This is a genomic window from Thalassotalea sediminis (assembly GCF_030295915.1).
GTDB lineage: Bacteria > Pseudomonadota > Gammaproteobacteria > Enterobacterales > Alteromonadaceae > Thalassotalea_C > Thalassotalea_C sediminis.
In genome coordinates this window covers 2768236-2883578 of sequence record NZ_AP027361.1, presented here as the reverse complement: position 1 = coordinate 2883578, position 115343 = coordinate 2768236, and the positions used below count along the sequence as shown (strand labels likewise).

Genomic DNA, 115343 nt, shown 5'->3' with positions numbered 1-115343 from the left:
CTACATTAGAGTTGACGGCAAATACTTTAAAGCAAGAGGAACTGAGAAGAGATGCTAAACAAGCATTAAAGCAATTGAAAACAGGGAAGCAATTAAGTCAGATTTTGTCAAAAACGAGAATTTTTCCCGAATTTTTTCTATCGATAATCCAAGTGGGTGAGGAAACTGGTAGGCTTTCTACAGTATTTAATGAAGTTGCAAAAAGAAGCCGACAAGACCTGGAAGCTGTAATCAATCGGTTAACAACTATGCTTGAACCTATTATGCTTATTTTTATGGGAGGGTTCGTTGGTGGGATCGTAATTTCAATGCTCATGAGTATGGTTTCAATTAATGATGTCCCATTTTAGAAAATTTAAAGGTTTTTCTTTAATTGAACTAGTTGTCGTAATGGCTATTATGTCAGTAATTATGGGGCTAACAGGTGCGTTATTAACGAAATCAGTATCTCAACATAAAAAACAGGTAGAAATTGAAAAGGTACGCCAGCTTTTTAAACAACTCGGCTACAAAGCTTTTTATAATGGCAACACTATTAGAGTTGAATTGAGAGAAAATATTTTTGAAATTATTCAACTGGATAATTCTGAAATTATTTCATTTGAAGAGTTAACTTTTGTGCCAAATAGTTTTCATATAAATACTTCAGCAGTTGTAACGCCTCAAACTTTTTCTATCATTAGTGACGATAAAATATCATTTTTCACTATTAAAGGTATTTATAAAAAGTATGATAAAGAGAAGAGTTAGCATAGAGGGGTTTACATTAATTGAAGTATTAATCGCCGCAATAATACTTTTTTCTTCAATTTCACTTGTTGCAGAGATTTACAGTTCATCCTCTATAGCCTCAAAAAAATCAATTCAACGTGTAAATTTTTTTCAATCTATGTCATTAGCTAATAAGCGAATAAATTTTGACTTAAGGGCGATGGCTGAAGACAAACGTTCAACTAGTTTTTCAGGTAGCTTTGAAATACTAAAAGTTTCCTATAAGTGGAATGCTACTAGAGAGCTTTTTTTAGCTCCGCCCTATGATGATTACAGTGAAATTAATTGGCCTGCTAAATTTGGTTTTTTTAATGTGCAAGTAACAGCGGCACAGCAAAGTTTTAATAGAAATTATGAATTAAAAGTTGTCACATGGTAAATAAAACTAAAAGGCAATCAGGCTTTACTCTTATCGAGTTAATGATTGCATCGAGTCTGTTAATGCTAGTTCTATATTCTGGTTATTATGCATATAGTATCTATTCAGATAATTGGAAAAAGCAAGTGAATCATTATTGGAAAAAATCACAAGCTGGTATGCATTTAATTTCTATCAGCAGGGTATTTGAAGGAATTAGCCCTTATGTGATAAGAAATGCTGACGACCAGTTAAGTCTATATTTTATAGGAAATTCTAGCTCTACTAGTTTTATTACTCAGGCAGGTATATATAGCCAAGAAAAATCAATTGTTGAATTTGCATTAGTTGAAAAGGGTGACGATAAATTACTTGTTTACAGAGAAAAGTCCTTAAAAAATACTGTTTTCAAAAGTATAAATGAACCTATTGTTTGGGAGCATGAAGTTGTCTTATTAGACAATATATCGACCCTACAATTTTCTTATTTTGGTTGGCTCTCTTTTAGAGATTATCAACAATTTGTCAATAGCACTCGAGAATTGGAAACACGTGATAATTCAAAAAAAATATCTTGGTATAATCAACATATTTTAGATGAAAATCGTATATTTCCAATCAATGTAAAAGTAAATGTTGACTTTAAAGATAGTACTTCAGAGCAGCTTGTTTTTTTTATCTTTGATGCATCTAGTTATTTAGTTAAAGCGATAAATGAGGATATTTGATTGAATAACACTAAAGGCATTGCATTAGTCCAAGTTCTGATTATCACTATGATTATCACAACGTTGGCTCTTTTCATTACGCAAAGCATCAGACAACAAGTTAAATTGACGGTTGATGTTCAAGTTGCCAGTGAGCTGGAATTACAAATTGAAAATGCACAATCTGAGTTATTTATCGCCTTACTATCTGAGAAAGCAATTAGGAAAGAAACTAAAAACCCATTAACATCAAAATGGAACTTTCATAATAAAAGTTTTCACATTAATGATAACGTTGAAGCTCGTATACAGGGAATGAATGGGTTGCTGAGCATTAATATGTTAGATAAAACGCTAACTAACAGATTACTCATTTCGTTGGGGTATAAAGAAGGTGCAATTAGAGAGTTCATAGATTCACTCAAAGATTGGATTGATGAGGATGATTTAAACAGGTTAAATGGTGCAGAAAGACACTTCTATCAGCAAGTTGGAAAGATAGGGCCAAGAAATGGGCCAATTCAATCGATGCATGAGCTAGAACTTATTCGTAATGGAGAGTACTTTGACCAGAGCGTTTGGTCAAAGTACTTCTCTCTTTCTTATGTACGAGGTTTTAATCCCATGCTGGCTCCAGAAAAGCTTCTACGGGCATTTTTGAATAATGACGACAAAGCTGACGCAATAATAAGACTGCGCGACATAAATGAACTTACTTTTCTCGAATTTTTCAAACTTACGGGTATAGAAGGTGATGAAAATATTGTCTTTGCTACTGGTAATAAGTTTAGAGTAGAATTACGAGCTTATGAAGATGGAAGACAAGTAACTAAAGCTTTCGTTGTAGAAATAAATCCGCTTGATGTATACAAGCCAATAACGGTTAAAAATATCGTATGGAACAAAGTTTGAATTTAAAGTTTTTGACCAAAAATAAAAAAATTCGTCAATTGTTGAGTAGGTATGTCGGGTATATTGCTGACAAATGCTATGAACTGAAAACTGACGGTTTTTCGACCTTAACTAATCCGCGTTTTATAATGATTGTTGCTAGACAACATTACGTAGAGAGTGTGAAAACTTATTCTGCTATAAGTAGGAAAGAATTAAATAGTCTATTAAAAATACAGCGGCAGGCTGTTGCTAGCATTAAACCAATTCAGTTGATCAGGGAGAATAAAGAGCAAGATGGGTTTGATGTTAAAACGATCAACTTCAATAAGTCATTAGAAAACCAATTAAATAAGAAAACATTATTAATTCCTGAAGGTGAATTATTAAAAACAAATGTTAATAAGCAAGAAAGGAAAATATTAAATCTGAATACCCCCGCAGGAAACCTGTTTTGGGCGTACTCTGATAGCAAAGTTCAAAGTGCATATCAAAAAGGTATGTTAAGTGATATTGCTGCATTTAAGGCTAGTATTGGTGTTCCATTAAATACCCCGCACCAAACTGTAGAGCAAGAGAAGTACGCAAATTACTTATTAGAAAGGTTGGAATTACTTCCGATGCATCAATATAAAAATATTGTATCCATCAATCTTTTAGAATTCCTTAATACAAAGTTATTACACTCTCTTTATGTTATTCCTGTCTTAACAGCAACTTGTTTTTTGTTATTCGCTAATGGTTATTATTATTTGAAGCAGGGCAATATTCAAAAACAAAATCAAAGCTTGTCGCAGGAAGCTAGAACACTTATATCTAACAAACAACAGCTTGATGCTTTGCAAAATAGGCTTGTTATTTTAAACGAGGAGTTTTCTCGTTTTAGTTTAGTTACGCCTATGTGGGATATATTTTCAGTCGCTATCGAGAATGGCATGGAAATTTCTGGCTATTTTAGAACTTCTAGTGGTATTGAGTTGAGAGGCAGAGCAGAAAAAGCATCAAGAGTTTTGAATGCGTTAAATAATTTGGGTTCTGTATCACAGGCTTCATTTGTAGGAGCAGTGAGAAAAAGTCGTGGTGATGACTTATTTACAATATCATTGAACTATAGAGGTACAGAATGAAGCAAATTTTAATAAAGTACCAACATTACTGCATAATTTTGCTTGTTCTAATCGTTGCTAATTATGTTACATTACCGCTTTGGGAGCGCATGGAAGTGTTTCAGCAAGATATTTCGATGCAGCAAAGACAACTCTTAAAGTCAGAAAACCTTGTTGACAAAGGTGAAGATTTAGATAAGCAATTAAATGTAGTTAGAGAAGAAAATGCAAAAGTAACTCAATATATGTTTAATTACAAAGATGAGTCTGAGTTTAAAATATACGTGCAGCAAAAAGTTGAAAAAATCATTACTAACTCACAATGCGAAATTGAACTTCTTGCATGGAAAAATGAAAAAAAGTTAACAAAAGAAACAAGTATGTGGGAGTTAGAAACTAGAATTGAAGGTGCTCCTGTATGTGTCGTCAAAGTGACCCGTGCAATTGAATCCTCCAAGCCGCTAATTAGAATTGGCGACTTTAACTTCAGAGCAAGGCGGATTACTGGAGCAGTGCGTGATAAGGTATCTATAGTATTACAGTTATTTGTGTTTAATACGTCAACTGAGGCATCTAAATGAAACACATATTTGTTCTATTGATGTTACTTACCCTCGTTTTTATGATATCAAGCTTGGACAGTAACCAGCTTGAAAGCGGGAGAACAGACGGTTTTGCTATAGAAAGTGTTATTTTCCTCCAACCTGAGTATCCTAATAAAGAGCTAATAGGTTTAGAAAAACAGTGGATAAAAATACAAGAAGATGCTGATGAAGCGAAAGCATTAGCAAATAGTGTCAAAAATGAGAATGATAATGAGTTGGATAATAACCAATTACTTACAATCAATGGGATAAAATTCTTATTGTTAGGGATCTTTTTTAATGAAGAAACTCCGTTTATTTTATTGCAGTCTAAAAACAAAGAAATATTAAAAATTAGTGAAGGTGAACAAATTGTTGAAAATATTAAATTAAAGCGAATCGAATCTGACAAAGTATTTTTAACGCATAATGACCGAACTACAATGCACAAAATTTTTGAGCGAAGTAAAAATGAAGATAAATAGTCTTGGAAAAAGTACGCATTTGCTTGCTTTAGTTTTAATAGTAGGTTCTACAAGTAGTTGTACGTCAATGGTAAAGCCAGAGGCAGCTATTTCCACGAATAAAGTAACATTAGAAGGTTCCTTTTTAGAAAATAAAAAAGGAACTAGTGAAGCACATATAAGCTCATTGGAGGCCGCAAAAGAAAGAGATGAACTAGGTTCTTTTATTAGGTTATCTTCACCTTCAGTAGGAAACGTTAATAATGTTTTAGAAGTAGACTTAACAAAATATTTTAATGTAGAAAAAACTTATAAAGTTACGCTGAATTCGTTACCGTTGAATGAATTTTTACATTATGTTCTAAGTGATTTATTAAGTGTGTCATATTTAATTGAACCCTCAATTAAAAGTAACTCTACACCAGTTACAATGGAGCTTAAAGAAGAAGTAACAGCTCGACGACTTTTTCAGTTAGTTCAAAATATCTTACAGCAAAATAACGCCACTATTACATTAAATGATGATGTGTTTTACGTCGTTCCAATTCCTAAAAGTGGAGCGAAATCAGATAAAGCATTTGGATTTGGTAGAACTGCAAGTGATGTGCCTACCGTTTCTGGAGTAATTACGCAGTTGGTTCCTTTGCATTATAAAGTGTCTAGAGGGCTAAGGAATACATTAGCGAATTTAGTCGACGCAAGAATTACCTTAGATGCGGATGATGGCGCTGTAATAATAGAAGGTAAACGCGAGCAGGTTTTAAGAACTTTGTCTTTACTTGAAATGTTAGACAGCCCAATGCTCTATAATAAACCAGCAGCTTTATTAAGCTTTTCCTATATAGATTCATCGACTTTTATTACAAAAGTTTCAGAATTATTGGCTCAAGATGGTATTTCTACTAATTTTTCTAGTGCTAAAAATGCAGCTAGCGTAAGTTTTATTCCGTTAGAGCATCTCGGAAAAGTCGTAGTCTTTGCTACAAGCGAAAGAATTCTTTCTCGTGTACAGCACTGGAGTTCAATTATTGATAAGCCTGCAACAGGTAGTGAGCAAAGTTACTATATATACCATCCCAAATTTGCACGAGCCTCTGATCTTGGCATGTCTTTAATGCCGTTGCTAAAAGCTCAAAGTAGTATGTCAGCAGATAACCCAGGAAGTTTTGACACTAGCAATGGGCAAAATGTATTACCTAATACCACACAATCAGGTAAAAATCAGAATAAAAGCCTTTCTATTAAGGGCGACAATATAAACTTAGTCGTTGATGAAAGAGCCAATGCGTTAATTTTTTATTCTTCTGGCAAACATTATCAAGAGTTACAACCAATAATTAGACAATTGGATGTATTACCAAAGCAGGTGATGATGGAAGTCGTAATTGCTGAAGTAAAGTTAACAGGAGTGTTTGCTAAAGGTGTAGAGTTTGCATTGAAAAACGGAGCATCTGGCGACAAGACTGAAGATTTTTCATTCAGCAGTAAGTCGGGTTTTAAATATTCGATAGTAGGGTTACCTGGGGAGTTCTCTTTTAACTTAAGTCAAACAGATGGCTTAATAAATGTCCTATCACGTCCTACATTAGTCGTAAGAGATGGCGTTGCAGCCACGATAAGTGTTGGTGATGACATACCAACAGTTGGCAGTACAACAACTGACCCAATTGGTGGAGATCGTCAAACAACATCAATTCAATACAGAAAAACTGGTTTAGTATTGAGTGTTACTCCTACAGTAAATGCTCAAGGCACAGTTATAATGACAATATCACAGAGTAACTCTTCAATATCATCGGGTTCCAATTCCTTGGAAACGCCTGCTGTTTTCGAACGTGCAATTAGTACAGAAGTTGTCGCCGGAGATGGTCAAACGGTTATGCTTGGCGGTTTGATTAGTCACTCAATAAATAGAGGAGCAACGTCAGTACCGGTTTTGGGGTCAATACCAGTATTAGGCCACTTATTTAGAAGTGATAACGAGGACACTGATAAAACTGAACTCGTTGTATTGGTAACGCCAAAAATAATAAGTCAACAGTCGGATTGGGCTACAATTAAAGAAAGCTTTGCTAAAGGATTAGAAAATTTAAAATTTTAACGTTAAATTAGGTTTTAAATACTTGAAAATTTAAAAAAATAAGGTTAGCTTTAACCGTAGTATTTATAGTAGAATCTTTCATAATTTTAAATAGTAATATGTTTGATTTGCTCTAAACAAGATAACATTTTCTAAAATGTTAAAATAAACGTTTGTTATTACTTGTAAGAGTTATATATGTACTTAAAATGTTCAAGATAACGCTTGCTACACGAGTAAATGGCTTTGTTGATGTATTAATTGGTTGTAAAATCAACAAATATATAAAAATAAAAACCTATTTACTTGACATCAGGTGAGCTTTATCATTAAATTTGCTTTGGTTTGGCTAGGCGCCTAGCCAAAACGAGAAAAATATTGGCACATTGAATCATTATCGTTGTGCTGGTTTCATGAAACTAGGAGAAAGAAAATAATGAATTTATTTAAGAAAGCGTTAGTCGCGTCAGCTGTTGTAAGTGCATTTAGTGCACATGCGGTAACTGTTTCTAGCGATAAGCTTAAAATATCTCAGGAAGGTGTTGCTGCAGGTAATGTTGCTGTAACTTCAGATGGTGTGGAAGCTCCATTAGTGTTGGATTTTGTAGTAGACAAACTAACACCAGCTGCTTCAACAATTACACTAACATTTGATTCATCTGTTGATTTATCAAACCTTGAATTAGCTGTTACAACAAGTGCTGTTAACAACGTAGTTGGTTCTGGTGTTGGTACAGTAACAAATGGTGCTGAGTTTAACTACGGTACTGGTTCGTTTACGTTTGACAAGTTTCAAGTAGACACAACAACTGATACAGATGCTCATACTATCTCTTTTGACGTTAACTTGGGTAACCCGTTAACGGCAAGTTCTGCGTTCCGTTTAACTTTTGATAATATAGCAAATGGTATTGTTTTAGATGGTAACTCAACTGTATGTTATTCATCTGTTGATGCTAGCGAAAACCCAATTGAATCAGGTTGTGCTCAAATTGCTGAATTAGTAACTCAATTTGATTTCACTGTTTCTCAAGAATGGGACGGTAAAATTGAACGTGTTGACCAAGTAGACTTCGCTCGTCTATATGATGGTACAAACACTGAAAGTGATACATTGAAATTCAAAATTGGTAACGATGAGTCTTTAGCTGCTGCTTTAGCTAACGTTGATGCTGACGTTACTATTATGGGTAATTTCACTGATTTAGCAGCAAATGACTTTGCTGATGCTAACTTTGGTACAACTCCAGTAGCTTTAGCACCAGCGGTAAATGGTGACGAAGACGAAGTTACGTTCCAAATCGCTAATGCTGATTTTGCTAGTGAAGGTGCTAATGCGGGTACTTCTGTAGCTGGTTATGTTCGTTTTGATTCGAATGCAATTAGTTCAGTAATTCCTGAGACTGGTGCTATCATGGTTGAAGCTGACTTCACTGATGGTACAGAGTCTACAAAAGTTACTGTTGCTGGTGGTTCATGGGAATTAGATGCAACTGTTATCAATGTTCCTTACATGCCTGTATTGTTTGATAACACTTCATCAAGCGTTTACATCGCTAACGAAAGTGCAAATGCTGCAAATGTTCTAGCTACAGCAATTGATGAAGATGGTAACGAATATCCATCAGTTGACTTAGGTGACGTACCAGGCACTACAGTAATGAAGTTCAAGCAAGGCACTTTAGCGTCTGCGTTTGGTCTTACTGAAGCAACTAAGTTAAGCATTACTTTCAACATTGATGGTTACGCACAAGACGTTTCAGCTTATGCAACTATCGAAAATGAAGGTGGCCGTACTGAGGTTTCTAACTCTCAAGCTAAAGTTGACGGTAAGTAAACTTTAATAAGTTAATCTTATTGAATTAAAACCCGGTTTACCCGGGTTTTTTTTTACCTTTTTTTTGCCATTGAAGATATAATTCTTTTCACTATTTTTTATTTGGAGCGGTAAATGTCTTACAAACTTATTGCATCAGTTATTTTTATATCGTTATTTTCTTTTAATACTCAAGCAGTAGAGTGTGGTGTTCAAGTTGATTTCAAATCTATTCCAACGATCAAAAAAAATGTGTACCCAATTACAGATAACATTAGTATGGTAACTAAATCTTATTTAGCATATTCCAAAAGTAATAATGCTAGGATAGCGACAAATATAAGTTGTCAAATGTTAGTTGGTAGTACTTACGCACCGATAGAAAAACAATGGGAAAATATAATTGCTACAAACTTTTCAGAACTATCTAAGAAAGGCTATAAAGAAGTAACCTTATCTACTGATCCTAACAATAAGTTCTATAAAGGCAACTTAGCACACAATGAATATACGATTACAGCCCATGCAAAAATGGGGCAGCAGACTTTTTATGTCCTAAACGTGTTTAATGATAAAAAAGATATTCTTTATAATGTTCTCGTCTCTGGAGACATATCTATTACGGAACATGTATCAAAAGAATATCAGCGTGTATTACAATCTATTGTATTTCCTGAATAAGGCGCTGTTTAGCGCGAATAATACCTGACTTATATTAATCCTAAATTGAACGACCGTAGTAATATTACTTGTGAAATCTGTTAATAAAATTAAAAAGGCGCGAGAATTAGCCGTAGCAGGGCAATATCAGAAGGCGCTAAAAGAATTAAAGAAAGAGCGAAAATTGTCTCTCGAAGCAACCTTTCTAAAAATTGAGCTATTAAATACCTTAAAGGAATATCCATTAGCGATATTTGAAGCAGAAATGTTGCTTAAGAAAAATTTAGATGATAAACAACGCTGTCAGCTACATTTGTTTATCGGAATTTGCTATAAGAAACAGGGCAAATACTCTGCCGCAATTTCATCTATTGAACAAAGCGTTTTGATTGATGGTGGAATTAGTAATGGCAGTGCTGTATATAATTTGGCGTTTCTATATTTAACAACATTAAATGTTATCGCTTTTGAAAGAGTTTCGCTTAAATTGCTACATTGGGAGAAATTTTATATTGGTACTCATGTAATGCGTATTCGGAGTGCCGTATTACAGCAAAATATGGAGTTAGTTAAACAGCGCTTAAATGAAATACAGCCTTATGCTCATTTGCTTGATGCTGCACAGTTTGGCAAAGTTGCCACATATTATTTTGATTTTAAAATGTATGCAGAGCTTTCAGTACTTATTGAGAAATATGAAAGAATTAATCCTGGTAGCACCCTTGGTTTTAAGGCGAAAGTAGCCTTTGAATCTCAAGAGTATGACAAAGTTATTGGCATGCTTGATAATCATGTCTTGGAGCAAGCAAATAATCCCACGCTCGATTATATGGTCGCAGATAGTTACCACCAACTGAAACAGTTCTCAAATGCACAAATTTATTATCAGCAAGCAGCTACTAAAAAAGCTAAAGAAGTTAGACATAAAAAAGTTAAACCTTCAAATTATCAAGTTTATAAATCGCTCGCTAAAGGCTTTGCTAATGAAGTTGAAGTTGATGAATATAATGTATTTACCAATATTACTTTTATTGCTGGCTTTCCAAGATCAGGTACTACGCTCATCGACAATATTATCGACACACAAGAAAATGTATTGGTTTTTAGTGAAACAGGCGTGTTTCAAACTGTTATTAGTGCATTTAAGGACGAACTAAATAAACGTTATCCGCAGGATATGTTTCGCCTAACTAAAGATGAAATAAACTATTTACGCGGTGTTTATTTTGAAACGGTGGCAAAATTAGGTTTCGATTATGCAAAATACCAAATGATAGTCGAAAAAAGCCCGCATTATTCGTGTGATCTACCTTTTATCAATCTTATTTTTCCTGAAGCTAATTTGATCTTTATGCAACGCCATCCACTGGATGTGTGTTTAAGTTGTTTTCAAAAGGACTTTGTTGCCTCGAGTGAAAATATCAAGTTAATCGAAATAAGGTCAATTATTGATACCTATATTGAGGTACATAAGTTAATAGCTATGTATGAAAAAGAGTTAAAGTTGCCTATATATCGTTTGAGTTACGAAGCGTTGGTTAATAACTTTGAACAAGAGTGTCGCAAGCTATTCAGTGCGATTAAATTAAATGTAGATGATACTTTCTCTAATTTTTCTGAGCACGCCAAGAATAAATATGTAACAAGTGCATCAAGAGGGCAAACAAATCAACCGATTTATCAATCATCTATGAACAAATGGGTAAACTATAAAGCGTTATTTGAACCCTATTGGGGAAAAATTACATCGTGCGTCGAAAGTCTTGGATATGATTGTCAGACGGAAAACGTCAAGGAGTCAAGGCGATGAAAGGTATAGTATTAGCGGGTGGAACTGGCATGAGGCTTTATCCGTTAACGCAGGTGGTTAGTAAGCAATTAATGCCTGTATACGACAAACCAATGATATATTATCCGATAGCTACGCTTATGCAGGCAGGCATTAAAGATATTTTGATTATCACAACTGAAGAGGACTCTCAAAAATTTAGAGACCTGTTGGGTGATGGTAAGTTATGGGGTATTGAATTGCAGTATTGTATTCAAGATAAGCCTAGAGGGCTAGCACATGCACTTATAGTTGCCGAAAAGTTTGTTGCTAATGATTCATTTGCGATGATTTTAGGTGATAATTTATTCTATGGTCAAACACTTCCAAGTTCACTGCAAAATGCGGTAAAGAAAGAAAGTGGCTGTACAGTTTTCGGTTATCACGTTGCTAATCCTAGTCAATACGGGGTTGTAGACTTTGATCAATCAGGTAGAGTTACCTCAATTGAAGAAAAGCCAGTTCAGCCAAAGTCTCATTATGCTATTCCAGGGATTTACTTTTTTGACAGCCAAGCTATTCAATTTGCCAAAAATGTTAAACCTAGTAAACGCGGTGAGATGGAAATTACAGATGTATTGCTACAGTATCTTTCGGAACAGCAATTAACTGTTGAAATTATGGGAAGAGGAATAGCTTGGTTGGACACTGGGACACATCAAGATTTATTAGTTGCTGCGCAATTTATAGCGACAGTAGATAACCGACAGGGCTTAAAAATAAACTGCCCTGAAGAAGTAGCTTTTCGTAATGGCTGGATAACGGCTGAGGAGCTTAGAAATATTGCTCAACCACTAAAGAAAAGTGGCTATGGGGAATATTTATTAAACCTATTAGAAGAGCTTAAATGATATAGTTGTATGAGTAACGAACGTAATAAAAGCATTCTTATCACTGGCGGTGCTGGCTTTATTGGAGCCAATTTTGTGCATTATTGGCACAATAAATATCCTCAAGATACGTTAATTATATACGATGTATTAACTTATGCAGGCAATCTTACCAGTATTAATGATCTTATTGATGAAGGTAAAGTGTATTTTGTTAAAGGGGATATTGCTGATAGAGCAAATGTCGAGTCTGTAATGCAAACTTACGATGTTTGTACTATTGTTAATTTTGCCGCCGAATCTCATGTTGATCGTTCAATCAATGGAGCTACTGATTTTATCCAGACAAACATTGTTGGTACCTTTCAACTCTTAGAGGCAGCGAAAAATGTTTGGTTAGCAGGCGATAATAAAGAGAATGAATATCGGTTTCACCATGTATCTACAGATGAGGTATACGGTTCTCTCACAAGCTTAGAACCAGCGTTTACTGAAAAACACCAGTATCAACCTAACTCTCCTTACTCGGCTTCTAAAGCCGCGTCAGATCATTTAGTTCGTGCATACCATCATACGTATGGCTTAAATGTTACAACATCGAATTGCTCAAATAACTATGGGCCGTATCATTACCCTGAAAAGTTGATCCCTTTAGTGATCACAAATATTTTGCATGATCGTCCCTTACCTGTGTACGGTGATGGACAACAAGTTAGAGATTGGCTGCATGTTGTTGACCACTGTCGTGGGATAGAAGCTATTTTACAACACGGTAAAATAGCTGAAACTTATAATATCGGTGGCGAAAATGAATGGCAGAATATAGATATTGTTAAACTTATTTGCCAAATCATGAATGATAAAATATCTGGTTCTGAACAATACCAGCAACTTTTTCCATGTGCCCTAAAGGCAAAGCTAAGCTGTAGCGAAGCATTAATCTCTTATGTAGAAGATAGACCTGGCCATGATGTTCGCTATGCAATTGATAATAGTAAAATTAAAAAAGAGCTAGGGTTTCAAGTAAATACAAGCTTTAAGCAAGGATTAGAACAAACGATAGACTGGTACCTTAATAATACATCTTGGTGGATGCCATTAATCTAATATTATTAAAAAGCTATCACTATAACTAAAATTTTTTAAATGCTGGGGGCATTATGACCGAGAAATCTACGCAAGGGAAACAAATTACCTCTGTTTCAATTTCAGATATTGAAACACCAATACTTAACGGGAATTATAAAAAGGCAGAGCAAGCACTGGTAGCAATGATGAGAAATCAAGCAGCAGAAAAGATGGAATTTGATTTACGCCCTAAAGGTCGTAATCTATCTGTTGCTCAAAAAGACCTTGAAAGCTATCAAATTATCGAAAAACTCGCGACTCTTTTGACTAAAATGTTAAGCGACCCTAATTATAAAGCAGGCGAGGCGTTATTTCATGAGTTTTTGGTTAATAAAAAGTTTATGTCGTTTTTATTTTCGGCAAGTAGCTATCAAAACACAGATCATATTGTCAGAAATTTGGGCTTAGATAAGAAAAACCAATTTTCGCTAGCTGAAGTGAAAAAACTATTAGTGTTGTATATGCCAGATAGTACTTTTGAGTTGCCTTGGGTACAACTCATTCCTCATTTACCTGCCGATATTGCTAGAGCATATATTGGGCTAATTTCATCAGCTGTACTAAATTTATCACCAACTTCATTTGAAAACCTTAATCGATTAACTCGAATAGCAAAGGACCTACCGACATTAAGTTATAAAAATCCACAGAATCTTGAACTGATGAGTTCTGGTTATTTTCATGTCAGTAATTTAACAGGTGAAGGTAAGAACGAATTTAAAAAGTGGGCGGTAAGAAATTATACTGCATTCATGGATAAATATTTATCGAGTAAAATAAAGCAAACTATTGCAAACGATGTTAAAAATAAGCCATCTAAAGAAAAACCAACTATTGTCGTAATTCACGAACATTACCGTGATGGACACGCTATGTATCGTTGTTATGAAACCCTAATTAAAGGCTTACAGAAGAGTTTTACAGTAATAGGTGTAGGTGAAAAAGGTAAGGTTGATAAATTAGGTCAAAAGGATGCTGATGAATTTTTACTTTATGATAACATTTATGAATTTGAAAAAATAATATCAGACATACTCTCTTATAAGCCTGATGTCTTGCTATACCCATCTATTGGTATGAGTAATTTTGTACCTTTATTGGCTACACAGCGACTAGCACCAATCCAAAGTATGTGTTTAGGCCACCCATCTTCCAGCTACTTTGAAAATATAGATTTTGTGCATTATATGGATTTGGCTGGTATTGATCGCGCAGCTATTCAGTTTTTTCTAAATGAAAAAATAGCGCCATTTGAAGGTGTCTTAACTGGGATGTCTTCCAGAGCATATACAATTGAGTCGGAATGCAAGGTTGACGCCGAAGGTAAGACTCATGTTGCGGTAAATGGGGTTATACAGAAAGTTACCTCTGCCTTATTGGATATTTGTCAAAGAATCTCTGATGGTAGTGCAAAGGAAGTAGAATTCCACTTTTTCATGAATAATCCTAAACAAGATTTAGATTATTTTGCTGCACAATCAATATTAAGACGTTATTTGCCTAATTCATCTTTACATATGGCACAGAGTTATAATGATTATATGAATACCTTAGCAAAATGTCAGTTTGCAATTCCAACGATTCCATTTGGTGGTAGTAACAGTAATATAGATTGCCTTAAGCTGAGAATTCCAAAGCTATTTATCATTGATAAAAGCGATATGGCAGGGTATACCGACTATCAAATTTGGAATACATTAGGTATTTTAGAGGGCTTTTGTAAAAATGAAACTGAATTGGTCGAGCGTGCGGTTAACTATGTCAATGCGCCGTCAACGATGAGTTCATATGTTCAAGCTATTGAAGGTAAGTTATCACAAGGTGTAAAATTCGAAATTAATAATTTAGATGCAGATGAACGTCTAAATGATGTAATTGTGAAACTTCTTGCTGATTAATGTTGGTATTTTAAATATGAAATTAGCGATAATGCAGCCTTATTTTTTACCATATATTGGGTATTTTCAGTTACTGAATTTAGTTGATAAATTTGTTTTTTACGATGATGTTAACTTTATTAATAGAGGGTGGATTAATAGGAATAACATGCTTGTTAATGGGCAAGAACACCTATTTACTATTCCACTAGTTAAGGCTAGTCAGAACAAGTTAATCAAAAATATTGAGATTAATAATTGCAGTGATTGGCGAAGTAAAACTTTAAAAACTATAAGATTATCATATAGTAAGGCACCTAATTTTGACTCTGTTTATCCAATTTTTGAAAGTATTTTCAATTTTCAAACAAATTCGCTACCTGATTTTATACTAAATGCAAATTTAAGGTTAATAGCGTTTTTATCAATTGACACTGAAATTATTCAAAGTTCAAGCCATTATTTAAATAATGGCTTGAAGGGACAAGAACGCATTTTAGATATTTGCATAAAAGAACAGGCAACTATGTATGTTAACCCCCCAGGAGGGAAAGCTTTGTACGAACAAAACGAGTTTGTTCGTAGAGGTATTGAGCTGAAATTTTTAAATGTTTTACCGATAGAGTACAAGCAATATGGTAAAAAGTTTACGCCGTATTTATCTATTTTAGATGTCTTAATGTTTAATGGGTTGCCTGAAATAAAAAAACTACTGAACTGTTATAGCCTTGTATAGACAGTTCATCAACATCATCTGTTTATGTTAATTGGGAGTCACAATGGCTGAAAAACAAGGACATTCTTTTGGGGCATTAGAAAGTGTTAAGTTTGATCACAGAAGGAAAGATTACTACGATTATGTCGATTTTTTAAAGAAGAAAAATGTTCCTTTAGATGAATGTTTACAGGACTTTACAGCTTACGTTGGCCATATGTCATTACATCGTATGATTACGATATATGAGTTGTATAAACAAACACTTGGTTTGGCTGGACACATCGCTGATGTGGGAGTTTATAAAGGAGCATCATCCTTACTTTTTGCAAAATTAATAAAAATTTTTGAATCTGAATCGTTAACATTATGCCATGGTTTCGATTGGTTTGAGGGCATGCAATTAAATGAAAAAGATTCAGCCTTAATAGAAAACGGCGGTTATAAAACAGAATATGAAGATATTTTAGAGCTTGTGAATAAGCAAGGATTTAGCAATATATTAAAAATTCATAAACTTGATTTAAAAAAAGATTTGAATGAATTTTTTGATGAAAACCAGCATTTACGATTTAAGTTAGTGATGATGGACGCTGGTACATACGATGTTATGAAAGCTAGTATTCCATTCTTTTACGAAAGACTTATACCTGGCGGAATAATGATCTTTGATCAATATTCGCATGAGTTTGCTCCTGGTGAAAGTAATGCATTGCATGAATTACTACCTAATGTTTCTGTAAAAACACTTGTAAATTCATGGATGCCAAATGCTTATATTGTAAAGTCGTAAAATGAAGAAAATGGATATTGTTTTCATTGGTTCGTCAGAATTAGGGCTTTGTGCTTTGAAGGCATCAAACAGGTTTAATATTTTAAACGTTCTCTGTTTACGTAACCGTTTAACTGAAGGTCTTAATAATGCGGCTCAGGAAATTGGCTTGAGCATTAAATTATTTGATTGGCACGAAGATTTCAGGGTTTTAATAAATCAATTTGATATTGATACCCCTTTTTTCATTTATCAGTTAGATATGCTGGTTCCTGAAGATATTGTGAGAAAGTATCGCTTTTTCAATGTACATCGAGGTTGTTTGAGGTTAAATAGAGGACCTAATCCCGACGTATGGCCTATTTTGTTAGGCTTTGAAGAAACTAAAATATCACTCCATCAGTTAAATGAAAAAATAGATTCTGGTTTATATATTGATTCGTTCTCTGTGGATATTGAGCAAGGAGAAGACAGTGTTGTAGTTAAGGGCAAGATGGAAGCATTTATGCCTGATATCGTTGAATCTCTTTATCTTCATTTATTGGGGGCACTAGCGGGAACTACACTTTCTGGAGGAGATTATTATCCATGGATAAAAGAATATGACTTTACTATTGACTTAACTTCAGATTCTATCGAAGTTATGCAGCGTAAAATATTATCTCAGAGGCAGTATTTTGGTGCATTGTTATGCTTTAATGAGCAAAAAATATACATAAATGATATGTCTGTTTCTGAGATGAGTATTGAAGGTTCATTACCTTTCCAGCGAATTAATGAAAAAATTTACATTCAAAAAGAGGGTAAAGAGGTTATTCTTTATGTTAACTCTAAGGCGGAATATCGGCCGATGAAAAATAGACCTCTACCAATAAACAAGATATAGCTTATATGAAATTTAAAGATCTTATTACATCTCTGGATGTTAATTTTACACGCCCAATTGAGAATTTATTATTGGCTGATAACCCTGTTGTTATTTATGGAACAGGTGTTTATGCATATGTGCTGTTTAATTATCTAAGATTAAAAGGAATTGAAGTATCAAAGTTTGTTGTAGATGCAAAGTATTTAGTTGTTAAGCACTACTTGGGTTTAGAAGTTCAAACTATTGAAGAAAACGTTGAAAAACTAGCAAGCTGTTCAGTTGTTATTGGCATTACAAATTACTTAGCGGCACAGGAGAAATTAAAAGCATTTGGTGTTAACCATTCTTATGTTATTGATGTTCCTGATTTCTTAAATATGCCAAATGAGTTTATGAATAAGGAATTTGTTGAAAATAACATTACACAATTTCAAGAAGCATATAATCTTTTTGAAGATGATTTTTCTAAACAAACCTTTATTGCAGCCATTAATACTAAGATCTCTGGGGATCTTTCATTCTTATTACCCGTGGTAAAAAATGAACATCTTTATTTTGCTCAAGACTTATTTGATATTTCTGATCATGAAGTATTGTTGGATGTTGGTGGATTTGATGGAGACAGTATAAGAGACTTTACCAGTATCTGTAATAGTCAGTTTGATAAAATTATTTCATTAGAGCCTTTTGATGAAAACTTTAAAAAACTCACGCAAACCGTAAAAGAATTGGGGCTAATAAATGTAGTTCTTATAAATAAGGGGGCATGGAGCGAGTCAACAACATTGTCTTTTAGTATTACGGAAGAAAATATTGATAATAAAATCACTGTTGAAGGTCAAGGGACGGAAAATATTAGTGTAGATACGCTCGACAATATTATTGATGAATGTGATATTGATAAAATAAGCTTAATAAAGATGGATATTAATGGCGCTGAATATGAAGCTCTAAGAGGAGCTGAGCATACATTAAATACATTTCGACCGAATATAGCTGTAAAAATGCATGTCAAAGAAGATTTTTATCGTCTAGCAATTTTACTAAAAGCAATGTGCCCCAATATAAAACTTTATCTCCGTCAGCGTAATTATATGTCAATGATGTTAGTTTTATATGCTACTTTTGAATAAATTATTAGGTAAACCACATGTTAAAATGGAATAAACAAGGACAAATATTTGATCCTTCGCTTACGCAGCCCTTTGAATGGATGACTGAGTATGCTCAGTTGCCTTCTCCTTTAGTCGTTGATGAGAATACTGTGCGAGTTTATTTTGCTTGTCGTCCTGCTAGAGATGGAAATTTACAATATGTGTCACGTTCTGGTTATGTGGAACTTGATCTACAAGATTTATCACAAGTTAAATATATATCAGAAAAACCTTTATTTGAACTTGGTAACGCGGGAGCGTTTGATGAATTTGGGAGTATGACAAGCTCTTTTGTACGCCATGAAGATAAGGTTTACGGGTATTATACGGGCTGGACAAGATTACAATCAGTTCCTTATACAATGGCTGTAGGAATGGGAATTAGTGAAGACGGCGGGCGTACGTTTACTAAACTAGGACAGGGGCCTATATTAGCTCCGACACCCAATGAACCTTATTTAGTCTCTGGACCGGTGGTTAAAAAAGTAAAAAATAATTGGCATATGTGGTATTTATTTGGCACTAAATGGATTGAACATAATGGTAAAAAGGAGCCTATTTATAAGCTTGCGCATGCAACTTCTCTAGATGGAATAAATTGGCAAAGAGATGGCAAGCAAGTGATTCCTTCTAAATACGAAGATGAATGTCAGGTTTCTTTTGGTATTTTTGAATTTAATGGAAGCTGGCATACTATTTTTGCTTATCGTCAGCCTACTGATTTTAGAGAGAATACATCAAGAAGTTATCGATTGGGGTATGCGAAATCTGATGATTTAATAACATGGCACCGTGATGATGAACTTATTGGTATAAATGTTTCTGGCTCCGGTTGGGATTCTGAGATGATTTGTTATCCTCAAGTGTGTCAGATCGGCGAAGATATTGTTATGTTTTATTGTGGAAATAACTTTGGTCAAAATGGCTTTGGTTATGCAAAATTAGATATCTCAGCTTCCAGTTAAAATGAAAGAGCCTGCCGAAAATATCTCAAAGCAGGCCCTTTGCTTTTTTGTTTGAATTAAAGTTACTGTAATGCCTTTCTATCCACTTTGCCATTTGGATTTTTAGGGAGCTGTTCTAGAAAGGCAATTTCATTCGGCAACATATATTCAGGCAAGTATGGCATTAAATCGTTAATAATACTTAACGGTTCTTTAATTCCTTTTGCGATGACGTATGCAAAAATTTTACCGTAATTATCATTTACTCGCTTATAGATAACAGCAGCTTCAGATACATTGGGTAATAGTAATAACGCATGCTCAATTTCATCTAATTCAATTCTATATCCCATATGTTTTATTTGATTATCTTTTCTAGCAACGAAATGTAGTAACTTAGTCTTTGTATCTTGATAGACTAAATCCCCAGTACAATATGCTTTTTCCTGATAGTTTTTTTGCGATGGATTACTAATAAATGCTTTTTGCGTTTTATCCTGATCATTGTAGTAGCCCGCAGAAACGTTATTACCTAAAAGTAATAACTCTCCTTGCTGACCTGGCTTTACTGGTTCCAAGTGCTCATTAACGATTTGAAAATCGAAATTAGGATTTATGGTACCTAAAGGAAGGATTCCTTTTGTGTCCACTAAGTCATCAGCCTGAACATCATAGCTTGAGCATATACAAGTACCTTCAGTAGGCCCATATACGTTGATAAACTTTATTCTATCTTGATAGAGCGAAAATAGCTTTTTAAGCGTTATTTTTGGAAAACCTTCTCCGCCAAAAGTAATGATTCTGATATTAGTGAATGTGTCTTTGGTTAATGCTCTAAATGAATTAAGGTAGATAAGCAATGAAGGTACTGAAAACCAGATAGTACATTGTAGTTTGTCGACATATTCAACGAGAGTTTTAGGTGATTTGGTGATCTCTTTACCTATAGGGGCAATAGTTGCTCCACTAAAAAGTGCGGTGTAGATATCAAATACTGAGTTGTCAAAATAAAGAGGACTTACATTGGCGAATATGTCTGACTTGGTTATTTCGTATCGAGGAATACTCCAATTAAAAAAGTTGATCAAGTTGCTGTGAGATATAACTACGCCTTTAGGGGTGCCTGTAGAGCCAGAAGTAAACATGATGTAGGCCGATGTACTTCCAACTACGGGATCTGGTAGCATTGGATAACTTACGGCTAATTTATCAAGTGCTATAGAATCTAAAGTTGCAGTAAAAGCACTTTCCTTCAAAGAAAGATTTGCAAATTTATGATCAATGTAGTCTTCAAAAAATACTGCACATGGGTTGCAGGTATCCGCTATTTTTTGAATTCTATAAAGGGGAGAATCTTGATCTAAATTGGTGTAAATTGCACCAATTTTTAAACAGGCGATAATTAAAGCGAAGCTTTTGGGCGATTTATTATTAAATATCGCAACAACGTCTCCCTTTTTTATTTCTTTGTCTAAGAGGTAATGAGCTAGTTGATTGGAAAGAATATCAAGTTGAACATATGATGTGTTTAGCGTCTTATCTTCGTATTTTAATGCAAGTTCATGGTTGTTTTTTGCGACTTGCTCGAAGCACTCTCCTAAACTATAGCATTGGTTTTGCATTTGAAGTTTATAGCCTTTTATTTGAATTGATTTATTGAATTATTATTTGCAAGCTATTTTAACAAACCGCCATCTACTTCAATCACCGTACCTGTCATGAATTCATTGTAAATCGCTAGCTCAACAGCTTGCATGATACTTTCTTTACTGCCTAGTTTTCGTAATGCGGTTTTACTTAATATATCTTTTTGTATTTCTTTCGGTACCGCTTGGTGCATAGCCTCAGAATCTATGTAACCAGGAGAAATTGATACCGTTCTAATTCCTAAGCTGCCTAATTCTTTTGCCCAAGTTTTTGTTAAAGCATTTAATCCTGCTTTAGATGCCGCGTAGGCACTTTGACCTGCGGTGCCTGTTGAGCTCACTGAGCTTATATTAACGATCACCCCCTTTTTTCTTTTCAATGCAAGTTGCTCTACAAAGTAACTTGCTGTTTCAAAGCTTGCCGTAAGGTTGATGTCAATAACGCGCTTCCATGCACTAATGTTATGAGTTCTTTCGCCTTTATTAAAAAAATTGAACAAAGGTTCATTATGTATAATGCCTGCATTATTTATGAGCACATCCGCATAATGAAATTTTTCTTTAATCTGTTCGAAAGCAGATAATAAGCTGTTTGTGTTTGTGATATCACATTGTATAGACGCTAGATTTTCATGACTTTTTTCTAAATCAGAAAGTTGAGAGGCATTTATATCTAGTGAAATTACATTGCTACCTTTTTCAAGAAGGTATTCGACCATATGTCGACCAAGCCCGTTTGCACCACCAGTAATAATAATATTTTTTGTCATGATGAAATACTATTGACTCAACTCTACTGCTTTTGTTCTTAATGCTTTGATACTTGTTAATTCCATAATATCATCAATGCTTAGTTCTACTGAAAATGCTTCTTCAATGGTGGCTATTAATTCCATATGCTTTAAAGAGTCCCACACCACAATATCCTCCATGGTCAGATCGTTGTCTAGATCTTCCACTTTCATTTTAAATAACTCAGCTAAAATTAAATTAATTTTCTCCATTATATAACCTTTATATTTTTGAAAACTTCATAAATTGATGGCTGTTTAATCTGATACATTCACCATCTTTGGAAATAATGACATCACCTACTTTTGAGTTTTTAGCTACTAAAGTATTTGCACCAACAAATGTATAATCCTCTAAAATTACATTATGACCCACAGTGGAATTAACTCCTAAAAAGCATTTGTTTCCGACAACAGCATCACCAGCTACAACTGTTCCCGCCGTGATCCAATTATGTTTTCCAATTTTACTGCCATGTGCAATGACTGCATTACTCCACACAAAGGTATTATCGCTTATTTTAGCACCAGGTTGGATAGATACATTATCTAAAATGACACATCCTTGGCCTATCTCTGTATCATCAAAGAGTGTTACTGAAGGGTGGATATAACGTGCGAAATTATATCCTTGGGCCTTTAACTGCTCAAATAATTCAGTCCTAAAATCGTTCATTTTATGGTAACCAGCGGCGATTATTACTTCATAGTCGCTTGCTGGAAATTGCCGTTGAAATTCATCCAAAGCGACAACAGGTTTACCTAAAAAAGAACTTTCAACCAGAAACTCTCGCTCAACTGTATAAGCCGCAATTTGCAAACTGCTTGTTGCATTTATGTATGAACTTAAGACAGAAGCGGTCTTTCCAGTGCCATAAATTACTATATCTTTGAAATTTTTTACTGCAGTATTTGTCATTTTCATTTAATCGTAAGATAGTATGAACATCATTATATAGCTTAATGTGCTACAGGCGTTGAAATATATCACTTAAAAGCGTGTAAGTTAACAATTTATTATTGAGGATTAACTTTAGTTTTATTCGCCAAATTAAGATGACTTTATAATTTGAGTAATTGATTTAATCGTTTTTTGATCTAAACCATTCATTAGTGGCAAACATAAAATGTTCTCTACAGCTTGTTTACATTGTTGTATCACACTATCCTCTCTACCTGGCAAAAAATCTAAGTGTTGTGGTAAAAAGTAACGGCGTGGGAAATACCCATGCTTATTTAGTGATTTTTCACACCTATCTAACTTTCCTTTTTCATCAAATTTCACCGGCATGTATATTGGTTGTGCGTAGTGATCGTATTTAGTTTCTTGATAGGTTACTAAATCATTGAGCTGTTCCTTATAACACTGTATTAATGAACTTCGCTCTTGAACAAGTTCGTCAATATCGTCTAATACACATAATCCCATAGCGGCGTGAAACTCACTTAACTTGCCATTTATACCTGCGTGAGATATTTGTCCGGAAGAGGTTATACCAAAATTAATTAAATTATTTGCGAGTTCGTATTCGGCTTTATCTTTAAAAATAATTGCACCACCTTCGATGCAGTGAAAAAGCTTAGTGGCATGGAAGCTAATACAATGTATATCACCATATTCAAAGATACTTTTCCCCTTGTATTCACTTAGTAAGGCATGCGCAGAGTCGTAGATTACAGGAATATTGTATTTTACTGCCAGCCTATCTATTGCTTCTAAGTCACATGGTACACCGAATAAGTTTACTGGAATAATTGCTTCCGCCTTAACTTCCTGAATTTTTTCGTTTAATGCGTTTGGGCAAATGTTCCAACTCTTATTGTCAATATTAGCAAGATGAATGTGAGCTTGCTGCCAATCTAAAGCTGTTGAAGTTGCGGCAAAACTATATGGTGTTGTGATAACATGTTTGTTTTCTAAACATTTAATTTTGTATGCTATTTGCAAGGCCGTTGTTCCATTGCTAACTAACAGTAAATACTTAACGCCTAGTTTTTCTTGCAACCTTTTTGTGAGTTGTTGTACCAAAGGTCCATTATTCGTTAATTGATTATTTTGATAAATTGAATCGATGTACTTCGTATATTTTTCTTTTGCAGGAAGGTAGGGTTTTGTTACATATATAGGAGTAGACACTTTGTTTTTGAAAATAGCAGTTAATGTTAAAACATCATAGCTTCTAAGGTGTGTTTAAGCAATCTAATTTAAAATTAGGGTTAAGCATTGATTGCGTCTCTGTTACTATAGGTATTAAATAAAAATATAATTTAATTGTTAATCCGGAAGGTTATGAATAATACAGATAATATATTGTTAGATTTAATGAAAAACTTGGAAACGAGACCAAGTGTTGATTTAAATTCAATTAAAAAGAAAGTCCTTGTTTTATCGACACCACGTTCAGGTTCTTCACTGTTTTGTGATGTTTTGACCAATACCGGTATGCTAGGCGAATGTCGAGAATGGTTTAATAATAGATATCTTGCTGCCTACGGGAAATTAACTGGAAATCCACAAGTGCAGTTTAACGAGTATTTGCAATTTATAATGGAGAAAACTGTAGGGAATACTGGAGTTTTTGCTGTTAATGCGCATATTGAGCATATGATGTTCTTTGCTCAACGAAAAGTTAGCTTATTAGATTTAGGGTTTGATGTCGTTGTTTTTGTTAAGAGAAAAAATAAACTGGCGCAGGCAGTTTCTTTAGCTAAATCAAACATAACAGACTCTTGGTCAAGTGAAACTGATAATACAGAGTTTGATTTAGAAAAAGTAACACCAAGTATCATTGTAAACTCGTTGAAACACATCGTTGACAGTGAAGCGCATTACGAAGAATTTTTATCTCGTTTTGTGAAAGTGGCGTTTGATTATGAAGATTTTTGTCAATTAAACAATACAACTGCTTATAGTCAAGTATTGTCGTTGTTAGAGCTTAATTATGAAGGTCGATTTGAAACCACATTGAAGAAACAAAGTAATAATTCATCTAAGCAAATTATTGAGCAGTTCAACAACTATTTAGCTGGCAATATTTAACGTAAATTATATCCAGAAGCTTTCGTCATAGTACTGAGAATTAATTTTTATTCTCAGTACTATCCTGCTCAAGAAACCCCTTCTTTTTAATAAACTGCTTGATAAAAAGTTTTACCTTGTAAGAGGTTAAGGCCAATATTATCAATATTGAATGAACTAATAATGTATAAAAGGCTGGTGAAGAAAAAAGTTTATATTCTTCGGCCAAAATATTGGCTGTGCTGATCCATTTTACTAAAAGCAACACAGCAGAAATGCTCAGTAATACTCTTTTAAGTACTAAATTTGAACCTATGGTGCCAATAGTAAAACTAACAATTGTTAATAATGGAATTATTGAAAGTGCAATAGCTATGTATAGTGAATATTTATCGGGATAAAAAAAGGAAAGAATATCTCCTCCATTTTGCCTTGAAGCTAAAGAAAAAATAAATAGTAACAACCCTTTAGATAAATAAATAAGGTTAATAAGTAATAAAAAAGGTGGTTTTAGCCAACCATTGTTATCAAATGAACTGATAGGGATGTTTTTTAAGTTTTGCTTCTTCATTACTACTTAATTCTTTTGCTCAGTGAATACCATTGTATCAATTTAAATACGATATTATAACCTTAATTTTATCCTATTCTTACCGTATATAAGGGTTTGAAGCGCTTTTTAAAGTTACTTCCTTAATCAAACTTTGGAAGTTTTGATATTATAATTGTTTCGTTATTACACAATATTTTTATATTGTCTTTTACGCTCTCTTGAGCAAAATACTCGTTCAAACTTTCCCTTACAAACAATGCATTGTTATCTTCAATGGCTTTAGTGGTATTATGGCGGCCTATGTGGATAGGCTTACCTATTAATTGGCTTAGATCTTGTTCGAAAGATTGCATCTTAGTTAATTGCCCAACCACACTAAATTTGCTGAGGTTGTCTAAAACCTCGTTTTGCATGTTTTTGGCATCTTGTTCATCTTTAGGGTAACGGCCAGTTAAAAACATGGTCATGGTATTGGCCATATGCCAGCCTCTGCGGCTATTCAATAATTGATCTGCCTCACGCCATAGCTCTTCTTTGGTCATAGGCTTAGTAGCGATGCTAGGCGGCATTATGGCGAACTTATTGGTGAGTTTGTTGAAAATATAGTTTGAAATTAAACGATCAACGGGATCGCGTAACAGCGTGACAAAATTATATTGTTCGCTGTAGGCGTCTAATATGCGTTTGGTCACATTAATATGCCCGCTAACATAATGCCAATTTAAGTTAAGATGGTACGTTAAAATGGATTGAATTTGCTGACAATGAAACTCACTAAAGTCACATTTATCATCAAGCGTTGAAATGTCCCGATTAAAATTATGTAAACTTGTCGCGATAATAGGTTTTCTTCGTAGTCTTTTTTCGCCGGGTCTCGCGAGTTGTTCTCTCAGCGCTCTATCAACGGATATTCCACCACATTTGGGAATATGTACGAAGACAATAGGTTTGGTATCGGCTTTTTCCTTGGCTACTCGATTAACAGTTAATTCGTAACCTAATGATTGTGAAAAATGTTTGATCAGAGATTTAGCGTGTTTTTTCATGTGTTAATCGTCAATCCATTTGATAAAAGCGCTTTCTTGCTGATAGGAAAGCGATACTGCTGTTTGATGTAGTTGGTTAAAGTGTTCACCCGCCAACAAATATGCATTGATAAGTTTATCATGCTTAGATTTGTCGCTATAAGCTATTTTAATGTTGGCCACATCACTGATATTGCGTTGTAGGCTAAAGTTACCTTTTTCCACCGCCTTTTTACCCGATATAGAGCGAATTAACCGCGCTTTTAACATTGTAGAGAATGCGAGAGAAGAGAAATTACAAAGTGCATCAAATTGCTCTTCGGGTGCAGCACAAATATCTTCATATCTCGTTACTAAATGCCTGTTTGTTAATGCGTGTTTTGTGTGTGCTTCTATCCAACCAAGTAAATATCCCATTTGTTGCCAAAAACAGCATTGTTGCAGGTTAGGGTGGCAGGCGAGAATTTGGCTCATGTGAGCTTTTTCGAAGCGCTGTTCAAAGAGCGATTGCGATTGCCAATTGAGCGCCTGATAACTCAGTGCTACAGCATAAGGATGCCTAACGAGGTAAATAGTATTGTCGACAAAAGGATTATATAGATTTACTGTAAGTGGATTTACTTCTTTGATCACTAAGTTTACCGAACGTTTGTTTTGTAACGTTTGCTTTGGGTATTTGAAAATTGCGTTTGCACGCCGTGCTTTTCCCTTTAAAGCGTGGGTAATGTATTTTTGGTAGGCTGGTGCATCTTGGCATTTACCAAGTTCAAATACAGAAACTCGGTTTGCTTTGTCAAGCATGTAACTGGTGGTAACCGGCTCTCGTAAATAAAGTGACTCATTATCACTCCCTAATATCGCGCCAACCCAGCTAGAGCCGCTACGAGGAAAAGAAATAACTAGCGTTTTAGTGGCAATTATTTGTGGGCGCTTGATGAGGAAGAAGCTCTTTGGTGCACGGTAGAGCAATTTTAATGCTTCAACGTATTTTCGGCTACAAAAGGGAAGTTTTGCGAGTAGCTTCATAAACTAACGACTCTTTGGTTTGGTGTTAGAAAGCCAGGTTAACAACTTTTTTAGCGGAGACACATTGAATAAAGACAATGGGTTTAAATAGATACCAAGTTTTTTCGCAAGCCGAATAACAACATGCTCATAAATAGCGCTATTACAACGGGGTAAATGCGACTCTTGCTTTATTATTTTATTTAGTAACGTTGCTGCTGCCATTATAAATTGCTGCCTGCTAATGGTGAGCGTTTTATCTGAAGCAGTAAAATACTGTATCGCTCGCTGTTCGACATGAGTATTTTCAATTTTTTCACCATTAACACTTATATGACTATATTGGTTATTATCATCGGTTTTTAACGCAATATGATGGTGGTTTTTAATATTAAGCGAGTAAGAGGAAATAATACCTGTTGTACCGGCGATCATAAATTCACCAACATGATAATCTTTGGGCTCTAAGATAGTGGCTGATACACCGCGATTGAACTTGAATCGATATTCATAATAGGCACCAAAACGTTCGCTAACAATACGTGAAATGGTTCGGTAATTACTCAAATACCTGAGTGCAGCAACGCCGTGATACAAATAACCGCAATGATTAAACTGGATTTTTTTAAGTTTACCGATGTTATTTTGTGCTATTAGTTTGTGTGCTAATTGATAGCTTTTTACGTAAGGGACAAACTCAAACGCATATAAGTGCTCAAATTGTCTAAAAAGAGTGATACGCGAAATGTGTGCTAAAGGTACTATAGGCGTAGAAATAACGATTTTCTTGTGTTGAAAGCCATGTTGTAATAATTTTTTTAAGCAGGCAATAACTTGATGCTGTGGAATACAGATAAAAACGGTATCGATTGTTTCTGGTGAAATAGACGAAAGCGCTGTTTGGGCTGTAATATTAGGTACTTTATCAGCTATTTCAGGATGTAAGGCGCCGCTTTTATTAACAATTGCTTGCACGACACATTTGTCGCTATTGATCAATATTGCAGGTAAAACGGTATCCTGAATAAAACTACCTGTACCTATAAGTAATATGCGGTCAATGTTGTTAGTCACGAGTTAACCCTTTTGTTCTTTAAAAGGGATTTTAGGCGTAGGCACTTTTTTATCATTTAATTTTAAGTATTTTACCGCTAATCTCCGCATTATAAAACGCGCATCTCTATACCAGCGAGTAATGTTTTCGTTAAGCGTAAAACTCGCTTGATAACGGTGATGTGGTAGTTGAGTATGTTCATTGATATGTTGAATACTTTCTGCTGCTAACTCGGGAGCCACAGCAGTTACCGTGCAATCACCAAAGAGTTGTTTCAACATTAATTGCTCTTCAGATAAGTTTTCTCTTACTAATTTGAATATCGTTTCACGTTTTTTATGATTAAATAAATGCCGAGACTGAATTGAAATTTTCAACACGCGTCTAGGTGTTTCACTGCGGTTAGGACTTGCTCTATGTAGCGATTTACGATCAAAGAAAAAATTAAATCCAGAGTTTCCTACTAATTGGTAACAGGTATCACTGTTGTTAATAGCTGGCGTAAAAGTAAGTTTTTTATCTGAAATTTCAAAACAGCCACCGTTATTTTCAACATTAGTTAAGTAAACAAAAAAGCTAACATGTTGTAAGTTTTGTTTACTAAAGTCATGCTTGCAATCCGTATCTCTATGCCACCCATGTAATTGATTGTTTGACTTTATGTGAGGTAAAGACTGGTTGGCACTTATTTCATAGATATGGCAATGATAGAGCTCTGGCTCGGGAATTAAGTCCGTTAATATGTTTTGTAGTGTAGGTGAAAATATCGTCTCTAATAAACCCAGTTGTTGTAATTCTAATGCACTTACATAACGTCTATTTCCCTGTTGAGCAGCGATAATTGGATCAACCAAGCTGTTTATCTGGGCGATAGTTTCGTGACTGTAAATATCAGGTGCAACGGCAATAGCATTATCGTTAAGTAACCTGTGTAGGCGCTCAAAAGATTTCATGTAACAGTGTTATGCCTTTAGGTACGAGTTAAACGTTGTTGATGAAGTAATTGTATCGTTTTTACCGGCCAGGTACATAAGGCTATTGTCATTAATTTAGCAAAAGGTCTCAACTCTTTACTCAAAAATAAACTTAAATAGCTAGCTGCCATGTAGGCAATTAAGCTTGCCCAAGCAGCGCCTATTCCTCCCCATTTGGGAATAAACGCCATATTTAAACATATATTGATAATGGCACCGATGCCCTGTGTCCACAGGCTATATTTATAAAGCCCTTTAATAATTAGCCATTTACTCAATATCGCGCGCTGAAAAATGAAAATAGTCGCAAAAATATGTATGTTAACTATCGCGATACTGGCTTCAAATTCTGCGCCATATACCCAGTGAATAACGATATCTGAAAATAAATAGGTTAATAGGGTAATAGTAAACGCACAAGCGACTAAAACACTTAAAAATTGCAGAATAAACTGCTCAAAAAGCACTTTATCTGATTTATATTTCTTGATCAGTTGCGGGTTAAAAGCGTTAGCTATGAGCACAGGGAATACATACCAAAACTCCGATAGTTTAGCCGCAGCAGCATACACTCCAACGTTTGCTGCGCTGTAGTAATTGGCCAACATTACTTGATCAATTTTTAAATATATAACTGATGCGATTCCTGAAAGTAATAGCCACTTCCCACGGTGGAACATTGCTAGCATAGTATGAGATTGTACGGCTCTTTTACTTTTTTTATCTGCTTTACATCGTTTGTAAAGAAAAATATAACCGGCGGCAATACCTATGTAGCTGAGGCCGTGTAAAAGTATAAGCAGCGAAATGCTTGCTGAACTATAAATGACTAACAATTTTAGCACGGCAGATAATATCAATATCGAGAGTCTAATTTTTAGCGCGGGTAATAATAGGTTATTCGCAAGGAAGTAATACTCAAAAACAAAGAATACTTGGGCGCTTTGCATGAGTAATAATTGAATAATTTGCGGTTGTAATGCTGTTTGTTTGTTTGCAAGCAGAATTATTGCAATGCCCAACACCACAGATACTAAAGCGCCAAATGCTCTAACAATAAGAGAGGATTTGACATAGTAGTGGCTATTATCGGGGTATTTTACAATATACTTGGTAACGATATTGTTTAACCCCATAACGCACAAAGGAGTGAACAACCCAACAAAAGATAAGATGTAAGAAAACTGGCCGAAAGCTTCAGCACCCGCTACGCGCGCAAGAAAAACGCCAGTGAGAAATGAAACACCAATGGTAATTACTTTTTCAAGTATAAGTAGGGCACTGTTGTTAATGCTTGCTGAAAAAGCCATTCATTATTTTGCTTGGTTTGTTGATGCTGCGATTATAGCTTAATAGCTGTTAACTAAAACCTTTTATTACTAAATATATGGCTGTTAATACCCGATTTAGATACAATACGCCGAATACTCAAAGAGCAGGTGTTTTCGTGTTGCGCCTCATAGATAGATAGTTATTGCATGAAATCATTATTTAAAAAACTACTACCCAACACAATTGTTAACGTTATTAGTCAACGTTTACAAACCACAAAACAGTTTTTATCAAAATTGATGGGACGATTTCGAGTCACCAGCGCACTTTATTATTTTATCTTTGATCATCAGTATTACCGAGAGCAACAAGCGACACTAGCCGGTAAAAATAGTTATGCTAAGCAAGCGGGTATTGCGGGCTCTTCGAGTGCGTTACTTCGACGAAATACGCATCGATTAGAAAAAGGCTTGATCATGCAACCTCGTAAGCCAATCTTTGCAGAGGGTTATATTGGTGAGACGGTAGCCTGTTATCAGCGTTGTGTAAGTGGCGGCAATATTGAATCTAGAGAGTTAATATGGGCGCAAGATGTGTTGGTAGCCTATTTTGCTGCAGTTGATATCGAACAGAGCAAAGTGATACAAAATGCGCATCAGGTGTTTTCTCGCTTGCCAATTATTTCTGAACAAAATAGCCATGCCATTCCGTATGCATTTGAAAAGCGTGTTAACAGCGAGATAACTAGCAAATCTTTGTATGATCTTTTTAAGCAGCGACGCTCGGTACGCTGGTTTGAACCTAGAAAAGTTGCACCTGAGTTGATTGAACAAGCGGTAGAAATGGCGTTGCAAGCACCCAGCGCATGTAATAGGCAGCCATTTGAATTTTATACTTTTTATACTCCAGAAAAGGCGTCAAAAATTGCTGCTATACCAATGGGTACAAAAGGATTTGCCGAAAATATTCAGGCGCTAATCGTAATCGTTGGCGATTTAAGTGCTTACCCTAAAGAACGAGATCGCCATGTTATCTATATTGATGGTGGTTTAGTTGCTATGCAATTGATGTTGGCTTGTGAATCGCTTGGATTGTCTACTTGCCCAATAAATTGGCCAGATATGGAAATGTACGAAAAGAAAATGGAAAAAGAATTGGCATTAGAAAAACATCAGCGTCCTATAATGTTGATGGCGATAGGTTATGGGAAGCCAACGGGAAAAATTCCTTTTTCTCAAAAGAAAAGTGCGCAACAAGTTATTAAGGAAATGGATTAGTGTTAATTGAGATTAAAGGCGTACAGTTTGAGAACAAAGGCGCTGAACTTATGCTTTATAGTATTGTTGAGCAAATTCATTCGCGATGGCCAAACGCTGAAATATGTTTAAGACCGCGACTTAAATCTCCTTATTTAAAAAGAGCATCTATTGGTGCCTATCAAAAGCTTCACTTAGCTAAGGGGAATATTGATTTAAATACGTTAGCATACTGGATACCCAAGAAAGTTAAACATTACTTAAAAAGGGTATGGGGTATTGTTACCGAGGCGGATATAGATGCAGTATTGGATGCGTCAGGATTTAGCTATGGTGATCAATGGGGCCCTCACTGTTTAGATGCTATTGAAAAAGAAGTGCTTAGATTGAAGCAACATAAAAAGCATTACGTTTTTTTGCCACAAGCACTTGGTCCTTTTGATCGAAACGAATTACAAACAAAGGCTAGTAAGGTTTTTACTAATGCGTGTTTGGTTTTTGCACGTGAACAACAGTCATTTGAACATGTGGAAAAACTTTCAAGTGGTAATGTATTTATCGCGCCAGATTTTACTAATTTGTATTCACCAGAAGCTGATGCGTCATATAGACATTTGCGAGGCCAGGTTGCCATTATCATCAATAGTAAAATGGTCAGTGATAAGAACACGAACAGTTATTGGCGTGAACATTATGTTAATAATATTGCCCAAATAATGGCTGCGCTGATCGAACAAGGACATAAGGTATTTTTGTTAAATCATGAAGGCGAAAAAGATCAAGCTTTATGTGAGTCACTGCAAGCAAAAATAGGCGAAGTAGATATTATCTCACCTGATAATGCCAATGATGTTAAAGGTATAATTAAACAGTGTAGTTTTGTGGTCAGTTCGCGGTTTCATGGCTGTGTAAGTGCGCTTTCATCGGGCGTACCCTGTTTGGCAACGAGCTGGAGCCATAAATATGAGCAGCTTTATATGGAGTACCAAGTAAGTGATTACTTGCTTAGTGAACAACACTTTGAAGAACCTATAGCAGAACTTTTAGCACAATTTGTGTTAAAGCTGCCTCAAATACGCGTGCAATTACAAGAACAAAGTCAAATCTATAAAACACAAAGTAATGAGATGTGGCAGAAGGTTGAAGCACAACTTACATCTTTGAATTTGTAATCTGTAATCAATCGTTAATATGCTGTAACCCTTATCGTATATAAGGTACAATTCGTCGCATTTTTAATTGTTAGAAGAATTTTTGTGCGCGTTATTACATTTGGTACCTTTGATATATTTCATGTAGGTCATTTAAATATTTTGAAACGAGCAAAGGAACATGGAGATCATTTAATCGTAGGAATTTCTACAGATGATCTGAATTTTTCCAAAAAGGCTCGTTATCCCGTTTGTCCTCAAAAAAGCCGTGCAGAAATAGTCGACGCCCTTGCTTGTGTTGATGAGGTTTTCTTTGAAGAGTCGCTTGAGTTAAAAAGAGAATATATTCAGCAATATAACGCAGACATTCTTGTAATGGGGGATGATTGGCAAGGAAAGTTTGATGACTTGAAAGATATTTGCCAAGTTGTTTATTTACCAAGAACGCCATCAATCAGTACCACTGAGTTAATTGAAATAGTAAAGGAAAGGTAAGAGTAGCAAATGTTTGCGAAAAGAAAGGAAGTGATTTTACTTGTTTTTGGTAAAGGCGGTCACAACGCACAAATTACGCGCTTTATTGACAATGATAATATTAATCAATTGCCATTAATTGCGCTAACAAGTGCGGATAATATTCACAAAAAAATCGACGAAAAATACTTTTGTTTAGAGGCTAGAGACAAGTTTAGTCAATTAAAAAACCTCTTTATCTTTTGTGCCTATGTTGTCGTTGCAATTGCACAAATGTTTAGAATTATTACCAAATATAAAGTGATAGGAATGATCTCTACTGGCCCTGGATTAGCGGTAATTCCCGGTATTATGTGTCGTATAATGCGCGCGAAAGTTATTTATTTTGAATCTTGGTCGCGCATTGAAAAGCCTTCTTTAGCGGGGCGTTTTATGTATTGGATTTCCAATCAATTTTATGTGCAACACCAATCAATGAAAGCGAAATATCCACAAGCAAAATACGTGGGGCGACTATGAAGGTTTTTGTTACGGTTGGTAATACGCCCTATAACTCGTTAATTAAGGCCCTTGATGAGTTGGTCGACCCTAAAAAATATGAGTTAACTATTCAAATTGCTAATGGTGATTATAGCCCTAAGAACCATCATTTTATTCGTTTTACCGATAACATTAACGAATATTACAATGACGCTGATATTGTAGTTTCACATGCTGGTGCAGGTAGTACTTTTCAGCTGTTGGAAATGAGAAAGAAGCTTGTAGTTGTACCAAACTTTGATCGGGTTGATGATCATCAACTCGATTTAGCCGATTTTGTTTCACAGAATAGTTATGCTTGCGTATGTTATGAATTATCGCATATCGATGAGTGTTTGACGGAAGTAATGAGTAAAACGTATGACGACTATACCCATCATAAATTTTCGGGTTTTGCCGAAATTCATCAACAAATAAATATGAATCGTAGTTTTAGTGGTAATAATATCGTTGCTAACATTCCGGTTGACGTATTTAGTGATTTACAGTCAACAGTAGACCATATTATCAAAGAAGACGGTACTGTATTTAATGGCTCTGCAATTGCCATAAACCCTGAAAAAATAATTCGAGCGATTAACGATAAAGAAGTAGCAGATGTGTTGTTAAGTGCAGATATACGTTATGCAGACGGTATTGGTATTGTTAAAACACTGATGCGAAAAACGGGGGCTGACATAAACCGAATTCCTGGTTGTGAGCTGTGGGAAATGCTAATGAAGAAGGCGGGTGAAAAACACGTTCCTGTATATCTTATTGGTGGTTCTCAAGAGGTCGTTGATAGCACACAGCAAAAGCTTAGCGACTCTTTCAATACGCCAATTTGCGGCTATAGAAATGGTTACTTTTCGCAAGATGAAGAAGCGGAGATCATAGAGGCTATATGTACCGCAAAGCCAAAAATTATTGCCGTTGCTCTTGGTTCACCAAAACAAGAGATGTTTATCGACAAGTGTAAGGCTGCATACCCAGAAGCTTATTACATGGGGGTTGGTGGTAGTTTTGACGTTTTTGTTAATCGTGTAAAACGAGCGCCAGAATTTTTTCGTAATTGGAATTTAGAGTGGTTTTATCGCGCCCTCAAACAACCGAAACGTTTGTTAAGACAGGCTAATCTACTCCGGTATTTATATTTAGAATTAGCGAGAAAACTGTAAGCGGCCTTTATGAAAAAACTCATCATTGTTTCGACCAGACCAGGTGTTGGAAAAGGCGGTATTTCGACGGCATTAGAAGGTTATATAGCAGGTTTAGACGCTCAGAATGTAGCGTATGAATATGTTGAATCACATTGGGCTAATAGTAATACTTTTAAAGTGTGGGGGCTGGCGCTTTTCCACATTATAAAGCTTGCGTTAAAACATCGAAAAAATGCGGTGTTTTGGTTTCATTTAGGCCCTTGGTTTTCTTCTTTTCGGAAATTTACTTTGGCGATAGTACCGAGGCTTTTAGGGGCAAGCGTTATTGGTCATGTGCACTCTCCTGCAACAAAAGGCTATCTAGAAAATAGCTTTTTTACCAGAAAAGGATATCAACTTTTATTATCGCCTTACCATACGATTGTTGCTTTAACGCCTTGGTGGAAAAACTATTTATCAGCATATTTTCCAAATAAATCGATCGTAGTATGCCCAAATCCTAATAACGAGGCTGATATTGAAACGGCCAAAGGGCATTTACTTAGTAAAGATCCTTATTCAGCTAAAACGTCAGTTAATGTGCTAACAATGGCAAGATTAGTGGAAGGTAAAAATGTTGATAAAGTGATCAGAAGCTTTAACGCATTACCTGAACATTTTAGTTTAACAATTGCTGGTGATGGAGAATTATCTGCTGAGTTAAAGCAGTTAGTGAAGCAGTTAGGTTTAGCACATCGTGTAACGTTTACCGGTTGGATTTCAGGTGAACAAAAAAGCGCATTATTTCATACGGCTGATATTTTTTGCTTACCGTCACTATACGATTCTTTTGGTATGGTTTTTATAGAAGCCATGGCAAACAATGTTCCGGTTATTGCCCTAGGATGGGGACCAATAATAGATGTTGTTATTCCTGAAACAGGTGAGTTGGTTAGTGAAGCTAATGAACATGAGATTTCAGCTGCATTGTTACAGATGAGTAAACACCTTGAGCAATACCATTTAGCTGGCCCTAAATATGTATGTGAAAAATATCAACCAAATATTGTTGTCCAAGAAATAATAAAGCTACTTTAATAGTTGTTTTTTTAAGGACTTAATCGACATTATCCTATTAACAACGCTATAATCTGGCGTTCTTTCAATGACTAAATTTGTAATTTCATGAGCAACGACAATTCAAAACAGATTAACGAAGACATTTCTTTGTACGGGCTTATTTCTCTCTTCTTTCAACACTGGCTTGTATTAGTTATTTGTGGTTTTTCTTTTGCTTTTACTGCAATGGTTTGGGCTATTTTTCAGCCAAATGTTTATACTGCAGAAATTACTATTATGCCTGTTAAGAAAGATGAAAAGTCTATGGCAGGTGTTGCGAGCCAACTAGGTGGTTTAGCATCTCTAGCTGGGCTAAATTTAAATAAAGATCTTGATGAAAACGCAAAATTAGCGTTAAAAATGCTCACTTCTAAAAAGTTTATTATGGAGTTCATTGAAGAGGAACAATTGGCTGTTCCAATTATGGCGGCAAAATCTTGGGATATCGCAACCGATAAGCTTGAAATTGACCCAGATGTTTATGATGTTGAAACAAAGACGTGGGTTAGAGAAGCAGTAGCGCCGCGTACATCAGAACCAAGTTTACAGGAAATATTTGCCGTATTTGTAGAGCTGTTGGAAGTGGAAGAAGAACCTAAATCAAAATTCATAAAGGTTTCACTTGATTTTTACTCGCCAAAATTAGCGACTGCTTGGTTGAATAAGTTAATAGATAAGCTTAATCATGATATTCGAGCGCTTGATAAACAACTCGCAGATGAAAGTATTAATTATTTAAATGAAGCCTATGACAGCGCCAAATTGGCGAATATGAAAAAGGCAATTTCTATACTTGTTGAAGAGCAAGTGCAAGCGAAGATGTTGACGGAAATTCGAAAAGATTATGTGTTTATGGTTGTTGACCCTGCAATTGTTCCTGAAATTAAATCGAAACCAAAGCGCGCTATAATTGTTGTGGTGGGTGGCTTTATCGGTGGAATAATTGGCTTAATTATTATTCTGTTTATCTCAGGTAGAAAAAATCATTTAAACGCCCAAAGAGGCTAATACCTTGGCCGACCAAGCATTACACCTCATAGGCAGTACGACAATAAAGTGCGCAAAGTTGGCGCTGTTCCAATTTACTATGCTCATGATTGGAAGTGCGCTTTTAGTAGACGCAGTTAATGGTTTTATCATGGTTGGCATCGGCATTGATATAAAATTATCTGCCTTGTTTAAGCTCTTGCTGATAGCAATTGTGATGTTCCAAATAGGTAGTTACTCCAAGCGTGCCCTAGGCTATTTACTATTACTCTTTGGCATTATGCTGATTGGCCCGTTAATCACCTTTTTAAATACTACAGATATCGTTGGTTTTTTTGACGATCTGACGTCTGGTTTGAAAATTATTTCCGTGTTGGTGATCATTGTTTATTTGCAGTTTATTGCTCAAAAGTGGCCAGATTTGCTATTAAAGTATGGGAAAGCCTGCCTTAAGTTTTCTTTTTTCGTTTTAATGATTAATATCTTTTTAGGCGTTTTGGGATTTGGCTACAGCAGTTATGGTGGCAATGATGGTGGCGATGACTCTGTTGGTATTAAAGGCTTTTTCTATGCTGGTAACGAACTCAGTGGCATCTATATCGTGTTGTTTGGCACGATGTTGCATTACGCATGGCAAAAAAGTAAAGCGACTTACTTTATCATAAGTGGCGTGGCAATAATCTCGGGCGTACTCATTGCGACGAAAGCGGCAATGCTCGCCGGTATGTTACTCGTGTTCATTATTCCTATATTAAATGAACGAAATCGCATGTTTAATTTAACTTGGTTAAAGGTTAAGTTATTAGTGCCTTTTTTAATCGTTGTCGCTGTTTTAGCAATTACAATTATACCTATTTTAGAGTCCACAGGGCTACTTGGCCGTTTTATTTGGTTTTATGAAAAAAATGGTGTGCTCGGCATTTTATTGTCAGGAAGAGATAAATTCTTAGCTGAAACAATGTCACTATACTTTAATTACGCTAACTGGGCTGATGTTGTATTTGGTTTTAGTAAAACGGGACTGGGGTTATTTACTAAAAACGCAATGGAAATTGACCCTATTGATATGTATTTTTGGCATGGATTAGTTGGGCTATTGCTGTTTGTTATTTACTGTATTGTAATGTTGAGCATTGGGTTTAGAACCGCTCGGCTAAAAGTCGGACACATAGGTCCTGCGGTATTAATTATAAATTTAAGTTTGATTATGGTCTCTATGATCGCCGGCCACATATTCACTTCCGGCATGTTGGCTCCACTCTTAGCGTTGGTTAATGGTATGGCGTTGTGTGATCGAAAATACCATTCTACAGCTAAACCAAATCCAGAACTTTCGGGTGTTTAGACTGTGAGTATCCAAGTATATAAAAATACTTTTTACCTATTTATAGTGCAGTTTAGTAATTATGTGTTGCCATTTTTGGTTATTCCTTTATTAACAAGAGCATTAGGGGTAGATGGGTTTGGTAAATATGCGTTTTATTTAGGCGTTGCTAACTTACTTCTTGTCTTTATACGCTTTGGTTTTGAGTTTTCAGCAACAAGATCAATAAGTATTCACTCAACCAATAAAGATAAAATAATTGAAATTGTCAGTTCAGTATTAGTAATAAAGCTGCTGTTACTTATTTTTGCGGTGATGATTTTTTCGTTAATCGTAATATTTGCGAAACCTGATCCTCAAATGACGATGCTACTGCTTGGTGGAGGACTATTACTGACAGGGCAAATGCTATTGCCCGTGTGGTATTTCCAAGGCATTCAGCAAATGAAGTTTGTTACTCTATATACGGTTGTCACCAAAATATTTTATGTTGGATTATTGTTTTTACTCATTAGTGAAAAACAAGATTACGGTAAAGCAACTTTTGTCTATGGCTTTTCATTTTTTGTTGCTGGCGTTGTTAGCGCTATTCATATGCTGTACCAGTTAAATTTTAATTTTATTGCGAATAAGGAATCGATCAAAAATGCGTTTAAAGACGCATTGCCTTTTTTTACTTCACGGGTATTTGTAATGACGTATACCGGTAGTATGATTCCATTGATTGGATTTATAGGTACGCCAGCACAAGCTGCCATATATGCTGCATCAGAGAAACTATATAACGCCGCTCAATCAGTTATGTATCCTATTACTAATGCACTTTACCCCCACGTAGCAAAAAATAGGGATTTAGTACTGTTTAAAAAGTTATTCGTGCTTTCCTTGTTTTTAGTCTTTATTGGTTGTTTATTGGCCTATTTTTTAGCGCCATATTTGATTGTGTTCTTGTTTGGCCAAGACTTTAAAGCAAGCGCTGATATTTTTAATATTCATACCATTGCATTGTTATTCGTGTTTCCTTCGATGATGTTAGGCTTCCCTTTGTTAGCAGCGTTAGGTTTCTCTAAAGAAGCAAATAGCGTGGTTATCGTGGGAGCTTTGGTCTTTTTTGTTATCGCTGGGTATGGTGTATTTAGCGGTATTTTTAGTACTGAATTCTTCGTATGGGGTGTGGTAGCAGCAGAAGTAACGGTGTTTGGTTTAAGAGCTTATTTTGCTATTAACCGAATATGGAATAAAAAATTACACTTGACCGAGTCAAATTAAAATGAAGTTGATCAAATACTTAGTAACATTATTAATATTGTGGCCGATTTTCTTATTATTAAAGTTCATACCGCGCCGCAACAATGTGTGGTGTTTTTCTTCCTATCGTGACAGCTTTGTTGATAATTCTAAATATCTTTTCCACTATGTCTCAACGAAACACCCTGAAATAGATTGTTACTGGGTTACGGATGATCTTGCGCTAATCGGTGAGTTAAATGCTCAAGGTTATCAAGCAATAAAACGCAAAAGTGCTAAGGGAATATTGATTATAATACGCGCCAAATGCGTGTTTTACTCTTCCTATGTGTCAGAGATAAACCATTGGTTAACGAGTGGTGCTAAACTTATCAATTTGTGGCACGGACTGCCTCTAAAGAAAATCGAATTTGATATCGATAGCGGAGTTTTAGCAAAAAAATATGGAAAACAATTTAGTGCTGAAAAACTCTACAAGCAGATTTTTTTCCCAGCGGCTTATCGCAGAGCCGATTTGATGTTTGCGCCCACAGATGAAATGGAACGTATTTTCAAAAGAGCATTTCGCTTAAAGGATAAAGCCATCGTAAAATGTGGTTCTCCGAGAACTGATCAATTTTTTGATGAACAGTCATTTTCTGCATTAACGAAGAAAGATTTAGCACAGTTGTCTGTACCTGAAAAACGTAAAGTTTATATCTACATGCCTACGTTTCGTGATACCGGTGGCGAGTTTTTCTCTAAAGATAATTTTAATTTTGAACAATTAAATCAAGTAATGGAAAAGGTCGATGGTGAGTTTTGGATCAAAGCACATCCTGCAGCCGGTGTTGAAAATATTGAGTTGTCTCAATACGATAGAATAAAGCTGTTACCAAGCAATATCGACATGTACCCGGTACTTAAGCTCTCTCACGCCTTGATCACTGATTATTCATCTATCTACATCGATTATCTTTTGTTGGACAAGCCGATATATTTCTATTGTTTTGATCTTGAATACTATAAGAAAAACTGCCGTAGCATGTACTTTGAATATGATGAGGTGACCCCAGGACATAAGTGCCTGACTTTTTCATCGTTACTTGAGTGCATTGAGCAACATAACGACGATTTTGCACCTCAGCGTCAAGATATTAAAAGCATCTTCTGGGGCAGGGGTTATGCGCTTGGCTGCCAATCAATAGTATCAAGGTTAAAGTCATAATATATTCATACTCATGGGGTTAATGTAAGTGTCTGACGACATACGCCTAGTTACTCTAAACTGGGTGTTTGAAAATACTTTATCGTTAATAAAAAAGTAGATATAAAAAGTTAAATAAAAAGGAATTTATAGTGTTTAGAAATAGCCATATTTACTTCTTGATTATAATTTTCTTTTTGCTCTCCGCATGTGGCGGTGGAGGAGATGCAAAAGTACCAACTACTCCAACCAATAATCCTCCTATCGTTGATGCCGGTGCGGATCAAACGGTGGATGAACAAAGCTTGGTTTCATTAACCGCAAGTGCCAGCGATGCAGATGGTTCTATTGTTAGTTATCAATGGACTCAAACAAGTGGTATATCTGTTTCGCTTGAAAATGCGACAAGCCTAAATGCCAGCTTTACAGCGCCTATAGTCTCTAAACTTGAAATACTCACTTTCGAGCTGTTGGTTACAGATAATGAGCAGAAGCAAAGTAAAGATATCGTTGAAATTAGTGTATTCCCCAAGATACCAGAACTTATAGTTGATACTGAAATAACGGCAAAAAGCGGCGCTCATACTTTAATTGAGTGGCAAGTAGAAAGTGACCATGAAATTGCCAGTGCGTCGCTTGAACAAGTCACTGGTAACTTAAATATAAAAACGATCATATTAGATAATAATAAAGCCTATTTTAATGCGCCAATAGTTCAAGGTGACAATAGTGATTATCAGTTTAAGCTGACCATTACTGATGTTGAAGGTAGCAGCGTAGCAAAAGCTATCAATTTAACGACAACTGCTGTTACCTCTATTTTTAAAGATAAAAAGAGTATTTTTGAACTAGAATATACAGGGCTTGATCTCGACAATATGACTATTGCTGATATCGATAATGATGGAAATACTGATTTTATTACTTATCTTAATGGCAAATTATACTGGTTTAAAAATAACGGTGAAAAAGATGGTGAGCTAGATGTTGATTTTACTTTTCGTTTAATTAACCCCGATTTTGACCTCTATTATAGTTTTTTCAAAAAACATAGGTTGGAAGATCTTGATGGTGATAATTTACCTGATTTAATCGCCTATCAGTACTTTGGTCAAACCGATATAGAACGGGTTGTTTTCTCAAAGAATTTAGGAAACGGTGAGTTTTCAGATGTTCAAGAACTGTTTTCATATCAACGTGCTGGCTATATCTATCGCCCTAAGTATATTTTGCAAGCATTTGAATTATCGGGCTATAAACAGAAAGTAATGGCTTACTATAACAATCATGAAATTAACGTACTGGCATCAGACGGAGATAGTTACAAGCTAGGCACTCATTTTAAAATTAAAGATATAACCACTGACGATAATTGGGGCATAGAAGCGATTGAATATTGTGACTTGGAAAACAGTGGTCAAGACAAGCTTTATATTCAAACTTATAAAGGGGACACTGCTGGGCACCCAGATTACCGAGATGGTACTTCAAATCTATATGTCTTTAATAGTGATGATGACACAATACTTAAACTTGATAGCACAGATGAGATATATCCTAAAATACTCTGTCTTTCGAGAGATAAATTAAGTGACCAATTGTTAAGTATCACTTACGAAACAATTAAAAAAGCAGACTTTGATGAGGAAACTGAGAGTTATCAGTTGCTAGATATTACAAATGAATTTAGTTTCGGTGCAGATAACTCTTATATTACAGAGTTAGAACCGCGCAACTCCCCAAAGGTTATCGACCTAAATCTTGATGGGCTTGATGATATAGTAGTTACTGAACGTGTTGCTATGCTACGAGATAACGAATCAGAACTCACTTTTTTAGAAAAATTCGGACCGAGTAATTATGCCTTTTGGTGGTCAAGTCCCGTTTATTGGCATGCAAGTCAAGAATATCGTTTTTATACTTTTAGCGATAATGAAATTTCATTATGGTCACCAGCGAATGAAAAACCATATGAAGTCCACTTTCCCTCAAAAGCTTTAGTTACTGGCTTAAAACAAGTTGGCCCTTACTATATGATAACTATGAAAAATAGTGACGGTATTGTTAGTAAGCATGCAATGCAATGGGGAGGAGAACAACTTGTTGAAGTACAAAATGTTGACCCTGTGTATTTTATTGAAGGTTTAAGGTTATTTGATTTTAATGGCGACGCCATTGATGATGCTCTATATACATCAATTATTTCAGTAGAAGGATGTTATTACTTTGAGGTAGCCAATATTAGATACGGAAATGGCATATCATTTGACGAAGAGAAGCAGTTGACCGGACTTGGCTGTCATGAAGGTGACGACATGGTAGTGGGTATGACAAGTATTAAAGATATCAATGATGACGGTTTTTTAGATTATGTAAGGAGCTACATTAGCCATTACGAATATGCGAGCTCTTATGATTGGCGTGTATATGATGCCGAATTACAGGCTTATACGGATTGGGAATATTCGAAATCGTATTTTGATCACGTTCTAGATATACAGATTACCCCTAGTTTTTGGGATGTTAATGGCGATTCGCAAACAGATATCATTCAATTTAATCAACTTTATCAATGTAATAGCTATACTATCTGCGGTACATTGCAATACCGCTTAAAGCAGGCTGACAATCTATACGATGAGTGGAAGTCGTTTGATGAAAATCTAATAGATGTGAAAGCGGGCCACTATCGACGAGATATAGATCAAGATGGCATCGATGATGTGATATTGGGAACGTTAAATGATCGCTATTGGCTTAAGCGTTCAGATAGTGGTACATATGCATCTAATCTACTCATAACAGATTTGCCAAATTATTATGCTGATTTGTTTGGTATTCAGCAGCCTTATTTTTATAACATTGATTCAGGTAGGTTTGTTTTATATTCCTACAATGAATCGCTGAAGTCTCCAGTTATTGGGGAAGTTCAACCACTAGAGAGTATTTCTTCATTTAAACGCTTTATTGATATCGACGACGACTTAGATCTAGATATACTCTTTGTTGAAGACAATCATATTATGATGAGTGAAAATACTTATCATCAATAACACTCACCTATCGATATAGATATTTAAGGAAGTTTTTAAGTGTTAATAAGGTTTAGTTTGAACACGATTTTAGTTTTTTTGTTGGTCTTCTCTTTTAATACTTACTCGGTAAATTTTAACCAGTACTGCCAATATCAAACGGCAGAGCAAGATTGTTCAGCTGAGTTTATGGATGCCTTGTTAGATGCGGCAAATACACAAGAAAGTATTATTTTTTCTGCGGGTAAAGAGTATCGCATTGATCGCATTGATACTTCGGGTCTGGCACTTGATGGCATATCTCTTGTTGGTGAAGGTGACAGTACCCCAGTTATTCACACCGACGGCTTATACCTTTTTGATACAGGTAATCTTTTAATTAAAAATATCAAAATCACGGGCATTCACAATGAGGCCGAAGATACCGAACAGGGTAATAGTTTGTTGCTGCTAGGTACACGTAATCGCTTAGCGAAAATACGCAATATTACTGTTGATAACGTGACTTTTGAAAATGCTGCGGAAGACTTGTTAGTACTTTGGAATACACAAAATGTCACAATCTCTAACAGCATTTTTAAGCGTTCTGGGCTGGCGATGCGAGTCGTTCCAAGTGCCGGGGATGCGAATGATTTAAGGCCCAGGGGCAGCGGCTTATTATTTCATAACGTGATTGATTTGGACGTTGGTTTTAATGAATTTTACCAGATTAAAAAAGTGGGCATTTTTCTTGATGCCGAAGATATTCTCGATGAAAACATCAAGATACATGACAACTACATCGATCTGCTCAGTGATGAAAAGCCCACTCAGCGCTATGGTTTAAAAGGTGGTGCAGGTATCTATCTGGCCAATGAAAATAACACTAAACATGCTGAAATTTATAACAACCGTATACTCAATTACACCATGAATGGCATGCGCATCAATGGCGATGACGTTAAGGTGTTTAACAATGCGTTTAACTATACGGGTCAGTGTGAAGAAATGGATACTAGTATTGCTAAACCTTTGGTGGGGATGGCAATAAAAGGCCACTTATTAACCAATGCAGAAATTACTGATAATTGTATTCAGAATACGCATTCAGGCATTGTTTTGGAAAGCTGGGGTAATATCGAGAATATTACTATTAAGCATAATAGTATATATGGCGCGAAAGTGAATTTTTGGGTCGATGATCAGGAAGGTGGTGTGTCGTCCAATATCGTTATTACAGAGAATATTTTGGCTGATAGTAATGGCAAGGAAGAGTCATCTGGAGGAGCCGTTAATGTACTGTTTTTGTCGATTTTAGTTGTTGTAAGACGATACTGGAAACTAAAGGTGAGTCAGCAATCATGACCAATAGGTTGATAAGCGATAAAAAAGAGGCTTTAAAGCCTCTTTTTGTTTATTAAACCATTATGTTACTGGTAAGTGATATTAGTAAAACTATTGTTTGTACCGTCATCAGTATAACCGGGATCAAGCTTAGTAAAGGTTATGGTATCAAACTTATTATTTGCTGATTTACTATCTCTGATATAAATCCCGCCAAAATGGCTATCTTCCCCGTTAGGGCTTCTAAATTCGCTGCGAATAAAGGTTGAGTTACTGACGTTAGTTAATACCAAGTGATTCCAGTTTGGTGATGTTGCCTGTCCTTGAACATAGTTGTTGTTAAAATAAAACTTTTCCTGGTTTCTGATCGCAATAAGCGGGCCACCAAATTTCTGGTGGCTTGTAGCAATTGTGTTTCCTGTTACTCTATTACTGTGGCTTAAGCCATTAGAAAAGAATGCTATACCGTAGTTTGTCGTACCAAAAAGTCTATTCCTATCAATTAATAAGTTACTATACGTAGCAGTATTTCTGTATGTGACAAAAATAGCATTTTCGGTATTATGAATGGTGTTGTTACTTAACGTGACTTCTTTAATAACATCCCAGCTTTCTAATGAAATACCGGCAATTGTATTTTGGAAGCAATTACCTTCGATAACTGAATTTTTTAGATAATGGGCTTTTATGGCTATACCGGCACCATCACTAATTGTTGAATCCATGTCGTTACATTGGCCTCTAAAGTTAATAAAGTTGTTTTTTACTAACATTTTTGAGCCATTAACACGAACTGCATTCCCCTTGTAGTTTAAAATTCTATTTCCTTGCACCCGAAAGTTATAAAAATTGGGTGAGTTACCAATATAAATACCTGCACCACCTAACAAACCATAACGCTGAGTCGGTTTTTCAAAGTTTTCCATGTCGATATAGTTGTCAATTACATCAACATTTTTGTTCACGATCTCTTCTGCATGAAAATACATCGCAACTTTTTTCATTTCGTAGAACTGGTTATGACTAATATTTGCTTCATCGACATTAAAAAAAAGTAAGCCACTACCTGCTGGTCTTAAATCACTAGGATTATTTTCGCTTACTTGAGTTCTCAAGGCTAAACCTGAGCGTTTAAAAATATTATTGTTAATGATGACATTACGGCTATTCCAGATCGCGAGAAGGTCTTCTGCAGACTCATTAAAAGTGCTGTTGGTAACAGTGATGTTTGAAGCTTTTTCTTCTTTGTTTTTTGTCCCTAGAATAATGATTGAAGTGCCTTGCTCTGTATCGCCAATTTCGTTATGAATACCTGAAAACTCAATATTCGTAATAAATAGGTTACTAATATCAAAAAGGTGAAATTTATCGGTTAAAATGCTCGGCTTTGTACCTTCTTCTGTGATACCAATTAATCTAACGTTGTTGATTTCCATTTCTCTTGTATCAACCGAACGAATGTTAAATATTTCTCCAGCTTCAAAATAAATAGAATCCTTGTTTTCAGAGGCGTCATTAAGTGCCTGAATGAATTCTAGTGAGCAATCTTGCTCACCTTGTGTGTAACTACAATATTTATTGAAATCTAAAGAGTAAGTATTGAAAGATAAAAGGAATAACCCAAACCAAATAAAGCGCACTTTATTGCTCCATGCTGTCACGAAAATATGTGCCAAGTCTACCGTGTTATTGCATGTTAAGGTAGTGTCAATTAGTTTAAAATTAATCAGTTCGTGATTTTATTATTTTAGCCGGGTTCCCCCCAACAACGTGAAAATCATCAACATTTTTTGTTACTATAGCTCCAGCTGCGACTATTGCGCCGTTACCAATAGTGACGCCAGGTAGAATAATTGCGCGTTGACCAATCCAAACGTCGTTACCAATAGATACGGGTCTAGGCTGTTTATTTCCTTGTTCTCTCATCGGTATAGAGGTATCGCTGGTCTCATGACCAACAGAAAATATAATAACTTCAGGAGCGATCATTACATCATTCCCGATAGTTGTGTCATTTGCTATCTGGCAAGCTACTTCAATCGAAGAATTGTTGCCAATTGCAATATTACTACCATTACCGAAGTAAACACCTTTATTAATATTGACGTTTTGGCCAGTTGACTTAAATAACCGAGTGACAACATAGCGTCGAAGTTTTCGTATCGGTAAACCTATAAAAGGTGTTTCAGTCGTTGGTAGCCTTTTAATAATAAGGTAATAAAGAAACAAAAGTATTTTTCTATTCATATTGTTATTGCCTTAGCTGCCACTAACTTTTTAATGATAAATGCGACCATTTTAATCATTCCTAATCGGATTAACAGCGTAAATACTTTATATCTTTTTTTGGAAAAAGCTTTTTGATATATATCGATGGGATTTGGAAACCGTTTTTTTATATTTTCAGAAATATTCGTTAGGGCGTTAGCTTTTAATTTATACTCGTTATTTAGTGAAAGTCTTGCTAGGGTAATAATGGTTAAGTTGATGTACCACGTGTTGAGATCTGTTTTGGCATTTGGATAAGGGTGTAAGACAAAAAACTCTCCTATATCTGTAAGTACATCATATATATCCATTACTTTTAACGAAAACGTCTTGGTAATTGCACCTTCTCTTTGTCGGTAATAATAAAGCTCATCGCCAATAAAAGTAATTTGATTAGCGAAATAAAATAGCTTTGGGTTTGTTGCAAGATCTTCATACCATAACCCTGGTGGAAATTTGATATGATTATTTGTAAAAAGGCTCTTTCTTATTAACTTATTACAAGCATTGGGTAAAGAGCTGCTGATTAGGTTGTCAGCGTCATTTAATTGATATGTGCCTAGTGGCAGTTTCGCGTTGGCTGGAATATATCTTATTTTATTCTCTGACTCAGTTACCTCTGCTAATGCAAAGCAAATAATATCGGATTGTGACTCTTGTGCTGACTTACTGGTAATGGATAACGTCTCTGGTGCTATGAAATCATCTGAATCTAAAAATAAGATAAATTCATTTGATGCTTTTACAAGCCCATAGTTTCGGGCATCTGCTAATCCACCGTTTTTTTTATGAAACAATTTAAATTTGTCAGTTTTATTTTTTATGAACTGTTCAACTAAGTTTATGGTGAGATCTGTAGAACCATCATTAACTAATATTACTTCGTAATTTTGATAATTTTGCTTATCTACACTATCCAAACATTTTTCAATATAAGGCTCTACATTGTAGATAGGGATAATGATAGAAATAGATAATGGCGTAGAGGTAGACATATTTGTTTGCTAATTTGAAATAAGTACAGCTTATTTTAGTAGGGTGAGGTTAGCATAATTCTAGTAGCTTTTGAATTGGAGTTATTCTCAGCTTTAACCATTTAGGGGAAGGTGATTTAGATTTAGTCATTTATTTTATGTTACTGTTAATATTGAATGTTTTTAAGGTTTTGGTAACATGAAGTTTTAGTTCATGGACAGAGCAATGCAACGTTTATTCTGTTTAACCATTATCCTATCAACTTTAATTTTTCTCGTCGGCTGTGGTGGCGATAGTAGCTCTAAATCAACACCTGATGCTAAACCAACCGCTGTTTATGCTGTACCAGTAATAGAAACCAATACATCAATTGCTACTAATAGTGGAGCTTTTACGCTTATTGAATGGGGTCTTACCAGTGAAGATGAAAATACGACCCTTGAGATAAAACAAATATCTGGTGTAGAAGATATTTTAATTACATTGCCTGAGTCAGAAAAGGGAACAGCATATTTTAATGCACCGATAATAGAAGCGCCTAATACTGACTATCAGTTTGAAATAACGGCAACTAATAGCCAAGGAAGTTCAACAACTACCGTAATTACACTTGAAATATTGCCTGCCGGTTCAGCTTTTAAACAACCGCGTCGTGTTTTTGACTATGAGTTAAATGGTAGTGAAATTACCTACCTAGATGTCAATAGGTTAGGCAACTATTTTATTGTATCGGCTGGCATAGATGGCTTTTCTAATGTAACAAAAGCTTTTCGTTGGCTCGGTGATAAATTAGAAGAGGTTGTTGATATTGATCCTATTTACTTGAGAGATGATATTAAGCTATTTGATATCAACAACGATGGTGTTGAAGACGTTCTTTTTATAAAAGAAGTAGAGGATGAAGAGCTGTGTTCCTCTTTTACATCAAGAAATGCCCAACTTATGGTTAAATACGGAACCAACGAAGGTTTTGAAAATGAAACCTCGTTAACCAACTTAGGGTGCCTTTATGTTGATGATTATTATTCAATCAGTAGTGCAGAAGATATTAATAATGATGGCTACCTAGATTTAAACATGTATAAAAATGTTCCTGAAATATCTCGTAGCTTTGCATATTTTTATATTTATTCGCCTGAAACTAACCATTATACCGCATTATCTCTTGGCGAAAATGAGCGCTTAGTAGATATAAATGGTGATAAATATGCGGACAAAATAAGTATTAATGATGTATTTTCCTGTACGGATTACTTTGCAGTTTGCGGTATTTTACAATATCAATTACAACAACCCGATATGGTTTTTGGGGAGTGGAAAAACTTTAAGATTGATAGCGAATTTAGTGAATATGGTCGTTTCGAAAGTTATGATATAAACCAAGATAAAATCAATGATGTAACTATCTACGCTGGTAGGGCATTAGATACTGAACCTACTCAAACACATTGGTTTGAATTAACGGAACAAGGTGATTTTCAACACCACCAAATTGAAAGGCTTCCCGCATATTATGCTGACTTATATGCCTCAGGCATTCCATATTTTTTCGATATTCAAGGTACAAAACTTATAAAATATAAATACAATGAGCTAGTGCATTCACCCGTTATTGATGAGGTGCAAAAATTTCCATTTACCGATGCCAGAAAACACTTTTACGATGTTGATAAAGATGGTGATATAGACGTTTTAATTTTAGAAAACGGTCATATTATGATGGTAGAAAACAGCTTTATTCAGTAAAGGCATTTCAAATCATATTTATACTGACTACTTTTTTGTTGAATAATCTTGATTAGGCAGGCGTTGTTCTAGTTTTATAGTCCATAGAACGTAAAAAAGTACAAGTTTAGCGAGTGCACCAAATACAGCTTTATAGTAAAGTAGCGCGCAATATTTGAAGACAGTCTATTAAGTAAAAGGATATCGATGAGAGGTCTGTACATCAATTGTGATGATACTAATATTCCGGCTAGTGCAGAATTAGCAAAACAATATAGTAAAAAGTTCGTTTTCCCATCTGATTTAGGTCAAGGGCAAGTTATTTTTTCTCCTGATGAGTGGCCTGATGATCCTATTTATTCTTATAAAAATAACACGTTTATAGTAGCAGGGTGGTTTATATATAAGCAAAAAAGGAATAATTTAGCGGAATTAGCTGCTGATATATATGAAACGGGTGTAGAGGTTGTCGAGAACATTCTAGCTGGTAGCTTTTTACTTTATTGGTGGGATGGAGCAACAGCTTCAGTGATTGTAGATCCTTTTGGTATTTCTAGTCATTACATTGATTTACATAGTAAAACGATACGTATCGCACCCAGTGTTAAAGTGTTGTATGACCCACAATCTCATACTCATAATGCATTACAACAAAGTATTCTAGAGAAAAAGCATCACCTATTTGGTGATTTTACCATTTATGATGGGATTGAGCGTTTAACACCAGGCCACGTTTTTAATAGTCAAGGAAAGACCCCTTATACTAAATTGATTCATTCACAATATATTTCGTTAGAAGAGGTAGGTATCGAAGTGCGTGAACTCGCCTCGTATTGGCATAAAAATAATTGTGTTTTACCACTAAGTAGCGGTCTGGATTCGCGATTTATTCTCGCAAATAATGCCTTCAAAAATGGTTTCACTTATGGTCCCAAGAATTCTCCAGAAATTACCATTGCGGGAAAATTTAAAGAAGATTTTGACAATTATTACGCCTATGATTTTTCTGAGCCTAAGCTTCATTTATTAGAAGCTGAAATTAACCGTGAAATGTCCTTTGGTGTGCTGAAACCGATCGAACGCTTATTGACAAACTATGCGCATGTGAAAGCTCACTTTAAAAATGTTTTTGTTTTTTTTGATGGTTACTGCGGTGACGTCTTTCAACGAGGTACTTTTATTAATTTTAAAGGTGTGCAAGGGGAACTGTTAAAAATATTTCCTTGGGTATATCCACTATTGAAGTGGGATGCTAGAAAGATTCTAAGGAAACGTCATAGTGTTTTAACTGATGAAGAGTTTGAAGTAATCTATAACGACTTTCATCAGAAAACGTCCTCTTTAGCATTAGATGATTTACAAAAAGTAACATACTACGAGTTTCTATTTGGTAGGGGCGGACGTTACGCTGTTTTTGGTAGTAATATTTTATGTGCGCAATTTTTCTCTGTGGTTTCACCGTTTGCGCAAAAACACATATTTAATGCAGTAATTCATCAAAACTTCTATGACAGCATTAAGTATAAGAGTATGAAGCGCCTCTGGCGCAACCTACCAGAGAAATATAAAAAAGAAAAAGTAGAATCTGGCTACTCTTTGAACACTAATGTTATGTTAATTCCTTTTATTCAAATTATATATCGAATAATGTTTCATTTAATGCCATCACGTGCGAACTACGGTGTTAAGATGAGACGAGAAGAAAAGAAAAAACGTTGAAATTGATTATTGCTGTGCTTAAAAAGGACTTGTAAAAATAATGAATATTGAATTTATGCCAATAAAAAAAATAAAAAGCTATCTTTTACTTCTAATTAGTACTGTACTTGTGATTGGATGTAATGACTCAGATACTCTTCAAGGTAACTCTGTTATTCCGAAAGTAAATGCTTATACAGAACACGCTAGTAAAGGCTTTGATTTTAATGGTGAACTGTTTATTCATTTAAAAAATAATGAGCAACCCTTATTGGATATGGTAGCACTGGGTGCTCAACAGATAAAAAGTGATAATCCTCAAATATCCAATGTATCTATTATCAATCAAGCTGAAAATACCTCGTCTAGTTCGACAATTGTTTTAAATGATTTTGTAAGTGGCTTTCAAGAGGAAGAGTACCAATTAGAGATAGGTAAAGACATTATTACGATAACTGCAGGTACTGTAAAAGGTGCATTTAATGCATTTCAAACCCTACGCCAACTTTTTATAACGAATCAAGATAATGGTTACTTGCCGCAGGCAACAATAGATGATTTCCCAAGTTATTCATATCGCGGGTTGATGCTAGATGTGAGTAGGCATTTTTTCTCTGTAGAGCAAGTAAAAAAGATCATAGATTTAATGGCATTGTATAAATTAAATAAGTTGCATTGGCATTTAACGGATGATCAAGGCTGGCGTATTGAGATTGATCAATACCCACTGTTAACAGATATTGGGTCGTATCGACCAGAAACCATATTAGAAAAAAACTTTGACCCTTTCATAGGTGATGGAACTCCTCATTTTGGTTTTTATACGAAAGAAGAAATTAGGGAAGTTGTACAATACGCAAAGCAAAGAAATATAGATATTATTCCAGAAATAGATGTGCCTGGTCACTCTAGTGCGATTTTAGCGGCTTATCCAGAACTTGGTTGTACACCTGGGCCATATGATGTGTCTACAAGGTGGGGAATACATGCTGAAATACTGTGCCCGTCAGAGGAAACCTTTACTTTTCTCACCAATGTTTTAACAGAGTTAGTCGATTTATTTCCATACGAATATATTCATATCGGTGGCGATGAAGTACCAACTAGGCATTGGCAACAAAATGAATCTGTTCAATTATTAATGGCAGAGCAGGGTTTTACTGAAGAAAAGCAAATTTTAGGGTATTTTTATAATCGATTAAATCAGTTTTTACTTGAGAGAGGGCGAAAAGCAATCGGGTGGGACGAGATTTTAGAGGTTGATATAACCGGTCAAACGAACGTGATGATCTGGCACGAAAAAGAATTAGCAAAGTCGGCAATTGAAAAGGGTCACCATGTTATTTTAACGCCGGCAAAAACTAATTACCTCAATTATTATCAAGGAAACCAAAATACAGAACCATTGGCTCAGTGTTGTTTAATTACGCTAGAATCTGCCTACCAATCTAGCATGGAAATTGAAGGGCTTAATGAGAGTGAACAGCAAAAAATATTGGGCGGCCAAGCTTCATTATGGACAGAATATATCTCTACGAATTCTCATATGGAGTATATGCTGTTTCCCCGTTTATTTGCCTTATCAGAAAATTTTTGGACGAAGCCAGAACATAAAAATTTTCAACAGTTTAAAGATGCTTTACCTGCTCACCTTTCATATTTGGAAGCTCAACAGGTTAACTTTAAACCCATCGAAAGGTAATTGTTATGCAACACACCATTAAAAACTATTTTATTGCAGTAAATGTTTTAGTTTTATGCTTAATGTTGACAGGCTGTTTAGATGACAATGTTACTTACTGCTCAGATGTTAGCGCTAAACCTTCAAGTGAACTAAATATTTTTTCCAGAATTCAAGATGGTTTCGAACAAGTTTCTGGTAATCGTCACGCAGGTATTTTATGTCACAATTGTTATTCAAATAATAATGATGACTTAAGTTATACACTTGAAAAGTTATATTTTGCGTTAGACGAAAATGTAGATTTTTTGGAATTAGACATTGTTGTAGAACCTGAAAATGACGGTATTGCGAGAATTAGTCATGAGGCAAGTTCTACTGGTGTTTTACTCGATGATGTATTGCATGACCAAAGGGTGCTAACAAGTACCTCTCCTATCTTTATAGAAATAAAAACGTCAATTACAGCGCAAAGCGATATCGAAAACCTTTTAGACAATATTTTGTCAATCAAGACGAATGAAGGAAAGTCGGCTTATGCTAATAGCGAACGCATGTTGATATTAAGAAGTGTATATTTTGATACGACATTAACCACGCTAAGAGACACACTTTTGAGTACTAAATATAAAGAGTACGAAAAGTTTGTAAAGTTAAGTCGAATTCAAAATTTTAATTCAGTAAAAACAACGAAAGCAGAAGTTAGACAGTCTTATCAATGCGGTCTTCATATGATTGAATTAGACAGTAGATTAAGTACCGATCAAATTAAGCAAGTTGCGAAGATAGCACGAGGTTTAGAATTGGCTGTAAATGTGCATACGTTGGATTATTCTAACTACGAACGTTATACAACAGATTTGAAGAATACTGTTGATGTTTTAACTGTAGAGCCTTGCCAAGATGATTCATCTAGCTGTAGTCAAACCGATATTTTCAGAAATGTTAAACTACTGCTCGAAAAAGCAGAATAGTAGGTTAAATCTTGCAGTCTAGAAAAATTAGCATAATCATTCCCGCTCACAATGAGCAACGATTAATTACAACCACACTACAATATGCATTGAGTGATGGCATATTAACTGAGTGCCATATTATTGTTGTTGCTAATGGTTGTAGCGATAATACCGTCGGCAATGTGAATACTTTTATTCAACAGCAAGCTCATACGTTGCAATCAAAGAAGATTGTCATCGAGGTATTGGATACTGAGAAAGCATCTAAAACACATGCCATCAATATTGGTATTGCGCATGCACCTGCTGGGGTTGCAGTATTGCTTGATGCAGATATCAACATTAGCGGTCAACATTTATTAAATTTAGTTAATTGCTTATCTGAAAAGGTGTTAGCCGCTTCCCCTAAACTAATCTATGATACATCGCAAAGCTCTAGGTTAGTGAAATGGTATTACGCTATTGCTGCTGCTTCACCATATAATAAAGCGCATCGAATCTCTAATGTCATCGCTTTGACTGAGAAGGCCCAAAAAAAAATAGGTAATTTACCAAATGTTATTGCAGATGATGAGTATATCAGGCGCTGCTTTCACCACTCAGAATATCAAGTGATAACAGAAGCAAGCTTTACCTTTATATGCCCCAAGGATGTGTTTAATTTATTGAATGTATTAACGCGAGTTGAGCGGGGAAATTTACAATTGCAAAAGCTAAACGTTAAAGATCATTCCGATGTTCAAGGGTTAAGTGCTCCGTTTACTTTTTCAGTAAACTACATAACCTTTGTCGTATGTAAAATTATTGCAAAATATCGTGCTAAATGGCAGTTTTTCATCGGAAAAATTAACCAGTGGGAAAGAGATGAGTCCAACAGATAACATAAAAACTTTACCTCTGGTGAGTGTATATATGCCAACCAAAAATCGCGTTGAATTGTTATCGCGGGCTATTGAGTCAGTGTTAGCGCAAACGTATCCTAATATTGAGCTACATATTGTTAATGATGGCTCAACAGATGGTACTTATCAGTATTTACAATCACTTGCTGACGAACATGACAATATATTTGTTTATCACCATGGAGAAAGTAAAGGTGCTTGTGCCGCGAGAAACTTTGCGATTAAGCAAGCTAATGGTGAATTTGTGACTGGTTTAGATGATGACGATCTATATTTGCCTAATCGTATTCAAACACTCGTTGACGTTTATGATGATAAGTATGCATTTGTATGTACTGGCATGTGGTGGGATTATGGTAAAAGAAAGCGGCTTATTGATAATAAAGAAAAAGTGATAACGCTCTATGAACAATTGAGCTATAACGAAGCGACAAGCCAAATACTGGTTAAAACCGAGCGCGTGTTAGCCGTAGGCGGATTTGATGAGTCTTTTGTTGCATGCCAAGATTACGACTTATGGACGCGGCTCATGGTAAAGTATGGAGACGCTTTTCGTAAAGGAGACGCAACTTACATCGTAAACGATACCGCAGCTACAGAGCGAATGATTGGTAACCCTAAAAGTGTGCAAGGCTACCATCAGTTTATGGCTAAACACAAAACGTTGATGAACAATAAAAACATAAAAAATCAAGAGTTTATGGTTTTAAGGCGACAGCGTAAACCAATGCCACTTACGATGTTACTCACACAATTATTTGCCGGTCATTTTAAAGCAAAAGTTCGCTATTTTTTATCGTCAAATTTTTCGAGTGTGAAAAGGCTGCATCAAACAATATTTAAAGGGTAACTTACTGTAAATATTTACTTAAAAACTTGAGTTTTATCGGTGTAAATATGACGACTTTTAGTATGACTGCGCCAATTATTGCTATGCTCAAGTAAAGCCAATTCTGCTGCGCTAAATAAAAAAACGGTGGAATAATCATACATAACTTCAATAAGTTTAATATTAACTTTTCAGGTGCTGTAAGCTTTAATTCTGCTTGCTGAATTTTTGCTGCTCGCTCTCCAATTGATAATCCCTTAAGTTCAGGGATTTGGTTCGTTGAAAAAATCAATCTGTTTAATGCCATTGTTCATAATGTGATAGCGTTAATTTTAGAGAAAAAAGTTCCTTTCGGCTAGTGCATACTTTTTAGGTTTCGATAAGCAAGGTTACAGAAGATATTCGATAAATTAGTACCTAAATCTTTCATTTTTTGCTAGAATCGCGACAATTTTTCATCTAAAGAGTGATTTTTCCATGAATGTAATTGAAGGCGGCTTTGTTGCAACAGGTAAAAAGTTTGCAATCGTGGTATCTAGATTTAACCATTTTATTGTTGATAGTTTGCTTGAAGGCGCAATTGATACGCTTAAGCGTCATGGTGATGTTGCAGAGCAAGACATTACAGTCATTAAAGTACCTGGTGCGTACGAATTACCGTTAGTTGCTAAAAAAGCTGCGGCTCAAGGCAAATACGATGCAATTATTGCAATTGGTGCCGTTATTCGTGGTGGTACACCACATTTTGATTTTGTAGCGGGTGAGTGTAACAAAGGGCTAGCGCAAGTGTGCTTAGAGTCTGAAATTCCAGTTTCTTTTGGTGTTATTACTACGGACTCAATCGAGCAAGCAATTGAGCGAGCAGGTACGAAAGCTGGCAATAAAGGCGGCGAAGCGGCTTTAGGTGCATTAGAAATGGTCAACGTACTTGCTAAGCTATAATCAAGCTAGAATTTAATACAGGATATATTTGTGAAACCATCTCCAAGAAGAAAAGCGCGTGAACTAGCGGTACAAGCAGTTTATTCATGGCAAATGAGTGAAAACTCTGTTGCAGATGTCGAAGCGCACTTTTTAACTGAAAATGCGAAACGTCGTTTTGAAGTTGATTATTTTCAAAAGCTCTTTCGTGGCGTAACTACGCAAACAAACTCAATCGATTTAGCTATTACGCCTTATTTAGATCGTGATCTAGATGATGTTGATCATATTGAAAAGGCAATTTTGCGCGTCGCCGTTTATGAATTAAGTGATTGTCACGATGTGCCATATCGCGTTGTTATTAATGAAGCGATAGAGTTGGCAAAAGTTTTTGCTGCCGATGATAGCCACAAGTTTGTTAATGGAGTTTTAGACAAAACTGTAAAAGTGATACGTCCTCAAGAGTAACATTCTAGATAACAGATAATGACGAAGGCGCTGTATTTTGAGCGCCTTTTGTTTTTATAACAGGGAATAAGTTAAACAGGTAATTATTATGAAAGAGTTTGAGCTGATCAAAACATATTTTGCAGAACAAATAGTCACTAGACGAGATGTTGTTGTAGGTATTGGTGATGATTGTGCAATTATTACTCCCTCAGAAAAACAGAATATTGCTATAACTACAGATACGTTAATTTCTGGCGTGCACTTTCCGGAAAATACTGATGCTAAAGCGATTGGTCATAAAGCCATTGCGGTTAATTTGTCTGATCTTGCCGCAATGGGAGCCGAGCCAAGTTGGGTTTCTGTGGCAATAAGTCTGCCGAGTGTTGATGAAGACTGGGTTGGCGATTTTTGTGAAGGCATGTTTGAGTTATGTGAATTCTATAACGTTCAATTAATTGGTGGTGATACCACTCAAGGACCGTTAAGTATCACCGTAACCGCGCAAGGTGTGGTTCCTCCAAATAAACACCTTGCTCGCAGCGGTGCAAAAGCAGGTGATTGGATATATGTAACCGGTGAGCTTGGTGATGCAGCATTAGCCTTAAAGCATTATTACGGTGATATCACGATTAATGGTGAAGTTCTGAAAACGGCTATGGCGCGCTTAAACCAACCAAAGCCTAAAGTTTTAGCAGGCAAAGCGCTACGTGAGTATGCTTCTGCGGCGATAGATATTTCTGACGGTTTACTTGCTGATTTAACACATATTTGTAAGGCATCTGGTGTTGGTGCCAATATTGTACTTGAAGATTTGCCAATGTCAGATGCACTAAGCTCTGCGGTAGATATGGAGCAAGCTATTGAATTAGCGCTTACAGGTGGAGACGATTATGAGTTGTTATTTACCGTCTCAGAAGACAATAAAGTGGGCATGGAAACGACATTGGCAGACATGGGAACAAAAGTAACCTGTATAGGTCAGTTAAACGGTAATGCAAAAATAACTACCACATTAAATAGCAAACCAGCACAAATTAGCAGTTATGGGTTTGAGCACTTTTCAAATGAATAATAAAAACAAATCGATTGTTGCACGTTTTAAGTTATCTGATCCTATTCAATTCTTGGCCCTTGGCTTCGGTAGTGGTTTAGCACCGAAAGCACCTGGTACATTTGGTACTGTTGCGGCAATACCGGTCTTTTTATTGCTAGCAGCGTTACCCATAATACCTTATTTGGCTGTTTTATTAGTAATGGCACTGCTTGGTATTTATATCTGCTCACATGCCGCAAAAGCGGCTGGTGTGCATGATCACCCTGCAATTGTTTGGGATGAAATTGTTGGCTATTTAATTACAATGATTTTAATCCCTGTGTCATGGAAGTCGGTTATTGTAGGTTTTTTGCTGTTTCGTTTGTTTGACATTATTAAACCTTGGCCGATTTCATGGCTTGATAAGCATTGTCATGGTGGTTTTGGTATTATGATTGATGACATCGCTGCTGGTATTGCTGCGTGTTTATGTATGCAGCTACTTTTCTAGTGAATAGGTTTTAATGAATGAAGATTACAGTTGTCGGTACAGGGTATGTAGGCTTATCAAACGGATTATTATTAGCGCAACAAAATGACGTTATTGCTTTTGACGTTGCACAAGATCGTGTCGATTTAATAAATGCGCGTCAATCGCCTATTCAAGATACAGAAATAGAGTCTTTTTTAGCGGACCCTTGTATTAAACTACAAGCGACTACCGATAAAAAAGTGGCGTATGCAGAAAGAGATTTTATTGTCATAGCAACACCGACAAACTACGATCCTCAATCTAATTATTTTGATACAAGCTCTGTTGAAGCTGTTATTGCAGACGTTATATCATTTTGTCCGCGTGCTACTATTATCATTAAATCAACCGTACCTGTTGGTTTTACACATCGTGTAAAAGAGAAATATCAGTCTGAAAATATTATTTTTTCACCAGAATTTTTAAGGGAAGGTAAAGCTCTATACGATAACCTTTACCCGACGCGCATTATAATTGGCGCTAAAACAAAAGAGGCAGAACAGTTTGCTGACTTATTACAGCGAGGTGCAATAAAGGAAAATATTGATACGTTATACACTCGCGCTACAGAAGCCGAAGCAATAAAGCTTTTTGCAAATACATATTTAGCGATGCGAGTTGCTTACTTTAACGAATTAGATAGTTATGCGGAGTCACATGGGCTTGATTCTCGCTCTATTATTGAAGGCGTAGGGTTAGATCCTCGTATTGGTAATCATTACAACAATCCTTCTTTTGGTTATGGTGGTTATTGTTTACCAAAAGACACCAAACAGTTACTTGCAAATTATCAAGACGTACCTAACAACATGATTAAAGCCATTGTTGATGCTAACGTGACACGTAAAGATTTTATTGCTGAATCAATTCTGAAGAAACAGCCTGCTACCGTTGGTGTTTATCGCTTAATTATGAAATCTGGTTCTGATAACTTTCGTGATTCTTCTATTCAAGGGATCATGAAACGCATTAAAGCTAAGGGTGTAGAGGTAGTGATATTTGAACCTGAACTGCAAGATGAAACGTTTTACAATTCTCAAGTGATCACAGATCTTAATGTATTTAAAGCTATGTCAGATGTTATTGTGTCTAATCGTATGTCGGAAGAGCTGGAAGATGTTGTTGAAAAAGTTTACACCCGAGATTTATTTGGTAAAGATTAATATCTACTAAACGGCATGACGAGTTAATAAACTAAAGCAAAAAAACGGGACAATCGGTCCCGTTTTTTATTAATTTTAATCTAATAGCAATGTAGATTATTAATGAAGAATACGTGCTTTGATTGTACCTTCAATGAGTTTTAACTCTCTTAAAGCTATTTCACTATCTTCAGTTTCGATATCAATAACCACATAACCATTTTGGTCATCTGTTTGTAAATATTGCGCGGCAATATTAATGTTGTGCTCAGCAAATGCTTGGTTTATTTTCGTCAAAATACCCGGTTGGTTTTTGTGAATATGCAATAGACGGCTCGTACCAGTATGCCCCGGCAGCGACACTTCTGGGAAGTTTACTGCAGACAAGGTTGAACCATTATCAGAATATTTAGCGAGTTTACTCGCAACTTCTAACCCGATATTTTCTTGTGCTTCTTTAGTACTGCCACCAATATGTGGTGTCAATATAACGTTGTCGAAAGCGCGTAAAGGTGTGATGAATTCTTCATCATTGCTTTTTGGCTCAACCGGAAATACATCAATTGCTGCACCTGCCACCTTTTTACTGGTCAATGCTTCACATAGGGCATCAATATCAACAACTGTACCGCGCGAAGCGTTGATAAAGATGGCTCCATCTTTCATTACATCAAACTCAGCCGCACCCATCATATTTTGTGTCTGGGCAGTTTCAGGAACGTGTAAGCTAACCACATCTGCTTCTTGTAATAGTGCAGTCAAACTAGGTGCTTGTTCTGCATTACCAAGTGGTAACTTGGTTTCAATGTCGTAAAATTTGACTTTCATACCAACGGTTTCAGCAAGAATACCTACTTGCATGCCTATATGCCCGTAACCAATAATACCAAAAGTTTTTCCTCTCGCCTCAACAGAGCCAGCTGCTGATTTGTTCCAAACGCCACGATGAGCTTGTGCGCTTTTTTCAGGAATACCTCGGAGTAATAACAGTAATTCGCCTAATACTAGTTCTGCAACAGAACGCGTATTTGAAAACGGAGCGTTAAAAACCGGCACACCTTTCTCTTTGGCGGCCTGAACGTCTACTTGGTTAGTGCCAATACAAAAACAGCCAATAGCGACAAGCTTTTTAGCGTGGCTAAGTACTTTTTCATTAAGCATTGTGCGAGAGCGAATGCCAATAAAATGAACATCAGCAATTTTTTCAATAAGCTGCTCTTCAGATAAAGACGTTTTTAAGTACTCAATATTGGTATAACCTTTAGACTTCAGCTCTTCTAATGCACTTTGGTGCACACCTTCCAGCAGTAAAATCTTGATTTTTTCTTTTGCTAACGAATTATTGCTCATATGGTAAAACCGTAGTTAATGTTGTTGATGTATAGATGGCTAGATACCTAAAACTTAGCCAACCGTATCATATAGTGCTAAAACTCTAAAGTGTTATTTTACTACCTTTGCACCTTCAGGTGTGCCAAGTATTAATACATCAGCACCACGATGAGCGAACAAACCGTTAGTAACAACGCCTACAATGGCATTAATATCAGATTCTAAGCGCTTTGGATCAATAATGTCTAAGTTATGCACATCAAGAATGACATTGCCGTTATCGGTAACAACACCTTGGCGATATACAGGGTCTCCGCCAAGTTTTACGAGCTCTCGCGCTACATAGCTGCGTGCCATTGGAATAACTTCAACTGGCAGTGGAAATTTACCAAGCATAGGAACCTGTTTTGATTCGTCACAAATACAGACAAAAGACTTGGCGACAGCAGCGACAATTTTTTCTCGTGTTAAAGCTGCACCACCACCTTTAATCATATGCATATGTTCTGTGATTTCATCGGCACCATCGACATATACACTAATTTCATTGACACCATTTAAATCAAATACTTCTATGTCTAACGCTTTAAGGCGTTTGGTAGACTCTTCTGAGCTAGAGACTGCGCCGGTTATGTCGTTTTTCTTGCTTGCAAGGGCATCGATAAAGTGATTTACAGTTGAACCAGTACCTACACCAACGATAGTGTCATCTTCAATAAATTCTAGCGCCTTTATTGCCGCCGTTTTTTTCATTTCATCTTGTGTCATAACATCGGATCCGTGAGAAATTTTGCTTATTATAACAGCCAATTTTTCGCCAGTGTTATTAGAATTTTCTTAAATTAATTGAGTACTTGATAATTAACTAATCTCAAGCGTAATTATTCAAAATAAAACCATCACCTTTGGCGGTGGTGATTGTTCAGATAGCATGCCCGTATGCTCGTTGAAACTTGGTGACAGTCCTTGCAACTACGAACTGAAAGAAGTAAGCGTCCTTGTTGGGAGTCATGTTAAAGCTACTTGCTATTAAGGTGGATTATTTTCTTTCCGTAATAGGTGAAATGGTTAAGGTGCCAACTGTGTCGTTTTTTACTTATTTTTAGGTGACTAATTGGTCGTTAAGGTAAATTGATAGTGTTGGGACGGAGTAATAATGTGTGGTAATGGTATATCCCAAGCTTCAATAGGAATGCGCGCTATTTTTTGACAGTCGTGTGCTAAACCAATGGCGACTGGCTTCGACGCAGAGCGCGTTGCTAGTGTTCTGTCATAATAGCCACCGCCCATACCTAAACGTGCTCCTGATTCGTCAAAGGCGACTAAAGGCGTAAATATCACATCTAGCTCATGCATTGCACACACGTTCCGCACATCTAGTTTGGGTTCTTTGATGCCATACTTATTTTTAGTCATTACTGTATCTGGATGATACTGCAAAAAAAGTAAGTGCCCAGCATTAAATGGATGGAGTACAGGAAGGTAGGTTTGAATATTGTGTTGCCAACACCACTCAATAAAAGCCGTTGTATTTAGCTCGCCATCATTTGCCAAATAAATGGCAATTGATTTTGCATCGGTAATTGTAGGCAGTTTAATGAGTTGCTTAACTAATGCAAACGACGCTTGCGTTTGTAAATCTCTTGAAAGAGACTGGCGTTTTTGTCGTACTTGCTGACGTATTTGTTGACGAGAGTTTTGTGCTTTCATAAACAAAAGCGGTGGTAAAACCACCGCGATTAATCTGTTTAATTATAAGGTTTCTGCTGCTTTACCCGGTGTTGGCGTAATGGCATCTTTTTCGTCAGATGCATTTTCCCAAATGCGAGATTTGAAGCTTAGTAGCAAAATGACAATGCCAATACCAATACTGAATAAACTAATTTGGATGTATAAGTTTGGTAATTGGTCTACACGGTTTGGATCAAAGTTACCGGCTAGCAAACCTGAAATAATGTTACCGATAGAATAAGTGAGTACGAATACCCCCATCATTTGACCAGCAAAACGACGTGGCGATAGCTTACTAATCGCACTTAAGGCAACAGGGCTTAAACAAAGTTCACCAACGGTATGTAAGAAGTAAGTGGCAACTAACCAATAAGGGGCGACTTTCATACCTGATGCAGCATATTGTGCCGCAAAGAACATCACAATAAAGCCACTTGCCATGATCATTAGGCCAATGGCACATTTAATACCATAGGCTGGGCTAACAAAACGTTTACCTAAGTTGATCCATAACGCTGCAAAAAACGGCGATAATAAAACAATAAACATGGCATTTAAAGACTGGAACCAACCTGTAGGAATTTCGAAACTACCCACAATTCTATCTGTGTAATCACGCGCAAATAAGTTCATTGAAGAGCCAGCTTGCTCAAAGCCTGACCAGAAACATGCAGATGCTATACACACTAGTAGAAGCGCACCTAAACGTTTCATTTCATTTTTTGTTAGGTTACCGAAGAAAAAAATCGACGCGTAGTAAAGTACAAACATAATACTAAAGCTGATAGCAACGTATTGGGCAACAGCAACAGGTTCAATAATAATTGCACCTGTTAAAGCGGCCGATGTAACCGTTGCTAACATAATGAGCAGTGCGCCAATGGTTGCCCAGCTAATTTGTTTACCCTTTGGTGATAGCGGAGCTTCTGGAGCAGCGCCAACACCATGTAATTTATTGAGTGTTTTACGGTATTGTATTAAGCCAGCAGCCATACCTACTGCAGCAGCACCAAACGCCCAGTGCCAACCGAAGTTTTCTTGATCTTCCATTAGGTAACCACAAATTGTGTAACCTAATACTGAGCCTAAGTTAATACCCATGTAGTAGATGGCGTAACCCGAGTCACGGCGCTTATCTTCGTCAGAATATAACTGACCTACCATTGCACCGATATTTGGTTTTAGTAAACCCGTACCTAAAATAACGACAATTAAGCCAATAAAAAATGTTTTATCGCTAGGGAAAGCTAAAATGATGTGGCCACACATGATGATGATACCACCATACCAAACCGCTTTTTGGCCGCCGAGTAATCTATCTGAAATCCAACCGCCAGGTAGCCCCATGAAATATACACTACCGGTGTAAAGTCCATAAATTGCTGCGGCTGAGGCTACAGTCAATCCTAAACCACCTTCTTGAAGAGTTGCGGTCATAAAAAGTACTAACAACATTCTCATGCCGTAGTAACTCATTCGCTCCCACATTTCTGTGAAAAAGAGTGTTTTAAGACCTTCTGGTTGTCCAAAAAAGGTCTTAGCGCTTTGCGTTGTCATATAAATTTCCTTCCTAAGGTGCGCACATAATATTGAGTATTATTATTCTTTTTATTATTCATTAGATAAGATTGATAAATAGATTCAATAGGCGCAATTTATCGTAAATCAGCGGCATTTATACCTTTGATAGAAGATAAGCGCAAGTAATTCAGCTGAGCTGTTTGAATATATCGATGAAAGGTTTACTAACAGGTTACTGTTTTTATTGATTTATGGTGAAAAAAATTCAGGTGTTAAAAAAGTGATAATTTGTTTAAATATACTTATGACATTTTATGCAATTACCTGTACTCTTTATCGAGTTTTCAGCAATGTTTCCTAGAGGATGATATGGAAAAGAAAGTCACTAAAGCAGTTATACCCGTTGCCGGATTAGGCACAAGAATGTTGCCAGCAACAAAGGCCATACCAAAGGAAATGTTGCCTATCGTTGATAAACCACTTATTCAATATATTGTTAATGAATGCATAAGTGCAGGTATCAAAGAAATTGTCTTGGTGACTCATTCCTCTAAAAATTCTATTGAGAATCATTTTGATAAGTCTTTTGAGCTTGAAACAACGTTAGAAAAGCGTGTTAAAAGACAATTGCTTGATGAAATTCAAGCTATTTGCCCAAAAGGTGTGACCATTATGCACGTTAGACAAGGGGAAGCTAAAGGGTTAGGTCATGCGGTATTAAAGGCTAAGCCTCTCGTTGGTGGTAACCCTTTTGTGGTGGTGTTGCCTGATGTTATTTTAGATGATGCTACTGCAGATTTAAAAACTGAAAATTTATCAGCCATGCTGACACGTTTTGAAAATACGGGCCATAGCCAGATATTGGTTGAACCCGTGCCGCGAGAAAAAGTACAAAATTATGGTGTTGTTGATTGTGGCGGCCATGAGTTGGCTGCTGGTGAATCTAAAGAAATGACTGCTGTGGTAGAAAAACCTAGCGTTGAGGAAGCGCCATCTAATTTGGCTGTTGTCGGTCGATATGTGCTCTCTGAACCTATTTGGTCATTGTTAGAGCATACGCCACCAGGCGCAGGTGATGAAATTCAATTAACAGATGCTATAGCTAGCTTGATGCAACAAGAGACTGTTGAAGCATTTCACATGACAGGGAAATCTCATGATTGTGGTTCTAAAATGGGCTATATGAAGGCGATGGTCGAATACGGTTTGCGACATGATCAAATAGGTAAAGAGTTCACTGAATATTTACAAAAACTGTTAAAATAAAAGTACTTTTTAGTTATGCATTGATTCACGTTGTGAAATGAATGCATAACTACTTCTCTCCTTTATTCCTAAATCGTCTAACAAATCTTTTTCTTATATGGATGTGCTGGTGAGTATCCAGTAAACTATTGCTATTACATTAGTTAAGGAATACCTGTTAAATGACGATTCAAACGCATTTGCAAAAGCTTGAAGCCGAGTCTATTCATATTATTCGTGAAGTTGCCGCCGAATTTGATAAGCCGGTAATGCTTTACTCTGTTGGTAAAGATTCAGCAGTATTACTGCATTTGGCCAGAAAAGCGTTTGCACCTGGCAAAATACCTTTCCCTTTATTGCACGTTGATACCACGTGGAAGTTTAAAGAAATGATCGCGTTTCGTGACCGAATGGCTAAAGATTATGGTTTTGAACTGTTAGTGCATCAAAACCCAGAAGGTATTGCAATGGATATAAATCCTTTTGTCCATGGTAGCGCAAAACATACTGATATCATGAAAACACAAGGGTTGAAGCAAGCGTTAGACAAATATGGCTTTGATGCTGCATTTGGTGGCGCAAGACGTGACGAAGAAAAGTCTCGAGCGAAAGAACGCGTGTATTCATTTCGTGATAAGAATCATCGCTGGGATCCAAAAAGCCAACGACCTGAGCTGTGGAATGTATATAACAGTAAAGTAGATAAAGGTGAAAGTATTCGTGTGTTCCCCTTATCTAACTGGACAGAATTAGATATTTGGCAGTATATCTATTTAGAAAATATCGAAATTGTTCCTTTGTACTTAGCGGCAGAAAGGCCTGTAGTTGAACGCGATGGTACGTTGATCATGGTTGATGATGAACGTATGCCAATTGAAGAAGGCGAAGAAGTACAAATGAAAAATGTGCGCTTTAGAACATTAGGTTGCTACCCATTAACGGGCGCTGTTGAATCTGAAGCTGCGACGTTACCAGAAATTATTCAAGAAATGTTGTTAACAAAAACATCCGAACGACAAGGGCGTGTTATTGATCATGACTCTGCAGGTTCGATGGAGAAAAAGAAAATGGAAGGTTACTTCTAACTCATTTTCTACGGTAATTTCATTTAAATGTTAACAAGTTTCTAAGGGTTGAACTATGAGTCACCAATCAGAATTAATTGAACAAGATATTCAAGCTTACTTAAAGCAACATGAAAACAAAGAACTACTGCGTTTTTTAACTTGTGGTAGCGTAGACGACGGTAAAAGTACGTTAATTGGTCGTTTATTACATGATTCAAAAATGATATTTGAAGACCAACTTGCTGCTATTGAAAAAGATAGTAAAAAGTCTGGCACCACGGGTGAAGCGGTAGATTTAGCCTTACTTGTTGATGGTTTGCAATCTGAACGTGAACAAGGGATCACTATCGATGTTGCCTACCGTTATTTTTCAACTGATAAACGTAAATTTATTATCGCAGACACGCCAGGTCATGAGCAGTATACGCGCAATATGGCAACAGGTGCATCAACGTGTGATTTAGCGATTATTTTGATTGATGCTCGTTATGGTGTTCAAGTACAAACACGCCGTCACTCGTTCATTTGTTCTTTGCTCGGTATTAAGCATGTACTTATTGCGGTTAACAAAATGGATTTAGTTGATTATAGCCAAGAACGCTATCAAGAAATTAAAAAAGAGTACCGAGATTTTGCCGATCAATTAGCCTTTACTGATGTTCGCTTTGTCCCTATTTCAGCGCTTAGAGGCGATAATGTAGTTGAAGAAAGCGAGCATATGTCGTGGTACCCCGGTGCAACATTAATGAAGCTGTTAAACACGGTGAATGTTGAAAATAACGACTCTTGCACAGAATTTAGGTTTCAGGTGCAATATGTTAATCGACCAAATTTAAATTTCCGCGGCTTTTCTGGCACAGTTGGCTCGGGCCACGTTCGTGTTGGTGATGAAATTGTCGCGTTACCATCGGGAAAAGAGTCTCGTATTAAATCAATTGTAACGTTTGATGGTGAATTAGAGCGCGCGAATAAAGGTGAAGCAGTTACATTAACGTTAGAAGATGAAATTGACATTAGTCGCGGTGAAATGATCGTGCGTAAAGGTGCGTTACCAACATCGGCAAAAGAGTTTAAAGCCTCAGTTGTTTGGATGCATGAAGACGAATTGGAAACCGGACGAGAATATTACATTAAGCATGGTAGTAAATTAACCTCCGGACACGTGTCAACGATTGAAAATAAAATTAATGTCAATACCATGGAAACTACGCCCGTTAGTCAATTAGCGTTGAACGAAATTGGTACAGTTAGCTTTTCAGTGGCAGAATCTATACATTTTGACCCGTACCAAGAGAACAGAGCGACGGGGGCATTTATCATTATTGATCGCCTCAGTAACATTACTGTTGGTGCAGGCATGATAACTGGCGTGGCAGATGTTAGTGATAGCCATCAGTTTAGTGATTTTGAAAAAGAATTTAACGCATTAGTCCGCAAGCACTTCCCACATTGGGGTGCTCGTGATATCGCTAAACTGTTAAAATAACATTTCCTTCGATTTAAACAGCTGCTTAACTTGCATATATGTTGAGCAGCTGATACATCTATCCATATTCTTTGCTGCTAAAGGACATGATAATTAATGGTAGCAACTCAATGGGCACTCATTGCCATTTTCTGTTTAACGTTTGCAGGGCTCGTTAAATATCAGCGTGTACCGGAGCGAGTCTTTGCATTAGCAATGATTACTTGTTTAGGTCTTTCATATGTAGATACTCACGATGTATTGGCAAATGCGGTTAATCCAGGCCTTGTCACCCTAATTTTGTTAGTGCTTGCGTCATTTTCTTTTGAACGCACCAGTATTTTGCGACGATTGTCAGCTGTAATGATCAATGGCAAACCGTTTTTATCGACGATTAAAACCTTAGTTTATACGGCAATAGCATCTGCTTTTATGAATAATACTGCGGTAGTGGCAGCATTGATTTCGACGATAAAGAGTAATCGTGTTATTAATCCTGGTAAATTATTACTGCCGTTATCTTTTGCTGCAATATTAGGTGGCACACTGACATTAGTAGGTACGTCAACTAATTTGATTGTCAATACCATGCTTATTGAGCAAGGCAGTGAAGGACTCGGTTTTTTTGATTTTACGCCAATTGGTGTTGTCGCACTTATCATCTGTCTCGTTTTGATTTTAATTAGACAAAACTCACTACCAGATATGGCAGTAGAGAACTTAAAAAGCCCTGATTACCTACTCGAAGCAAGAGTAGAAAGTGATTCTAAAATGATTGGGCAAACGGTCGAAGAAAATGGTTTGCGAAGTCTAGATGCATTGTTTCTCGTCGAAGTTATTCGCAATGGCCGTTTGATATCACCCGTTGCGCCAGATGAAGTGATACTGCGAGGAGATAAGTTAATTTTTACTGGTGATGTGTCAAAAGTAAAAGTGTTACAACAGTTTGATGGTTTGAGTTTATTTGCAGAGCAAGATGGCTTACTTAGAGATAATCTAACAGAGGTACTTATTAAGCCAGATTCCGCCGTTGTTGGGAAAACGCTAAAAAGAGCAGGTTTTCGTGCGCGTTTTGATGCTGCTGTTGTTGCCGTTCGCCGTGAAGGGGCTGCATTATCGGGTAAATTAGGCTCGCTTATTATCCAACCGGGCGATTTTTTGGTGCTTGCCGTAGGTAATGACTTTAGTACTCGCACAAACTTAAGTAAAAACTTTTACATATTATCAGGACATCAACCTGATAATATGCTGTCAGGGTGGCGTGATTCACTAACGGTATTTGGCTTTATTACCGCCGTTATGGCATCAGTATTCACGGAGCTATCGTTACTGAAAGCCTTGATGTTTTATATTGCAATTTTAGTGTTTACTGACTGTCTAACCGTCAATGAAATCAAACGTCGCTTTCCACTGGAAATATGGATGATCGTACTCGGCGCGTTAACTTTAGCGAAAGCGTTAGAATCAAGTGGCGTTGCGCTATTATTGGCGGAATATATTGAACATTTACTTGAAGGTCAAAGCGCGTATATCACCCTTATTGTCATATTTATTGTAACTTTATTAATTACCGAAATCGTCACCAATAGTGCCGCGGCGGCGTTAATATTCCCAATTGCCTATAACATAGCGTTGGGCTTAGGAGTTAGTCCATTACCCTTTGTGCTAGCGGTTGCTTTTGCTGCTAGTGGTAGTTTTATAAGCCCATTTGGATATCAAACTAACGTTATGGTTTACAATGCAGGGCACTATAAACTGTTAGATGTGGTGAAGTTTGGCGTTCCAATTTCATTGGTTTATAGCTCGGTAGTATTAATATTATTACCTATTTTCTTTCCTTTTTAATTTGAGATGACACCAATATGAAAACCGAAAATACAGTTTGGCATCAACAGCATATTAATAAAGTGCAGCGGGCGAATTTAAAAAAACAGCGTCCATGTTTATTATGGTATACCGGATTGAGTGGTTCAGGGAAATCTACGGTTGCCAATGCAGTTGATGCCTTACTTTTTGAGCGACAGTGTCATACCTATCTACTTGATGGCGATAATGTAAGACATGGGCTAAATGGAGATTTATCTTTTAGCGATAGCGATCGCATTGAAAATATCCGTAGAATTAGTGAAGTTGGCAAGCTATTTGTTGACGCAGGGTTAATTGTATCGACAGCCTTTATTTCGCCCTTTGCGTCAGATAGAGCAATGGCGAGAGAAAAATTAGCTTCTGGTGAATTCTTAGAAGTATATATTGATACTCCTATTAGTATATGTGAGCAGCGTGATCCAAAAGGGCTATATAAAAAGGCTCGTGCAGGTGAAATTAAAGATTTTACCGGCATTGATTCTGACTATGATGTACCCAAAGCGCCGGAGCTTCATATAAAAACAGCAACGTTAACGATAACTGAGTGCGCACAGCAAATTGTACAATATTTAGAAGATAATCATTACATTTCAGCAGGTGTATAATGCATTACGATGTTTTTAATGGTGATGCCGATGGTATCATCTCTTTGGTTCAACTACGTTTAGCACATCCACGTCAAAGTGTCTTAATTACAGGGGTTAAACGTGATATTAGTTTACTAGAACGCGTTGATGCAAAGCAGGCCAGTTCTGTTACCGTACTTGATATTTCAATGGAAAAAAACATTACTGGACTGTCCTTGCTATTAGCTAATAATGTCGCTGTTTTTTATGCTGATCACCATCGTTCTGGCCCAATCCCTGATTCAAGTTGTTTATCTGCACATATAGATACTAACGCTAACACCTGTACAGCCTTAATTATTAATAACTTTCTTGATAATTTATACCCGTTATGGGCGATTACAGCGGCTTATGGTGATAATATGCTAGCTGCTGCAGAGTTACTGGCAGATGAGCAAGGATTGTCAGACGATGAGCGCAGTCAATTAAAAAACTTTGGCACTTATATAAATTACAATGGCTATGGCAGCGTAGTTGATGATTTGCATATCGCGCCTGATGCACTATTTCGTGAACTTGTTCAATATGACAATCCTTTCGATATTATTTCTCAGCCTAATAGTATCTTTAGTCGCTTAGAAAAAGCTTATAATGAAGATATGGCAAATGCAGAAAAAGCGTATGTGATTGTTGATAATGAGGTGTGTAAAATGTTCGAATTGCCCGATGAAGCTTGGGCGAGACGTGTAAGCGGCGTTTTCGGCAACGCGCTTGCTAACCTTTCACCTAAAAAAGCACATGCAGTATTTACTCGAAACCTTGATGACACGTATACTGTTAGTCTGCGTGCACCGCTTGAGAATAAGCAAGGTGCAGGCGATATTTGTGCTAAGTTTGCAACGGGTGGTGGTCGAGCTGCTGCTGCGGGTGTTAACCAACTTTCGAAAGACAGTGTTGATGAATTTATCACTGCTGTAATGGACTATTATCGCGAGTAGGCGTTTAAAGAGAGTATAACATGAAGCTATTAATTACAGGTGGCGCGGGCTACATAGGCAGTCATACTGTTGTAGAGTTATTGGCATTAGGACATGAGGTTGTCATTGTTGATAACTTATCAAATTCGTCAGAACTTGTTTTATCACGTATAGAGAATATTACCGGGAAAATGCCAGCATTTGTTAAAGCTGACATTTGTGATCGTGCTGCATTAAACGATGTTTTTGCTCAATATAAACCAGACGCCGTTGTTCATTTTGCAGGCCTTAAAGCGGTGGGCGAATCAAATGAGATCCCATTGAGCTATTATCATAATAATGTCTCTGGTTCGGTAACATTATTTGAGGTGATGGCAGCACATAATGTTAAACGGTTAGTTTTTAGTTCATCAGCAACCGTATATGGCGAAAGTAATGTTTCACCGTTAGATGAAACAATGCCTATATCTGCAACAAACCCATATGGCCGTACAAAACTGATGATTGAGGAAATTCTGTTTGATTTAGCGAAGAGTGATGCTAACTGGTCAATTATTAACTTACGATATTTCAACCCTATTGGCTCGCATGCTTCAGGCTTGATTGGTGAAGACCCTAAGGGGATCCCTAATAATTTACTACCTTATGTTGCACAAGTTGCAATAGGGCGATTAGAAACGTTACAAGTGTTTGGTGATGATTATGATACTGCCGATGGCACGGGTGTACGTGATTATATTCACGTTGTTGATCTTGCATTAGGGCATGTAAAAGCGCTAGAGGCATTAGATACTATTAATGGTTGTCAGCCTGTGAATTTAGGCACAGGCAATGGTACGTCGGTGTTAGAAATTGTCGATGCATTTCGAAAAGTGAGTGGCAAGGAAATACCCTATAATATTGTGCCAAGGCGAGCAGGTGATATCGCCACGGTTTATGCAAATGCAACGCTTGCAAAAACACTGTTAGGTTGGCAAGCAGAAAGAGATTTGCCCGTTATGTTAGAAGATACCTGGCGTTGGCAAACGGCAAACCCTGAAGGATATGTAAACTAATTTAAAAAGCCGCTTATGCGGCTTTTTTTCATCATGTTATTTAATATATTACGCTGATAATTGACATTGTTCATCCGCCCACGCGATCGCTTCATTGTAATGTTGTAGGACTTGTTCTTTTTGTAGACCTAATTTTTCCATTACAATATTCACTTTATCCCAATCAGCATGCTCAATTTGCTCAACGAGTATTACGAGTGCTGCTAGAACGCCTTTTTTGGTAATAAGCGCATCTTTTATATCTTGAGCGAGAGGTAGTTTGTCCATAATACTTGGCAAGTCTTCATCAAGTATGGCGTCAATTAGAGACAGTAGCCCCGTTAAGAAGGCGATTGATGTATCAATTGGGGCATTAATATCTTTCGATACAACTTCACAAAACTTAGCCCGTGTCATTGCTGCATTTATTAGTTCACTCGGTTTATCTGGATTAACATTTGCCGCAAATAATAACCCAAGAAAGCGTTTTAATTCGCCAGAGCCCAAAGTAACAAGTGCTTGTTTTATTGTCGATATTTCGCTGCGTCTTTTGAAAATTGCTGAGTTTGCGTAACGCAAAAGTTTATAAGATAAAGTCACGTCTCGTTCAAATACTGACGTGATAGCACTTAAGTCTAGATCCGGTTTAGACGTTTCATATAACAGCTCTGCCATCGCCATTTGAGAAGGGGACAATGACTTTGTTTTGACCATTTCAGGCTTAGCAAAGAAAAAACCTTGAAACAGGTCAAAACCCAATTCCATTGCTTGGTTGTATTCTTCTGGCGTTTCTACTTTTTCCGCAAGCAATTGAATGTGATCATGATCTGCAATCGCGGTTTTGATGGTTTGTATTTGCTCTACTGAGGTAGTTTGCCAATCGATTTTAATAATTTTGATGTAAGGATAAAAATGTGCCCAAACGTTTTGATGTTCATAATCGTCTAAGGCGAGCGTATAGCCTTTTTCAAACAGTGATTGACAAATCGACAGTAACTTTTTACCAGGCTTAATAGTTTCTAAAACTTCTACTACCACTTCGTCAGTGGTTAACATTTCAGGAAAGCCTTTTGCTAGCGTTTCTAAGGTAAAGTTGATAAAGGCAGGCTTTTTACCTGTAAACTCGCTTATCCCCATGTTGAACTGACTAGCGCCTATCATTTTACTTGTCGCTTCGTCTCCATCTATATCAGGGAAAACATTATCAATGTTATCTCTAAACAATAGCTCATAAGCATAAAGTTCTTTTTCTCTTGTTAAGATAGGCTGGCGTGCCGCGTAAAAATACATAAAGTTTCCTGCAAACTTATTTGTTACGAATATAGGAGAATTAACGCTAGATTTCACCCTTTATTTTTTGTGTTATCAAATCGATATGTTTACACCTAGAATACACTAATTTTGGCTAATAGGTGGTAATAGCATTCAATATACGGATAATAACATTTTCCATCATTAAATTTGTATCGTTAATGTATCTGCCGATTTCAGATTACGGTAGTGATTGACTTAAAAAATTGGAGGTAAATTTGGCTTTAGGAACCTTAGTATCATTAGCCGCGTATTTCGCAGTGATGTTAGGCATAGGGTTATATGCTTATAGAAAATCTACGAGTGACGTCTCAGGTTATATGCTTGGTGGGCGTAATTTAAGCCCAGCTGTAACGGCATTGTCTGCGGGTGCTTCAGATATGAGTGGTTGGATGTTAATGGGCTTGCCTGGCGCAATGTATGTCAGTGGCTTTAGTAGTATATGGATTGGATTTGGCCTCATTATTGGCGCGTTTTTAAACTACATTATTGTTGCGCCTAGATTAAGAACTTTTACAGAGTCAGCTAATGACTCTATAACTTTACCTGATTTTTTTGAAAATAGGTTTGCAGATAATAAGCATATTTTACGGATTGTCTCGTCAGTTGTTATTATCGTATTTTTCACACTTTACACTTCTTCAGGGGTTGTTGCTGGAGGAAAGCTTTTTGAAAGCTCCTTTGGCTTATCTTATGAAATGGGCCTCTATATTACCGCGGGGGTTGTCGTACTATATACGTTATTTGGTGGCTTTTTAGCGGTTAGTATGACTGACTTTGTGCAAGGCTGTATTATGTTTGTTGCGTTGATTTTAGTACCTATTACAGCGCTTTCACAAATCGGTGGTGTTGAAGAGCTGACAAATTCAGTATCAGCGATAAACCCAGAGATTATGGACTTATTTGGTGGCATCAGCGCTGTTGGTATTGTTTCAGCGATGGCATGGGGGCTTGGCTATTTTGGTCAGCCACATATTATCGTCCGTTTTATGGCTATTCGTTCCGTTAAAGACATTCCAGCTGCTCGACGTATAGGCATGAGTTGGATGATTGTTTCATTAATTGGTGCAATGTCTACCGGCTTAGTTGGTCTTGCTTACGTTGCGAAAACGAATACACAACTTGCTGATGCGGAAACAATATTTATTCATTTATCACAAGTGTTGTTTCATCCTCTGATCACTGGCTTTTTACTTGCTGCTATTTTGGCGGCAATCATGAGTACTATTTCTTCTCAACTATTGGTAACGTCAAGTTCATTGACGGGGGATTTTTATCAAACTTTTCTTAATAAGGATGCATCTGAAAAGCAATTGGTTAGAGTAGGGAGATTGTCAGTATTGCTTGTTGCTATGTTTGCTATCGTTTTAGCGTATGATCGAAATAGTACGATTTTAAGTTTAGTGAGTAATGCTTGGGCAGGTTTTGGTGCAGCGTTTGGACCTGTGGTTATTTTGAGTCTTTATTGGAAGCAGATGAATAAACAAGGTGCGCTTGCTGGCATGATAGTTGGTGCCGCTACAGTCCTGTTTTGGATCTATGCACCAGTAACGATAAATGGCCAAGCATTGAGTGATGTAATGTATGAAATTGTGCCGGGTTTCATTATCGCAACCATTACTATCGTTGTTGTGAGTAAACTAACAGGGTCTGTACCTAAAGAAGTCGCTCATGCATTCGATACTATGGTTGATGAACATAATTAGAGTCGCTGTTAAATAACGATTAAAAAGCACCGCTACGCGGTGCTTTTTTTTGCCTCAAAGACATATAATACATTTATCATTTGTAAAATAGTGCAATAGACGAACACACTACTTTAAAATGTCCTCAATGTCCTCAATGTCCTCAATGTCCTCAATGTCCTCAATGTCCTCAATGTCCTCAATGTCCTCAATGTCCTCAATGTCCTCAATGTCCTCAATGTGTTAAGGATTGAAAAACTTGAGCGTGAAGCTTGAACTGAGTGCAAAATACTTTTTCATTGAAAGTGGAGATAACATCTGTCTTTAGAAAAGGCGAAAAAAAACCCGGTATTAACCGGGTTTTTTACAAGGTATTTCAAGTTTACTTATTAGAACTTGTAGTTAACACCTAATGTTAAACGTTGACCGAATAGGTCATAGTAAGCACCTTGGTCATAAGAGAAAGGTGTTGCAGGTGGTTCACGGTCAAATAAGTTTAAGATACCAGCGCGAACTTCAAAGTCATCAGTTACGAAGTAACGTGATGTAAGATCCCAAGTTAAGTAAGATGGAATGTTATTGTAGTCGTTTTGCTCAGCATCCCACTCGTTGCTACCAACTGTAGCGTGACGGTAGTTTGCACTTAACGTCATTGATAAGTCACCATTTGTGTAGTTACCAATGAAACGTGCTTTCCAACGTGGACGAGCTTGCTCGCCTTGAGAGAAGTCAGCATCTTCAGCAAAACCAGTATCATTAAAGTTACGCTCATCTAAGTAAGTCGCAATTAAACGAGGGCTGAATGTACCAAAGTCAGTATCGATAGTGTACGCGATTTCAATATCTGCACCGCTAATGTCGCTAGATGCTGAGTTGATAGGTTTTTGGTCGAAATTATCAATTTCAAGTGTACCTGGCGTACGTTGTAATAAGCCACAATATAAGTTGTCTAAAGACTCTGACTCATAACATTTGTTTACGATTGTTGACGCTGATGGATAGTTGATTTCATCTTCTAAATCAAACTTCCAGTAATCAACGGTAATACCTAAGCCTTCAGCCCAAGCTGGGTTGTAAACAAAACCGATAGTAACATCGTCTGCTTTTTCGTTAAATAGGTCAATGTTACCTAAGATAAAACCAGAGTGGTTTGTACGGCGCCAGTCTTCACTCGCTTCCCAACCAACTGGAATGCCAGCAGCACGACAGTTACTTTCGATGTTAGCTTTTTTCTCAACAGGTGCGTTATCAATTGCACCTTGACCACATGGATCAGAGAAGCTAGCGAATGTTTGACCTTTAGGAGCGAAAAGCTCTGATACGTTTGGCGCACGTACTGAACGTGAAACGTTTGCACGGAATCGTAATTCATCGTTAAGTACATAGTTTAAACCTACTTTCCAAGCAGAATCAGTACCAGTAGATGAATAATCCATGTAACGGTAAGCTAGTTCTAAGTAAATTTCTTTAGCAAATGATGTTTCAGCAATTAACGGTACAGAGACCTCAGCTGCAACTTCAGTTACGTCGAACTCACCTGTTAAAGCGTCACTTTGGTTACCGAAAATTAGACCTTGTTGCATTGCTGCATCTGGTGTTGTTTTCGCTTTTTCTTCACGGTATTCAGCTGTAAATGCACTCGCTACAGGACCTGCAGGAAGCTCAAATAAGTCACCTGAAACAGTAATACCTAGAGACATTTGGTCAACACTTGCTTGACGCTGTGCTTTAGTTGCTACATAAGCAATAGCTTCATCTGATGCTAAGCCTTCACCCCAAAGGTTCAATGGAGAACAACCAGATAGTGCACCGATTACGTCACCATCGTCATTTCTGTCAGCACAAACGATTTCGCCATTCCACTCAACAGCATCAAGCGCGTTGTCGAAGTGCTCAGTGATCATCTCACCATGCCATGTTGTATCTTGAGATACTTGACCTTTCTGAATGTATGCATCATACGCCCAGTTGTCGTTGATTAAACCTTCGAAGCTTAACGCTGCACGTACAGTTGTGCGATCTTGGTCATACTTACGGTTACCTAAACCATCAGTTGTAAGGTAAGTATAGAATGCACCTACGCCACGCTCAGCAAAGAAATCTTTATTTGCTTGGCTAAAGAAAGCGTTATCGCCACGTAATACTTTAGCATGGAACGCTGGTGAAGATTCACCGTAAGCCGAAGTATCAGAGTAAACCATTTCAAAGTTCATGCTATGGTCATCATTGATTTCATAGCTGTAGTTCAATGCTACGTTTAAACGCTCAAGTGGAGTACGTAAGTAATCATGTTTAGCGAAATGATAACCGTCACCATCACCTACGAAGTAATTTTGGTTACGGTTGCCAGGTGTAGCACTTGCAGGTAATGTACCATTTTGTTCGAAAGGACGAATTGAACCGTCATTTGCGAAAATGTAATGGCCGTCAGGCATGAAGAAATCACCTGTAGGTGAGTAGTAACCTAAACGATATTGGCCATAGCCATATTCGTAAATTGAACGCTCTGGAATACCATCTTCGTTGTTTACGTTGTCTACATTAGTAAAAGTTACTGGACCGTTTACCATGAAGTCACGTTGAAGAGCTGCTAACTGATCTTGTTTAGCGTAAGAGATGTTTGCAATGAAGCTGCTTTTCTCACCTTCGTCACCGAACGTAAGTGACATGTATTCTTCATCACCACCGTCTTCGAATGGACGCGTAGTTGAAGCATCGATTGCGATACCATCAAATGATTTTTTAGTAATGATGTTTACAACACCTGCAACAGCATCTGAACCGTAAACCGCAGAAGCACCACCTGTGGTGATCTCCATACGCTCAACCATTGCTGTTGGGATATTGTTTAAATCGACAGCTGATGAGCCAGGAGCACCAGCAACAAAACGTCTACCGTTTACAAGTACTAGTGTTTTTGCAGTACCTAGACCACGTAAATCCGTGTTGTTTAGGCCACTTGCGAAAATTGTGTTGTTTGTTGTTTCTGGAGAAAGGCCAACTGATGAGTTAGGCATTTCATTAAGTAAATCAGCTACGTTAGTGATACCAGCGTTGATTAACATGTCGCCACTAATTACTGTAACTGGAGTAGGAGCTAGTTCACCGATACGTTTGATCTTTGAACCTGTAACCTGGATGCGCTCTACTTTTTCTTCTTCTGCATTTTGCTCTTCAGCAGCTACTGCAGCGTTAAATGGTAGTGCAGAAGCAGCACCGAAAGCCAAAGCAATTTTAATTGCTTTGCTAACTCTAGAATTATTCATATTCATTCCCTATTTGTAAGTAATTATGCATCTCAAATTTATTATTGGCTGTTGCAAATTAAATAACTCGTAACGCTTATTAAGAGATGATCGCTATATTATTGGCAAATATTTAAAAATATTTCAATATGTTTCTTAATTAACTGCATATTAACATTAACAGACATAGTTACTGTGTTTTATTTTTAACTTATTGAATTTATGCTGAAAATTATAATTTTAGAACAGTTTAGAAAGATAATTGTATGTTAAGTTGTACATAGTTATTTACGTATTAAATGTGTGGTTAATTTAAGTTGTTGAATTTAAATGTTAAATTTTAAAACTAACCTGTTGATACTAATTTTAATCTTTGTGTAATTTGTACATTATTAACGCAGGAATGTTAATTTTTATGTAAAAATGTTGTTACAAGTGAGTGTAAAGATAGGTAGAAAATAAAGGTAAGTATCGATCAGTTACTTACCTTTTTAAGCGAGATAGGTTTTACGTTGACCATCGAACACTATTTTGCAATTTTATCTGCCATTGATTTAATGGTTCAGTTTTGTCACCAACGACAATAACATGGCTCTGCTGTGTACTATTTACAATACCGTTGTAGTCTTTGTTATTGAATGTATTACGGTAAGAGAGATGTTCACTCTGAGGCACTACAAAAATATTTACTGGGCTGCTTTTACCTCGAAACACCAAATGCAGACTTTTCATGCCATCGAAGCGACAAAACTCTGCCATCATTAAATCACCTAATGATTGTGAAAAGCTGCCATTAAAAGATGCCATTTTTTTATTCAGTGCTGCTAAAGATACACGCGCTTCGTCATTATTTGAAAAATACTTTGCCTCATGATTTGCATGTGCAATAGCATAGTCACCGACGGAGCTATAGGCGTGTGAAAACTGCAATTGATTTACGGTTAAACCTATCGCTATGGTTATAGAGGCGGCTAGAGCTATTCTTAATCGTTTTTTACGTTTAAGTTGTTGATGACTGGCAAGAGATTGTCTCAATATTAACTTTTGACATAGATCGTCAGGCACAGGAACACTTAATGCACTCGTTATTTTTTTGTCAAGAGCTTCTACTTCTTGCGCAAATTTTAGTTTTGCAGGATCCGACTTTTTAGCTGCAACTACCTCAGGCGTTGCTGATTTTGGATCTGCATATACTTCACGTCTAAATTGCAAATCATCCATTTTGAAAACCTCGTATTGTCGGGTTGTCTTCTAATGCTTCTTTTAACTGATTTCTTGCTCGAAATAGTCGAGTCATCACAGTATTTTTATTGAGTGATAACATGGTTGCTATCTCTTCGCCGCTGAATCCGCCAATAACTTGTAGTACAAGCGGTTCACGATATTCTTCCGGCATATTGGCTATTTTCTCTCTTAACCAGTGATTTTCTATTTCCTGCTCTGCGTTTGTTGACTTTACGTCTTGTATGTTGGATTCTTCATATTCACTCATTTCAAATCGTTTACGTTCGAAACGCCTTGCGTTTTCTCTACGTAATATTGTGATTAACCAAGACTTAGCAGCTTTTTCATCTTTTAAGGAATCTAATGCTCGCCAAGCGCGTAAGAAGGTTTCTTGCACTAAGTCTTCAGACACCTGTGGATCATGCGTAAGCCAATAGGCATAACGATATAGATCACCGTGGAGTGCTTTTACTAGTGCTTCATATCTAACTTGTTTTGTAGCCATATGTATATAGACCTGAGCATGCAATGTTAAATTTCTAACCAGGCGCGAAAATTTCTAAAAAGTATCAAACTGTTGGTGTAATTATACCAACTCGAATAAATATTTAATCGAATTGGTATTACTGGTTGCTCACCCGTTATAAACGTTAAAGGTCAGCTTTAATCAGCAACTGAATCAAAGTTGTTAGAGCTTAGTATATGTCATTGCAGGCAATTTAGTCGATTAGAACGCAGTAACATTGCAAGGTAACGGGGAACAAATAAGCAAGTAGGAAGAACACATGTTCTTCCTACATCGGGATTATGGGTTTAGGGTTAATGTTGATGATGTTTTTTGTACGCTTTTTTCTTTACTAACCGCTTGAATGGCTGCTGCTAACTTATCACCTTGCCAAGGTGTTGGTGATTGACTGTATTTTGCTTGTTGTAAATCAGCTACGGCTCGTTGTAAATCTTGGTTTTTCGTTAGCGCAAGCATCTGATTGATGGTTGAAATATCAACAGAATATACACTATTAAACCAAGGAATAAGGTGTTGGAAAACCTGTTCACTGTCACCTTGCTTACATGCCGCTAATAACGCTAAATGGTGATTATTCACAGACATGTTTTTTGAGTGAGTTCTAGGTTGTTTTTTTGCTAAATAACTTAATAACCATGCAAAAGAGGTTAATAACCATAATGCCAAAAATAGCCATTGAAGCCATGATGATTTTTCAACATAGACAGTTTTCTCCGTTACAGGTGTTTCTGAGGGAGGTGATGTTTCGCTAGTTGGTAAGGCAAATTCACTTTGTTCTTTATTTGGTGCAATAGTTATTGATTGTGCAGGAATTGTTGCTTGCTGATACTGATTGGTTACAGTATTCCACCAAGGGATAGTAATCGCAGGCAGTTCATAAGTACCTGCTTTATTTGCAACAATGGCAAAGTTACGTACCTTTTGACTCACTAAACGGTTGTTATTCATCCCTGTATGAAGCTCAGCTTGATCGGGATAAACTTTTAAGCCTGTTGGTAGTGTCATTTCTAGGGCTGGCAATTGTTCTTCGGATAAACCGGCCGCGGTAAGTGTTATTACCCGTGTAATCGGTTCGCCTACTTTAAACTCGTCTTCTTTGGGTTGCCATTCTTGATGAATCGATAATAATTCACTTGGTAACCATGTTCCTTGATAACTTGCTGGAATTGCTTTAACAGAAATTGGGATTTCTTCACCGATGACACTTACAGGTTTTGTTTCGGCAAAACTCAAAAAGCTATTTCTACGCGAAGAGGGGACCATTATCTCACCGGAAAATACCGGCGATTTTAATACGAAATCGCCACTCTGTTGTGGACTGATGGCGTATGTTCTTTCAATTACACGATAGCGTTTACCGTTTATGATGGTTTCATTTTCTTTATCTTTACCAACTTGGGTGATATTGGCACCTTCAAGTTCTGGTTCAGTAAGGCTTCCACGTTTTAATTCCGCAGCAAAATGCAGTTTAATGGTTAACGTGATCTGTTGTTGAACATAAACATCTTTTGCTGAAATATCTGTCGTGATAAATAATGATTTTTGGCTATCTGCATTGTTGTCTGTGGCTTTTATTACCGTTACGTTTATTGGATCCGTTTTTATTCCATCAACAGTTAATGCTGGTATTACATAGTTACCAGGTTTTTTCGCAATAAGAACCGTAGTCCATCGTGTGGTTCTTGTCGTTTTAAAGTTGACCATACTCGTTTGGGAGCTCACTGATGTGCGCCCAACGATAAAGTCTTGCATTAATGATGAGGTATCTAATGCATTCGTGTCGATGTCGTCGTCAGCAACTACAGTTAATACAAATGATTCATTAGCAATCACGGGGTTCTTATCGATAGTGGCAGTAACAGTTGTTAATGCATATACGTTAAGCGTGATCATTAGGGTTACGATGGCGGTTAAAACTCTTACCACTTTTTCTGTGCTCCTACGCTTGTTCTACTTTGGCGACGCTTTTGATATTCCAGCTGCATTTTGTTTCGTAATAATAAATAAGGGTCATCAGTAACTTTGTTTAATAGTTGCTGATGTTTTTGTTCCATTTCTTTATCTTGTTGTTCTTTTGCTGCCTTTGCTTCTAACGCTTCTTGTTCTTCAGGAGGCAACTGCTCTGGTTCTTTTTGTTGCTCTTGTTTTTGTTCTTGTTCACGCTGTTCATTTTGCTCTTGTTGCTCTTCTGACGATTGCTTTTCTTGCTGTTCATCTTTCTGTTGCGTGTTTTGATCTTGCTTTTTTTCTTGATCTCGTTGATCGCTATTTTGTTGCTGATCTTGTTTGTCTTGATTTTCCTGATCTTGCTGATCTTGCTTATCACTTTGGTTTTGCTGTTGTTGTTCTTGTTGTTGCTTTAGTTTTTCTAATATCGCTTTGTTTTCTTTTGCATCTTGCAGATCAGGGTTTAATGCCAATGCTTTTTCATAGGCATTTATAGCCTCATCAATTTTTTGCAGTTTTGCTAAGGCATTTCCTTGATTAAACAATGCGTCAGCACTGTTTACCTCAGAAAATGCATCTAGAGCCGCTTGAAAGTTACCTGCTTGGTAATGGGCACTGCCTTTCCACATTGGATTTTCAAAGGTGTCTGCCGCTTTTTCATATTCTTGCGCTTTGAATAACGCTTGTCCTTGCTGATCTTTAGTCTTCCATAAGTCTTGCCACATATCAGCATAAACAGGTTGGTTAGGCGTAAGAAAAAGCAAAATTGGTACTAACGTTAATAAATTACCACGTCTGAAATATATCAATACCAGCGGTAAAATGAATAACACAACGTAAGGACCAAACTCTTGCCATTGATCACCCGTTTGCGCATTCTCTTTTTCGTTTTCTGTTTTGTTATTCGAAGGCGGTTGTATGAGCCGTTCAATATCTTTACTGCTATTGACCATTCTTGTATAGGTGCCTTTACCTTGATCACCAACGGTTGATAATAAACTGTCTGATAATTTAGGCACGACGATGGCGCCGCTATCATCTTTCAATAACTGCCCATTCGGTAATTTAATTGGAGCACCTGCTGTTGTACCTACTCCCATTATATTTAAGCGATATGGGTTTTCTCTACTCCATTCTGTTAAATCTTGTACGTCTTCAGGGTCAATACCATCAGTAAACCAATAGACATCGCCTTCAACATGCCCTGCATTTTTCAACATTTGAGTTGCCAGCGTCAGTGCAGCATATGGGTTACTACCTAATTCTGGCATTAAGTCAGGGCTTAATGAGGGGAGTAACAGCTCAATATTATTAATGTCTTCGGTCAAAGGGCTAATAATAAACGCATCACCGGCATAAGCAATTAACCCTATTTCACCTTCATTTAATGTCTTAAGGAGATCAATAGCTTTGTAGCGTGCGCGTGTTAATCTATTTGGTGATACATCGGTTGCGAACATTGAATATGACATGTCCATAATGAGCACAGAGCCGCGTGCCAATTGATAGACTGGTTGAGGTAACTTTTTCCAAGTTGGGCCTGCAAGCGCGATAATGGTTAATAACCCGATTAAAAAGGGGGTTACTATTGAAAAAGAGTGGCCGGGTTGTCGACTGTCAATTAACACATTAGCTAAATGCTTTGGGATCAATTTCTGCCAACCCGATTGATTAACTCTGTGCTTTTTTAACAGGTAGAGTGCAAAAAACAGAGCGATAATGGCAAGTAACCATAAAGGACGAATAAAGTGAAAATCAGCCATTACTATCACCTAACTTCTGAGTCTTGTTTGTACTAAATGGGCGATACATAGAAGCATTTATCCAAAGAATATAAATAAACGTTAATAAAGCTGCTAGCGCAAGTGGGTAATAAAATAGCGCGGTAAGGGGGCGCATTTGTTGTTGTTCCTGCTCTACAGGTTCAAGCTTATCTAAAATCTGATAAATCTCTTCCATATCTTGACTACTACGAGCGCGAAAATATTTACCACCGGTACTTTCGGCTAGCGTTGTGAGCGTTTTTTCATCTAATTCACTGGAAGGGTTAACGCGACGTTTTCCAAACAACGAGCGTTGGATCATCACATCTGCGCCTATACCAACAGAGTATATCGTTACCTCTTCGGCTATGGCTAACTCTAGGGCTTGCTCAGGTAATATTTTGCCTGCCGTATTTTGTCCATCCGTTAATAATAGTAATACGCGATTTGACTGTTCTTTTTCGGCAAATCGCTTGACGGCTAAAGCAATTGCATCGCCAATGGCCGTTTGTTTACCTACAAGTCCTAGCACTGTTTCATCGAGCATTTGCTTTACGGTTTCTCTATCGAATGTCATAGGTGTTTGCATATAAGCGTCATCACCAAATAATATTAAACCAATACGATCGCCAACCCGTCTATCGATAAAATTACCTAAAAGTACCTTTAACATGTCTAACCGATTTACTGTGCGGCCATTCAGATTCATATCTTCAACTTGCATACTGCCCGACAAGTCAACGGCGACCATAAGTTCTCGTCCCTCTGTTGGGATGTTAACGGGTTCACCCAACCATTGTGGTTGACTTGCAGAAACGACCAGTAAAAGCCATATAAGCACCAATAAAGAAATAGGCGTCTTCTGACGATCACCAAGTTGTGTTTTTGGGCCGCTTGACGAAACAAGTATCGGCATTTTTAAAGGCGCTGCTTCGGTGTTTTTCTTTGGCGGAAGCAAATACATGAATATTGGCAAGGGTAGTGCAAGTAAAACCCAAGGCAAGGCTAAATCAATCATTGTGTACTAGCTCCAATGTTGATGCGCTTTTTTGTTTAGGGGGAAGTGCGTAACTGATCCACATTTGCGCTTGTGCTTTTAGTGCCACTAACGCTTCTTGATTTTCATCATTGCGATAATGTGCCATGACAAGGTTTGGTAATTCCTGAGAAAATTGTGCACGTTTCTTTTCTGGTACCTGTGCCAATAAAAAGTCAGTAAACTCTTTACCATGAAGCTTAGCAATTTGACTACGGTTAAAATAGCGTATGGATACCCACTTTAATAACGTAACAATTTGTTCTGCACTTATTTCGGGGTTTTTTAGCCTTTGCAATGCAGTTTTTTTATCCGCGAGTAACTTACGTTTTTTATAAGACTTTACGATGACAATCAGTAAAACTGTGATTAAGGTAAAGCACAATAACCACCAACCGTAGGCAATTGGCCACTGATGGACTTGTTCGGGTAGATGTATATCTTTTAATTGTGCTAACGGATCCATGGTGCCACTCCGTTTTTAATTTGTTGTTCTAATGTTTCACCTGCGCAAAAGTGTAATAGGCGAGCACCGGCTTTGCTTAACAAGGCTTCTTTTTCAGTAATTCGTGTTTGGGCGTGTTCCGCGTATTGTAAAGCTGTTTTATTGTCGCCTAACGTTAACTGCTGTTTATCGATACCATCGGTAATACTGACATTCAATTTGGATTTTACTGCTGGTAATTGATGTTCTAATGGATCTGATATTAAGCAAACGACCAGCTCACAGTGTCGGTTGATATTCGCGAGGTGTCTGATTGCGTCGTCAGATATATGGTGCCCATCAGTGATAAAATATACAAGACTCCCAGGCCGAGCGACTTTACGCAAACGCAAACAGTTCTGTGCGAATGAACTTATTTTATCTTCTAACTTGTTAGTTTCATTGTTTAAAAATGATGATGATTCAGCATGGCACGTTGATAAGGCGTGTAAATAATGTAACACACCTTGTTGACGACTACGTGGTTTTAACTCAGTGTGCTTGTGCTCATTAAAGACTATTCCACCAAAACGATCGCCACGTTGTTTGGTATGCCAAGCTAATAACGCCGCCAAATGTGAGGCTTGTACAGATTTAAAGAGTAACTTACTGCCAAATAACATGCTTGTACTTAAATCAGTCGCAACAATAACGGGTCGCTCAATTTCTTCGCGAAAAAGTTTTGTATGAGTTTCACCTGTGCGAGCCGTTACACGCCAATCGATGGTTCGAATATCGTCACCAGTTTGGTAGTGGCGAACTTCGTCAAATTCCATACCTCGACCTTTTGTCCGCGCTAGATAATTACCTGCAAGTTGTCCATGCAAGTTTCTAGTCGCCGTCAGGTTGATAAGGGACGCTTTGTTTTGATATTGGATTAACTCTTCAATCGAAACAGAAACACCATCAGTGAGCAGGCTTGATAGCTTTTCACTGGGGTCTGGTTCCGAAGGTTGATGTTTTGATTTTAACCACATGTAACAACGTTTACCCTACGGCAACCTGAGACAAAATATGATCAATAAGTGCATTTGTTGTTATGCCTTCTGCTTCTGCTTGATAGGTCAGGAGTAAGCGATGGCGTAGCACATTATGCACAACGGCTTGTACATCTTCTGGGCCAACAAAGTCGCGTCCATGTAACCAAGCTCGTGCTCTTGCGCAGCGATCAAGAGCAATTGTCGCTCTAGGGCTTGCACCAAATGCCAACCATTGTTTGAGTTTATCGTCATATTTTTCAGGTTGGCGCGTCGCCATTATTAAGTCAACAATATAGGTTTCAATTGCTGGTGCCATATGTATTTTAAGGACTTGTTCTCTTGCCGCGAAAATGTCGCTTTGAGATATTTGACTGATTTTGGTTGCCGTTTTATTAAGTGCTTCACCACGATTTATTTTTAATATTTCAAGTTCACTTGCAGCATCAGGGTAGTCAATTTCTAAATGCATAAGAAAGCGGTCAAGCTGCGCTTCTGGCAACGGATAAGTACCTTCCTGCTCAATAGGGTTTTGTGTTGCCATAACAAGGAACAAGTCAGGTAATTTATAGGTATTCTTACCCACAGTAATTTGGCCTTCAGCCATCGCTTCTAATAAAGCCGATTGTACTTTAGCTGGTGCTCGGTTAATTTCATCTGCGAGTACTAAGTTTCTAAACAATGGGCCTGATTGAAAAACAAAGCTCCCGTCTTCTGGACGATAGATGTCGGTGCCGGTTAAATCCGCAGGTAGTAAATCGGGTGTAAATTGCACGCGATGAAAGTCTGCTTCAACACCTTGTGCGAGAGCGTTTACGGCACGTGTTTTTGCTAAACCAGGAGGGCCTTCAACGATCAAATGACCATTTGCCAATAATGCGATTAGTAGATTTTCAACTAATGCTTCCTGTCCAACAATTTGGGCTGATAAATGTTCTTTAAGTGATGAAAAATACTCAATAGCCATGATAATTGTTCTTTTTTGTTAATTAATTTTTACTGAAGATTTCAGACTCTTGCTTCTATATATGGTTTCCTAATACGAAAACAAGTGCTACTTATAAATTGTAACTATTTTTTATGTGCTACATTACAGCACAATCACTAGAATTTCATATACTTGTGGGGTAAATAGTGGTCTTGTAGCTACTAAAGTGACAAATTATATCGATTATAGTGAGTTGAATTCCTTGTAAATGTCGTTAAAATGAATTCAAAAGCAAAGAGGTCTGACCTCTTTAAAATAAGGAAAAATCATGTCATTACCTTTAAAAACAGCAGCAGGTGAGCGTATTGCCGTTGTTGCTGGATTAAGAACACCTTTTGCTAAACAAGCGACAGCATTTCACGGCATTCCTGCTTTGGATTTGGGAAAGATTGTCGTTAATGAACTTATTAATAAAACTGAAATTGATCCTACATTGATCGATCAGCTAATTTTTGGTCAAGTAGTGCAAATGCCAGAAGCGCCTAATATTGCTCGCGAAATTGTTTTAGGTACCGGCATGAATGTCCATACCGATGCTTATAGTGTCTCTAGAGCGTGTGCTACCAGTTTCCAGTCAACGGTTAATGTTGCTGAATCTATTTTGTCTGGCGTTGTAGATATAGGTATTGCAGGTGGTGCAGATTCTTCTTCTGTTGCCCCAATAGGTGTCTCGAAAAAGTTCGCGAAGACATTACTAGATTTGAGCAAAGCGAAAACCTTTGGTCAAAAACTAAATCTTATTAAAACGTTGCGATTTAAGGATATATTACCTGTTCCTCCAGCCGTAGCTGAATACTCAACAGGTCTTTCAATGGGACAAACGGCTGAACAAATGGCCAAAACCCATGGCATTACGCGTGAAGAGCAAGATGCTTTAGCTCATCGTTCGCATACACTGGCAACGCAATCTTGGCGTGACGGCAAACTTGCTGATGAAGTTATGGCAGCACATGTTGAACCTTATAAGCACTTCATTGATAAAGACAACTGTATTCGAGAAAATTCTGAATTAGCCAGTTACGCAAAATTACGACCTGTATTTGATCGTAAACATGGCACTGTGACAGCGGCTAACAGTACAGCGCTCACTGATGGTGCTTCGGCCATTTTATTGATGCGAGAAGGTCGAGCGAAAGAATTAGGATATGAACCGTTAGGCTATATTCGAAGTTTCGGATTTGCTGCTATTGACGTATGGGAAGATATGTTAATGGGGCCTAGCTATGCCACTCCAATTGCATTGAAACGTGCTGGTATGGAATTAAAAGATCTTGATCTTATTGAAATGCATGAAGCATTTGCCGCACAGGCGTTAGCCAATGTTAAAATGTTTGGTAGTAAGAAGTTTGCACAGCAACACCTTGGTCGTGATAAAGCGATTGGTGATATAGACATGGATATCTTTAATGTGATGGGCGGCTCATTGGCATATGGGCATCCATTTGCAGCTACGGGTACGCGTTTGATAACACAGGTACTTAATGAATTGAGACGTCGCGGCGGTGGTGTTGGCTTAACAACCGCATGTGCTGCAGGTGGATTAGGCGCAGCTATGGTGTTGGAGACAGAATAATGACAGATAAAAGAACGTTCACATTAACGATTCAAGAAAATAATATTGGCCACCTTGTTATGGATGTGCCTGATGAGTCAATGAATACCTTAAAATCGGCATTTGCTGATGAAATTGCCACTATACTGCAAGATATTAAAGCAAATACCGCATTATTAGGCATAGTCTTGTATAGCGGTAAAAAAGATTCATTTGTTGCAGGTGCAGACATTAATATGTTGGCAAGTTGTAACACCGCAGAAGAGGCAACATCTTTGTCGCGACAAGGACAAATGATTTTTGAACAATTAGCCTCGCTGAATATTCCTGTAGTTGCTGCAATTAATGGTGCGTGTTTAGGTGGTGGGCTAGAGTTAGCGATGGCTTGCCATGCACGTATTTGTTCAAATAATCCAAAAACTGCATTAGGGTTACCTGAAGTACAACTGGGTTTACTTCCGGGGAGTGGCGGTACACAAAGACTACCTAAACTTGTTGGTATTCAAAAAGCGTTGGACATGATGCTTACAGGTAAACAACTGCGTGCTAAGCAGGCGCTCAAAGCAGGTTTAGTTGATGATGTTGTGCCAGAGTCCGTGCTAATTGATGTTGCTGAAAAGGCAATATTGTCGGGAAATATTAAGGCAGGCAAAAATCATTATAAACCCGTTAAACTAAACCTTGTTGGTAAAGTATTAGAGAAAACACCTTTTGGTCGCAAAATATTGTTTGATCAAGCAGAAAAAACGGTTGTAAAGAAAACACAAGGTAACTACCCCGCGCCAATAAACATTATTAAATGTATAAAAATGGGCGTTGAACAGTCACCAGCAAAGGGGTACCAGCTTGAAGCAGACTTATTTGGCGAACTGGTTATGACGTCAGAGTCCTTTCAGTTAAGGCAAATATTTTTCGCGACAACTGAAATGAAAAAAGAGCAGGGCGTCAAAGGTGTCGCTCCTGAGAAGATAAATAAAGTTGGTGTGCTTGGTGGTGGACTTATGGGCGGAGGTATTGCATTTGTTACTGCAACAAAAGCAAAATTACCTGTTCGTATTAAAGATATCGCTCATCAAGGCATACAAAATGCGTTTAAATACAGCTTTGATTTGCTTAATAAGAAAGTCAAACGTCGCTTTATGAAAAAGAGCGAGATGCAAAAGCAAATGGCGATGATCACGGGAACTACTGATTATTCTGGTTTTCACGACGTAAATGTTGTCATCGAAGCCGTTTTTGAAGACCTTGATTTAAAGCAAAGTATGGTCAACGATATTGAGCAACAATGCGCGGACTCCACTATTTTCGCGAGTAATACGTCTAGCTTACCAATTGGACAAATTGCTGCTAAAGCGCAACGACCTGAAAATGTAATCGGCCTACATTATTTTTCGCCGGTTGATAAAATGCCGCTCGCAGAGATTATTCCTCATGAGGGGACATCTGAGCAGGTTATTTCGACTACAGTTGCTCTAGCTAAAAAGCAAGGTAAAACTCCCATTGTGGTGAAAGACAAAGCGGGCTTCTATGTCAATCGTATTTTAGCGCCATACATGAACGAAGCTGCGATGTTGTTACTAAGTGGTGAACCTATCGATAAATTAGATCGAGCTTTAGTTAAAGCCGGTTTCCCTGTAGGACCAATGCAGTTATTGGATGAAGTAGGGATTGATGTCGGCGCTAAAATTGGCCCTATTTTGCAGTCTGAACTTGGTGAACGTTTTGCACCACCAGCAGCTTTTGACAAGCTAATTGAAGACGGTCGTTTAGGTAAGAAAGTGAAAAAAGGTTTTTATCGCTACGATGTGAAAAAGAAAGAAGTTGATCAGCGCGTATATGACCTATTAAACGTTACACCTGTCGGTAAATTATCGCCACAGGATATTACTAAACGTTGTTTGTATATGATGCTTAATGAAGCCGCTCAATGTCTTGATGAGTGTATTGTTAGAAATGCGAGAGATGGTGATATCGGTGCTATCTTTGGTATAGGGTTCCCACCATTTTTAGGTGGTCCTTTCCGATATATGGATAGTCTAGGTTTAGAAAATGTAGTGGCTCAGCTAAATCAATTCAAAGCATTACATGGTGAAAGATATGCACCTTGTGAGCGGTTGATTGCTATGGCAAGTAACGGTGAAAAATTTTATAATGACTAGGTGAATTATTGCCAGATTTGTTAATCAAAGGTAAATAAAAAGAGGCAATTTATTGCCTCTTTTTTTGAGCCAACTTTTACACATGAAAGCATTAAATATTCTTGGATGATAAGTTAGTTTAATTACTCTAAAGTTGTTGAATAAATACTCTAATTGACTATAATAACGCCACTTTGATTTGCGTTGCTCATATTGGAATTAAGTATTATGTTGTTTTTGCTTCCTGTTTTTGCTCTTTTATCTGCGTTATTTTTCTATTGTCAGGCGATTTCAAACGGCTTAGGTAGCAAGCGTTGGGCTTTTGCAGGGTTTATGTTTGGGCCTTTTGTATGGCCAATGTTTTGTATGAAAAAGCGTATGAAGGTTAATCGTTTGTTTGGTTGGAACGCACTTATATTCCGCGCGTAGAAATAAAGTTTAGGATCTCTAAAACTTTAATAAAGCCGCTAACATCCTTGTAGCGATTATGACTATTGCTTGCAACATTAAAGTGACTTGGCTGCAGGCATTTCTTTAATAAGGATTTTTGCCGCTATCGCATTTTCTTTTGGTGCGATTGCGAATATGTTTTTAATGAGTTTAATCATAGCTAATGCACCTTAAATTCTGATTGTACTTGCTTTACGACCTGTTTTTTCAACATTAAAGTCGTTATTAATGCGAATAGTACTTGCTTTACGGCCTGTTTTTTCAACATCAAAATCGTTACTTATGCGGATAGTACTTGCTTTACGACCAGTTTTTTCGATAGCAAATTCATTATTGATACGTATCGTACTAGCTTTTCTGCCAACTTCTTCAATAATTAGTGAATCTTGATCAGCAACAGGTGCTGGAGAAGTGTTAACTACTAAAGATAAGATGATTGAACTTAGCATTTTATTTTTCCTTTTATCGGTTATTGTTTTAAACGCGATAAGGAATAAGCGATTACTGTGCCAATAATGTAAATTAATTGTTAGCCCTTTATTTTAAAGGGCTAACAATTGACGTTGACTTGTATCAGGAGCGCTGTCATAAAAATGACAGCTAAAAGTGAGGTCTTACTTAATTAACTTCTGTTAAACGACGTAGATTTGTCGGTTATTTGATGAGAAAGTAAATAACGACGGAAGTCTTCAGTGGCGAGTGGTTTACTATATAAATAGCCTTGCAGCTGTTCACATCGTAGACCTGACAGGAAACTTAATTGTTGGTTGGTTTCAACGCCCTCAGCAACGACTTGAAGCCCTAAATTATGCGCAATCGTCACAATGGTTGCCACCATGTTTCGTCCTTGCTCTGATTGTTCTATATCATCAACAAAGGCTTTATCGATTTTCAATGTGTTTAGTGGAAACTTTTTCAAATACGCAAGAGATGAATAGCCTGTACCAAAATCATCTAAAGATAAATGAATACCCATTGCGCGAATTTGTAACATAGTATCGATCGCTTGTTGAGGTGAATCCATTACGGTACCTTCAGTAATTTCTAATTCTAAGTGCTTCGCGGGTAAAGCTGTTTCTGCGAGTATTTCGGCGATCATGCCAACCAGATTTGGCTGGGTAAATTGTACCGCGGATAAGTTGACGGCAATACGACCATCAAATAGGCCTGAGTCAATCCACACTTTTGTGGCATAACAAGCTTTACGTAAAACTACTTCACCAATATCGATAATTTGTCCGGTTTCTTCTGATACCGGAATAAACGTTAGCGGGCTAATGATACCTTTCGAAGGTGTTTCAAAACGCACTAACGCTTCCATCCCCGCAATTTTTCCGGTTGTAATTTCGATTTTAGGTTGGTAGAAAACGGAGAAAAAGTCTTCTTTTAAACCGTGTCGAATGAGTCCTTCGATTTGTAGTCGCTTAACGGCCTGTTCATTCATGGAACCATTAAAGAATTTATATCGATTACCACCTGCATTTTTTGCGTGATACATTGCAGTATCTGCATTTTTTAACAGTTCTTGTGGTGACGCACCATCTTCAGGGTATAGCACGATGCCAATACTTGAATAGAGCACAATTTCATGATTTTTTAACTTTAACGGCTGAGCGATAGAGCGAAGAATGTCTTTTGCTATTGTCGTGATGGTATGAATATCATTAGTATTTTCGACAATAATACTAAACTCATCACCGCCTAATCGATAGACGGTATCTTGTGATCTTCCTACAGAACGAATTCTTTCTGCTACTTTACAAAGTAATACATCTCCGACTTCATGACCCATAGAGTCATTTACTTTCTTAAAGTTATCTAAATCAAAGACTAACAGTGCATGTGGTACTTTATTTTTCACAAGACGTGTTTGATTGGCCTGGAAATATGATCGATTAGGAAGGCCTGTTAATGTGTCGCTATTGGCGAGTTTTCTGAGCTCCGCTTCTGTTTCTTTACGTTTAGTTATATCAGAAAATACACCAACAAAATGAGAAATACTGCCATTTTCATCGCGAATAATATCGATGTTTAAATCAGTGAGGTAGAGTTGGTTGTCATCACGTCTACTCTCTATTTCACCGTGCCAACTCCCTTTTGTGAGTAAGTGTTGTTTAACTGTGTTGGCAAAGCTATCAGGGTATTGTTTAAATTTAAGGGGCTGACCAATCATATGTCGTTTGGTTTTGCCGGTAATGCGCTGAAATGCCTTATTAACATCGACGACATAAAACTGACGATCATAAATGACGACAGCATCAGAAATATTTTCGAAGCATTTAGCAAATAATTTTAAACGTTCATCTGCTTTCTTGATTTGGCTTATATCTTTTAAGGTACCGGTCATTCGCACGGGATTGTTTTGATCATCTCGCTCAACAATTTTGCCGCGATCTAAAATCCATATCCAGTTGCCTTGTTTATCTTTTACGCGGTACGTTGCCTCAAAATGCTCTGTTTTTTCATCAAAGTGATCTTGTAGTGCCTTGGTAATTCGCGCAATATCACCTTTATTTACATTCGTTTCATTGTCACCGCTGTTACCCAAATTTCGTTTTCCGTCTTGTGGAAATTCTAAAATCCCCCAGATATTTGAACGATAAATTTTACCGTTTTTGATATTCCAGTCCCACATTTCATCACCGCTACCCCACAGTGATAATTTCAATCGCTCTTCGCTCGCTTTTATTTGAAGGTGGTAAATACGCTTGTGTCTAAATTGTTGAAGTAAATACGACAGTGTAAGCAACGCTACTAGGCTGTATACTAATATCGCACTACCTGACAGCCACCAAGGTGGTAATACGTTTACTGTGAGTTTTTTCGAGGCAAAAGTTTCTGGGGAATAACGGTCAAACGCCTGTACTTCAAAGGTATATCTACCCGCACTTAAGTTGGTATAGGTAGCGCGTAAATTACTTTCATTTGTTGTAAGCCAGTTTTCATCTACTCCTATTAAACGATAACGATAAACAAGTTGCTCTGGTAGGCTGGCGTTTGGAGAAATGAACTCAATACTAAAAGGTGAATGAATGTGTTCTAACGTTATTTCCTCAAGCGTATTTAATTGAGCAGGCAAGGATTTTACATGCTTAGGAGCTTCTAACTTAACATCTACTTCTTTGTTTGCTATTAATAGTTTCGTTAAAACCGGTTTTAATATTTCAAACTCAAAGGTTAGTAGTTGCTCTGGAGAAAACCAGTTAAAGCCATTATTACCACCAAAGTAAATGTTGCCATTTTTATCAATGGTAGAGCTGTGTGCGTAGTTTTCATTATTCTCTAAATTAAAGTCTTTATAAAAATTTCTAATTTTTAATGTGTCTATTTCTAAATAACTAAAGCCCTTGTTACTGCTTAACCATAAATTACCGTTGCTATCTAACACAATGTCTGTAATGAAATTATTTAAAAGACCTGATGTTTCATTAAACCAAGTAGTGTTTTTTGTCTTTTTATTAATAACTAAAGCACCTTGTGAACTTGAGCCTAAGATTAAGTGCTGTTGGGTATCTTGAATTGTTAAAATGTCTTGATATATAAAGTTGTTATTCTTGACCTGAAAAGTGTCACTTTGATCATTTTCAGGGTTGTAATATATGATCTCTTTATTGTCAGATATTAATATTAATTGGTTATTGTAAGACTTTGATAGATTAAGAAATTTATTATCATCTAAATACTGTGTGGTAGACAGACTCTTTAAATCAAAAGATGAAAGAATATTTGAATTATCGATGTACCAAATTTTATTATTGATGCCTATTAAATTAATACCCAACGAGTGTCTTGAGGTTTCTTTCCATTGCTTAATGGGTGTAAACGTTAGGGAGTTACTCTCTAAATGATAAAGCTCATTTTGCATGGTAGCGATGTATGCTTCCCCATTAATTTGCATAATTTGATCTACACTATTTTCGAGAGGAAGCAATTGAAAACTGTTCTGATAGGTATTAAATAGTGCTAGCTCGCCATCTTGCGAGAAGAGAACATGTTCACCAAATGATTGAATATTTTCGATATTGCCACTGATTGGCGTTGCTAAGTTCTTACTATGCGTGATCAATAAAGCAGAGTAGTTAGCTTTAATTAAGCCATTTAATGTACCGACCCAAATATGTTTTTCTTTATCTATCAATATTTTGATGATGTTTGAGTTAAATGCGTGATCTGTAATATTTGAAAATCGATGCTTAAATGCTTCGTCTTCAAGTGGGTTTATAGAATATAAACCATTATCTGTGCCTACCCAATACAATGCGTCATTAAGTTTACCAAAGCTTCTTACTTCGGATACATTGACATCTGACTGATTTAATTCATATTTTCGATAAAGATTGTAGTTATTATCCAATATAACAACATAATTGTTTATCGCCATCCAGTAATGATTTTTCTGTTGATAATACTCAATGTGTCTTATTTTTAGATTATTTTCATTAAGCGTTGTTGCAACTTGGTTAGTTAATACCGTATCAGGCGTTAAATTAGGGGTGAGTATGTAGAAATCACCGTCATAGTTACTTATCCAATAGTTACCTTTTTGATCTTGGAAGAAGGTACGTATTGCCTTGAAATTGAGCAAGGTATTATCAGATATTTTGCGTACTTTAATGCGCGTAAATGTACGCTCTTCTTTGTCAAATTTATGTAAACCTTGCTCGGTTGCTACCCAAATATTCTGTGCTTTATCTTCGTATATTTGCCAAATGAAGTTATCGGTAAGCTTACTATCATTGTTTGGCTCGGATCGAAAGGTGGTAAAGTTGTCTAACTGACGGTTATAAACACTTAAGCCATTATCGGTACCAATCCAAAGGTTATCATCTGAATCTATTAAAAGGTTCCTGATACTATTGCCAGCAAGTGAATGTTCTTCTAGTGAATTAAAACGGTATTGTTTAAATGTTTTACCATCAAATTTATTTAAACCATCGTCGGTACCTATCCAAATAAAACCATCACTGTCTTGAACCATGTCAAAAACGTAGTTCTGAGAGAGGCCTTGGGCGGGTTTCAAGTGCTGAACTGTTAAAGGTGCACCATTTAAATCTATCTGCGTAGTAGCAATTGAAAAAGTAGAAAAAAGAGCAAAGGTTAGCGAAAGTATAGATATAAGAATATTAGCTAACAAAATCAAAAGTTTGGAATTAGAAAGACGCACTTATCACTACCTAGTAATACGTTATGTATTATTATTATTTAGTCCATTACAAAGCAGAATAATGGTTAAGTCAACTTTTTGACGAAATTATTAGTCTGCACACCTTTGTTTTACGTACTTTTACAAATTACTTTATCGGCTGTGCTAATATTTTAATGAGATATTTTTCAATTTATTTTGCAACTTTTGTGTCTTTTGTGATGAAACTTCCGTTAACGATGCTAAACATATGCGGTCTTGTGGCGCATTATGGGCAGTTAACTGCGTAATTAAAAATTGTTTTATATCACTTTTATCAAGTGCCATGAGTGATGAGATAAGTTTTTTCTTTTGATTAAATGCGAATTCTTGATTACATATTGCGCTCCAGAATCGTTGGCTTTTAATTCGTAGACTTGTGTCTTTTTCTTGTAATTGGCTGGCGAGTCCGCTTTGTAATTGATGCCAATCTTCGTTCGTCATCTCTTCAATATAGTTTTCACTAACATTAATAAAATCATCCATAGCCGCAAGCAGAGCATCGGCATCGTATTTAGGTGATTGGATATAAAATGCAATGCCTGGATAACGATTTATTGGTACATAGCCAACACCGACTAAATATCCATATTGGCGTTCTGTACGCATTTGTTGAAAAAATTGAGGCGACAAAATTTGACTTATTACCATGGTAAGTGCAATTGTTTTTAAGTCTCTATTCTCCATTGGATAGTAAATAACGGCCGCATGATCATGATCTGGTAAGGCTAATGGATAATAAATACTGCCTTGTCCGGCAAGATTAAGTAACGCTATTTCTTCTTTTGCATCACCTGAAAGTTGTTGTGCGAAGGCGTTTTTAATAATTTGTTCAATGTCTTTGGCGTGCGAAGATTGCCAGTTACCGTGAATTAATACGTCAATATTCACTTGTTTAAATATTTCTTTGCAAAAGCTTTTAAATGTAGCAAAGTCTGCCTGAGATAATGCATGGGCAAGCTCTTTTGTACTAGGGGCATTCGGTTGCATTGTTGAACTAAGCGCCGAAAATAACTGTGATATTGATTTGCTATTATCTGCATTTTTCCAGTGGTTTATAAGATGTTTTTTTAATAGCTTGAATTTTTCTTCTTGGTAATCAAAATTTTGGAGCTCACTTAACAGTTCTGCTAGCAGTTGTCCTTGCTTCTCACTTATTCCTGATAATTGTAATGTTAAGCCACCCTGATGTGCGTAAAGGTGATAATGAATACCAGCAAGTTCTGCATCGTAATGGCGTTCGATCACGGATTCTGTGTAAAGGTCAACATATAGACGTGTCATGGCAATTGTTTGCGCATTTTTCAGTGTCGCAGGTGTATCAATACCGATATAAATATAGCCCTTAGGTACTTTAAATGTTTGATCTTGTTTGTACCAAAGCGTCAAACCATTTTGTTTAGTGATACATTGCGGTACCGCGTGTTTTTCCTCTTGATCATCATAAATATCAGGATTAGCAACTATATAATTATTAGGTGGTGGTAACTGTAAAGGTAACGATGTTTTGACATTATGCCAACGTAGTAAATTGTTATTGGATATCTTGCTAACGGTATAAGGTACTTGATACCACTTAGTTGTTTGATTTCCTTTGGTACTAGGGTCTACCACAATGATTCGCATGTTTTCAGGGGTAAGTTTTTCAAGCAATTGATTAATGATTTCTTGATCCATTCCTTGCATCATATAATCCCCGTAAATGTAATCTTCGATAGGGTAATGTTGCATATTAATCACTAACTGACTGACTGAGTCTAGAGGCTTACATTTTTCGTGGTATTGAAAGGCAAGTTCAGCAATCGCTTTTTTTTCTTGATAATAAAATGTTGGTAATGATGTTTGTTTTAACATTCTAATATAAAAGAAAATGGCGTCGATAATGTCTTCTGTATGGTTAAGCCCGTTTTCTGTTAAACGAATACTAATATTAAAGTCTTTAAAATTATAACCATTAATACCTGAGCCTGCAGTTAAGCCTAGAGCCCACTGACGATTTTTTAGATAAGATAAGATGCTATCTTTACCTTCATGTCCTAGTAAGTAAGCTAAAAGAGACTCTGGCTTATGACGATAATATTGATCAATGCTTGGCAGGGCGAAACTAATAATTAGCTGCCGTTCATTTTTGACAGGGCATACTTCAATTTTTACCGCTTGTTGGTGCGATAAATACAAGGGTACGTTTGGCAAAGCATCGGGTAAAACACCATCTACAATTTCGCTGAAATGGGCTTTTGCTAGCGCACTTAGCTCATCAATTGATTGTGGTCCTTCCAGCACAAGCGTCATTGCTCTTGCATTGTAGTGTTGTTTGAAAAATGCTTCTACTTCATCTCTTAACGTGCTTGGGGTGTTATCTGCAAGAGTTTCTGTATTACCGACAGAAAATTTAGAGAATGGATGTTCTGGGTTTATAGTTGCTTTATGAACATCGTATAAGCGTCGGATATCATCTTTAAGTTTAAGCTTAAATTCCGCATCAATATTTTTGCGTTCTTTATTCACAAATTCTTCAGACAATAATGGCGCAATAAAAAACTGACTAAACCTGTCGAGTGCTTGATCAAAATGTAAATGGTGAATATCGAAAAAGAAACAAGTGTGCTCGGTTGCTGTCCAAGCGTTGTTTGTACCGCCATATTGACTAATAAACTTTTGATACTCACTGCCGTCGGGATATTTTTCTGTACCAAGAAACAGCATATGTTCGAGAAAATGAGCCATACCTTGACGATTATCAGGATCACTAAAGTGTCCTACGTTGACAGCAAGTGCTGCAGCAGATTTTTTAGATTCCTTATGATGAACAAGTAACACACGTAAACCATTTGCTAAGGTTATGGCTTGGTATGATTTATGATCATTTGGACTTTGTTTCAAAATCGGCTCCGAATTTACCTAACATAGTAAATTTAAACGTCTATAATTATTATTGTTTTCTTTTAAATTACCCTATGGAATAAGTTGAGTCCATTTTATTCTTAACTGATGTTATAACTATGACACGTATTCCTTTACTATAGCGCCAATTTATTATTTCTCTCATATTTTTAACGGCTTGGTAGTAGTTATGAAGCTTTATGTTATGCGCCACGGACAAGCTAGTACTCGCGCAACAAGTGATGCCGAACGAGAACTTACGGAAAAAGGTCATTTGGAAGCCCAGTGTATGGCGAAATGGCTGAATAAAAACGGTGTTGTTATTGATCAGGTTTTTGTGAGTCCTTTCGTTCGAGCACAACAAACAGCAAATACGTTAGTGGCTGCATTGAACCATTCCGCACCGTTAAAAACGATTGATAGTATTACACCTGCTGGAGACGCAGTAGATGTGCACGATTATATCGATGGAATATGCGAAGCCGAAAAATTAGAGAATGTGTTAATCGTATCTCATATGCCTTTAGTGAGTTATTTAGTCGAAGAATTAACATTTGATAGGAATGCGCCACTTTTCGCTACGGCATCAATTGCAGAAATTAACTACGATAAATTGAAGATGAAAGGTGATTTAGTTAAACATGTTTCGCCGTATGATGTATCTCCGATAGTTTAAATTGTTACGCCAATGGCGATTAAGTGCGTAAAAATGTCGAGTTTTAATCGTCTTTTAGCATAAATTTGTCATGAACATCGAGTAAAACTAGTAGGGCGCCATTGCCACCAAATTCTAATGGTGCTTGATGAAATGCAATAACATCGGGATGTTGAACAAGCCAGTGCGGTACTTTGTTTTTCAGTATTTTGGCACCCAATCCGTGTACTATACATACACATTGCACATGTTCTTTTTGGCTTTCATAAAGTAATGCTGCTATTTCTTGTTTAGCTTGTTGTTGATCTAGCCCATGAAGATCTAATATAAGTTCTGGTCGGTAGAGGCCGCGTCTAAGGTTTTTAGCTTCGTAGGTACTATCACCATCTCGTACATATTTCATCGGGCCTTGTCGATTGAGGTTTGGCTCAAATTCATCCGAAAAATGAAAGCTAGCCGTTTGTTTAGCGACTTTTTCTTTTAGAATTGTACGTGGGGGCTTGATGGATTTTTTCTGTGGGTGTATTGTGTCGTGCACCATAGGTTTTACCTTACCTACAGCGTCTTTGAATAACTGTTTTTCTTGTTGAGAAAGTGCGTCTTTTAATTTCATATGCGAAGTCTAAAAATATCGGCCTAAAATAACAAGTAAAACATCCGTTGATATCGATATAGTTTAACAGGGGAGTTGAGTGACTCAACATCATAATGATTTGGCCGAGCAATTGGTAACTGTCGGTGATTTTGTACGTTTTGCCGCAAGTGAATTTAACCGAGCAGATTTATTTTTTGGGCACGGTAATGATAACGCTTGGGATGAAGCGATTACGTTAATTATGTTTACCTTAGCGCTGCCGTCGCAGTTAACAGAGCATATAATGCAGTGTCGACTTACGCATGATGAAAAGTTGTCATGTTTGGCTTTAATAGATAAACGTATTTCTGAGCAACTTCCTGCGGCCTACCTTACTAATCAGGCTTACTTTGCAGGTTTACCTTTTTATGTTGATGAGCGTACATTAGTGCCTCGATCGCCGATTGGAGAATGGATAGAAAAACGATTTTCGCCAGTCATTGACGAAAGCAAAGAGGTTCATCGTATTCTCGATTTATGTACCGGTAGTGGCTGTATTGCGATTGCATGTGCGCATTACTTTCCTGAAGCGGAAGTTGATGCACTTGATTTATCATTAGATGCACTTAATGTTGCGCAAATAAATATAGAAAATCATGGGTTACTTGAACAAGTTATTCCAATTCAATCTGATCTTTTCTCTTCTGTTGACGCACTTAAGTATGATTTAATTGTAACGAACCCACCTTACGTTGACCAGGAAGATGTCGAGGCCTTGCCGACTGAGTTTACTCATGAACCTGAAATGGGTCTTGGCAGTGGTCCTGATGGACTAGATATTACTAGAGTAATATTAGCGGAAGCTGCTCAGCACCTAAACGAAGATGGGTTACTTATATGTGAAGTAGGAAATTCACAGGTGCATTTAGAAGCTGTTTACCCAGAGGTTGCTTTTCAGTGGCTAACCTTTGAACGCGGTGGCCATGGGGTATTTTGGTTGAATAAAGCACAATTAGTACAACATCAAGAAATTTTTAATCAGCGAGTGAAACGTTAAATATGTCAGGAAATACGTTTGGTAAGTTATTTACGGTTACCACTTATGGTGAGAGCCATGGTCTTGGTTTAGGTGCCATTATTGACGGTTGCCCACCCGGTCTTGAACTATCAGAAGAAGATTTACAAGTTGATTTGGATCGACGTCGCCCAGGTACTTCAAGGTATACAACGGCAAGGCGAGAAGCTGATGAAGTTAAAATTATGTCAGGTGTTTTTGAGGGAAAAACCACGGGAACTCCTATTGGTTTAATCATTGAAAATACTGACCAACGGTCGAAAGACTATGGCAATATTGCGCAATCATTTCGTCCTGGTCACGCTGATTATACGTATTCACAAAAGTATGGTTTACGAGATTATCGCGGTGGTGGTCGATCTTCTGCACGAGAAACCGCAATGCGTGTCGCGGCAGGTGCAATTGCTAAAAAGTTTTTAAAGCAAAAATTTGGTATTGAAATTCATGGCTGCGTTTCTCAAATAGGTGATGTAACGGCAGAGCAATATAATTGGGATATCGTAGAAGATAATCCATTTTTCTTTCCTGATGAAAGCAAATTAACACATCTTGATGAATTGCTAAGATCGATAATAAAACAGAAAGACTCTATTGGCGCCAAAGTAACTGTTGTGGCGAAGCATGTACCCGTTGGGCTTGGCGAACCTATTTTTGATCGTTTAGATGCTGATATAGCCCACGCGATGATGGGGATTAATGCCGTGAAAGGTGTTGAAGTAGGCGATGGATTTGCTGTTGTGAATCAAAAGGGTTCTGAACATCGAGACGAATTAACGCCAGACGGATTTGCGACAAACCATGCCGGTGGTGTACTTGGCGGTATTTCTTCAGGTCAGCCAGTGGTTGCTCATTTAGCGTTAAAGCCGACATCAAGTATTGGCGTGAGCGGTAACACCATCGATGTTGATGGTAATGCGGCCGAAATTATCACTAAGGGGCGCCATGATCCTTGTGTTGGTATTCGTGCAGTACCTATTGCTGAGGCGATGCTAGCACTCACATTGATGGACCACTTTATGCGCCATCGCGCACAGAATGCCGATGTAACCTGCACGACACCAAAAATTTCAGGTGCGTGTTAATCTAATATACGTGGTGAATTAATGTCATTTTCACCACGTTTTCTCTCTTTCTCTTTTAGTTATTTTGCATACTTTGCCATTGTTGGATTAGTAGTGCCTTATTTAGGGGTATTTCTTGACGGAAAAGGCTTTAGCTCTAACGATATTGGCGAATTAATTGCTATTTTTACCGCGACTAAAATTATCGGCCCAACCCTGTGGGCAAATGCTGCTGATAAATCAGGTAAGTTAGCACTGATAATTCAACTCGGCGCCGGATTATCATTACTCTTTTTTTCGCTACTGTATTGGGTTAACGATTATTGGCCGTTAGCATTCGTGCTAGGTATTTTTAGCTTATTTTGGACGGCAATTCAGCCGCAACTTGAAGTAATGACCTTAGTTAGTGTGCGCCGAAGTGCTCATATTTATTCTCGTATCAGACTCTGGGGCAGTATCGGCTTTATCATTTCGGTAATTGTAGCTGGCGAGGTGTTAGTTGAAAGTCATCCTGATGCCTTTGTAACCTTAGGGTGGTGGATCTTACTGGCATTATTTATTTCAAGCTTGTTACTTAAGCAACCCGTAGTTAAGAAGAAACAAGCAAGTGAGCGCGTATCTATTGTACCCAAAGTATTGCAACGTAATTTTATGTTATTTTTTATCGCGGGCTTGTTATTACAAATAAGTTTTGGCCCTTACTACAGCTTCTTTGCGCTTTATCTTCGTGACTTATCTTACCCGAGTGTGGCTATTGGTGCTTATATTGGCTTAGGTGCAATAGCAGAGATAGGTATTTTTATTATCGCCGGACGTTTGTATTATCTATTTGGCCCTAAAGTATTGTTAGCCGTGAGTTTGTTCTTAACTGCCTTACGTTGGTATGCAACAGGCACATTAGCTGAAAGCCCTATTATTTTGTTTTTTATACAACTGTTACATGCCGCAAGTTTTGGTTTGTATCACACCGCATCAATTCAATATATTCAACAGCATTTTGCTGTTAATGAGCAAAATAGAGGACAAGCCATTTATATTGCAGGCGTTTATGGTGTAGGTGGTGCATTGGGTGCTTATTTATCAGGCCTGTTTTGGTTAGATGGTAAAGGTTCAGTTTTATCGTTTGAGTTGGCTGCGATAACATGCATAGTTGCTGGTGGATTAGCTTGTTTGATGAAGTCACATCAGAAAAGCTCTAATACCATTTAGTTTTTTGCGTTAACTTTGCTACGTATTATGCATGTTTAATGCGACTGTTGATCAGTAAATATTTTATTTGAACGGTAAATTGCGCCATAATATTTATTAAATTGACTAGAGGTGTGGGGATAAATGAGAGTCTTATTTGGCTTAATTTTGCTGCTATTAACGACAAAAGCAATAAGTGACACTAAACCACTTATCATCGCATTTGAGCCATTTCCTCCCTTTATTACTCAAGATAAAGACGGGCTAACCGTTGATATGTTAAGAGCGATTGAGCAGCATTCCTCACTTCGTTTTGATATTAGGTTGATGACTTATGCAAGAGCCAAGCACGAGCTTAAACATGGACGTATAGACATTGCAGGCCACACACCCAAGAATTTGGAAACTGCAGCATTCTACGAGTATGCGCTTGAATTAGATTGGCAAATTCAAACGACATCAGATTTATTTGCATTCGATGAGAAGTTTTTAAATATTGATCATATTAAGCGAAAACGCATAGGTACAACATCGGGTAACGCTGACTTCTTTGCGCAACAGCTTGGTGTAGAGCCTGATATTTTTGTTGAGGTAAGGACGTTACATCAATTGGTCGATATGTTTATTAAAGGTCGTATTGATGTGCTTTTATTTGAAAGGGCGTCAGTAATGACTTTACTTGCAGAGAAAGGTGTTTACGGTATTCATTATCAATCTATTGGTCTTATTCCAGCAAGTATGGCGGTATTTAAAGATCAAAGTGGAGTTGCATTGAAAAAGCAATTAGACGGGGTGATTAAAACACTTGATTTAGATGCAATTTTTTCAGGCTACTTGCAGTATATTCATTTGCCTTCGAAAGGGGTGACGTCAAAGCTTCATGAGAACCATTGACGTCACACTACTTATTTAACTTCTTCACCCGCTGCTTGTTTATCAGCATGATAAGATGAGCGCACTAATGGGCCGCATGCAGCATGTTCAAAGCCCATTTTCATGGCTTCTTTGTGGAACATTTCGAATTCATCTGGGTGAACATAACGTTCAACTGGTAGATGATCTTTACTCGGTTGCAAGTATTGGCCAATAGTTAACATGGTTACGCCATGGGCGCGTAAATCACGCATTACTTGTAAAATTTCTTCGTTAGTCTCGCCTAACCCAACCATGAGCCCTGATTTTGTAGGTACGTCTGGGTTTGCTTCACCAAATTTCTTTAATAGATCTAACGACCATTGGTAGTTTGCGCCTGGTCTTGCTTTTGTATATAAGCGTGGCGCGGTTTCTAAGTTATGGTTAAACACATGAGGTGGATGCTGGTTCAATATTTCTAATGCACGATCCATACGTCCACGAAAGTCTGGTACTAAAATTTCCACTTTAGTATGTGGCGCATGCTCGGCAATTTCACGAATACATTCGGTAAATTGATGGGCACCGCCGTCTCGTAAATCATCGCGATCCACTGAAGTAATAACAACATACTTTAACGCCATGTCTTTGAGGGTTAAGGCTAACTTTTTAGGTTCTTCTGCATCTGGCTTCAATGGGCGGCCATGAGCAACATCACAAAATGGGCAACGACGTGTACAAATATCACCTAAGATCATAAAGGTTGCTGTGCCATGATTAAAGCACTCTGACAAATTTGGACATGACGCTTCTTCACATACGGAATGAAGGCCGTGTTTTCTCAAACCTGCTTTTACTTGATCAATTTTTTCTGTCGTTCTAGGTAACTTAATACGTAACCATTCTGGTTTACGCAGCATAGTTTCACGCTCAGAAGGCATCACTTTAATTGGAATATGCGCCATTTTATCGGCGTCGCGTAATTTCGTACCAGGTTCAATACGTGAAGATTTAATGGTCATGTAATGACTCCAAACCGGTTTTATAACTGAGTGTATTTGCGTTTAGTAACGCCGACATGTGTTTAACAAGCGTTTCACCCGCTTGTTGAACTGTTTTTAACGCACAGATATCTGCGCTTTGTGCCATCTCTAGGCCTGCATAACCGCATGGATTAATACGTAAAAAGGGCGATAAATCCATATTAATGTTAAGTGCAAGACCGTGAAATGAGCACCCTTTACGAACACGTAATCCTAAAGAGGCAATTTTTTTGTTATCTACATAAACACCGGGCGCATCAGCTTTTGCATATGCGTCAATATCAAAATCTGCCATGGTTGCTATGATACCATTTTCTATTAAAGTCACGAGCTCTCGTACGCCCATCTTTTTTCGGCGCAAGTTGATCATAAAGTACATAACTTGCTGGCCGGGGCCATGATAAGTCACTTGACCACCACGGTCGACTTTTACAACTGGAATATCGCCAGGCATTAACAAGTGTTCTTCTTTACCTGCTTGTCCTTGCGTAAATACAGCAGGGTGCTCTACTAGCCACAATTCGTCTGGCGTATCATCACCTCTGCTATCGGTAAAGTCTTTCATTGCTTGCCATACTGTTGTGTAATCAGTTTGATCTAACTGGCGAATGACAAGTTGTTGATTAATGTTAGTCATGTATAGCAGGCATTAAAGTACGTATCGTACTTGTTCTATATCATTAAGTGTTTTGTAGATAAGCTCTATATGCTCTTTACTTGTTACGGTTACAGCCACAGAAACCGAATGATAATTGCCTTTTGAGCTTGGTCTAATGGAAGGTGAATAGTCACCAGGTGTATGTTTTTGCAGCTCAGAGACAACCAGATCTGGCAGTTCATCACAGGCGATACCCATTACTTTAAAGTTTAATACTGTTGGAAACTCTAATAGTTCGTCAAATTTGGTTTTCATTTCGGTGCTCATTCAAGTGTTGCTTAGACAATTATCGTAAAAGCAAATTTTGTCTATTTTAACATTGTTTCTTGCTGAGCAAAATGGTGGTGATAAAGAGAATTTCAAGAGGAGCGGGTAAATAATAAGGATTGGTATAAAAAAGCCCGCATTTAGCGGGCTGATTATATTTATGATTTAGTTAGCAAACTGGAGCTTTACGTAGTCCACTAAACGATCGAACATGCCACCTTCATTAATTTCTTGTAGCGTAACCATTGGGTATTGGCCAATATCTTCACCGTCTAGTTGTAAGAATACTGTACCAACAACTTCACCTTTGGCAAGTGGTGCAACGAGTTGTTTGTTTAATTCAAAATTAGCTTTAAGATTTTTACGTTGACCGCGTGGGATAGTAATTGGGGTATTTTCAAGTATACCTAATTCGACTTCTTTTTTATCACCCATCCAAACGCGATTTGTTGCAAAGGTTTCACCTGCTTTATAAGGCGTATAGGTTTCGAAAAATCGAAAGCCGTAATTCAAAAGTTTTCTGCTCTCAACAAGGCGTGAACGTTCACTGTTTGCACCCATCACAACGCTGATTAATCGCATGTCGCCTTTGGTTGCTGAACTAACTAAACTGTAGCCAGCCTGCGCGGTATGACCGGTTTTTAAACCGTCTACATTCATGCTTTTATCCCATAAAAGCCCGTTTCGGTTTACTGTTTTGATGCCGTTATAAGTATAAGATTTTTGTTTATAAATCTCATATTCATCAGGAACATCACGGATTAATGCTTTAGCTAACGTTGCCATATCTCTAGCTGTGGTTTTATGTTCTGTGCTATCTAAACCATGACTGTTTTCAAAATAACTACTGTTCATGCCTAGTTGCTCTGCATAAGCGTTCATCATATCGGCGAATGCGTCTTCACTACCTGCAATATGTTCAGCAATAGCGACACAGGCATCATTGCCAGAGGCGACAATAATTCCTTGATTAATTTCTTGAATAGGGACTTCTTTACCCACCTCTAAAAACATTAGAGAAGACCCTTTAAAGATAGGGTTTCCTGTTGCCCAAGCATTTTTGCTAATTTTTACAAGGTCATTATTTTTGATATTCCCTGATTGCAGTTCTTTACCAACAATGTAGCTTGTCATAATTTTAGTTAGACTGGCTGGTGCTAGTAAAATATCAGCATTCCCTTCAGCGATAACTTTACCCGTAGTGAAATCAACTAAAATATGCCCTTTGGCATTGATTTGAGGAGGCGAAGGAATGATAGATGCTGCATGACTAAATGATGAGATTGAGAAAGCGACACAGCCAACAAATGTGAGTAGTTTTTTACCATTTGCAGTTATTTTTGTAACCAATGTTGATGGCATAATTAACCTTTTAATACTTGAAATTTAACTTACTGGGTTTATTGAACATTCACCCGAACATTAATTTTTTCAAAAGTATACCAGTTTTGCAGGCGATTACTACGCTGTCGTGATAGCTAATTTGTATCTTTTGATGATTAAGTGTTTATGTATTGAATTATTGGAAAAAAGTAGACGATTATAAGTAATCAAATGCTTAGCGTCGGTTGAAATTTTACGTTTATTTATGCAGCAACTTATTTGGAATAACCATGTGACATTACTCACGTCTTAAACAAACAGTGTTTAGTGTTAACAACATTTAAAACTCGAAAATCAACAAACCTAATGTTTTACTATAAAAGCAGATGCATAGCCTTGTTCTTTTAATTGCTCGAGCAGCATAGCAACGATATGTGGTTCTTCAATTGGCCCTATTTGTACTTTATATAATTTGCCCGATTTCTGTGCTCTTGCTGGGTAATTAAAAAGCGATTGTAAGCTTTCTGCTGTGTTATTTGCTTGTTCGGCATTACTTGTGGCTAACGTTTGAATGTATGTTGCTTTTGCTTTTTTAACTAATGGAGGCTTTTTAGTTGTTTGTGTAATTGCTTCAACAATCACTTGTGCTGTACCTGTTTTTAACATGTCTAATTTATAAGCAGCGCTATAGGAAAGATCAATAATGCGATCTTGATGAAATGGTCCGCGATCATTTACGCGGACAATTACTGATTTATTGTTAGCAGTATTGGTTACTTTAACGTAAGACGGTAGCGGTAAGTTTTTATGTGCTGCACTCATGCCATACATATTATATATTTCACCGTTTGATGTGAGATGGCCGTGAAATTTTTTGCCATACCAAGATGCAGTTCCTCGTTGAGAGAAGTTATCAGCAGTGCTGAGCACTTCATAATGTATACCTCTGACGGTATAGTTTCGGTTGCCACCTTTACTTTTCTTTTCTACGCGAGGTACTGCATCCTCTAGCTCTACCGCACTCGGCGTTCTAGTAGGTGTACTGTCGTGGCGTTGATGATATCGCCCATTTTGAGAGCTACAGCCTGTAAGGAAAAGCGTAATTATTATGCAGGAAAGAATGTATTTCATATTAAACAATAAACCGCCGGTGAGTGCTAATAGCCATTAATATGCCAAAACCAGCCATTAAAGTAACCATGGATGTACCACCATAACTGACTAACGGTAAAGGAACGCCTACTACAGGTAAGAGTCCAGAAACCATACCAATATTTACAAATACGTAGACAAAAAATGTTAAAGTGATGCTGCCGGCAAGTAATTTAGTAAACGCATGTTGTGCATTTACTGCGATCCACAGTCCTCGCATCACAATAGCTAAATATACAATAAGTAGAATGCTTACACCGATCAAGCCAAACTCTTCACTAAAAACGGCGAATATAAAGTCTGTGTGGCGTTCTGGTAGAAACTCTAATTGTGATTGGGTACCTTGCATCCAGCCTTTACCATTTAGCCCACCTGAGCCAATAGCTATTTTAGATTGAATAATATGATATCCTGACCCAAGTGGATCTTGTTCAGGATTTAAAAAGGTTAAAACACGTTGTTTTTGGTAATCCTTCATCAAAAATAACCAAAGAATGGGCGTAAATGCAGATGCTAAAACTGCGCAGCCACCTATGAGCTTCCAACTAGCGCCGGCCAAAAAAATAGCGAAAAGTCCGGAGCTTGCGATTAATAAAGACGTACCTAAATCTGGTTGTTTAGCGATGAGTAGAGTAGGCACAATAACCATAATAAATGCGACAATGATATGTCGAAATTTAGTTGGTAGGTCATATTGGCTAATGTACCAAGCAATTGTTATTGGTACGATAAGTTTCATTACTTCAGAAGGCTGAAAGCTTACTACGCCTAAATTTAACCAGCGTTGTGCACCTTTGCCTACTTGACCAAAAGCAAGTACTGCAACTAGCAAACCTATTCCTACCACATACATAGGTACTGCCCATTTTCGCCAAAACAGGGGGGGGATTTGCGCTAATACAAACATGCCAACAAAGGCAATGCTTAAGCGTTTAATATGACGAATAACGGTTGCGCTATCACCACCGCTAGCACTATAAACAATAAAACCACCCAACATGATTAAGCACATTAAACCTATTAATAAGGGCATATCTAAGTGCAGCATTTGCCAAAATGATCTTTGTTTTTGATGATCATGTTGATTAGAACGCATTATTCGCCTCTTATTGTTGACAGTCTGTTAATCATTATCGACACCATAAGTTTCTTCATGAAGTGGATGTTTTGTTTTACTTACGATGACTCGATCGCCGAAGTATTGATCAAGTATTTGTCGAGCGACAGGGGCAGCATTGGTTGCACCACCGCCTTCTGCAACGTTTTCTATCGCTACAGCGACGACGATTTCAGGATTTTCATAAGGGGCGAATGCGACAAACATTGCATTATCACGCTGATTCTCTTCAGTGGTGGTTGCATCATACTTTTCATCTTGAGCTAAATTTGCCGTTTGTGCTGAACCTGTTTTGCCCGCTGCATCATATTTGTGGCCGATAAAGGCACGATACCCTGTTGCTCCTTTATGCTGTACCGTGTTGTGCATACCGTCTAATACATAATCCCAATTTTTGTCATTCTTTAAAATAATGGGGGGCTTTTCGTCAATTGCTGTTACTTCAACTTTACTGTCAAGTTCGGTGCTATTTTCTACGTGATTACTGTAAGTCGTTTTAGACTTCACAAGATGTGGCACCTTTATTCGACCTTTATTAACAAGTATTGAAATTGATTGTGCTAATTGAAGGGGGGTTACGGTCCAAAAGCTTTGACCAATGCCAACAGACAACGTTTCCCCTGTATACCATGGTTGATTATAACGCGCACGTTTCCATTCAACACTGGGCATAATTGCTCTGTTTTCTTCATAAATATCTATGCCGGTATACTCGCCAAAACCAAATTTTTCCATCATACGGGCAATTTTAGTGATGCCTAATTTGTAGGCTAAATCGTAGTAATATACGTTACACGATTGTTCGAGTGACTTAGATAAATTAACTTTACCGTGTCCCCATTTTTTCCAATCTCGACGCTTGTTTTCAACACCTTTTAACTGATAAAAGCCAGGATCGTAAATTTCGGTTTCAGGGGTTATGACACCATCTTCTAGCCCCGTTAATGCTAACAATGGCTTTATCGTTGAGGCCGGTGGGTACCCTTGAACAGTACGATTAATTAAGGGTCTGTTTTTAGAGTTTAATAGTTTGCCATAATTCTTGGTGCTAATACCATGTACAAAGAGGTTGCCGTTATAACTAGGGTTTGAATACATTGCCAATACGCCACCATCACGTGGATCAAGCGCAACAATAGCGCCTCGTTTACCGGAGAGTGCACGTTTAGCGATCATTTGTAATTCAATATCGAGTGTTAATGCAAGGTCTTTTCCTGGTGTAGGAGGGGTAAAATTTAAGGTACGAATAACTCGTCCTTGGTTATTAATTTCTACTTCTTGGTGACCAATGGTGCCGTGGAGCTCATCTTGATAAAACCTTTCTAAACCAAGTTTGCCGATATTGCGTGTTGCCTTGTAATTGTCTTCTTTACCTTGTTCTTCTAGCTTGATTGCATCACGACGGTTTATACGTGCTACATAACCTAAAGAATGAGTGGTGAGATCTGCAAATGGATAATAGCGTTTTAAACGCGCATCAATAAATACGCCAGGATATTTATGTTGGTGTACTGAAAATAGTGCAACTTGTTGATCACTTAAACGCGATTTTAATTCTATAGGTTTAAAGCGACGTTTACTACGTAATGATTTAAAGAGTTTCTGCTGTTTGTCATCTGAAATACCTAATAATTCACTTACTTCGGCGACAGTTTTTTCCAAGTCTTTTACTTGCTCTGGAATTATTTCAATACTGTAAACTGGTTTATTTTCGGCGAGTAGAACGCCATTTCTGTCATATATTAGCCCGCGATTAGGCGCAACGGGAAGAAGCTTTATTCGATTTGAATTTGAACGAGTCTGATAGTTCTCATAAGCGCTGATTTGCAAGTTGTATACTTTACTAAATAAAATTAACAACATAATTGCTACGCCGAGCAAGGCGATGAATGTTCGACGAGCAAATAAATTGGCTTCAGCAGTATGGTTTCTAATGGCGACGCGCGGTTGTTTAACCATCATTACTCTCTATGATATGGATGGTTATTGTTAATACTCCATGCACGGTACAGGCTTTCAGCAATGAGCACGCGCACCATAGGGTGAGGAAGTGTTAGTGGTGATAATGACCATTTTTGTTCGGATGCTTGAATACATGCGGGGGCTAACCCTTCTGGCCCACCAACGAGTAACGCGACATCACGACCATCAAGTTGCCATTTTTCTAAATTACTCGCCAATTGCGGCGTTGTTAATGGTTTACCTGTTACTTCTAACGTCACAATACGACTGCCTTTCGGAATAGCAGCGAGCATTTGCTGTCCTTCTTTATCAAGAATTCTTGCTATATCGGCATTTTTTCCGCGCTTTCCTGGTGTTATTTCTACCAATTCAAAGGATAAATCTCGAGGAAACCTGCGTTGGTATTCCGCAAACCCTTGAGCAACCCACGATGGCATTTTATTGCCAACGGCAAACAACGTGATGCGCATAAATAACTAGGCTTCCCAGAGTTGTTCTAACTGATACATATCCCGTATTTCGTCGGTCATAATATGCACAATAACGTCACCTAAGTCTACTAAACACCATTCTCCAATATCGTTACCTTCGATACCGATAGGTTCCACGCCTTCCGTTCTGCATTCCATAACCACATGCTGTGCAATGGATTTTACGTGGCGCGTTGAGTTACCAGAAGCAACTATCATATAGTCAGCAATATCTGACTTTTCGCGAATATCAATCGAGGTGATATCTCGACCTTTTAAATCATCTATCTTGTCTACAACAAATGTGGCAATTGCGTCAATTTGCAACGTTACGTCTCTTAATTAGTGGAAGTTAATAGAATAATAGCACTATTCTAACACTAGGTTAATAGGTGAAGTGCTGCTTAACGATACAAATTATGTTGCTGAATGTAGTCTAAGACGTTACTTGGCATATCTAGCGTCGTTATTTTGTTCTGAGCAAGGGTTTCTCTTATTTGCGTTGACGATATATCAAGCACTTCTTGTTGAATAAAAGCAATTAAGCCTGCACGTATAGTGAATAACTCGTCCTGTTGTTTTGCAAAGTATGGTGTCAGTGTTGCTAAGTTTTCATTAGATAGCGTATCTCGATGATAGCCAGGTCTGAGTGTAACCACTAAATGGCAATATTTAAGAATGCTTTGCCATTGATACCAGGAAGTAAATGTGAGTAATGAGTCCATACCAACAATAAAATAGAGCTGCCAATCTGGATGATGTTGTTTAATCTCAGCAAGTGTATCTACGGTATAAGAAGGGGTGTTACGTTTCAGTTCTCTATCGTTTAATATGAGCTTTTCATGGACATTGCAAGCCAATGAAACCATGTTTTTTCGATGTTCCGCACTTGCTACGGTGCCTTGTTTATGCGGTGGGATATGAGCGGGCATAAGGTGTAACTGAGCCAACGATAAATACTCGATACATTTTATTGCAGGGTATATATG

General features: G+C 37.1%; 101 protein-coding genes and 1 pseudogene (2 of these 102 only partly in view). 59 read left to right on the top strand and 43 right to left on the bottom strand.

What is annotated here, in order from left to right; all coding sequences use genetic code 11:
• The 20 genes from QUE09_RS13250 to QUE09_RS13155 form a co-directional block, all read left to right on the top strand.
• Positions 1 to 350, top strand: the end of a protein-coding gene (locus tag QUE09_RS13250) for a type II secretion system F family protein (RefSeq protein ID WP_286233249.1). 853 nt of this gene lie to the left of the window's left edge; only the last 350 of its 1203 coding nucleotides appear in the window; its start codon lies off the left edge, out of view; it ends in the stop codon at positions 348 to 350.
• On the top strand, positions 334 to 750 hold the full coding sequence (locus tag QUE09_RS13245) for a type II secretion system protein (RefSeq protein ID WP_350226380.1): 417 nt from the start codon (positions 334 to 336) through the stop codon (positions 748 to 750). The genes QUE09_RS13250 and QUE09_RS13245 overlap by 17 nt, the downstream gene beginning before the upstream one ends.
• Positions 731 to 1150: a PulJ/GspJ family protein gene (locus QUE09_RS13240; protein WP_286233248.1), complete on the top strand. Its 420-nt coding sequence runs from the start codon at positions 731 to 733 to the stop codon at positions 1148 to 1150. The genes QUE09_RS13245 and QUE09_RS13240 overlap by 20 nt, the downstream gene beginning before the upstream one ends.
• Positions 1144 to 1857 carry a PulJ/GspJ family protein gene (locus QUE09_RS13235; protein WP_286233247.1) on the top strand — a complete coding sequence of 238 codons (714 nt, stop codon included), beginning with the start codon at positions 1144 to 1146 and terminating at the stop codon, positions 1855 to 1857. The genes QUE09_RS13240 and QUE09_RS13235 overlap by 7 nt, the downstream gene beginning before the upstream one ends.
• Positions 1858 to 2748 (top strand): type II secretion system minor pseudopilin, encoded by an 891-nt coding sequence (locus tag QUE09_RS13230; protein ID WP_286233246.1) that lies wholly within the window; start codon positions 1858 to 1860, stop codon positions 2746 to 2748.
• Positions 2745 to 3854, top strand: coding sequence for a hypothetical protein (locus tag QUE09_RS13225; RefSeq protein ID WP_286233245.1), 1110 nt, complete (start codon positions 2745 to 2747; stop codon positions 3852 to 3854). Before QUE09_RS13230 ends, QUE09_RS13225 begins: the two co-directional genes overlap by 4 nt.
• A complete protein-coding gene (locus QUE09_RS13220; protein ID WP_286233244.1) occupies positions 3851 to 4414 on the top strand; it encodes a hypothetical protein in 564 nt (187 codons plus the stop codon). The genes QUE09_RS13225 and QUE09_RS13220 overlap by 4 nt, the downstream gene beginning before the upstream one ends.
• Entirely contained in the window at positions 4411 to 4902 is a 492-nt protein-coding gene (locus QUE09_RS13215; protein WP_286233243.1) for a hypothetical protein, read from the top strand. Before QUE09_RS13220 ends, QUE09_RS13215 begins: the two co-directional genes overlap by 4 nt.
• Positions 4889 to 6982 carry a secretin GspD/PilQ domain-containing protein gene (locus QUE09_RS13210; RefSeq protein WP_286233242.1) on the top strand — a complete coding sequence of 698 codons (2094 nt, stop codon included), beginning with the start codon at positions 4889 to 4891 and terminating at the stop codon, positions 6980 to 6982. The genes QUE09_RS13215 and QUE09_RS13210 overlap by 14 nt, the downstream gene beginning before the upstream one ends.
• A 415-nt stretch (positions 6983 to 7397) precedes the next feature.
• On the top strand, positions 7398 to 8798 hold the full coding sequence (locus tag QUE09_RS13205; protein WP_286233241.1) for a hypothetical protein: 1401 nt from the start codon (positions 7398 to 7400) through the stop codon (positions 8796 to 8798).
• Positions 8799 to 8912: 114 nt separating this feature from the next.
• Positions 8913 to 9458: a hypothetical protein gene (locus QUE09_RS13200; protein ID WP_286233240.1), complete on the top strand. Its 546-nt coding sequence runs from the start codon at positions 8913 to 8915 to the stop codon at positions 9456 to 9458.
• Between the two features lie 70 nt (positions 9459 to 9528).
• Positions 9529 to 11247, top strand: coding sequence for a tetratricopeptide repeat-containing sulfotransferase family protein (locus QUE09_RS13195; protein ID WP_286233239.1), 1719 nt, complete (start codon positions 9529 to 9531; stop codon positions 11245 to 11247).
• The gene (gene rfbA, locus QUE09_RS13190; protein ID WP_286233238.1) at positions 11244 to 12116 is read left to right on the top strand and encodes a glucose-1-phosphate thymidylyltransferase RfbA; all 873 of its coding nucleotides are present in this window, start codon (positions 11244 to 11246) and stop codon (positions 12114 to 12116) included. Before QUE09_RS13195 ends, rfbA begins: the two co-directional genes overlap by 4 nt.
• A gap of 9 nt (positions 12117 to 12125) precedes the next feature.
• A complete protein-coding gene (rfbB, locus tag QUE09_RS13185; RefSeq protein ID WP_286233237.1) occupies positions 12126 to 13202 on the top strand; it encodes a dTDP-glucose 4,6-dehydratase in 1077 nt (358 codons plus the stop codon).
• A 53-nt stretch (positions 13203 to 13255) separates the two neighbouring features.
• Positions 13256 to 15121 carry a hypothetical protein gene (locus QUE09_RS13180; RefSeq protein ID WP_286233236.1) on the top strand — a complete coding sequence of 622 codons (1866 nt, stop codon included), beginning with the start codon at positions 13256 to 13258 and terminating at the stop codon, positions 15119 to 15121.
• Positions 15122 to 15137: 16 nt separating this feature from the next.
• Positions 15138 to 15836, top strand: a complete 699-nt coding sequence (locus QUE09_RS13175) for a WbqC family protein (protein ID WP_286233235.1) — start codon at positions 15138 to 15140, stop codon at positions 15834 to 15836.
• A 43-nt stretch (positions 15837 to 15879) separates the two neighbouring features.
• Positions 15880 to 16608 carry a class I SAM-dependent methyltransferase gene (locus tag QUE09_RS13170; RefSeq protein WP_286233234.1) on the top strand — a complete coding sequence of 243 codons (729 nt, stop codon included), beginning with the start codon at positions 15880 to 15882 and terminating at the stop codon, positions 16606 to 16608.
• A 1-nt stretch (position 16609) separates the two neighbouring features.
• Positions 16610 to 17473, top strand: a complete 864-nt coding sequence (locus tag QUE09_RS13165; protein WP_286233233.1) for a hypothetical protein — start codon at positions 16610 to 16612, stop codon at positions 17471 to 17473.
• A gap of 5 nt (positions 17474 to 17478) precedes the next feature.
• Positions 17479 to 18588, top strand: coding sequence for an FkbM family methyltransferase (locus tag QUE09_RS13160; RefSeq protein ID WP_286233232.1), 1110 nt, complete (start codon positions 17479 to 17481; stop codon positions 18586 to 18588).
• A gap of 17 nt (positions 18589 to 18605) precedes the next feature.
• Complete coding sequence (locus QUE09_RS13155; protein ID WP_286233231.1) at positions 18606 to 19574, top strand: glycoside hydrolase family protein; 969 nt, start codon at positions 18606 to 18608, stop codon at positions 19572 to 19574.
• Positions 19575 to 19636: 62 nt separating this feature from the next.
• Here QUE09_RS13155 and QUE09_RS13150 read toward each other — a convergent pair whose 3' ends face one another.
• From QUE09_RS13150 to QUE09_RS13130, 5 genes are all read right to left on the bottom strand, one after another.
• A complete protein-coding gene (locus QUE09_RS13150; RefSeq protein WP_286233230.1) occupies positions 19637 to 21175 on the bottom strand; it encodes an amino acid adenylation domain-containing protein in 1539 nt (512 codons plus the stop codon).
• Between the two features lie 53 nt (positions 21176 to 21228).
• On the bottom strand, positions 21229 to 21969 hold the full coding sequence (locus QUE09_RS13145; protein WP_286233229.1) for an SDR family NAD(P)-dependent oxidoreductase: 741 nt from the start codon (positions 21967 to 21969) through the stop codon (positions 21229 to 21231).
• Between the two features lie 9 nt (positions 21970 to 21978).
• Positions 21979 to 22203, bottom strand: a complete 225-nt coding sequence (locus QUE09_RS13140; RefSeq protein ID WP_286233228.1) for an acyl carrier protein — start codon at positions 22201 to 22203, stop codon at positions 21979 to 21981.
• Positions 22204 to 22213: 10 nt separating this feature from the next.
• Entirely contained in the window at positions 22214 to 22909 is a 696-nt protein-coding gene (locus QUE09_RS13135) for an acetyltransferase (RefSeq protein ID WP_286233227.1), read from the bottom strand.
• A 132-nt stretch (positions 22910 to 23041) separates the two neighbouring features.
• A complete protein-coding gene (locus tag QUE09_RS13130; protein ID WP_286233226.1) occupies positions 23042 to 24127 on the bottom strand; it encodes a DegT/DnrJ/EryC1/StrS family aminotransferase in 1086 nt (361 codons plus the stop codon).
• A gap of 153 nt (positions 24128 to 24280) precedes the next feature.
• Between QUE09_RS13130 and QUE09_RS13125 the strand changes: the two genes are divergently transcribed.
• Positions 24281 to 25030: a Stf0 family sulfotransferase gene (locus tag QUE09_RS13125; RefSeq protein WP_286233225.1), complete on the top strand. Its 750-nt coding sequence runs from the start codon at positions 24281 to 24283 to the stop codon at positions 25028 to 25030.
• Positions 25031 to 25070: 40 nt separating this feature from the next.
• Here QUE09_RS13125 and QUE09_RS13120 read toward each other — a convergent pair whose 3' ends face one another.
• The 6 genes from QUE09_RS13120 to QUE09_RS13095 all read right to left on the bottom strand — a co-directional run bounded on the left by QUE09_RS13120 (position 25071) and on the right by QUE09_RS13095 (position 30930).
• The gene (locus QUE09_RS13120; RefSeq protein WP_286233224.1) at positions 25071 to 25580 is read right to left on the bottom strand and encodes a DUF2919 family protein; all 510 of its coding nucleotides are present in this window, start codon (positions 25578 to 25580) and stop codon (positions 25071 to 25073) included.
• Between the two features lie 122 nt (positions 25581 to 25702).
• Complete coding sequence (locus tag QUE09_RS13115; RefSeq protein WP_286233223.1) at positions 25703 to 26608, bottom strand: sulfotransferase family 2 domain-containing protein; 906 nt, start codon at positions 26606 to 26608, stop codon at positions 25703 to 25705.
• Between the two features lie 3 nt (positions 26609 to 26611).
• On the bottom strand, positions 26612 to 27613 hold the full coding sequence (locus QUE09_RS13110; protein WP_286233222.1) for a sulfotransferase domain-containing protein: 1002 nt from the start codon (positions 27611 to 27613) through the stop codon (positions 26612 to 26614).
• 3 nt (positions 27614 to 27616) lie between these two features.
• A complete protein-coding gene (locus tag QUE09_RS13105; protein ID WP_286233221.1) occupies positions 27617 to 28666 on the bottom strand; it encodes a hypothetical protein in 1050 nt (349 codons plus the stop codon).
• 3 nt (positions 28667 to 28669) lie between these two features.
• A complete protein-coding gene (locus QUE09_RS13100; RefSeq protein WP_286233220.1) occupies positions 28670 to 29599 on the bottom strand; it encodes a hypothetical protein in 930 nt (309 codons plus the stop codon).
• Positions 29600 to 29616: 17 nt separating this feature from the next.
• Positions 29617 to 30930 carry a flippase gene (locus tag QUE09_RS13095; protein ID WP_286233219.1) on the bottom strand — a complete coding sequence of 438 codons (1314 nt, stop codon included), beginning with the start codon at positions 30928 to 30930 and terminating at the stop codon, positions 29617 to 29619.
• A gap of 168 nt (positions 30931 to 31098) precedes the next feature.
• On the opposite strand from QUE09_RS13095, the gene QUE09_RS13090 reads away from it, so the two are divergent.
• The 12 genes from QUE09_RS13090 (at position 31099) to QUE09_RS13035 (ending at position 45671) form a co-directional block, all read left to right on the top strand.
• The gene (locus QUE09_RS13090; RefSeq protein WP_286233218.1) at positions 31099 to 32169 is read left to right on the top strand and encodes a nitroreductase family protein; all 1071 of its coding nucleotides are present in this window, start codon (positions 31099 to 31101) and stop codon (positions 32167 to 32169) included.
• Positions 32169 to 33320, top strand: a complete 1152-nt coding sequence (locus QUE09_RS13085) for a polysaccharide pyruvyl transferase family protein (RefSeq protein ID WP_286233217.1) — start codon at positions 32169 to 32171, stop codon at positions 33318 to 33320. Before QUE09_RS13090 ends, QUE09_RS13085 begins: the two co-directional genes overlap by 1 nt.
• Before the next feature lie 84 nt (positions 33321 to 33404).
• On the top strand, positions 33405 to 33794 hold the full coding sequence (locus QUE09_RS13080) for an FAD synthase family protein (RefSeq protein ID WP_286233216.1): 390 nt from the start codon (positions 33405 to 33407) through the stop codon (positions 33792 to 33794).
• A gap of 9 nt (positions 33795 to 33803) precedes the next feature.
• Complete coding sequence (gene pssD, locus QUE09_RS13075) at positions 33804 to 34292, top strand: PssD/Cps14F family polysaccharide biosynthesis glycosyltransferase (RefSeq protein ID WP_286233215.1); 489 nt, start codon at positions 33804 to 33806, stop codon at positions 34290 to 34292.
• On the top strand, positions 34289 to 35470 hold the full coding sequence (gene pssE, locus QUE09_RS13070) for a PssE/Cps14G family polysaccharide biosynthesis glycosyltransferase (RefSeq protein ID WP_286233214.1): 1182 nt from the start codon (positions 34289 to 34291) through the stop codon (positions 35468 to 35470). Before pssD ends, pssE begins: the two co-directional genes overlap by 4 nt.
• Before the next feature lie 9 nt (positions 35471 to 35479).
• A complete protein-coding gene (locus QUE09_RS13065; RefSeq protein ID WP_286233213.1) occupies positions 35480 to 36529 on the top strand; it encodes a glycosyltransferase family 4 protein in 1050 nt (349 codons plus the stop codon).
• Positions 36530 to 36616: 87 nt separating this feature from the next.
• Positions 36617 to 37558 carry a Wzz/FepE/Etk N-terminal domain-containing protein gene (locus tag QUE09_RS13060; protein ID WP_286233211.1) on the top strand — a complete coding sequence of 314 codons (942 nt, stop codon included), beginning with the start codon at positions 36617 to 36619 and terminating at the stop codon, positions 37556 to 37558.
• A 4-nt stretch (positions 37559 to 37562) separates the two neighbouring features.
• Positions 37563 to 38882, top strand: coding sequence for an O-antigen ligase family protein (locus tag QUE09_RS13055; RefSeq protein ID WP_286233210.1), 1320 nt, complete (start codon positions 37563 to 37565; stop codon positions 38880 to 38882).
• A gap of 3 nt (positions 38883 to 38885) precedes the next feature.
• The gene (locus QUE09_RS13050) at positions 38886 to 40130 is read left to right on the top strand and encodes an oligosaccharide flippase family protein (protein ID WP_286233209.1); all 1245 of its coding nucleotides are present in this window, start codon (positions 38886 to 38888) and stop codon (positions 40128 to 40130) included.
• A 1-nt stretch (position 40131) separates the two neighbouring features.
• The gene (locus QUE09_RS13045; RefSeq protein WP_286233208.1) at positions 40132 to 41316 is read left to right on the top strand and encodes a CDP-glycerol glycerophosphotransferase family protein; all 1185 of its coding nucleotides are present in this window, start codon (positions 40132 to 40134) and stop codon (positions 41314 to 41316) included.
• A 131-nt stretch (positions 41317 to 41447) separates the two neighbouring features.
• Positions 41448 to 44348 (top strand): FG-GAP repeat domain-containing protein, encoded by a 2901-nt coding sequence (locus tag QUE09_RS13040; RefSeq protein ID WP_286233207.1) that lies wholly within the window; start codon positions 41448 to 41450, stop codon positions 44346 to 44348.
• 57 nt (positions 44349 to 44405) lie between these two features.
• Positions 44406 to 45671 (top strand): right-handed parallel beta-helix repeat-containing protein, encoded by a 1266-nt coding sequence (locus QUE09_RS13035; protein ID WP_286233206.1) that lies wholly within the window; start codon positions 44406 to 44408, stop codon positions 45669 to 45671.
• Positions 45672 to 45736: 65 nt separating this feature from the next.
• On the opposite strand, the gene QUE09_RS13030 is transcribed toward QUE09_RS13035, so the two are convergent.
• The 3 genes and pseudogenes from QUE09_RS13030 to QUE09_RS13020 all read right to left on the bottom strand — a co-directional run bounded on the left by QUE09_RS13030 (position 45737) and on the right by QUE09_RS13020 (position 48913).
• A complete protein-coding gene (locus QUE09_RS13030; RefSeq protein ID WP_286233205.1) occupies positions 45737 to 47290 on the bottom strand; it encodes a right-handed parallel beta-helix repeat-containing protein in 1554 nt (517 codons plus the stop codon).
• Between the two features lie 91 nt (positions 47291 to 47381).
• Positions 47382 to 47537 (bottom strand): annotated as a pseudogene (locus QUE09_RS17610) (DapH/DapD/GlmU-related protein); the annotation flags it as partial.
• Positions 47538 to 47893: 356 nt separating this feature from the next.
• The gene (locus QUE09_RS13020) at positions 47894 to 48913 is read right to left on the bottom strand and encodes a glycosyltransferase family A protein (RefSeq protein ID WP_286233202.1); all 1020 of its coding nucleotides are present in this window, start codon (positions 48911 to 48913) and stop codon (positions 47894 to 47896) included.
• Between the two features lie 193 nt (positions 48914 to 49106).
• Between QUE09_RS13020 and QUE09_RS13015 the strand changes: the two genes are divergently transcribed.
• From QUE09_RS13015 to QUE09_RS12990, 6 genes are all read left to right on the top strand, one after another.
• Entirely contained in the window at positions 49107 to 50639 is a 1533-nt protein-coding gene (locus tag QUE09_RS13015) for a hypothetical protein (RefSeq protein WP_286233199.1), read from the top strand.
• Between the two features lie 186 nt (positions 50640 to 50825).
• Complete coding sequence (locus tag QUE09_RS13010; protein WP_286233198.1) at positions 50826 to 52337, top strand: hypothetical protein; 1512 nt, start codon at positions 50826 to 50828, stop codon at positions 52335 to 52337.
• A gap of 40 nt (positions 52338 to 52377) precedes the next feature.
• Positions 52378 to 54018: a beta-N-acetylhexosaminidase gene (locus tag QUE09_RS13005; protein WP_286233197.1), complete on the top strand. Its 1641-nt coding sequence runs from the start codon at positions 52378 to 52380 to the stop codon at positions 54016 to 54018.
• Between the two features lie 5 nt (positions 54019 to 54023).
• On the top strand, positions 54024 to 54971 hold the full coding sequence (locus QUE09_RS13000; protein ID WP_286233196.1) for a hypothetical protein: 948 nt from the start codon (positions 54024 to 54026) through the stop codon (positions 54969 to 54971).
• An 11-nt stretch (positions 54972 to 54982) separates the two neighbouring features.
• On the top strand, positions 54983 to 55834 hold the full coding sequence (locus tag QUE09_RS12995; RefSeq protein ID WP_286233195.1) for a glycosyltransferase family 2 protein: 852 nt from the start codon (positions 54983 to 54985) through the stop codon (positions 55832 to 55834).
• On the top strand, positions 55818 to 56705 hold the full coding sequence (locus tag QUE09_RS12990) for a glycosyltransferase (protein ID WP_286233194.1): 888 nt from the start codon (positions 55818 to 55820) through the stop codon (positions 56703 to 56705). The genes QUE09_RS12995 and QUE09_RS12990 overlap by 17 nt, the downstream gene beginning before the upstream one ends.
• Before the next feature lies 1 nt (position 56706).
• Here the strand turns inward: QUE09_RS12990 and QUE09_RS12985 are convergent, their stop codons facing one another.
• Positions 56707 to 56991, bottom strand: a complete 285-nt coding sequence (locus QUE09_RS12985; RefSeq protein ID WP_286233193.1) for a DUF6170 family protein — start codon at positions 56989 to 56991, stop codon at positions 56707 to 56709.
• Between the two features lie 170 nt (positions 56992 to 57161).
• On the opposite strand from QUE09_RS12985, the gene ribH reads away from it, so the two are divergent.
• The 5 genes from ribH to QUE09_RS12960 all read left to right on the top strand — a co-directional run bounded on the left by ribH (position 57162) and on the right by QUE09_RS12960 (position 60783).
• Entirely contained in the window at positions 57162 to 57626 is a 465-nt protein-coding gene (gene ribH / locus QUE09_RS12980; protein WP_286233192.1) for a 6,7-dimethyl-8-ribityllumazine synthase, read from the top strand.
• A gap of 30 nt (positions 57627 to 57656) precedes the next feature.
• Positions 57657 to 58073: a transcription antitermination factor NusB gene (nusB, locus tag QUE09_RS12975; protein WP_286233191.1), complete on the top strand. Its 417-nt coding sequence runs from the start codon at positions 57657 to 57659 to the stop codon at positions 58071 to 58073.
• Positions 58074 to 58161: 88 nt separating this feature from the next.
• Positions 58162 to 59127 carry a thiamine-phosphate kinase gene (gene thiL / locus QUE09_RS12970; protein ID WP_286233190.1) on the top strand — a complete coding sequence of 322 codons (966 nt, stop codon included), beginning with the start codon at positions 58162 to 58164 and terminating at the stop codon, positions 59125 to 59127.
• On the top strand, positions 59120 to 59599 hold the full coding sequence (locus QUE09_RS12965) for a phosphatidylglycerophosphatase A family protein (RefSeq protein WP_286233189.1): 480 nt from the start codon (positions 59120 to 59122) through the stop codon (positions 59597 to 59599). The genes thiL and QUE09_RS12965 overlap by 8 nt, the downstream gene beginning before the upstream one ends.
• 17 nt (positions 59600 to 59616) lie before the next feature.
• Positions 59617 to 60783 (top strand): nucleotide sugar dehydrogenase, encoded by a 1167-nt coding sequence (locus tag QUE09_RS12960; protein ID WP_286233188.1) that lies wholly within the window; start codon positions 59617 to 59619, stop codon positions 60781 to 60783.
• 99 nt (positions 60784 to 60882) lie between these two features.
• Here the strand turns inward: QUE09_RS12960 and serA are convergent, their stop codons facing one another.
• The 4 genes from serA to QUE09_RS12940 all read right to left on the bottom strand — a co-directional run bounded on the left by serA (position 60883) and on the right by QUE09_RS12940 (position 65382).
• A complete protein-coding gene (serA, locus tag QUE09_RS12955) occupies positions 60883 to 62112 on the bottom strand; it encodes a phosphoglycerate dehydrogenase (RefSeq protein ID WP_286233187.1) in 1230 nt (409 codons plus the stop codon).
• Between the two features lie 93 nt (positions 62113 to 62205).
• Positions 62206 to 62862 (bottom strand): ribose-5-phosphate isomerase RpiA, encoded by a 657-nt coding sequence (gene rpiA, locus QUE09_RS12950; RefSeq protein ID WP_286233186.1) that lies wholly within the window; start codon positions 62860 to 62862, stop codon positions 62206 to 62208.
• A 342-nt stretch (positions 62863 to 63204) separates the two neighbouring features.
• Entirely contained in the window at positions 63205 to 63804 is a 600-nt protein-coding gene (locus QUE09_RS12945) for a 5-formyltetrahydrofolate cyclo-ligase (RefSeq protein ID WP_286233185.1), read from the bottom strand.
• A gap of 42 nt (positions 63805 to 63846) precedes the next feature.
• Positions 63847 to 65382 (bottom strand): peptide MFS transporter, encoded by a 1536-nt coding sequence (locus QUE09_RS12940; protein WP_286233184.1) that lies wholly within the window; start codon positions 65380 to 65382, stop codon positions 63847 to 63849.
• A 333-nt stretch (positions 65383 to 65715) separates the two neighbouring features.
• Here QUE09_RS12940 and galU point away from each other — a divergent pair, with 333 nt between their 5' ends.
• From galU to galE, 7 genes are all read left to right on the top strand, one after another.
• On the top strand, positions 65716 to 66612 hold the full coding sequence (gene galU / locus QUE09_RS12935) for a UTP--glucose-1-phosphate uridylyltransferase GalU (RefSeq protein ID WP_286233183.1): 897 nt from the start codon (positions 65716 to 65718) through the stop codon (positions 66610 to 66612).
• Positions 66613 to 66773: 161 nt separating this feature from the next.
• Positions 66774 to 67676 carry a sulfate adenylyltransferase subunit CysD gene (gene cysD, locus QUE09_RS12930; RefSeq protein WP_286233182.1) on the top strand — a complete coding sequence of 301 codons (903 nt, stop codon included), beginning with the start codon at positions 66774 to 66776 and terminating at the stop codon, positions 67674 to 67676.
• Between the two features lie 55 nt (positions 67677 to 67731).
• Entirely contained in the window at positions 67732 to 69144 is a 1413-nt protein-coding gene (gene cysN, locus QUE09_RS12925; RefSeq protein WP_286233181.1) for a sulfate adenylyltransferase subunit CysN, read from the top strand.
• A 96-nt stretch (positions 69145 to 69240) separates the two neighbouring features.
• Entirely contained in the window at positions 69241 to 70968 is a 1728-nt protein-coding gene (locus QUE09_RS12920) for an SLC13 family permease (RefSeq protein WP_286233180.1), read from the top strand.
• Between the two features lie 17 nt (positions 70969 to 70985).
• On the top strand, positions 70986 to 71594 hold the full coding sequence (gene cysC / locus QUE09_RS12915) for an adenylyl-sulfate kinase (RefSeq protein ID WP_286233179.1): 609 nt from the start codon (positions 70986 to 70988) through the stop codon (positions 71592 to 71594).
• The gene (locus tag QUE09_RS12910) at positions 71594 to 72553 is read left to right on the top strand and encodes a DHH family phosphoesterase (RefSeq protein ID WP_286233178.1); all 960 of its coding nucleotides are present in this window, start codon (positions 71594 to 71596) and stop codon (positions 72551 to 72553) included. Before cysC ends, QUE09_RS12910 begins: the two co-directional genes overlap by 1 nt.
• Before the next feature lie 20 nt (positions 72554 to 72573).
• Positions 72574 to 73587 (top strand): UDP-glucose 4-epimerase GalE, encoded by a 1014-nt coding sequence (galE, locus tag QUE09_RS12905; RefSeq protein WP_286233177.1) that lies wholly within the window; start codon positions 72574 to 72576, stop codon positions 73585 to 73587.
• 48 nt (positions 73588 to 73635) lie between these two features.
• Here galE and QUE09_RS12900 read toward each other — a convergent pair whose 3' ends face one another.
• On the bottom strand, positions 73636 to 74856 hold the full coding sequence (locus QUE09_RS12900; RefSeq protein WP_286233176.1) for an EAL and HDOD domain-containing protein: 1221 nt from the start codon (positions 74854 to 74856) through the stop codon (positions 73636 to 73638).
• Positions 74857 to 75095: 239 nt separating this feature from the next.
• On the opposite strand from QUE09_RS12900, the gene putP reads away from it, so the two are divergent.
• Positions 75096 to 76583 carry a sodium/proline symporter PutP gene (gene putP, locus QUE09_RS12895; protein ID WP_286233175.1) on the top strand — a complete coding sequence of 496 codons (1488 nt, stop codon included), beginning with the start codon at positions 75096 to 75098 and terminating at the stop codon, positions 76581 to 76583.
• Between the two features lie 368 nt (positions 76584 to 76951).
• Here putP and QUE09_RS12890 read toward each other — a convergent pair whose 3' ends face one another.
• From QUE09_RS12890 to QUE09_RS12850, 9 genes are all read right to left on the bottom strand, one after another.
• The gene (locus QUE09_RS12890) at positions 76952 to 79828 is read right to left on the bottom strand and encodes a TonB-dependent receptor plug domain-containing protein (protein WP_286233174.1); all 2877 of its coding nucleotides are present in this window, start codon (positions 79826 to 79828) and stop codon (positions 76952 to 76954) included.
• Positions 79829 to 80314: 486 nt separating this feature from the next.
• The gene (locus tag QUE09_RS12885) at positions 80315 to 81028 is read right to left on the bottom strand and encodes a DUF3379 family protein (RefSeq protein ID WP_286233173.1); all 714 of its coding nucleotides are present in this window, start codon (positions 81026 to 81028) and stop codon (positions 80315 to 80317) included.
• Positions 81021 to 81536, bottom strand: a complete 516-nt coding sequence (locus tag QUE09_RS12880) for a sigma-70 family RNA polymerase sigma factor (RefSeq protein ID WP_286233172.1) — start codon at positions 81534 to 81536, stop codon at positions 81021 to 81023. The genes QUE09_RS12885 and QUE09_RS12880 overlap by 8 nt, the downstream gene beginning before the upstream one ends.
• 300 nt (positions 81537 to 81836) lie before the next feature.
• On the bottom strand, positions 81837 to 83483 hold the full coding sequence (locus tag QUE09_RS12875; RefSeq protein WP_286233171.1) for a BatD family protein: 1647 nt from the start codon (positions 83481 to 83483) through the stop codon (positions 81837 to 81839).
• Positions 83477 to 85267 (bottom strand): vWA domain-containing protein, encoded by a 1791-nt coding sequence (locus QUE09_RS12870; protein ID WP_286233170.1) that lies wholly within the window; start codon positions 85265 to 85267, stop codon positions 83477 to 83479. Before QUE09_RS12870 ends, QUE09_RS12875 begins: the two co-directional genes overlap by 7 nt.
• On the bottom strand, positions 85260 to 86285 hold the full coding sequence (locus tag QUE09_RS12865) for a vWA domain-containing protein (RefSeq protein WP_286233169.1): 1026 nt from the start codon (positions 86283 to 86285) through the stop codon (positions 85260 to 85262). The genes QUE09_RS12870 and QUE09_RS12865 overlap by 8 nt, the downstream gene beginning before the upstream one ends.
• Entirely contained in the window at positions 86278 to 86769 is a 492-nt protein-coding gene (locus QUE09_RS12860; RefSeq protein WP_286233168.1) for a DUF4381 domain-containing protein, read from the bottom strand. Before QUE09_RS12860 ends, QUE09_RS12865 begins: the two co-directional genes overlap by 8 nt.
• The gene (locus tag QUE09_RS12855; protein ID WP_286233167.1) at positions 86757 to 87764 is read right to left on the bottom strand and encodes a DUF58 domain-containing protein; all 1008 of its coding nucleotides are present in this window, start codon (positions 87762 to 87764) and stop codon (positions 86757 to 86759) included. The genes QUE09_RS12860 and QUE09_RS12855 overlap by 13 nt, the downstream gene beginning before the upstream one ends.
• A gap of 10 nt (positions 87765 to 87774) precedes the next feature.
• Entirely contained in the window at positions 87775 to 88731 is a 957-nt protein-coding gene (locus QUE09_RS12850) for an AAA family ATPase (protein WP_286233166.1), read from the bottom strand.
• Positions 88732 to 89020: 289 nt separating this feature from the next.
• On the opposite strand from QUE09_RS12850, the gene fadI reads away from it, so the two are divergent.
• Both fadI and fadJ read left to right on the top strand, forming a co-directional pair.
• Entirely contained in the window at positions 89021 to 90325 is a 1305-nt protein-coding gene (fadI, locus tag QUE09_RS12845) for an acetyl-CoA C-acyltransferase FadI (RefSeq protein ID WP_286233165.1), read from the top strand.
• Positions 90325 to 92463, top strand: coding sequence for a fatty acid oxidation complex subunit alpha FadJ (gene fadJ, locus QUE09_RS12840; RefSeq protein WP_286233164.1), 2139 nt, complete (start codon positions 90325 to 90327; stop codon positions 92461 to 92463). Before fadI ends, fadJ begins: the two co-directional genes overlap by 1 nt.
• Before the next feature lie 599 nt (positions 92464 to 93062).
• Here fadJ and QUE09_RS12835 read toward each other — a convergent pair.
• The 3 genes from QUE09_RS12835 to QUE09_RS12825 form a co-directional block, all read right to left on the bottom strand.
• Entirely contained in the window at positions 93063 to 93341 is a 279-nt protein-coding gene (locus tag QUE09_RS12835; RefSeq protein WP_286233162.1) for a hypothetical protein, read from the bottom strand.
• 173 nt (positions 93342 to 93514) lie between these two features.
• Positions 93515 to 98056: an EAL domain-containing protein gene (locus tag QUE09_RS12830; RefSeq protein WP_286233161.1), complete on the bottom strand. Its 4542-nt coding sequence runs from the start codon at positions 98054 to 98056 to the stop codon at positions 93515 to 93517.
• A 144-nt stretch (positions 98057 to 98200) separates the two neighbouring features.
• Positions 98201 to 100957, bottom strand: coding sequence for an insulinase family protein (locus tag QUE09_RS12825; protein WP_286233160.1), 2757 nt, complete (start codon positions 100955 to 100957; stop codon positions 98201 to 98203).
• 190 nt (positions 100958 to 101147) lie between these two features.
• Between QUE09_RS12825 and sixA the strand changes: the two genes are divergently transcribed.
• Positions 101148 to 101633 carry a phosphohistidine phosphatase SixA gene (sixA, locus tag QUE09_RS12820; RefSeq protein WP_286233159.1) on the top strand — a complete coding sequence of 162 codons (486 nt, stop codon included), beginning with the start codon at positions 101148 to 101150 and terminating at the stop codon, positions 101631 to 101633.
• A 43-nt stretch (positions 101634 to 101676) separates the two neighbouring features.
• Here sixA and smrB read toward each other — a convergent pair whose 3' ends face one another.
• Positions 101677 to 102225: an endonuclease SmrB gene (gene smrB / locus QUE09_RS12815; RefSeq protein WP_286233158.1), complete on the bottom strand. Its 549-nt coding sequence runs from the start codon at positions 102223 to 102225 to the stop codon at positions 101677 to 101679.
• 79 nt (positions 102226 to 102304) lie between these two features.
• Here smrB and prmB point away from each other — a divergent pair, with 79 nt between their 5' ends.
• The 4 genes from prmB (at position 102305) to QUE09_RS12795 (ending at position 106404) form a co-directional block, all read left to right on the top strand.
• Positions 102305 to 103243, top strand: coding sequence for a 50S ribosomal protein L3 N(5)-glutamine methyltransferase (gene prmB / locus QUE09_RS12810; RefSeq protein ID WP_286233157.1), 939 nt, complete (start codon positions 102305 to 102307; stop codon positions 103241 to 103243).
• A 2-nt stretch (positions 103244 to 103245) separates the two neighbouring features.
• Complete coding sequence (gene aroC, locus QUE09_RS12805; RefSeq protein ID WP_286233156.1) at positions 103246 to 104343, top strand: chorismate synthase; 1098 nt, start codon at positions 103246 to 103248, stop codon at positions 104341 to 104343.
• A gap of 21 nt (positions 104344 to 104364) precedes the next feature.
• Positions 104365 to 105531, top strand: coding sequence for an MFS transporter (locus QUE09_RS12800; RefSeq protein ID WP_286233155.1), 1167 nt, complete (start codon positions 104365 to 104367; stop codon positions 105529 to 105531).
• 123 nt (positions 105532 to 105654) lie between these two features.
• Positions 105655 to 106404 carry a substrate-binding periplasmic protein gene (locus tag QUE09_RS12795; protein WP_286233153.1) on the top strand — a complete coding sequence of 250 codons (750 nt, stop codon included), beginning with the start codon at positions 105655 to 105657 and terminating at the stop codon, positions 106402 to 106404.
• Positions 106405 to 106415: 11 nt separating this feature from the next.
• On the opposite strand, the gene lipA is transcribed toward QUE09_RS12795, so the two are convergent.
• The 10 genes from lipA to nadD all read right to left on the bottom strand — a co-directional run.
• Positions 106416 to 107384: a lipoyl synthase gene (lipA, locus tag QUE09_RS12790; RefSeq protein WP_286233152.1), complete on the bottom strand. Its 969-nt coding sequence runs from the start codon at positions 107382 to 107384 to the stop codon at positions 106416 to 106418.
• Positions 107374 to 108042: a lipoyl(octanoyl) transferase LipB gene (gene lipB / locus QUE09_RS12785; protein ID WP_286233150.1), complete on the bottom strand. Its 669-nt coding sequence runs from the start codon at positions 108040 to 108042 to the stop codon at positions 107374 to 107376. Before lipB ends, lipA begins: the two co-directional genes overlap by 11 nt.
• Positions 108043 to 108054: 12 nt before the next feature.
• Positions 108055 to 108318 carry a DUF493 family protein YbeD gene (gene ybeD / locus QUE09_RS12780; RefSeq protein ID WP_286233149.1) on the bottom strand — a complete coding sequence of 88 codons (264 nt, stop codon included), beginning with the start codon at positions 108316 to 108318 and terminating at the stop codon, positions 108055 to 108057.
• A gap of 177 nt (positions 108319 to 108495) precedes the next feature.
• A complete protein-coding gene (locus QUE09_RS12775; protein WP_286233148.1) occupies positions 108496 to 109692 on the bottom strand; it encodes a serine hydrolase in 1197 nt (398 codons plus the stop codon).
• Between the two features lie 324 nt (positions 109693 to 110016).
• Entirely contained in the window at positions 110017 to 110784 is a 768-nt protein-coding gene (locus QUE09_RS12770; protein ID WP_286233147.1) for a septal ring lytic transglycosylase RlpA family protein, read from the bottom strand.
• A gap of 1 nt (position 110785) precedes the next feature.
• Positions 110786 to 111901 (bottom strand): rod shape-determining protein RodA, encoded by a 1116-nt coding sequence (gene rodA, locus QUE09_RS12765; RefSeq protein ID WP_286233146.1) that lies wholly within the window; start codon positions 111899 to 111901, stop codon positions 110786 to 110788.
• Positions 111902 to 111928: 27 nt separating this feature from the next.
• A complete protein-coding gene (gene mrdA, locus QUE09_RS12760; RefSeq protein ID WP_286233145.1) occupies positions 111929 to 113884 on the bottom strand; it encodes a penicillin-binding protein 2 in 1956 nt (651 codons plus the stop codon).
• Positions 113884 to 114354 (bottom strand): 23S rRNA (pseudouridine(1915)-N(3))-methyltransferase RlmH, encoded by a 471-nt coding sequence (rlmH, locus tag QUE09_RS12755; protein WP_286233144.1) that lies wholly within the window; start codon positions 114352 to 114354, stop codon positions 113884 to 113886. Before rlmH ends, mrdA begins: the two co-directional genes overlap by 1 nt.
• A gap of 6 nt (positions 114355 to 114360) precedes the next feature.
• A complete protein-coding gene (gene rsfS, locus QUE09_RS12750) occupies positions 114361 to 114681 on the bottom strand; it encodes a ribosome silencing factor (RefSeq protein WP_286233143.1) in 321 nt (106 codons plus the stop codon).
• A 77-nt stretch (positions 114682 to 114758) separates the two neighbouring features.
• A protein-coding gene (gene nadD / locus QUE09_RS12745) for a nicotinate-nucleotide adenylyltransferase (protein WP_286233142.1) crosses the window boundary here: on the bottom strand, positions 114759 to 115343 show its 3' portion. The gene runs 78 nt beyond the window's last position; 585 of the gene's 663 nt are visible here — the last part of the coding sequence; its start codon lies beyond the right edge, outside the window — the gene reads right to left on this strand; it ends in the stop codon at positions 114759 to 114761.

What these genes read in the sequence shown, in the direction of transcription:
- QUE09_RS13160 (WP_286233232.1), top strand. Translation starts at nt 17,479, where the DNA reads ATGAAATTTAAAGATCTTATTACATCTCTGGATGTTAATTTTACACGC.
- QUE09_RS12990 (WP_286233194.1), top strand. Translation starts at nt 55,818, where the DNA reads ATGAGTCCAACAGATAACATAAAAACTTTACCTCTGGTGAGTGTATAT.
- rodA (WP_286233146.1), bottom strand. Translation starts at nt 111,901, where the DNA reads ATGCGTTCTAATCAACATGATCATCAAAAACAAAGATCATTTTGGCAA.
- lipB (WP_286233150.1), bottom strand. Translation starts at nt 108,042, where the DNA reads ATGACTAACATTAATCAACAACTTGTCATTCGCCAGTTAGATCAAACT.
- QUE09_RS13220 (WP_286233244.1), top strand. Translation starts at nt 3,851, where the DNA reads ATGAAGCAAATTTTAATAAAGTACCAACATTACTGCATAATTTTGCTT.
- pssE (WP_286233214.1), top strand. Translation starts at nt 34,289, where the DNA reads ATGAAGGTTTTTGTTACGGTTGGTAATACGCCCTATAACTCGTTAATT.
- QUE09_RS13245 (WP_350226380.1), top strand. Translation starts at nt 334, where the DNA reads ATGATGTCCCATTTTAGAAAATTTAAAGGTTTTTCTTTAATTGAACTA.
- QUE09_RS13125 (WP_286233225.1), top strand. Translation starts at nt 24,281, where the DNA reads ATGAATAATACAGATAATATATTGTTAGATTTAATGAAAAACTTGGAA.
- QUE09_RS13205 (WP_286233241.1), top strand. Translation starts at nt 7,398, where the DNA reads ATGAATTTATTTAAGAAAGCGTTAGTCGCGTCAGCTGTTGTAAGTGCA.
- QUE09_RS13090 (WP_286233218.1), top strand. Translation starts at nt 31,099, where the DNA reads ATGAAATCATTATTTAAAAAACTACTACCCAACACAATTGTTAACGTT.
- QUE09_RS13120 (WP_286233224.1), bottom strand. Translation starts at nt 25,580, where the DNA reads ATGAAGAAGCAAAACTTAAAAAACATCCCTATCAGTTCATTTGATAAC.
- QUE09_RS12890 (WP_286233174.1), bottom strand. Translation starts at nt 79,828, where the DNA reads ATGAATAATTCTAGAGTTAGCAAAGCAATTAAAATTGCTTTGGCTTTC.
- QUE09_RS12865 (WP_286233169.1), bottom strand. Translation starts at nt 86,285, where the DNA reads ATGATTGATTTAGCCTTGCCTTGGGTTTTACTTGCACTACCCTTGCCA.
- QUE09_RS12940 (WP_286233184.1), bottom strand. Translation starts at nt 65,382, where the DNA reads ATGACAACGCAAAGCGCTAAGACCTTTTTTGGACAACCAGAAGGTCTT.
- QUE09_RS13200 (WP_286233240.1), top strand. Translation starts at nt 8,913, where the DNA reads ATGTCTTACAAACTTATTGCATCAGTTATTTTTATATCGTTATTTTCT.
- ribH (WP_286233192.1), top strand. Translation starts at nt 57,162, where the DNA reads ATGAATGTAATTGAAGGCGGCTTTGTTGCAACAGGTAAAAAGTTTGCA.
- QUE09_RS12985 (WP_286233193.1), bottom strand. Translation starts at nt 56,991, where the DNA reads ATGGCATTAAACAGATTGATTTTTTCAACGAACCAAATCCCTGAACTT.
- QUE09_RS12850 (WP_286233166.1), bottom strand. Translation starts at nt 88,731, where the DNA reads ATGGCTATTGAGTATTTTTCATCACTTAAAGAACATTTATCAGCCCAA.
- galU (WP_286233183.1), top strand. Translation starts at nt 65,716, where the DNA reads ATGGAAAAGAAAGTCACTAAAGCAGTTATACCCGTTGCCGGATTAGGC.
- QUE09_RS13110 (WP_286233222.1), bottom strand. Translation starts at nt 27,613, where the DNA reads ATGAAGCTACTCGCAAAACTTCCCTTTTGTAGCCGAAAATACGTTGAA.
- QUE09_RS12860 (WP_286233168.1), bottom strand. Translation starts at nt 86,769, where the DNA reads ATGGATCCGTTAGCACAATTAAAAGATATACATCTACCCGAACAAGTC.
- QUE09_RS13175 (WP_286233235.1), top strand. Translation starts at nt 15,138, where the DNA reads ATGAAATTAGCGATAATGCAGCCTTATTTTTTACCATATATTGGGTAT.
- thiL (WP_286233190.1), top strand. Translation starts at nt 58,162, where the DNA reads ATGAAAGAGTTTGAGCTGATCAAAACATATTTTGCAGAACAAATAGTC.
- QUE09_RS12775 (WP_286233148.1), bottom strand. Translation starts at nt 109,692, where the DNA reads ATGCCATCAACATTGGTTACAAAAATAACTGCAAATGGTAAAAAACTA.
- lipA (WP_286233152.1), bottom strand. Translation starts at nt 107,384, where the DNA reads ATGACCATTAAATCTTCACGTATTGAACCTGGTACGAAATTACGCGAC.
- QUE09_RS13060 (WP_286233211.1), top strand. Translation starts at nt 36,617, where the DNA reads ATGAGCAACGACAATTCAAAACAGATTAACGAAGACATTTCTTTGTAC.
- rfbA (WP_286233238.1), top strand. Translation starts at nt 11,244, where the DNA reads ATGAAAGGTATAGTATTAGCGGGTGGAACTGGCATGAGGCTTTATCCG.
- QUE09_RS13065 (WP_286233213.1), top strand. Translation starts at nt 35,480, where the DNA reads ATGAAAAAACTCATCATTGTTTCGACCAGACCAGGTGTTGGAAAAGGC.
- pssD (WP_286233215.1), top strand. Translation starts at nt 33,804, where the DNA reads ATGTTTGCGAAAAGAAAGGAAGTGATTTTACTTGTTTTTGGTAAAGGC.
- QUE09_RS12770 (WP_286233147.1), bottom strand. Translation starts at nt 110,784, where the DNA reads ATGAAATACATTCTTTCCTGCATAATAATTACGCTTTTCCTTACAGGC.
- QUE09_RS13010 (WP_286233198.1), top strand. Translation starts at nt 50,826, where the DNA reads ATGAGAGGTCTGTACATCAATTGTGATGATACTAATATTCCGGCTAGT.
- rpiA (WP_286233186.1), bottom strand. Translation starts at nt 62,862, where the DNA reads ATGACACAAGATGAAATGAAAAAAACGGCGGCAATAAAGGCGCTAGAA.
- QUE09_RS12870 (WP_286233170.1), bottom strand. Translation starts at nt 85,267, where the DNA reads ATGGCTGATTTTCACTTTATTCGTCCTTTATGGTTACTTGCCATTATC.
- QUE09_RS13045 (WP_286233208.1), top strand. Translation starts at nt 40,132, where the DNA reads ATGAAGTTGATCAAATACTTAGTAACATTATTAATATTGTGGCCGATT.
- fadI (WP_286233165.1), top strand. Translation starts at nt 89,021, where the DNA reads ATGTCATTACCTTTAAAAACAGCAGCAGGTGAGCGTATTGCCGTTGTT.
- QUE09_RS12960 (WP_286233188.1), top strand. Translation starts at nt 59,617, where the DNA reads ATGAAGATTACAGTTGTCGGTACAGGGTATGTAGGCTTATCAAACGGA.
- QUE09_RS12920 (WP_286233180.1), top strand. Translation starts at nt 69,241, where the DNA reads ATGGTAGCAACTCAATGGGCACTCATTGCCATTTTCTGTTTAACGTTT.
- QUE09_RS12900 (WP_286233176.1), bottom strand. Translation starts at nt 74,856, where the DNA reads ATGTATTTTTACGCGGCACGCCAGCCTATCTTAACAAGAGAAAAAGAA.
- QUE09_RS13135 (WP_286233227.1), bottom strand. Translation starts at nt 22,909, where the DNA reads ATGACAAATACTGCAGTAAAAAATTTCAAAGATATAGTAATTTATGGC.
- QUE09_RS12800 (WP_286233155.1), top strand. Translation starts at nt 104,365, where the DNA reads ATGTCATTTTCACCACGTTTTCTCTCTTTCTCTTTTAGTTATTTTGCA.
- QUE09_RS12910 (WP_286233178.1), top strand. Translation starts at nt 71,594, where the DNA reads ATGCATTACGATGTTTTTAATGGTGATGCCGATGGTATCATCTCTTTG.
- QUE09_RS13155 (WP_286233231.1), top strand. Translation starts at nt 18,606, where the DNA reads ATGTTAAAATGGAATAAACAAGGACAAATATTTGATCCTTCGCTTACG.
- aroC (WP_286233156.1), top strand. Translation starts at nt 103,246, where the DNA reads ATGTCAGGAAATACGTTTGGTAAGTTATTTACGGTTACCACTTATGGT.
- QUE09_RS12965 (WP_286233189.1), top strand. Translation starts at nt 59,120, where the DNA reads ATGAATAATAAAAACAAATCGATTGTTGCACGTTTTAAGTTATCTGAT.
- QUE09_RS13180 (WP_286233236.1), top strand. Translation starts at nt 13,256, where the DNA reads ATGACCGAGAAATCTACGCAAGGGAAACAAATTACCTCTGTTTCAATT.
- QUE09_RS12795 (WP_286233153.1), top strand. Translation starts at nt 105,655, where the DNA reads ATGAGAGTCTTATTTGGCTTAATTTTGCTGCTATTAACGACAAAAGCA.
- QUE09_RS13000 (WP_286233196.1), top strand. Translation starts at nt 54,024, where the DNA reads ATGCAACACACCATTAAAAACTATTTTATTGCAGTAAATGTTTTAGTT.
- cysC (WP_286233179.1), top strand. Translation starts at nt 70,986, where the DNA reads ATGAAAACCGAAAATACAGTTTGGCATCAACAGCATATTAATAAAGTG.
- QUE09_RS13005 (WP_286233197.1), top strand. Translation starts at nt 52,378, where the DNA reads ATGAATATTGAATTTATGCCAATAAAAAAAATAAAAAGCTATCTTTTA.
- QUE09_RS13015 (WP_286233199.1), top strand. Translation starts at nt 49,107, where the DNA reads ATGGACAGAGCAATGCAACGTTTATTCTGTTTAACCATTATCCTATCA.
- cysN (WP_286233181.1), top strand. Translation starts at nt 67,732, where the DNA reads ATGAGTCACCAATCAGAATTAATTGAACAAGATATTCAAGCTTACTTA.
- QUE09_RS13020 (WP_286233202.1), bottom strand. Translation starts at nt 48,913, where the DNA reads ATGTCTACCTCTACGCCATTATCTATTTCTATCATTATCCCTATCTAC.
- QUE09_RS12885 (WP_286233173.1), bottom strand. Translation starts at nt 81,028, where the DNA reads ATGGATGATTTGCAATTTAGACGTGAAGTATATGCAGATCCAAAATCA.
- QUE09_RS13140 (WP_286233228.1), bottom strand. Translation starts at nt 22,203, where the DNA reads ATGGAGAAAATTAATTTAATTTTAGCTGAGTTATTTAAAATGAAAGTG.
- QUE09_RS13240 (WP_286233248.1), top strand. Translation starts at nt 731, where the DNA reads ATGATAAAGAGAAGAGTTAGCATAGAGGGGTTTACATTAATTGAAGTA.
- QUE09_RS13150 (WP_286233230.1), bottom strand. Translation starts at nt 21,175, where the DNA reads ATGCAAAACCAATGCTATAGTTTAGGAGAGTGCTTCGAGCAAGTCGCA.
- mrdA (WP_286233145.1), bottom strand. Translation starts at nt 113,884, where the DNA reads ATGATGGTTAAACAACCGCGCGTCGCCATTAGAAACCATACTGCTGAA.
- QUE09_RS12880 (WP_286233172.1), bottom strand. Translation starts at nt 81,536, where the DNA reads ATGGCTACAAAACAAGTTAGATATGAAGCACTAGTAAAAGCACTCCAC.
- QUE09_RS12855 (WP_286233167.1), bottom strand. Translation starts at nt 87,764, where the DNA reads ATGTGGTTAAAATCAAAACATCAACCTTCGGAACCAGACCCCAGTGAA.
- fadJ (WP_286233164.1), top strand. Translation starts at nt 90,325, where the DNA reads ATGACAGATAAAAGAACGTTCACATTAACGATTCAAGAAAATAATATT.
- QUE09_RS13100 (WP_286233220.1), bottom strand. Translation starts at nt 29,599, where the DNA reads ATGAAATCTTTTGAGCGCCTACACAGGTTACTTAACGATAATGCTATT.
- QUE09_RS13235 (WP_286233247.1), top strand. Translation starts at nt 1,144, where the DNA reads ATGGTAAATAAAACTAAAAGGCAATCAGGCTTTACTCTTATCGAGTTA.
- QUE09_RS13170 (WP_286233234.1), top strand. Translation starts at nt 15,880, where the DNA reads ATGGCTGAAAAACAAGGACATTCTTTTGGGGCATTAGAAAGTGTTAAG.
- QUE09_RS13095 (WP_286233219.1), bottom strand. Translation starts at nt 30,930, where the DNA reads ATGGCTTTTTCAGCAAGCATTAACAACAGTGCCCTACTTATACTTGAA.
- QUE09_RS12835 (WP_286233162.1), bottom strand. Translation starts at nt 93,341, where the DNA reads ATGCTAAGTTCAATCATCTTATCTTTAGTAGTTAACACTTCTCCAGCA.
- QUE09_RS13115 (WP_286233223.1), bottom strand. Translation starts at nt 26,608, where the DNA reads ATGAAAAAACACGCTAAATCTCTGATCAAACATTTTTCACAATCATTA.
- cysD (WP_286233182.1), top strand. Translation starts at nt 66,774, where the DNA reads ATGACGATTCAAACGCATTTGCAAAAGCTTGAAGCCGAGTCTATTCAT.
- QUE09_RS13215 (WP_286233243.1), top strand. Translation starts at nt 4,411, where the DNA reads ATGAAACACATATTTGTTCTATTGATGTTACTTACCCTCGTTTTTATG.
- galE (WP_286233177.1), top strand. Translation starts at nt 72,574, where the DNA reads ATGAAGCTATTAATTACAGGTGGCGCGGGCTACATAGGCAGTCATACT.
- QUE09_RS13145 (WP_286233229.1), bottom strand. Translation starts at nt 21,969, where the DNA reads ATGACAAAAAATATTATTATTACTGGTGGTGCAAACGGGCTTGGTCGA.
- rfbB (WP_286233237.1), top strand. Translation starts at nt 12,126, where the DNA reads ATGAGTAACGAACGTAATAAAAGCATTCTTATCACTGGCGGTGCTGGC.
- QUE09_RS13165 (WP_286233233.1), top strand. Translation starts at nt 16,610, where the DNA reads ATGAAGAAAATGGATATTGTTTTCATTGGTTCGTCAGAATTAGGGCTT.
- smrB (WP_286233158.1), bottom strand. Translation starts at nt 102,225, where the DNA reads ATGAAATTAAAAGACGCACTTTCTCAACAAGAAAAACAGTTATTCAAA.
- QUE09_RS12945 (WP_286233185.1), bottom strand. Translation starts at nt 63,804, where the DNA reads ATGAAAGCACAAAACTCTCGTCAACAAATACGTCAGCAAGTACGACAA.
- sixA (WP_286233159.1), top strand. Translation starts at nt 101,148, where the DNA reads ATGAAGCTTTATGTTATGCGCCACGGACAAGCTAGTACTCGCGCAACA.
- serA (WP_286233187.1), bottom strand. Translation starts at nt 62,112, where the DNA reads ATGAGCAATAATTCGTTAGCAAAAGAAAAAATCAAGATTTTACTGCTG.
- ybeD (WP_286233149.1), bottom strand. Translation starts at nt 108,318, where the DNA reads ATGAAAACCAAATTTGACGAACTATTAGAGTTTCCAACAGTATTAAAC.
- rlmH (WP_286233144.1), bottom strand. Translation starts at nt 114,354, where the DNA reads ATGCGCATCACGTTGTTTGCCGTTGGCAATAAAATGCCATCGTGGGTT.
- QUE09_RS13210 (WP_286233242.1), top strand. Translation starts at nt 4,889, where the DNA reads ATGAAGATAAATAGTCTTGGAAAAAGTACGCATTTGCTTGCTTTAGTT.